General features: G+C 62.6%; 97 protein-coding genes and 1 tRNA gene (1 of these 98 only partly in view). 60 read left to right on the top strand and 38 right to left on the bottom strand.

Features of this window, described 5'->3' with window-relative positions:
• Both K5658_RS11130 and rdgC read right to left on the bottom strand, forming a co-directional pair.
• Positions 1 to 1,597: the 5' portion of a L,D-transpeptidase family protein gene (locus tag K5658_RS11130; RefSeq protein ID WP_246628426.1), read on the bottom strand. Its footprint begins 107 nt before the window's first position; only the first 1,597 of its 1,704 coding nucleotides appear in the window; it begins with the start codon at positions 1,595 to 1,597; its stop codon lies off the left edge, out of view.
• A 19-nt stretch (positions 1,598 to 1,616) separates the two neighbouring features.
• Positions 1,617 to 2,531, bottom strand: coding sequence for a recombination-associated protein RdgC (rdgC, locus tag K5658_RS11120; RefSeq protein WP_221063209.1), 915 nt, complete (start codon positions 2,529 to 2,531; stop codon positions 1,617 to 1,619).
• Positions 2,532 to 2,855: 324 nt separating this feature from the next.
• Here rdgC and K5658_RS11115 point away from each other — a divergent pair, with 324 nt between their 5' ends.
• Genes K5658_RS11115 through K5658_RS11100 form a run of 4 tightly spaced genes read left to right on the top strand, consistent with a single transcriptional unit; the run spans position 2,856 to position 9,508 of the window.
• Entirely contained in the window at positions 2,856 to 3,230 is a 375-nt protein-coding gene (locus tag K5658_RS11115; protein WP_221063208.1) for a hypothetical protein, read from the top strand.
• Between the two features lie 8 nt (positions 3,231 to 3,238).
• A complete protein-coding gene (locus K5658_RS11110) occupies positions 3,239 to 4,768 on the top strand; it encodes a PAS domain S-box protein (protein WP_221063207.1) in 1,530 nt (509 codons plus the stop codon).
• Complete coding sequence (locus tag K5658_RS11105; RefSeq protein ID WP_221063206.1) at positions 4,765 to 5,616, top strand: response regulator; 852 nt, start codon at positions 4,765 to 4,767, stop codon at positions 5,614 to 5,616. The genes K5658_RS11110 and K5658_RS11105 overlap by 4 nt, the downstream gene beginning before the upstream one ends.
• Entirely contained in the window at positions 5,594 to 9,508 is a 3,915-nt protein-coding gene (locus K5658_RS11100; RefSeq protein WP_221063205.1) for an EAL domain-containing protein, read from the top strand. Before K5658_RS11105 ends, K5658_RS11100 begins: the two co-directional genes overlap by 23 nt.
• A gap of 67 nt (positions 9,509 to 9,575) precedes the next feature.
• Here the strand turns inward: K5658_RS11100 and K5658_RS11095 are convergent, their stop codons facing one another.
• From K5658_RS11095 to K5658_RS11085, 3 genes are all read right to left on the bottom strand, one after another.
• On the bottom strand, positions 9,576 to 13,268 hold the full coding sequence (locus tag K5658_RS11095) for an autotransporter outer membrane beta-barrel domain-containing protein (protein WP_221063204.1): 3,693 nt from the start codon (positions 13,266 to 13,268) through the stop codon (positions 9,576 to 9,578).
• 91 nt (positions 13,269 to 13,359) lie between these two features.
• Positions 13,360 to 14,430 carry an EAL domain-containing protein gene (locus K5658_RS11090; protein WP_221063203.1) on the bottom strand — a complete coding sequence of 357 codons (1,071 nt, stop codon included), beginning with the start codon at positions 14,428 to 14,430 and terminating at the stop codon, positions 13,360 to 13,362.
• Between the two features lie 44 nt (positions 14,431 to 14,474).
• The gene (locus K5658_RS11085; RefSeq protein WP_221063202.1) at positions 14,475 to 14,885 is read right to left on the bottom strand and encodes an HMA2 domain-containing protein; all 411 of its coding nucleotides are present in this window, start codon (positions 14,883 to 14,885) and stop codon (positions 14,475 to 14,477) included.
• Positions 14,886 to 15,066: 181 nt separating this feature from the next.
• Here K5658_RS11085 and K5658_RS11080 point away from each other — a divergent pair, with 181 nt between their 5' ends.
• Entirely contained in the window at positions 15,067 to 15,483 is a 417-nt protein-coding gene (locus tag K5658_RS11080; protein ID WP_221063201.1) for a hypothetical protein, read from the top strand.
• Positions 15,484 to 15,486: 3 nt separating this feature from the next.
• Here K5658_RS11080 and K5658_RS11075 read toward each other — a convergent pair whose 3' ends face one another.
• The 11 genes from K5658_RS11075 to K5658_RS11025 form a co-directional block, all read right to left on the bottom strand.
• On the bottom strand, positions 15,487 to 15,972 hold the full coding sequence (locus K5658_RS11075; protein WP_221063200.1) for an FKBP-type peptidyl-prolyl cis-trans isomerase: 486 nt from the start codon (positions 15,970 to 15,972) through the stop codon (positions 15,487 to 15,489).
• Between the two features lie 119 nt (positions 15,973 to 16,091).
• Positions 16,092 to 20,519 (bottom strand): pilus assembly protein, encoded by a 4,428-nt coding sequence (locus tag K5658_RS11070; RefSeq protein WP_221063199.1) that lies wholly within the window; start codon positions 20,517 to 20,519, stop codon positions 16,092 to 16,094.
• A 38-nt stretch (positions 20,520 to 20,557) separates the two neighbouring features.
• On the bottom strand, positions 20,558 to 21,160 hold the full coding sequence (locus K5658_RS11065) for a pilus assembly PilX family protein (protein ID WP_485020628.1): 603 nt from the start codon (positions 21,158 to 21,160) through the stop codon (positions 20,558 to 20,560).
• Complete coding sequence (locus K5658_RS11060; protein WP_221063197.1) at positions 21,154 to 22,320, bottom strand: PilW family protein; 1,167 nt, start codon at positions 22,318 to 22,320, stop codon at positions 21,154 to 21,156. The genes K5658_RS11065 and K5658_RS11060 overlap by 7 nt, the downstream gene beginning before the upstream one ends.
• 49 nt (positions 22,321 to 22,369) lie before the next feature.
• A complete protein-coding gene (locus K5658_RS11055; RefSeq protein WP_221063196.1) occupies positions 22,370 to 22,849 on the bottom strand; it encodes a type IV pilus modification PilV family protein in 480 nt (159 codons plus the stop codon).
• Between the two features lie 2 nt (positions 22,850 to 22,851).
• Positions 22,852 to 23,430 carry a GspH/FimT family pseudopilin gene (locus K5658_RS11050; RefSeq protein ID WP_221063195.1) on the bottom strand — a complete coding sequence of 193 codons (579 nt, stop codon included), beginning with the start codon at positions 23,428 to 23,430 and terminating at the stop codon, positions 22,852 to 22,854.
• The gene (locus K5658_RS11045) at positions 23,424 to 23,861 is read right to left on the bottom strand and encodes a type IV pilin protein (protein WP_221063194.1); all 438 of its coding nucleotides are present in this window, start codon (positions 23,859 to 23,861) and stop codon (positions 23,424 to 23,426) included. The genes K5658_RS11050 and K5658_RS11045 overlap by 7 nt, the downstream gene beginning before the upstream one ends.
• A gap of 469 nt (positions 23,862 to 24,330) precedes the next feature.
• Positions 24,331 to 24,705 (bottom strand): hypothetical protein, encoded by a 375-nt coding sequence (locus K5658_RS11040; RefSeq protein WP_221063193.1) that lies wholly within the window; start codon positions 24,703 to 24,705, stop codon positions 24,331 to 24,333.
• A gap of 117 nt (positions 24,706 to 24,822) precedes the next feature.
• A complete protein-coding gene (locus K5658_RS11035; protein WP_221063192.1) occupies positions 24,823 to 25,677 on the bottom strand; it encodes an isocitrate lyase/PEP mutase family protein in 855 nt (284 codons plus the stop codon).
• A gap of 59 nt (positions 25,678 to 25,736) precedes the next feature.
• The gene (locus K5658_RS11030; RefSeq protein ID WP_343223239.1) at positions 25,737 to 26,312 is read right to left on the bottom strand and encodes a DUF502 domain-containing protein; all 576 of its coding nucleotides are present in this window, start codon (positions 26,310 to 26,312) and stop codon (positions 25,737 to 25,739) included.
• 238 nt (positions 26,313 to 26,550) lie between these two features.
• On the bottom strand, positions 26,551 to 26,766 hold the full coding sequence (locus K5658_RS11025) for a YgaP family membrane protein (RefSeq protein ID WP_221063190.1): 216 nt from the start codon (positions 26,764 to 26,766) through the stop codon (positions 26,551 to 26,553).
• A gap of 104 nt (positions 26,767 to 26,870) precedes the next feature.
• On the opposite strand from K5658_RS11025, the gene grxC reads away from it, so the two are divergent.
• The 7 genes from grxC (at position 26,871) to K5658_RS10990 (ending at position 33,229) form a co-directional block, all read left to right on the top strand.
• On the top strand, positions 26,871 to 27,131 hold the full coding sequence (grxC, locus tag K5658_RS11020; protein ID WP_221063189.1) for a glutaredoxin 3: 261 nt from the start codon (positions 26,871 to 26,873) through the stop codon (positions 27,129 to 27,131).
• 261 nt (positions 27,132 to 27,392) lie between these two features.
• On the top strand, positions 27,393 to 27,974 hold the full coding sequence (locus K5658_RS11015; RefSeq protein ID WP_221063188.1) for a hypothetical protein: 582 nt from the start codon (positions 27,393 to 27,395) through the stop codon (positions 27,972 to 27,974).
• Positions 27,975 to 28,062: 88 nt separating this feature from the next.
• Positions 28,063 to 29,805, top strand: a complete 1,743-nt coding sequence (locus K5658_RS11010) for a multicopper oxidase domain-containing protein (protein WP_221063187.1) — start codon at positions 28,063 to 28,065, stop codon at positions 29,803 to 29,805.
• 10 nt (positions 29,806 to 29,815) lie between these two features.
• Complete coding sequence (locus K5658_RS11005) at positions 29,816 to 30,691, top strand: cupredoxin domain-containing protein (protein ID WP_246628425.1); 876 nt, start codon at positions 29,816 to 29,818, stop codon at positions 30,689 to 30,691.
• A 254-nt stretch (positions 30,692 to 30,945) separates the two neighbouring features.
• Complete coding sequence (locus K5658_RS11000; RefSeq protein WP_246628424.1) at positions 30,946 to 32,148, top strand: ammonium transporter; 1,203 nt, start codon at positions 30,946 to 30,948, stop codon at positions 32,146 to 32,148.
• A gap of 163 nt (positions 32,149 to 32,311) precedes the next feature.
• A complete protein-coding gene (locus tag K5658_RS10995) occupies positions 32,312 to 32,689 on the top strand; it encodes a hypothetical protein (RefSeq protein WP_221063186.1) in 378 nt (125 codons plus the stop codon).
• A 126-nt stretch (positions 32,690 to 32,815) separates the two neighbouring features.
• The gene (locus K5658_RS10990; RefSeq protein WP_221063185.1) at positions 32,816 to 33,229 is read left to right on the top strand and encodes a YgaP family membrane protein; all 414 of its coding nucleotides are present in this window, start codon (positions 32,816 to 32,818) and stop codon (positions 33,227 to 33,229) included.
• Positions 33,230 to 33,329: 100 nt separating this feature from the next.
• Here K5658_RS10990 and pepN read toward each other — a convergent pair whose 3' ends face one another.
• Complete coding sequence (gene pepN / locus K5658_RS10985; protein WP_221063184.1) at positions 33,330 to 35,990, bottom strand: aminopeptidase N; 2,661 nt, start codon at positions 35,988 to 35,990, stop codon at positions 33,330 to 33,332.
• 337 nt (positions 35,991 to 36,327) lie between these two features.
• On the opposite strand from pepN, the gene K5658_RS10980 reads away from it, so the two are divergent.
• On the top strand, positions 36,328 to 37,992 hold the full coding sequence (locus K5658_RS10980) for an ATP-binding protein (RefSeq protein WP_221063183.1): 1,665 nt from the start codon (positions 36,328 to 36,330) through the stop codon (positions 37,990 to 37,992).
• Between the two features lie 30 nt (positions 37,993 to 38,022).
• Complete coding sequence (locus K5658_RS10975; protein ID WP_246628423.1) at positions 38,023 to 38,691, top strand: M15 family metallopeptidase; 669 nt, start codon at positions 38,023 to 38,025, stop codon at positions 38,689 to 38,691.
• 12 nt (positions 38,692 to 38,703) lie between these two features.
• Here the strand turns inward: K5658_RS10975 and K5658_RS10970 are convergent, their stop codons facing one another.
• Positions 38,704 to 39,036: a hypothetical protein gene (locus K5658_RS10970; protein WP_221063182.1), complete on the bottom strand. Its 333-nt coding sequence runs from the start codon at positions 39,034 to 39,036 to the stop codon at positions 38,704 to 38,706.
• A gap of 471 nt (positions 39,037 to 39,507) precedes the next feature.
• Between K5658_RS10970 and K5658_RS10965 the strand changes: the two genes are divergently transcribed.
• Complete coding sequence (locus K5658_RS10965) at positions 39,508 to 40,770, top strand: DEAD/DEAH box helicase (RefSeq protein ID WP_221063181.1); 1,263 nt, start codon at positions 39,508 to 39,510, stop codon at positions 40,768 to 40,770.
• A gap of 393 nt (positions 40,771 to 41,163) precedes the next feature.
• The gene (locus K5658_RS10960; RefSeq protein ID WP_221063180.1) at positions 41,164 to 41,490 is read left to right on the top strand and encodes an RNA recognition motif domain-containing protein; all 327 of its coding nucleotides are present in this window, start codon (positions 41,164 to 41,166) and stop codon (positions 41,488 to 41,490) included.
• 213 nt (positions 41,491 to 41,703) lie between these two features.
• Here the strand turns inward: K5658_RS10960 and rimI are convergent, their stop codons facing one another.
• From rimI to K5658_RS10940, 4 genes are all read right to left on the bottom strand, one after another.
• Positions 41,704 to 42,240, bottom strand: a complete 537-nt coding sequence (rimI, locus tag K5658_RS10955; RefSeq protein ID WP_221063179.1) for a ribosomal protein S18-alanine N-acetyltransferase — start codon at positions 42,238 to 42,240, stop codon at positions 41,704 to 41,706.
• 19 nt (positions 42,241 to 42,259) lie between these two features.
• The gene (locus K5658_RS10950; protein WP_221063178.1) at positions 42,260 to 43,132 is read right to left on the bottom strand and encodes a uracil-DNA glycosylase; all 873 of its coding nucleotides are present in this window, start codon (positions 43,130 to 43,132) and stop codon (positions 42,260 to 42,262) included.
• Between the two features lie 48 nt (positions 43,133 to 43,180).
• Positions 43,181 to 44,728, bottom strand: a complete 1,548-nt coding sequence (locus K5658_RS10945; RefSeq protein WP_221063177.1) for a 2-isopropylmalate synthase — start codon at positions 44,726 to 44,728, stop codon at positions 43,181 to 43,183.
• 89 nt (positions 44,729 to 44,817) lie between these two features.
• Positions 44,818 to 44,967, bottom strand: a complete 150-nt coding sequence (locus K5658_RS10940; RefSeq protein WP_221063176.1) for a hypothetical protein — start codon at positions 44,965 to 44,967, stop codon at positions 44,818 to 44,820.
• A 71-nt stretch (positions 44,968 to 45,038) separates the two neighbouring features.
• Between K5658_RS10940 and K5658_RS10935 the strand changes: the two genes are divergently transcribed.
• Entirely contained in the window at positions 45,039 to 45,884 is an 846-nt protein-coding gene (locus K5658_RS10935; protein ID WP_221063175.1) for an aldo/keto reductase family protein, read from the top strand.
• A gap of 19 nt (positions 45,885 to 45,903) precedes the next feature.
• Here the strand turns inward: K5658_RS10935 and K5658_RS10930 are convergent, their stop codons facing one another.
• Positions 45,904 to 46,356 carry a hypothetical protein gene (locus K5658_RS10930; RefSeq protein ID WP_221063174.1) on the bottom strand — a complete coding sequence of 151 codons (453 nt, stop codon included), beginning with the start codon at positions 46,354 to 46,356 and terminating at the stop codon, positions 45,904 to 45,906.
• A gap of 66 nt (positions 46,357 to 46,422) precedes the next feature.
• Positions 46,423 to 48,546 (bottom strand): polysaccharide deacetylase family protein, encoded by a 2,124-nt coding sequence (locus K5658_RS10925; RefSeq protein ID WP_221063173.1) that lies wholly within the window; start codon positions 48,544 to 48,546, stop codon positions 46,423 to 46,425.
• Here K5658_RS10925 and K5658_RS10920 point away from each other — a divergent pair.
• Positions 48,545 to 49,270 carry a thermonuclease family protein gene (locus K5658_RS10920; protein ID WP_221063172.1) on the top strand — a complete coding sequence of 242 codons (726 nt, stop codon included), beginning with the start codon at positions 48,545 to 48,547 and terminating at the stop codon, positions 49,268 to 49,270. The two genes, K5658_RS10925 and K5658_RS10920, sit on opposite strands and share 2 nt — an antisense overlap.
• 55 nt (positions 49,271 to 49,325) lie before the next feature.
• Here the strand turns inward: K5658_RS10920 and K5658_RS10915 are convergent, their stop codons facing one another.
• Together K5658_RS10915 and glpK are read right to left on the bottom strand one after the other, a co-directional pair.
• Positions 49,326 to 49,637, bottom strand: a complete 312-nt coding sequence (locus tag K5658_RS10915) for a glycine zipper domain-containing protein (RefSeq protein ID WP_221063171.1) — start codon at positions 49,635 to 49,637, stop codon at positions 49,326 to 49,328.
• 87 nt (positions 49,638 to 49,724) lie between these two features.
• A complete protein-coding gene (gene glpK / locus K5658_RS10910; protein ID WP_221063170.1) occupies positions 49,725 to 51,221 on the bottom strand; it encodes a glycerol kinase GlpK in 1,497 nt (498 codons plus the stop codon).
• Between the two features lie 94 nt (positions 51,222 to 51,315).
• Between glpK and K5658_RS10905 the strand changes: the two genes are divergently transcribed.
• Both K5658_RS10905 and K5658_RS10900 read left to right on the top strand, forming a co-directional pair.
• The gene (locus K5658_RS10905) at positions 51,316 to 52,737 is read left to right on the top strand and encodes a diguanylate cyclase domain-containing protein (protein WP_221063169.1); all 1,422 of its coding nucleotides are present in this window, start codon (positions 51,316 to 51,318) and stop codon (positions 52,735 to 52,737) included.
• A complete protein-coding gene (locus tag K5658_RS10900) occupies positions 52,734 to 53,102 on the top strand; it encodes a YccF domain-containing protein (RefSeq protein WP_221063168.1) in 369 nt (122 codons plus the stop codon). The genes K5658_RS10905 and K5658_RS10900 overlap by 4 nt, the downstream gene beginning before the upstream one ends.
• Positions 53,103 to 53,196: 94 nt before the next feature.
• Here K5658_RS10900 and K5658_RS10895 read toward each other — a convergent pair whose 3' ends face one another.
• On the bottom strand, positions 53,197 to 55,401 hold the full coding sequence (locus K5658_RS10895; RefSeq protein ID WP_221063167.1) for a hypothetical protein: 2,205 nt from the start codon (positions 55,399 to 55,401) through the stop codon (positions 53,197 to 53,199).
• A gap of 129 nt (positions 55,402 to 55,530) precedes the next feature.
• On the opposite strand from K5658_RS10895, the gene K5658_RS10890 reads away from it, so the two are divergent.
• The 7 genes from K5658_RS10890 to K5658_RS10860 all read left to right on the top strand — a co-directional run bounded on the left by K5658_RS10890 (position 55,531) and on the right by K5658_RS10860 (position 60,611).
• Positions 55,531 to 55,617 (top strand) — tRNA-Leu (locus K5658_RS10890).
• A gap of 613 nt (positions 55,618 to 56,230) precedes the next feature.
• A complete protein-coding gene (locus K5658_RS10885; protein WP_246628422.1) occupies positions 56,231 to 57,073 on the top strand; it encodes a tyrosine-type recombinase/integrase in 843 nt (280 codons plus the stop codon).
• Positions 57,066 to 57,875, top strand: a complete 810-nt coding sequence (locus K5658_RS10880) for a cupredoxin domain-containing protein (protein WP_221063166.1) — start codon at positions 57,066 to 57,068, stop codon at positions 57,873 to 57,875. Before K5658_RS10885 ends, K5658_RS10880 begins: the two co-directional genes overlap by 8 nt.
• A gap of 111 nt (positions 57,876 to 57,986) precedes the next feature.
• A complete protein-coding gene (locus tag K5658_RS10875; RefSeq protein WP_221063165.1) occupies positions 57,987 to 58,226 on the top strand; it encodes a hypothetical protein in 240 nt (79 codons plus the stop codon).
• Positions 58,227 to 58,239: 13 nt separating this feature from the next.
• Entirely contained in the window at positions 58,240 to 58,593 is a 354-nt protein-coding gene (locus K5658_RS10870) for a phage protein Gp27 family protein (protein WP_221063164.1), read from the top strand.
• A 453-nt stretch (positions 58,594 to 59,046) separates the two neighbouring features.
• Positions 59,047 to 59,433 carry a hypothetical protein gene (locus K5658_RS10865; RefSeq protein ID WP_221063163.1) on the top strand — a complete coding sequence of 129 codons (387 nt, stop codon included), beginning with the start codon at positions 59,047 to 59,049 and terminating at the stop codon, positions 59,431 to 59,433.
• On the top strand, positions 59,433 to 60,611 hold the full coding sequence (locus K5658_RS10860) for an AAA family ATPase (protein WP_221063162.1): 1,179 nt from the start codon (positions 59,433 to 59,435) through the stop codon (positions 60,609 to 60,611). The genes K5658_RS10865 and K5658_RS10860 overlap by 1 nt, the downstream gene beginning before the upstream one ends.
• 129 nt (positions 60,612 to 60,740) lie before the next feature.
• Here K5658_RS10860 and K5658_RS10855 read toward each other — a convergent pair whose 3' ends face one another.
• Together K5658_RS10855 and K5658_RS10850 are read right to left on the bottom strand one after the other, a co-directional pair.
• On the bottom strand, positions 60,741 to 61,937 hold the full coding sequence (locus K5658_RS10855; protein WP_221063161.1) for a transposase: 1,197 nt from the start codon (positions 61,935 to 61,937) through the stop codon (positions 60,741 to 60,743).
• 34 nt (positions 61,938 to 61,971) lie between these two features.
• On the bottom strand, positions 61,972 to 62,193 hold the full coding sequence (locus tag K5658_RS10850) for a hypothetical protein (protein WP_221063160.1): 222 nt from the start codon (positions 62,191 to 62,193) through the stop codon (positions 61,972 to 61,974).
• Between K5658_RS10850 and K5658_RS10845 the strand changes: the two genes are divergently transcribed.
• The 6 genes from K5658_RS10845 (at position 62,180) to K5658_RS10820 (ending at position 68,940) form a co-directional block, all read left to right on the top strand.
• Positions 62,180 to 62,701, top strand: coding sequence for a DUF4124 domain-containing protein (locus K5658_RS10845; RefSeq protein ID WP_221063159.1), 522 nt, complete (start codon positions 62,180 to 62,182; stop codon positions 62,699 to 62,701). The two genes, K5658_RS10850 and K5658_RS10845, sit on opposite strands and share 14 nt — an antisense overlap.
• A gap of 69 nt (positions 62,702 to 62,770) precedes the next feature.
• Entirely contained in the window at positions 62,771 to 64,429 is a 1,659-nt protein-coding gene (locus tag K5658_RS10840) for an MFS transporter (protein ID WP_221063158.1), read from the top strand.
• 45 nt (positions 64,430 to 64,474) lie between these two features.
• Positions 64,475 to 65,158: a hypothetical protein gene (locus K5658_RS10835; protein ID WP_221063157.1), complete on the top strand. Its 684-nt coding sequence runs from the start codon at positions 64,475 to 64,477 to the stop codon at positions 65,156 to 65,158.
• A 32-nt stretch (positions 65,159 to 65,190) separates the two neighbouring features.
• Complete coding sequence (locus K5658_RS10830; protein ID WP_221063156.1) at positions 65,191 to 65,388, top strand: hypothetical protein; 198 nt, start codon at positions 65,191 to 65,193, stop codon at positions 65,386 to 65,388.
• A 16-nt stretch (positions 65,389 to 65,404) separates the two neighbouring features.
• Positions 65,405 to 67,237 carry a GTPase domain-containing protein gene (locus K5658_RS10825; RefSeq protein ID WP_221063155.1) on the top strand — a complete coding sequence of 611 codons (1,833 nt, stop codon included), beginning with the start codon at positions 65,405 to 65,407 and terminating at the stop codon, positions 67,235 to 67,237.
• Positions 67,234 to 68,940, top strand: a complete 1,707-nt coding sequence (locus K5658_RS10820) for a GTPase (RefSeq protein ID WP_221063154.1) — start codon at positions 67,234 to 67,236, stop codon at positions 68,938 to 68,940. The genes K5658_RS10825 and K5658_RS10820 overlap by 4 nt, the downstream gene beginning before the upstream one ends.
• Here the strand turns inward: K5658_RS10820 and K5658_RS10815 are convergent.
• The 4 genes from K5658_RS10815 to trxB form a co-directional block, all read right to left on the bottom strand.
• Entirely contained in the window at positions 68,913 to 69,086 is a 174-nt protein-coding gene (locus K5658_RS10815; RefSeq protein WP_221063153.1) for a rubredoxin, read from the bottom strand. The two genes, K5658_RS10820 and K5658_RS10815, sit on opposite strands and share 28 nt — an antisense overlap.
• 189 nt (positions 69,087 to 69,275) lie before the next feature.
• Complete coding sequence (locus K5658_RS10810) at positions 69,276 to 70,016, bottom strand: hypothetical protein (RefSeq protein ID WP_221063152.1); 741 nt, start codon at positions 70,014 to 70,016, stop codon at positions 69,276 to 69,278.
• Entirely contained in the window at positions 70,013 to 71,110 is a 1,098-nt protein-coding gene (locus K5658_RS10805; protein ID WP_221063151.1) for a GSCFA domain-containing protein, read from the bottom strand. The genes K5658_RS10810 and K5658_RS10805 overlap by 4 nt, the downstream gene beginning before the upstream one ends.
• 148 nt (positions 71,111 to 71,258) lie before the next feature.
• On the bottom strand, positions 71,259 to 72,212 hold the full coding sequence (trxB, locus tag K5658_RS10800; protein WP_221063150.1) for a thioredoxin-disulfide reductase: 954 nt from the start codon (positions 72,210 to 72,212) through the stop codon (positions 71,259 to 71,261).
• A gap of 274 nt (positions 72,213 to 72,486) precedes the next feature.
• On the opposite strand from trxB, the gene K5658_RS10795 reads away from it, so the two are divergent.
• Together K5658_RS10795 and K5658_RS10790 are read left to right on the top strand one after the other, a co-directional pair.
• Entirely contained in the window at positions 72,487 to 74,991 is a 2,505-nt protein-coding gene (locus K5658_RS10795; protein WP_425515949.1) for a DNA translocase FtsK, read from the top strand.
• Positions 74,992 to 75,271: 280 nt separating this feature from the next.
• Positions 75,272 to 77,092: a hypothetical protein gene (locus K5658_RS10790; RefSeq protein WP_221063148.1), complete on the top strand. Its 1,821-nt coding sequence runs from the start codon at positions 75,272 to 75,274 to the stop codon at positions 77,090 to 77,092.
• Between the two features lie 41 nt (positions 77,093 to 77,133).
• Here K5658_RS10790 and K5658_RS10785 read toward each other — a convergent pair whose 3' ends face one another.
• Complete coding sequence (locus K5658_RS10785; protein WP_221063147.1) at positions 77,134 to 77,766, bottom strand: TetR/AcrR family transcriptional regulator; 633 nt, start codon at positions 77,764 to 77,766, stop codon at positions 77,134 to 77,136.
• A gap of 117 nt (positions 77,767 to 77,883) precedes the next feature.
• On the opposite strand from K5658_RS10785, the gene K5658_RS10780 reads away from it, so the two are divergent.
• From K5658_RS10780 to K5658_RS10710, 15 genes are all read left to right on the top strand, one after another.
• Entirely contained in the window at positions 77,884 to 79,086 is a 1,203-nt protein-coding gene (locus tag K5658_RS10780; RefSeq protein ID WP_221063146.1) for an efflux RND transporter periplasmic adaptor subunit, read from the top strand.
• Complete coding sequence (locus K5658_RS10775) at positions 79,083 to 82,274, top strand: efflux RND transporter permease subunit (RefSeq protein WP_221063145.1); 3,192 nt, start codon at positions 79,083 to 79,085, stop codon at positions 82,272 to 82,274. Before K5658_RS10780 ends, K5658_RS10775 begins: the two co-directional genes overlap by 4 nt.
• A complete protein-coding gene (locus tag K5658_RS10770) occupies positions 82,271 to 83,737 on the top strand; it encodes an efflux transporter outer membrane subunit (protein ID WP_221063144.1) in 1,467 nt (488 codons plus the stop codon). The genes K5658_RS10775 and K5658_RS10770 overlap by 4 nt, the downstream gene beginning before the upstream one ends.
• Before the next feature lie 236 nt (positions 83,738 to 83,973).
• Positions 83,974 to 85,569 (top strand): L,D-transpeptidase family protein, encoded by a 1,596-nt coding sequence (locus tag K5658_RS10765; RefSeq protein WP_221063143.1) that lies wholly within the window; start codon positions 83,974 to 83,976, stop codon positions 85,567 to 85,569.
• A 333-nt stretch (positions 85,570 to 85,902) separates the two neighbouring features.
• Positions 85,903 to 88,305 carry a hypothetical protein gene (locus tag K5658_RS10760; RefSeq protein WP_221063142.1) on the top strand — a complete coding sequence of 801 codons (2,403 nt, stop codon included), beginning with the start codon at positions 85,903 to 85,905 and terminating at the stop codon, positions 88,303 to 88,305.
• A 285-nt stretch (positions 88,306 to 88,590) separates the two neighbouring features.
• Complete coding sequence (gene pqqA / locus K5658_RS10755) at positions 88,591 to 88,665, top strand: pyrroloquinoline quinone precursor peptide PqqA (RefSeq protein ID WP_221066961.1); 75 nt, start codon at positions 88,591 to 88,593, stop codon at positions 88,663 to 88,665.
• A gap of 96 nt (positions 88,666 to 88,761) precedes the next feature.
• Complete coding sequence (gene pqqB / locus K5658_RS10750) at positions 88,762 to 89,676, top strand: pyrroloquinoline quinone biosynthesis protein PqqB (RefSeq protein ID WP_221063141.1); 915 nt, start codon at positions 88,762 to 88,764, stop codon at positions 89,674 to 89,676.
• A 12-nt stretch (positions 89,677 to 89,688) separates the two neighbouring features.
• Positions 89,689 to 90,414, top strand: a complete 726-nt coding sequence (gene pqqC, locus K5658_RS10745) for a pyrroloquinoline-quinone synthase PqqC (protein ID WP_221063140.1) — start codon at positions 89,689 to 89,691, stop codon at positions 90,412 to 90,414.
• Between the two features lie 9 nt (positions 90,415 to 90,423).
• On the top strand, positions 90,424 to 90,693 hold the full coding sequence (pqqD, locus tag K5658_RS10740) for a pyrroloquinoline quinone biosynthesis peptide chaperone PqqD (protein ID WP_221063139.1): 270 nt from the start codon (positions 90,424 to 90,426) through the stop codon (positions 90,691 to 90,693).
• On the top strand, positions 90,668 to 91,798 hold the full coding sequence (gene pqqE / locus K5658_RS10735) for a pyrroloquinoline quinone biosynthesis protein PqqE (protein WP_221063138.1): 1,131 nt from the start codon (positions 90,668 to 90,670) through the stop codon (positions 91,796 to 91,798). The genes pqqD and pqqE overlap by 26 nt, the downstream gene beginning before the upstream one ends.
• 163 nt (positions 91,799 to 91,961) lie before the next feature.
• Positions 91,962 to 92,666 carry a hypothetical protein gene (locus K5658_RS10730; RefSeq protein WP_221063137.1) on the top strand — a complete coding sequence of 235 codons (705 nt, stop codon included), beginning with the start codon at positions 91,962 to 91,964 and terminating at the stop codon, positions 92,664 to 92,666.
• Positions 92,667 to 92,737: 71 nt separating this feature from the next.
• Positions 92,738 to 92,992: a hypothetical protein gene (locus K5658_RS10725; RefSeq protein WP_221063136.1), complete on the top strand. Its 255-nt coding sequence runs from the start codon at positions 92,738 to 92,740 to the stop codon at positions 92,990 to 92,992.
• Positions 92,989 to 93,363 (top strand): hypothetical protein, encoded by a 375-nt coding sequence (locus tag K5658_RS10720; protein WP_221063135.1) that lies wholly within the window; start codon positions 92,989 to 92,991, stop codon positions 93,361 to 93,363. Before K5658_RS10725 ends, K5658_RS10720 begins: the two co-directional genes overlap by 4 nt.
• A gap of 239 nt (positions 93,364 to 93,602) precedes the next feature.
• Positions 93,603 to 93,929, top strand: coding sequence for a hypothetical protein (locus tag K5658_RS10715; protein WP_221063134.1), 327 nt, complete (start codon positions 93,603 to 93,605; stop codon positions 93,927 to 93,929).
• 96 nt (positions 93,930 to 94,025) lie between these two features.
• On the top strand, positions 94,026 to 94,673 hold the full coding sequence (locus tag K5658_RS10710) for a hypothetical protein (protein WP_221063133.1): 648 nt from the start codon (positions 94,026 to 94,028) through the stop codon (positions 94,671 to 94,673).
• 254 nt (positions 94,674 to 94,927) lie between these two features.
• Here K5658_RS10710 and glnK read toward each other — a convergent pair whose 3' ends face one another.
• Positions 94,928 to 95,266, bottom strand: a complete 339-nt coding sequence (gene glnK / locus K5658_RS10705) for a P-II family nitrogen regulator (RefSeq protein WP_085214142.1) — start codon at positions 95,264 to 95,266, stop codon at positions 94,928 to 94,930.
• Between the two features lie 23 nt (positions 95,267 to 95,289).
• Complete coding sequence (gene acs, locus K5658_RS10700) at positions 95,290 to 97,227, bottom strand: acetate--CoA ligase (protein ID WP_221063132.1); 1,938 nt, start codon at positions 97,225 to 97,227, stop codon at positions 95,290 to 95,292.
• A gap of 147 nt (positions 97,228 to 97,374) precedes the next feature.
• Here acs and K5658_RS10695 point away from each other — a divergent pair, with 147 nt between their 5' ends.
• From K5658_RS10695 to K5658_RS10660, 8 genes are all read left to right on the top strand, one after another.
• Positions 97,375 to 98,193, top strand: a complete 819-nt coding sequence (locus tag K5658_RS10695) for a M48 family metallopeptidase (protein WP_221063131.1) — start codon at positions 97,375 to 97,377, stop codon at positions 98,191 to 98,193.
• A 175-nt stretch (positions 98,194 to 98,368) separates the two neighbouring features.
• Positions 98,369 to 101,893: an ATP-binding protein gene (locus tag K5658_RS10690; RefSeq protein WP_221063130.1), complete on the top strand. Its 3,525-nt coding sequence runs from the start codon at positions 98,369 to 98,371 to the stop codon at positions 101,891 to 101,893.
• 180 nt (positions 101,894 to 102,073) lie between these two features.
• Complete coding sequence (locus K5658_RS10685) at positions 102,074 to 103,990, top strand: hypothetical protein (protein ID WP_221063129.1); 1,917 nt, start codon at positions 102,074 to 102,076, stop codon at positions 103,988 to 103,990.
• 40 nt (positions 103,991 to 104,030) lie between these two features.
• Complete coding sequence (locus tag K5658_RS10680) at positions 104,031 to 104,315, top strand: RyR domain-containing protein (protein ID WP_221063128.1); 285 nt, start codon at positions 104,031 to 104,033, stop codon at positions 104,313 to 104,315.
• Positions 104,316 to 104,689: 374 nt separating this feature from the next.
• A complete protein-coding gene (gltB, locus tag K5658_RS10675) occupies positions 104,690 to 109,318 on the top strand; it encodes a glutamate synthase large subunit (protein WP_221063127.1) in 4,629 nt (1,542 codons plus the stop codon).
• Positions 109,319 to 109,409: 91 nt separating this feature from the next.
• On the top strand, positions 109,410 to 110,849 hold the full coding sequence (locus K5658_RS10670; protein ID WP_221063126.1) for a glutamate synthase subunit beta: 1,440 nt from the start codon (positions 109,410 to 109,412) through the stop codon (positions 110,847 to 110,849).
• A gap of 162 nt (positions 110,850 to 111,011) precedes the next feature.
• On the top strand, positions 111,012 to 111,539 hold the full coding sequence (locus K5658_RS10665) for a phosphatase PAP2 family protein (RefSeq protein WP_221063125.1): 528 nt from the start codon (positions 111,012 to 111,014) through the stop codon (positions 111,537 to 111,539).
• Entirely contained in the window at positions 111,536 to 112,597 is a 1,062-nt protein-coding gene (locus K5658_RS10660) for an MJ1255/VC2487 family glycosyltransferase (RefSeq protein ID WP_221063124.1), read from the top strand. The genes K5658_RS10665 and K5658_RS10660 overlap by 4 nt, the downstream gene beginning before the upstream one ends.
• Before the next feature lie 43 nt (positions 112,598 to 112,640).
• Here the strand turns inward: K5658_RS10660 and cysQ are convergent, their stop codons facing one another.
• Positions 112,641 to 113,459 (bottom strand): 3'(2'),5'-bisphosphate nucleotidase CysQ, encoded by an 819-nt coding sequence (gene cysQ, locus K5658_RS10655; RefSeq protein ID WP_221063123.1) that lies wholly within the window; start codon positions 113,457 to 113,459, stop codon positions 112,641 to 112,643.
• 91 nt (positions 113,460 to 113,550) lie between these two features.
• Here cysQ and yrfG point away from each other — a divergent pair, with 91 nt between their 5' ends.
• Complete coding sequence (yrfG, locus tag K5658_RS10650; RefSeq protein ID WP_221063122.1) at positions 113,551 to 114,216, top strand: GMP/IMP nucleotidase; 666 nt, start codon at positions 113,551 to 113,553, stop codon at positions 114,214 to 114,216.
• Here yrfG and K5658_RS10645 read toward each other — a convergent pair.
• On the bottom strand, positions 114,210 to 114,746 hold the full coding sequence (locus K5658_RS10645; protein ID WP_246628421.1) for a MarR family winged helix-turn-helix transcriptional regulator: 537 nt from the start codon (positions 114,744 to 114,746) through the stop codon (positions 114,210 to 114,212). The genes yrfG and K5658_RS10645 overlap by 7 nt on opposite strands.
• 261 nt (positions 114,747 to 115,007) lie before the next feature.
• Between K5658_RS10645 and K5658_RS10640 the strand changes: the two genes are divergently transcribed.
• Complete coding sequence (locus K5658_RS10640) at positions 115,008 to 115,277, top strand: DUF2024 family protein (protein ID WP_221063121.1); 270 nt, start codon at positions 115,008 to 115,010, stop codon at positions 115,275 to 115,277.
• Positions 115,278 to 115,343: the final 66 nt, after the last annotated feature.

Genomic DNA, 115,343 nt, shown 5'->3' with positions numbered 1-115,343 from the left:
CGTACGGGTCGGGCTGGCCCGCCGGATAGGACGGATACTGGGCCGGCCTGGGCTGCGGCTGCGCACCATAGGGATAGGTCGCCGGGGGTCGGCCGTACTGAGGTTGTTCCGCCGGAGCGGGTTGGGCGGTTCCACCATAGGGATACTCCGCCGCCTGGGGCCGGGATGGAGCCGATCCATAGGGCGTGGTCGCGTAGGGATAGGCGGCCTGGGGTTGGGTAGGGTATTGGCGCGGCGCGGGCGGCGCGGCGGGCGACGGCTGGCCGTAGGGAACCCCGGCATTCGGTGCCGGGGCTTGGCCCGCGCCGCCGTAGGGATAGGCCGGTGCCGCTTGCGGGGCGGGATACGGCGAACCATAGGGGTTCGCCGGGTACTCGCTGGGCGCGGTCTCGATCACCGGCGGTTCCGCCAGCTTGCCGATGGAGACCGGAATCCCGTTGGGATGCTCCACCGCCGCCTTGATCGCGGCGCGGTCCACCAGGATCGCGTGCTTGGCGTTTTCCTTCTCGATCAGCGTGTTCCCCAGCTTGGTCAGGTAGGCGACCATCAAGGTCCGCTTCTTGGCGCGGATCGCCTTGATCTCCTCTTCGCCCAGGTTGCTTTCATCGAGCACGTCGTCGCCCCACTTGGCCGGAATCTCCTTGATATCCTCGTCCAGCGGCCACGTCACCTCCATGTACAACTCGCCCGCCGACCAGCCCAGCTTGATGGGCTGGTTGACCAGATAGACCGGCGTGCCCACCGAGACTTCCGGGAACAGCTTGGTCACGTCCTCGTTGTACATCCTCATGCAGCCATGGGTCACCCGCTCGCCAATGCCGAAGGGCTTGGCCGGGTCGGCCCGGTCGGTGCCATGGATCAAATAGCCCGCCACCCCCAGCTTCATGGCATAGGGCCCGAGCGGATTGTCGGGACCGGCGGGCACCACGTCGGGCAGGATTTCGCCCTTCTTGGCGTGTTCGCGCTTGATGGATTCGGGCGGGGTCCAGGTGGGGTCCTTGACCTTCTGCACGATGCGGGTCTTGCCGATGGGCGTGCGCCAATCCATGCGGCCCATGCTGACCGGATAGGTGATGACCTGGCTAGCCGGGGCGACTGGCTCGCCCATTTCGGTGGTGGTCACATAAGTGACCGGCGGCGGGGCGGACTTGCCCTTGGCCGGTTTGCCGTCCTTGCCATGGGCGGCCTTGGCCTTGCCCGGCACGGCCTTCTTGTGGGTGATGGTGGAATATTGCACCGGGAAGAAATACAGGCGCATTTCCGGGATGTTCACCACGATGCCGGCGCGGGGCGAATCGGGCAGGATATAGCGGTGCGGAATCACCACCCGCGTGCCCGCGCCGGGCAGCCAGCGGTCCACCTTGGGATTGGCCATGTTCATCTCGACCTGGCCCACGCTGGTCCTGCGGGCGATATCGATGAGGGTGTCCTCCTGGCGGGCGGTGGCGTATTCCACCTGGCCGATCAAATCGTCGCTGCCGGACGGCAGGGTATAGACCTCGGCCCGGACCCCCCAGGGTCCCAGCACCAGCAGGGCCGCGATCCAGCCACCGAACCGGGGCCGGAGGATAGGCAGGGATTGGTTGTTGTTCCGCATCGCGATTTCCTGTTACCGATTACTTGGCCTGGAGGTTTTCGCCCCCGAACATCTCGGCCAGTTGAGGAAGGAACGCCGCCAACTCCAGGCTCATGACGGCGAAATCGGCGTCGAAGCGCTCCGCCGCGTCGTCCGTGTCCACCTCGGCCGCCGCTTCCTGCACCATGTCGAGGAACCTCAGGCGCTTGACGGCGAGGTTCTCGTCCAGCACCAGGCTGAGGCGGTCGCTCCAGGTGAAGGCCAGTTTGATGACTTCTTTGCCGGCTTCGAGATGGTTTTGGATTTCCGGGGCGCCCAGATCGTGCTTGCGGCAGCGCACGATGCCGCCGTCTTCCTCCGGGGAGCGCAGTTCGCATTCGCTTTCCAGGGTGACGCCCGGCGGGGGGCCATTCTCGCCCAGCCACAGGGTCATGGCGAGGCTGGGCCGCTCGCGGGTGGCGAACGGCACCACCGGCAAGGAACCCAGGCATTGCCGCAACAGGCTGGTCAGTTCGTCGGTTTTCTTGGCACTGGTGCTATCGACCACCAACCAACCGCCCTTGGGATCGATATAGGCGTAGGCGCGGCGGCTGAAACTAAACGCCCGTGGCAACAAATCCTGCATCACTTCGTCGCGCAGCGCGTCCTTTTCCTTGCGCCGCACCGGGGTGCCCCGGCGGTCCTCGATCTCCTGGACCCGTTCCGCCACCACCTCGTTCACCACCGAGGCCGGGAGGATTTTTTCCTCCTTTTGCAGGCAGATCATCAGGAAACCATTGGTGGCATGGACCAGGGGGAAGGTGTCGCGGCCCAGGGGCGCGCACCAGCCGAAGCTGGCGAGTTCGAGGCTACCGCAATTCTGGAAGCGGCGTTGCTGGAGGCGTTCCTCCAATTCAGTGGCATTCAGGGAGAAGGGTTCGGTAAAACGAAGCAGTGCCAGATTCTTGAACCACATGTTTGTTTTGGTGCTGGTAAAAAGCGCGGCATTATGGGGGGCGGTGCGGCGTTTGTCATCCGCGGCCGGAAGGATGGTATCTTTCCCTGGTCCAAGGGAACCCAGGCGGCGGCGCATCGAGCCGGACATCCACGCCATGGCTCGACCTCATCCGCCGATAACCGCGGGGACCATTCTAATGGCTGGGAACGCCGCGCCATAGCGCCGCGTATATCGATAGGTTCCGCTTGCCGTGGAAAACCCCAGGAACTACTATGTTGGCTGCCAATCTATTTTAGTCAGGAATTACCCGGCTATACGGATTGTCCACCATGGAGGTGTCGGATGCCCAAGCACATCGCCCCGTCCTTGTTGGTTTTGCTCGCCGCCTACGCCCTGGTCCCGCCTGCCTTGGCGGAACCTCCTGCGGGAGACGTCCAAATCAGCGCCCTCGTCAAATCCGCCAAAACCCCGGCGGACCATCTACAAATCGCCGCCCTGCTCGACGCCGAAGCCGAATCCGAGGCCGCCAAGGCCAAAATCCTGGCCGACCAAGCCGAAGCCTATCGCGAGCATCTGCACAGCGCCTACGGCAAGAATATCCCCGATCTGGTCGAACACGCCGACGCCCTGGCCCACAGCTACGGCGAAGCGGCCCAGCGCCATAAGGCGCTGGCCGACCTGCACCGGCAAATGGCGGCGGCAATCCGGCCCAAATAACAGCGGACATGGCCAAGCTCTTCGACGACCGTATCGTCGGCACCGCCGAAAGCGCGGTGGATTTCATCGCCAGCGTGCTGCAAGCCTCGACCGAGTACTCGATCATCGCCTTGGACCGGGACGGCACCATCCTCTTGTGGAACGAGGGGGCGCGGCGCATCTACGGCTACGAACCCGAGGAGGTCGTGGGCCGGACCGATTCCTCCCTGCTCTACCCCGAGGAAGACAGAGCCGCCGGGAAACCCCAGGCCATCCTCGACGCCGCCCTGCGCGAGGGCCAATGGGAAGGCGTCCTGCAACGCCGCCGCAAGGATGGACAGCGCTTCATCGCCCGTTCGGCGGTCATCACCCGGCGCGACGCCCACGGCCAAACCCTGGGCTTCTTATTGATTTCCAAGGATATTTCCGCCGAGACCGAACACCAGCGCTCCGAAGCCCAGTTCCGCGGGCTGTTGGAATCGGCCCCCGACGCCATGGTGATCGTGGACCGCGACGGCATCATCCGCCTGGTCAACTCCCAGACCGAACGGCTGTTCGGCTACGCCCGCGCGGAGATGCTGGGCCACAGCGTGGAAATGCTGGTCCCGGCGGGCTTCCGCCCGATACACGCCCAACACCGGGCCAGCTACTTCCAGGCCCCCCGGCCCCGGCCCATGGGTTCGGGCCTGGAACTGTACGGCCTGCACAAGGACGGCAGCCAATTCCCGGTCGAAATCAGCCTCGGCCCGCTCGCAACCGACGCCGGCGTCCTGGTCAACGCCTCGATCCGCGACGTGACCGAGCGCAAGCGCTTCGAGCAGGCACTGCGGGAAAAGAACCTGGAACTGGAAGGCGCGAACCTGGCCAAGGACCGCTTCCTGGCCGGGATGTCGCACGAATTGCGGACGCCCTTGAACGCCATCATCGGCTTCACCGGCACCTTGCTGATGAAACTGCCCGGCCCCCTCACCGCCGCCCAGGAACGCCAGCTCGGCATCATCCAATCCAGCGCCAAGCATCTGCTCTCGCTCATCAACGACCTGCTGGACCTCGCCAAGATCGAATCCGGCAAGGTGCGGATCGCCCCCGAGCCGGTCGAGTGCCAGGAATTGCTGATGGAAATCGCCGAGACCCTGCGCCCCATGGCCGAGCAGAAGGGCCTGGATTTCAAACTGAACCTGCCGGACGCCCCCGTCGTGGTCGAAACCGACCGCCGCGCCCTGCGCCAAATCCTCATCAACCTCGCCAACAACGCCGTCAAATTCACCCTGCGCGGCGAGGTGCGGATCGAACTGGCCCGGTGCGGCCAGGAGGTCGAGGTCGCCGTGATCGACACCGGCATCGGCATCAAGCCGGAAGATCAGGACAAGCTGTTCCGGGCCTTCAGCCAGGTCGATTCCACCAGCACCCGCGGCTTCGCCGGCACCGGACTGGGGCTGTACCTGTGCGGGAAGCTGGCCGACCTCATCGGGGCGCACATCGGCTTCCACAGCGAAGCCGGCACGGGCAGCGTGTTCACCCTGAGCTTCCGCACGGCCTGCGCCGGACCGGACCCATGAATGCCCGCATCCTCATCATCGAAGACAACCCCGGCAATCTGGAACTGATGGTCTACCTGTTGGAAGCCTTCGGTTATTTGCCGCAAACCGCCACCGACGGCGAACAAGGCGTCGTCGCCGCGCTCGCGGAACGGCCCGACCTCATCGTCTGCGATATCCACCTGCCGCGCATGGATGGCTACGGCGTGATCCGCGCCCTCAAAAGCCGGCCCGAATTGCGGCAGACGCCCGTCGTCGCGGTCACGGCCCTGGCCATGGTCGGCGACCGGGAGCGGTTGTTATCGGCGGGATTCGACGGTTATATCTCCAAACCCATCGACCCGGAAACCTTCATCCCCCAAGTGGAAAGCTTCCTGGCGCATAACCTCCACGCCGCGCCCGAACCCGTCCCGCCCGAACCCGCGCCCGCCAGACCGGAAATCCCCGCCGCCCGGCGGGGCCGCATCCTGTCGGTGAACGACTCGCCGAACAACCAGGAATTGATCCGCGGCATCCTCGAACCCTTCGGCTACCGGGTGGTGTCGGCGAACAGCGTCGCGGAAGCCTTGGACCGCTTGGCCGGGGACCGCTTCGACCTGATCCTCTCCGACCTGTGGATGCCCCGTGTGGATGGTTGGGGCTTCCTCAAGACCGTGCGCGGCGATCCGCGTTGGCGCGACATTCCCTTCGTGTTCCTCAGCGCATCGGTGTGGGGTGGCAACGAGCAAGCCTTGGCCTTGAGCCTGGGCGCGACCCGCTACCTCCACAGCCCCATCGAGCCGCTGGCCCTGCTGCGGGAAATCGAGGACTGCCTGGACGGAACACCACAGCCCCAAGGTGAAGCCCATGGCGACGATCCTGGTCGTTGACGACCGCCCGCTCAACCGGGAATTCCTCTGCACCCTCCTGGGCTATGCCGGCCACCAACTGCTGGAAGCCGCCAACGGCGCGGAAGCCCTGGCCCTGGCCCGTGCGTCCCCGCCGGACCTCGTCATCACCGATATCCTGATGCCGGGCATGGATGGCTACCAACTGGTCGATCAACTGCGGGCCGACCCGGCCCTGGCCGGGACCAAGGTCATCTTCTACACCGCCACCTACCGCGTCCGGATTCCCGAAGCCCAGCGGCAGGCCGAAACCCGCAACGTGTCCGCCGTGCTGGCCAAGCCCTCCTCGCCCGAGGAAATCCTCGCCGCCGTGCAGGCCACGCTGGGACTACCCGCCTTCGTCCACCCCGCCGCCAGCGCCGCGCCCGCCCCCGCCGAACCGCCCACGCCCGAAACCCTGGGCACCGCCCTGTCCGGGCAATTGAACGGCTATCTCTCGGATATCGAAGCCCTGCAACGGCTGATCGACCGCATCGCCAAGGCCGATCCGGTCCAGGGCGCGGAATGGCGGCGGCTGGCGGCCCACTCCTCGCAATCGCTGGGCCATCTGGGCGAAATCAGCCTACGGCTCGCCACCCTGATCGAGCTGGGATTGGAACTCGGCTCCCAGCGCGATCCCAAGGCGCTGCTGGAAACCTTCTGCCGGGCGGTCCACGACATCTGCGCCGCGCAATACGCCGTGGTCGGCCTGTTGGAACACAACGGCACCCGGCCGCGGTTGATCTACACCTGGGGCATGGGCGCGCCGGAAGTGGCGGACGCCGATTTCCCGCTGCAACCGGATGGATTGCTGGACCGCCTGCTGGCCGAACCGCGCCCGCGCCGCATCGCCGGGCTGGCGGGCGATCCCACGCCCTTGGGGCTGCCGGCCTGGCATCCGCCGGTGCATAGCTGGCTGGGCCTGCCCATCGCCACCTCCAGCCGGGTCTATGGCTGGTTGTACCTCGCCAACAAGCGGGAAGCCGTGGAATTCAGCGAGGTGGACGAGGACATCGCCGCCACCATCACCGCCCAGGTCGCCACCGCCTACGAAAACCTGGAGTTCTACGCCGAATTGCAGCAGCGGGCCGAGGTGCTGAAGCTGGAAATCGCCGAGCGCAAACTGGCCCAGCAAGCCCTGCGCAAAACCCTCCGCGCCCGCAGCGTCATGGCCGAATGCAACCACGCCCTGGTCCACGCCACGGAAAAGCAGGAATTGTTCGACCACATGTGCCGCATCATCGTCGGCACCGGCAACTACCCCACGGCCTGGATCGGGATGCTCAGAGAAGACCGTTCCACCTTGTTATCCTCCATGGCCCAGGCCGGGGAAGGGCAAGCCTGGGAACCCGCCCTGATGGATGGCAGCGAATCCGGCACCCCCATCGGCGCGGCCCTGCGGACCGGCCAGACCGTGGCCGTGCGCGACCTGTCGGCGGAAACCCGCTGGCCCGGATGGCGGGAAGCCATCCTGCGCCTGGGCTACCAGGCCATGATCGCCCTGCCGCTGCGGGAAAACCAAGAAGCCATCGGCGCGCTGTGCATCTTCGACACCGCCCCCGACGCCTTCGGCCCGGACGAAATCGAACTGCTGGAGGAATTGGCCAACGATATCGCCTATGGCGCCGCCAACCTCCGCAACCAGGCGGCGCGGGGCCGGGCGGAACAACGGCTGGCCGCGCAATACGCGGTGGCCCGCATCCTGGCCGAAGCCGCCAGCCTCGCCGAAGCCACCCCCGAGGTGCTGCGGGTCATCTGCGAAACCCTGAACTGGGACGTGGACGTGGGCGAACTCTGCTTGACGGACGACGCGGCTAAGTTATTGCGTTGCGTCGGCACTTGGCGCCGGGGGGATACGCACACGGATGTCCATGATTTCGAGGCGGCCACCCAGGAAATGGTGTTCGGACCGGGCAGCGGGCTACCGGGGCGGGTCTGGCAATCCCGGCAACCGCTCTGGATCGCCGACCTAGGCCAGGACGCCCTCTGCCCACGCTCCGAACTCGCCTCGCGGGCCGGCATCCACGCGGGTTTCGCTTTCCCGCTCCGGTTCGAGGGGCGGGTGCTGGGCACCATCGGCTTCTATAGCCGCGAAATCCGCCATCCCAGGGAAGAAGTGATGAACCTGCTGGCCGCCATCGGCAACCAGATCGGCCTGTTCGTCGAGCGCAAACGCGCCGAGGAGGAACTCAGGATTTCCGAGGACAAGCTGAGCAGCATCCTGGGTTCCATCGACAACATCGTCTGGTCCATTTCGCTGCGGAATTACCGCTTGTTCTATCTCAACGCCGCCGCCGAGCGGGTCTGGGGCCGTCCGGTGGCCGATTTCATGGCCGACAAGAACCTGTGGCTGAACACCGTCCACCCGGAGGACCGGGAACGGATGAACCGGATTCCCGAGGAGGTATTGACCAGCGGCGTCCTGACCGTCGAATACCGCATCCTGCGCCCGGACGGCCAAATCCGCTGGCTGGAGGACCGGGTCAAGCTGATCCGGGACGCGGAGGGCCACCCCCTGCGGCTGGACGGCGTCGCCAGCGATATCACCGAGCGCAAGGGCTACGAGGCCAATATCGAATACCTCGCCACCCACGACGCCCTGACCCGCCTGCCCAACCGCTCCCTGCTGGCCGACCGCATGAACCAAGCCCTGGCCCACGCCCGCCGCGCCCAGCGGCTGTTGGCGCTGTTCTTCCTGGACCTCGACCGCTTCAAGGACATCAACGACAGCTTCGGCCATGTGCTGGGCGACAAGCTGCTGCTGGCGGTGGCCGAGCGGCTCAAGGCCGCGGTGCGGGAGGGCGACACCGTGGCCCGCCAGGGCGGCGACGAATTCCTGATCCTGCTGGCCGATATCGACAAGCTGGAGGATATAGAGCGGGTGGCGTTCAAAACGCTGCGGGCCTTCGCCCAGCCGTTCCAAGTCGAGGGGCGCGAGCTATACCTCAACGGCAGCATCGGGGCCAGCGTCTTCCCCACCGACGGCGAGGACATGGAAACCCTGCTCAAGCACGCCGATATCGCCATGTACCGGGCCAAGGAGGAAGGCGGCAACGGCTTCCGGCTGTATTCGCGGGAAATGAGCCGCTTGGCGGTGGAACGGCTACAGTTGGAAAACGCCCTGCGGCGGGCGCTGGAACAAGAGCAGTTCGAGCTGTATTACCAGCCCAAGGTGGAGTTGCGGGGCGGTTCGATCATCGGCGCGGAAGCCCTGATCCGCTGGCGGCATCCCGAACTGGGACTGGTCGCGCCCTCCGAGTTCATCCCGCTGGCCGAGAAGACCGGCCTGATCCATCCCATCGGTGGTTGGGCCTTGCGCGCGGCCTGCCTGCAAACCAAATCCTGGCAGCGGGAAGGGCTGGCGCAGCTCAGCATGTCGGTCAATCTTTCGGCCCGGCAGGTGCGCGGCGACCATCTGACCGAACTCATCACCGCCACCCTCGAAGACACGGGCTTGGAAGGCCGCTACCTGGAACTGGAATTGACCGAGACCATGGTCATGCAGGACCCCGAGCAATTCATCCCGGTGCTGCGCGACTTGAAACAACTGGGGGTGGAGATTTCGGTGGACGATTTCGGGACCGGCTATTCCAGCCTGAGCTATTTGAAGCGCTTCCCGTTCGACCGGCTCAAGATCGACCAATCCTTCGTGCGGGACATAGCGACCGACAGCAACGACGCCGGGATCGTGCAGACGGTGATCGCCCTGGGCCATATCCTCGGCCTCAAGGTGATCGCGGAAGGGGTGGAGACGCGGGAGCAACTGGCCTTCCTGTGCCGCAACCGCTGCGACGAGATGCAGGGCTATTACCTGAGCCGCCCGGTGCCCGCCACCGAATTCGCCGGAATGCTCCGGGACAACCGGCGGTTGGCCCTGCCGGCCCAGGCCGCGTGACTCCTCTGGTTTGGAGTCCAAAGCCCGCTTTGGATCGGCCCAAAGCGGGCTTTGGACTCCGTATCCATCAGAAGGACATCCTGAAACCGAGTTGCACGATGTGCTGGGTGACATCGCTCTGGCCGAGGCGGCTTTCGTAGCGCAGGAAGCCGGAGCCGCCATTGGGCAGGGTGGCGACCACCGAACCGCCCAGGTTGACGTAATCGCGGTCCGGTTCCCCGGTCTGCAACACGAAAGCGCCCTGCGACGAATCGACGAAGCTCATCTGTACGCCCCGGTTGTCGTTGAGGAATTGGTGTTCCCATTCCACCCGCAAGGCCGGGGCCACGATCCCGAACGGCGTGCTGAACTGATGGCTGGCCTGGAACCCCAGGTCGCTCACGAAGGACTGCGCGGTCTGGCCCCCCACATTCATCGCGTAGCCCTCGCCGCCACTCTCGCGGTAGGCGTCGATATGCAGGTTGGCGTACTCGAAGCGGGTGTAGGGGCTGATGGACCACGCCCGGTAGGCGAAATCCTTGCCCAGGTTGAGCGTGAAGCCGAATTGCCCGCTGCCGGGATTGCCCCTGGCCTGTCCCACGAAACCCGGATAGCTGTATTGCCGGGTGAAGCCGTAATCCTGCCCGCCATAGGTCGCGGCCAAATCCACATAGAAATCCAGCGGCAGGTAATAGCTGCCGTACAGCGAACCCAGATAGGCATTGCTGTTCATGCTGCCGGCGTTCTGGTTGTAGTGGGCGTTGGTGTTGCCATAGCTGAACATCGCGCCCGCCACCAGCTTGTCGTTGATGCGGTAGTCGGCCCCGAAGGTCACGTTGCGGGTATCGAAGTGATAGCCGCGCTGCCATTCGTTCTCGGCCAGGTCGCCGAAGGTGAACTGCCCCTGGATGAACGCCCCCACCGGCGCGTCGCGGAAGCTGGCGTCCTGCCCGGCGGGCCGGTCCGTATCCTCGTCGCCCGCCGCGCCGCCGCCCCCGAACAACGGACCCAAGGCCGCCAACTGCCGGGAAGTGATTTGCAAGCCATTGAAGTTGAAGGACATGGCGGTGGTGTTGCCCTGGCGGATGCCGTCCATCCGGCCCAGGGCCGCGCCCCCCTGATGGGTCTGGATCTGGGTGACGACGCCGCCTTGGGCGGAAACCTGGTCGGGGGTGAGTTGCTGGGCGGCTTGCTGCTTGCCCGCGGGGCTCAGGGTCTGCAACTGCTGGCACTGTTGCAGCAATTGGCCCTGGGCACCGTTGCAGGCTTGGTCCAAGCCCTGGGCAAAGCTTTGTTGGGCGGGGGTCAGGGCGGTGTCGGGCTGGGTCGGCGTCCCGGCCAGTTGCGGCGAGGCGCTCCAGGACAGCAATTCCCCGTCACCGCCGCCGAAGGTCATATGGTCCCGCAGGCCGTTATTGGCCGCCAGGGTGGAATTGAAATAGACGTTGTAGTCGCTGGTGATATCCGCCAACTGGGCCTTGCCGCCCGGCAGCACCAATTTCTGGACGTACAGGGCGGGTTTCTTGCCCTCGGCGTTGCCGTTGGTCAGTTCGAGGGTATTGCCCGCGTCCAGTTTCACCGCGCCCCACAGGAAATTCTTCTGGGTGGCCTCGGACCCCGTCCCCTTGTCGGTCCCGGCCAATTGCATCAGATGGCGGGTGCCCTGGGCGCCGGTGAACTCCAGGCTGGCATTGCCGGTGTTCCACTGCTTGGCCTGGGCGCTGGTATTGAGGAAATTGCCCGCGACGATGAACCGGTCCTGGGCGCTGGCACCGGCAAGGTAGCCGTCGCCACCCACCGTGAGGTTATCGAACTGGCTGGTCGCCTGCTGGCTGAGGTAGGCGCCGTTGTTGGTGAAATCGCCCTGGTATCGCGCCGTGGTCTGGCTGACCGAGAAACCGGCATTGTTGGCCACGTTGCCGACGAAGGTGTACTGCGCGGCCCCTTGCAGTTGCAAAGTGCCGCCATCGACCTGGGTGGTGCCGGTATAGGTGGAGGCGTTGGCCAGGGTCAGCGCGCCCTCGCCGGTCTTGAGCAAACCGCCGCCGCCGGAAATCACCCCGCCATAGCTGCCGTCGGCCTCCTGGTCGAATTGCACCGTGGCGTTGTCCAGGATATTGCCCCGCAGGCTGCCGGTGTCGCCCTGCAACACACCCGCGTTCACCGTGGTGGGGCCGGTGTAGCTGTTCAACCCGCCCAGGATCAAGGTGCCCGCGCCATTCTTGACCACGCCGCCGGTGCCGCTGATCGACCCGTCGTACTCGTCGTCCGGGGCGTCCTGGGTTTGGTCGAACACCAGCAAGGTATTGTCGGCGAGCTTGATATTGCCTTGCAGGCTGGTGGCGTTGCCCGCCAGGACCCCGGCGTTCACCGTGGTGGTGCCGGTATAGCTGTTGTTTCCGGCGAGGGTCAGGATGCCCGCGCCATTCTTGACCAGGCTGCCGGTGCCGGACATGTCGCCCAGGTAGCTGCCGTCCGCGGCTTGGTTGAACACCACCTGGGCATTGTTGGTGATCGCGCCCTGGAGGCTACGGGTATCGCCGGCCAGGGTGCCCGCCTCGACCACGGTGCCACGGGTGTAGCTGTTGGTGCCGGTCAGGGTCAGCACCCCGCTCCCCGCCTGTACCAAGGCCCCGGAACCGCTGATATTGCCGCCGAACGTGACGGCGTCCGAACGCTTGAAGGCCAGGATGGCGTTGTCCACCACGTTTCCGGCGATGGCGCCCTGGGTACCGCCGTCGCCGATCACCAAGGCCCCGCCCTCGATAACGGTGGGACCGGTATAGGTGTTCTGGCCGGCCAAGACCTGGGTCCCGCTCCCCGCCTTGACCAAGCCGCCGCTGCCGGCGATCACGCCGCTGAACAACCCGTCCTGATGCCCGAGGGTCAGGGTGGATGCGCCCAGGTTGACGCGCCCTCCCCCCCCGGACACGAGATCGCGCAGGGCCGCGACCGTCGCATCGGTGCCGCCGAGTTCCAGCGTGGCCCCTTGGCGGACGATGATGGCGCTGTTTTGCAGGGCGTTGGCGCTGCCGAGCCTGAGCGTCGCGCCGTCGAAAACATCGGTCTGGCCGGAATAGCCGCTTTGACCCTTCAACAACACGGTCCCCGACGCCACGATCACACTGGCGCAACTGTTGTTGTCGCAGCCGTTCGTGGTGGAATCCCCGCCGCCGATGGCCCCGGCATAGGTCGTTGTGTTGCCCGCGGAAGGCGCGAAGACCAGTTGGCCATTGTCCAGGCTGACATCGCCGACGAGGTTGCCATCGAAAACCTGGAGTTGTCCTCCCTGCGACACGTTCGCGCCGACGAAACTCAGGCTCCCCCCGTCGTCCACCGCGACGATGCTGCCGGACCCCCCGATATTGAGGGTGGTCCCGGTGGCGCTTCCCCCCAGGGCCTGGAGTTGGCCGCCTTGGGAAACATTCGCCGTGCCGAAATCCAGGAGGCCTTCGCCCCCCACCACGACGGCGCTCCCGGTGCCGGTGATATCGAGGTCGCCACCGGCCTGGGCGGTCCCGCCGTTGACGACCGCCGCGGCACCGTTAGCCACCGTGGTCGTGCCCGTGCCCTCCCCCGGCACCCGCCCGCCCTGCCAATTCGAGGATTGATACCAATTCCCGTTGTTCTGGCCGATCCAGGTTTCGGCCCCGGCCTCCGGGTGGACGAGGGCGATGGAAACCCCGGCGCACAAGGTCGCGACGCCGTTCCGCCCAGACCTGCCCCCCCCGCGCCGTCCCCTGGGACCTTGCCGTTTGTCCCGCTTGACATATCTCGCCATTACCGTCCCCCCGAAAAGGATAAAAATTTTCTCGCATCGTCCACGGCCTGGGCAACCACAGGCCTTGTCCCCTTGAATCCGGCGGGAAAACTTACCGGGATAAACTGGGCGAAGGTTTGCCGAAATAAAACCCCTGGGCCAAATCGAAGCCTATCTGGCGGCATACCCCGGCCTCCTCCGCCCGCTCGATCCCCTCCGCCAAGGTCAATACCCCCAAATCCTTCGACATACCCACCAGCGCCGCCACCATCCGCAAGGAGGCGGGCGAACGCAAATGGATATTGCGGACCAAGGAGATATCGAATTTCAGAATATCGGGCGGGGCATCCATCAATTCCAATAAGCGGGATTGGCCGGCCCCGAAATCGTCGTAGACCAATTGGATATCCAAAACCCGCAGCACCTCCTTGAGCCTACGGATGAAACCTATATCGGTGATGGCGTTCTCATGGATTTCCAAGGCCAGACCGATCCGGGGCGCGGCGGCACGCAGGATGCCCAAGGAACGGCCCAAAGCGGCGAGGTCCATTTCCCTGGGCACGGTATTGAAAAAGATCAAGCCCTGGGTTTCCTCGCCCACGGCCCGTTCGATCCCGGTATCCCGGAACAGCAGGCTCAACTCGATATCCCGCCCCAATTGCTTGGCGATATAGAAAAGCTGCGGGATACTGCTGGGCACGCCCTCGCAGCCCACCCGCCCCAGCAGTTCGTGCCCGAAAAGCCGGTCGTTGCGCAAATCGACGATGGGTTGGAAATGCGGGACCACGGCCTTGCGGGCGATGAGCTGGTCGAGCTTTTCCACATAGGGATTGACCATGACGGTGCGGTCGGAACCCTCCTCCCCGGCCTCCGCCCGGCCTTCGACCCGGAACTCCAGGCCGGCGAAATGCACCGTATCGCCCGACTGGAGCTGTAGCTCCCCGGAAATGCGGTGGAAATTCACGAACGTGCCGTTGGTACTGCCGGCGTCCTTGATCCAAATCCCTTGTTCGCTCCAGCGGATCTCGGCATGCAGCCGGGAAATGCTGTCGGAGGCCAGCCGCAATTCGCAGTCGTCGCGCCTGCCGATCCGGAACGGGCTGGTGGTCAGCGGGGTCACCCAGGGTTCGCCATCCGCGCCCTTCGCTTCCAACGCCCAGGTTTTGATATTTTTCTCGGCCATGGACCCGCCAAACCTTCGAAGTTGAGGCAACCGCCAAAGCGGAACTAGCCGGACACCATCGCCGCCAACACCAGTCCGGCGATGACATTCCCGCAGATACTCACCAGCAATTCCCGCGTGAAAAACGCTCCCGGCAGCATTTTACCCAGCCTTGGATTCTTGTGTTTGGCCGTGATTTCTATTTCGCCGAGGGCGATTTTCCGGGCTATCCTTTCGACCCAGCGCAGGATTTCGGTTTCGGAATAAACGGCCCGATGGTATTTGATGAGGACGGTGCCGGTGACGATATTGGGTTCCGCGTGGTAGATACCTTTGCCCGCCGGGCCTTTCAATAGGTTTTGCCTGAGCAGGCCGGCGAAGGTCCGCTTATGCTTGATGACGGGGACGAGCAGGCGAATCCTGCCAGGAACTTGGTTATGGACGACGCTTGGCGCTGGGGGCTCGATGTGCTTCATGGGTCAAGAATAAGAAATTCAAGGGGATTTTTCAAAGCTATCGTACACCCCCACCACGAACCCCGGATACCGGGCGCGGCGCGGTCCGCCGGCTCCAGGCACCCCAAGGATGCCGGTTTTACCGGACGACAAGCCCGGCGGAATTGGCGACAATGCCCTTCCCGGACTATCGGCCCTCTCCATGGCAATCAAATCGACCCGGACCCAGAGATACGCGCTGCTGGTGGCGCTCGCCGCGGCGCTGGACGGCTGCGCGGCGATCGCCACCCACGGCGTCAACGGCGAACCCATGACCCTGAGCCAGGAGGAATTCGCCCGGTATGTGGAACGGGTATTCCGCCACCACAACCAGGTCATGAACGCTTTGATCGAAGCGGGGGATACGGAAGACACCGGAGACGGCGCGCTCCCGGCGGCGGAAGCCAGGATGACGGAGGCTTGCGCCCCCCTCAACGAAGTGGTCTCGGAATCGCTGTCGGGCGCGAGCGCCGACCTCCAGACCCAGATGGCATTGATCGACGCCGTGCCCGCCTGCGAAGCGGCCACGCGGACCGTGGAAGGATTGTTACCCAGGACGGCGCGGCACGCCACCCCCTGAGGCTCAGGGCGCGGGTTCGACCTTGAGCAGATCGACCTCGAACACCAAGGCCGCGTTGGGCGGGATCACCCGGCCCGCGCCGTGCTCGCCGTAGGCCAGTTCCGCCGGGATGAAGAACCGGTAGCGGGCCCCTTCCCGCATCAATTGCAAGCCCTCGGTCCAGCCGGGAATCACTTGGTCCAATCCGAAAGCGATGCCTTCGCCGCTATCGAATTCGCGTCCCGACACCAAACTGCCGCGATAGTTGACCGTCACCTTGTCGGTGGGTTTGGGGGACGCGCCGCTCCCCGCCTGCAAGACTTGGTACTGCAAGCCGCTGGGGGTGGCGGCGATGCCGGGCTTATGGGCGTTTTCGGTCAGGAACTTCAGGCTGTCCTCGCGGTTGCGCTCGGCTTCCGCCGGGGAGGGGGCGCAGGCGGAAAGGCCGAGCGCGGCCAGGGCGGCCAGGGCGGCGGCGCGGAGCGCGTGGCCGACGGGATTTCCATGCATGGTGGTGTTTCCTTGAAGGGTGGTGGCGGGCCGTTATAAAGCGCCGCGTCCGGTTTACGGGCGCGGCATTGGTGGAGGAGTGTTCGGTGGTGGCGCGGGAGAGTCGGCCGCCGCCTAGGCTATTGGTTGGTGATGAGTTCCCGCCAGGAGACCCGCCGGGCCGGACCCAGCGCACCAAGCACGGGCGGCTTGCCCACTTGAAGACCGCCACCTCCGCCGAGTTGTGTCAAGCTAACGATCTTATTCCCATGGGGTGAATCCGTCAGGTTCACCACCACTGGGGCACTGGCCAAGGCGTTTTCATCGTTCTTTGTAGAAGCCACCCCTGTTTCCACCGCCATCAAAGACGAGCCTGTACGGTAGTCGATAATGTAGTAATAACTATAACCTCCCGCAGTGCAAGCATCCGAAGTTGGCACGTTGGTGGTAAGCACCAGCACGCCGAGCACCAAGGCCGGATCGGTGTTGGAACGCTCGCCACTATCCGGAAAATCGAAATACCAGCCGTTGTCCTCACCCGCCAAATTCACAGCGTTATTACTAGCGATGCGTACTATCTGTCCGCTGCCGCATATGTCGGTCGATGTATTGGCTGGACAGGTGGTGGTGGTCATCGTCTGTTGGACAAAACCGCCCGCCGTCCGGGGATTGCCGTATCCGGTATTGCCCAAAGTATCCTTCACGGCATAAAAAGACTGCACGCTCTTATCGCCGAGATCGGTCACACCCAATAAGCGTCCGGTACCGACATAAACCACATGGTTGCCATTCACACTGCCCAGTTCGGGTTTGGTGGTGATCGGTTGCGCGTTACCCGTCGGGCTTTTAAAGGTCGCCAGCAGGACCGGATTATTGGCTCCCTGGGCGCTGTTAGGATCGAAGCGCCATAGATTACCCATCAAGTCGCCGCCATAAACCGCTGTGACGGTATTATCGTACGCGGGACTTTTCACCCAAGCGCTGATACGCCCCAAGCCACTCGGGGTGGCGGCACTGCCCGCGGTGGTCGCAATCGATCTGATCAAAGCTCCGGTGGCCGCGTTGATCACATACAAATACCCTTTCCCAGTTAATGTATTGTTATAACCAGAGGTCACCAACACCACCCAGGTCCCATCGGTCAGTTTGGTAATCTGGGGATTGCCAAAGGTATAGCCCATATTGGGATCGGTGAATTCCCATAACAGGGTGGGCGTGGTAGCCGGATTGGTCACGTCCAGCGCATAATACCCACGCCCGCCATTGTTCAGCCCCCCCACCAGGATCGTCCGCCAACCGGAGACGCTCCCCGAGTTGGTGACGCAGCCGGAGCTAGGGCAGGCAATATCCCCCACCACTGGCGTGGCATCGGCAAAGAACCGATGATTGTCCCCTAGATAATATTGCTTATCGGCCAAAGTATAGAGATTGGGCAATAGGAACGAAGGGATATAGGCCCATTTTTCGGTTCCACCTCCAGAAGCGGCATCTCCTCCATTGAAGGCATGCAACATACCATCGTTGCCGGCCGCATAGACCATGGGTAAGCGCCCGTTATCATTGGCACTTTTGAAATCGCTGTAACCCGAATCCGCATATTTGAATAACGATTCCCTCACATAAACCGCCGAGGCGTTAACCAAATCTCCCAATATATGGGCACGCTGACGGTAATATTTGGAAGAATCGGACTCGCTGCCCTCATTGCTACGGTCGCCACGGAGAAAATTCACCAAGCTCTGGCCACCGGCATGGTTATTATCCTGAAGATTGGCATCGATGCAGTCGGTACCCACAGTACAAAGCTGGGATAGGCTATTGAATCCCGCAGGTGGTGTGGAAGCAATATAGGGCAGGCTGAAGTAGCTTTGGGTGGTCGTATCCAGCGAATTCCAAACGAAGGGCTGCAAACCCGTACTGGTCTTGGTGTAGATATTACGGCTGGTATACGGGGTGGCATCGAGAATGGACTGGGCCGTCCAGTCATAAGTGCTAGGATCATCGGGGTTGTATTTAACCACCGCGCCAGTATTGATATCGATTTGCTGCCGCACCAATTCCCCACTCCATTCCACCGATCTGAAGCGCGTGCTGAAAACGAAGTTATCCCCGGAGGATACGTTCGGGTTGCTGGTGGCGGCGGCGGCGGAGGAACCGTTACGGGCGGTCAACGCGGACAAGGCATTTTTTAAACCGGTGGCCAGGGAAGCCGGATTGGTGGCGCTGAAATAACTCCCCCGGCCATTCACCGCCGCGTGCCATAGGTCGTCGATATTGGGCTGGGAGTTATTGACCGCGAGCGGCCAGTTGCACTGGCCGCTAGTCTGCCAGGAACAAATCCCCCCCGCCGGATTGGCCAAGGTACCATTCAATACATCGAAAAAATCCCCACTGGTTTCGGTCAAATAATTCGATTCGAACTGCATATAGCCCGATGCCCCCAATCCCAAGGTAAACGTGGTCATGTGCTGGTTGGAGGAAGTATCCTCACCGCCGGTCGGCACGTTGTTATAGGGGTCGGGACTTTCGGAAGAACACAGGGTATTGCCGGTGGTGGCGGGGGGAACCGGCACACCCGTGCAATTACCCAGTGTCGAGGTGCGTAAGTCGGTCGCGTAATAATATTCCGCCACGTCGGACAAGGTATTGGATTGGTTGTTGCCATCGAGCATGGGCCGCTGCTCGGAACCGTCCTGGTCGCCGATGGCCGTGGAGCCGTCGAGTTGATAGCCGCCGGGTTCGCTCTCGTTCCAATAACCATCGGTGGATAGCAAGGTGAAGTTTTGCTGGCAGGAATATTGGACCGGATCGCTGGCCCCTGTGATCTTCTTCGCATAGAGACGACCCGCCTTGGTGAGGGCGGAACGCAGGGGAGTACCGCCGGAGGGGCTGGTCCCTAACATCTTGGAATACCAAGTGTATTTCTGCTTGGTCGTGCCCGAGAAATCGAAATCGCCAATATCGAGGAACCTATCGCCGGTCTTGATCGCACTAGTGTTGATGGTGAAGAACCCCACCCGATAATTATCATCGATGGGCTGGAACGCCGAACTGAGCGAGGTTTTCATCATCTGCATGCGGGTGCGGTAATAGGCGATCCAGTTAGCGAAGTTGGTCATCTCCTCGTCATAGGTGCAAACAGTACCTTGGCAATCGGTGCGGGTGGCCGCCTTGGGATAGGTTTGACCGGACACGATATCGGTACGGGAGAAGCCGCCGTAATAGGTTTTGGGCACGGCGGGCACGGCCGGGGAATAAGTGGTATAGGTGATCGAGGTGGCACTGGGATTACAAGCAGCATTTGAACCCGAAGTTTTGACCAGTGATATCGAGGTGATATTGCCTGCCGAACCCAATGACAGATTGACGTTTATCTTCACCTTACTGCTAGTCACAGAAGTATCGATGGTGTAGTTCGTGGTATAGCTCGCACTGCGGAGATCGGCGGCCAACGAGGTAGCCGAACTCTGCAGGGTAGTTGTGGGGCTGACGAGGACATTGGTGCCATTGACCAGCACTTGGGCTATCGCCCCCTTTTTGCTGGTACTACAACCCGACATCGATACGGCGAACGTCACCGAGGCCGGGACGGCGGCCACCGCGGCGGTACCGCCGGTGGTCATACCATTATTGGGATAGCGTGGGTACTTGAAAGTGGCGCTCTTGATCCCTTGGCAATTGGTCAAGGCGGAGTCGCTGCAAAAACGCAGCTTGGCGGGATATTGGAAAGTGCTGGTCTGGGTGGTTTGGCAATTGCGCAAGCTCGGCGAATCGCAATATTCGCCCGGATTGATGGTGTAGTAATGGGGACCGAAGTTCCGGCTCGATACCGTCGGCGCGTCGGGACTGCCAGCCACCACCGATCCGCTACCCGTCGCCGTGGTGGCATGGAATACATTGTAGGTCTTGCTATTGATGGCGACGGTGGTCGGCAGGATATAGTTGTCGTTGCGCAGGCAATCGGTATAGTTGGTATTGGTACACCATTCGAGGTCTGGATATTGGGTGAGCAAATTGATCGTATTGGTGTTTTGCTTGCCATAGCCATCCAGTTTCACCGCGGTCCAACCGCTGGTGTTGGCGCTGGTCTGGCTTTTATATGTGGTGGTGTCCAACGTTTCGGTGTTGGAATTCTGATAGGCCACGGGCACCTTGTAGGTGATGGTGGGGTTGTAATAGACACCATTCACGTCGTTGGTCAGGAACAGCGGCTCGCCCCGATAAGTCCCGAACGGTGGAGCGCCCTGGTAACAGGGGACGCTCGAGGCATTGGGACTGCTGCCCCCGGCGCTGTTCTGGCAGCAATAGCTGGAATTGGCCGCGCCCGTACTGCCCCCCTTGCAGACCTTGACCGCGTTCTCCGCTCCGCCCACCCAATCGCCCATATAGTCGAAGGTCATACTGCCGGAATCATCCAGGATGAACCAGAGGTTTGGCTTCACGCTGGTCGGCGAAGAAGTCTCCAACGGCGAATTGGCCAAATCGGTGGTCGCCGCCCAAACCCCTAGCGCGAACACCCAGCCGGCGCATGTCCAAGCCAGTTTCGCGAGCAATCCATGTGCGCTCATAGGTAGTACCCCTTATGATGATGATAGTGGTTACGCGCTCACTGTGCGCTCATCTGGACTATTGCCTGTACATAACCCACGGTATTGCGTACGCCCTGGATTTGAACGGTGACCCGATAATATTGCGCGTCATTCGCATCAAATAGGGAAGCTTGCGAAGCTTGGCTGCCACCACTATCAGGATTATCGCTGCCGCTATCGGGCGGAATCACGCAACTCGCCGCATTGGGCAGTCCGGTGGCGGCGCATAAGCGCTGGATGACATAGGACACCGTGTTGCCAGAAGCATCCTGGGGCAGTTCCACCGCGATGGCCGCCAAGGTGGTCGTCCAATAGCTGGCCCAATCCTGACCTGCCGCCAGCGGCGGCTGCCAGGACGCGCTATAACCATCTGGGGCGCTATTGACACCCAAAATAGCGGGGTTGAGGGCGTTGCTTTCCAGCCAATCGACAGCCGCCTCTATCCCGGTGTCCCCGGCCTGGATGGCGGATTGTTGGGAGGCTAGATTGCCGGCGATCAGGTTGGTGGTATCCACCGTGCGGGTCAGCGCGAGGCCCGCGAGGCTCATCGCCACCAGCACGATCAGCGTGATCATCAAGACCACGCCACTTTGCTTTGCGGGGCGCGTTGGATTCAGCATCCGTTGTCCACTCCCATCCAAGCAGAATTTCGCAAAGGAATCACCGTCTGAAATAACCGGTAACGATAGTCGCGCCAATCGAATCCAGTCGCGGCGGATACCGCGGTAAGATTGATCGGGCTGATGTCGCTACCCGCCCAGGTCGGCGCGGCGGAGGTTACATGGGTGCCAGAGCTAGAGGGCTTGATCAATTCCCCATCGCGGACCACCAAGGCCATCCTCAATGCGGCGATGCGGGCCCAACCACATTGGGTCGCCGTGAATTGAATACTGACGGGATCGGGAACCCCTTGGGGCGGGGTCGATATGTCATAGGTATCGACGATGGCATCGAATGAAGTCACGGTTGGAGCTAGGACAACGACCCGGGTATCGCGGCCATACTGTGCCCTGAGGCTGACGACACCCTCGCCGATGGGCCGCCAGACCGTCGGATCGCTTAGGTCGGCGGTGGAACCGCAGTTGCTGACCATGTAATTGCAAACCGTGAGGTTGCCGCCACGCACGGCATAAGCCAACATCTGGGGCGCGGTTCCCAAATTGTACAGCCTGCCATTGACCGTACCGGCCACGCCGGTGCCGGCGGTCACATTTACATTGGCGGCGTTACCGCGGCCGACATTGATCACTTGCGTCAAAGCTGCCGTACAAGGTTCAGGGCGTGGCCGGGTGGGGGGCATGGCGATCACATAGTCGCCCGCCAGGAAGGAGGCTGCCGATTGCACCGTGTAGATATCGGGACTCACCGGGCTAGTAGCCAAGACCGGGGTTCCAGAGGGAGGCGCGTTGGCCAGCGCGGGTTGGGCGTTGATGGCATCCCCCTGGGGTTGGAAAACACTATTACCATAGAGGATTAGCAAGGTATCAGTGTTGGCATCGCCGGGCGGGATGGCCGCAGGATTGATGGCTACCGGGGCCAAGGGGTTCAGGGCCACACCGGCCCGGAGGGCAAGCTGGCAACCCAACAGGTTGATATCACGGATACTCCAGCCGCTCTGGCGTATATCGCTTTGCAACACCTTGAGGGCCGCCGCGCCAACAATCTGGGCGTCGCCGCCGCCGGTGATCGAGCGCCGCTGTCCCTCGGACAACGCGAACAGTTGGAGGACCGCCGCGATACCGACCGAGCCGATGACCAAGCCGACCATGATCTCGACCAAGCTGAACCCCAGGATGGCGCGATAGCGAGGGAACATCGGCGCTGGCCTCCTACTTGATCTCGGCGGTGGCCACATAGCTATGGCGGTGTTTCGCATCGTTATTATCCCCCGGCATCAACCAATAAACCGTCACGGTGACCAGGCTCTTCGCCGAATTGGGGGGCAGGTTGCCGTCCTTCGGCTCTACTTTCACTTCGGGTGGAACCTCGGCGACCCGCGGCAGGTAGATGCCGTTGGCCGCGCCGATCTCGCCCACCCATTGGCGATAACCCGGTCCGCCACTGCCGCCGCTGCCCTGATAGTTGGCTTGCAGCACCGCCGGCGTGCGATCATCGGCCCACATCCGGCCAATCAACAGGTTGGCGAGGATGCTGGCGTCGGTGCGGTATTTGGACGCGCTGTCGGCCCGGAGCGAAACCACCTGCATGGCGGAGACGCCGAGGATGCCGATGGAAAAAATCACCAAGGACACCAGTACCTCCATCAGCATATAACCCGCCACACGGGGCTTCGAGAAGCGCGTGCCCATGGCTAGCAAGCTCCTATGCCATCGGGCACGGCGGGATCGCACATGCGGATTTGACCCCCGGTGGACACCGTAACCCTGAGGCAATGCAAGGTTCCGCCCTTCGCGCGGCAGGTGCCCAAGGAATTACTGATATTGATGGTCATCGTGGTATTGCCCTGGGTTTGGCCGGTGCCGGTGAACACCAGCGTATTCTGGTCGGAATTCAACGCCGCGTTGGTCGCCCCGTCCATATCGCCGCCCCCGACCTGGAAGATGCCGGGCGGATTCGCGTTCGTGTTAGCGCACTGTCCGGCCGGGTTGGCTTGGCTGACCACCCAATAAACGCCGGTGGCCGACAACACGCATTCGTCGTCCACGCTGGTGGTGAACTGGAAACGCACCGGGCCGTTGACCTGCACCGCCGCGACCCGCGCCAATTGCAAGCCGCTACGGACGGACTCGGCCTCGGCGCGGATGCGGGCGTTCTGGGTCCAATCCCTGAAGCCTACCGTCCCGAGCATCAGCAGCGAGGAAGCGATCACCAAGCCGATAATAATTTCGATCAGGGTCACGCCATGCTGCTGGGTACGCCGGTTCAGCACGACCCATCCTTCCTGGTTACCCAGCAATTGGTGGTGGGCAGGGTCCAACCCGTGGGCACGGCGACGGTCCGCTTGGTCCCGCTCGTATCGATGGAAAAGGTGAATCCGGTCATATCCCCCGTTCCCACCGCTTGCAGCGTGAAAGTCGTGGCGGCCACCGCGTTGCAAACGAAAATGAAATATTTGCTAGTGGTCGTGTCCGGGTCGCAATCGGGCGCGCTGACATAGGTACGGTTGTCCTGGAAGTACTGCTCTATGTTCACCCTTTTCTGGGCCAGATTGGCGGTGGCCTCGGGCAACTTGCCCCGGACCACGTAGTCGCGGTAGGCGGGCAGGGCAATCGACGCCAAGATGCCCAGCATGCTGACGACCACCAACATCTCCACCAATGTGTAGCCGCTGTGGGACGCCCCCAGGCCCGGCCTATTCAATCCATTCCCAAACATGAAGCGCAAACCTCGTTCCTCAACATCGAAAAACCACACCGGACGACTACTTGTCCGCCCACCCGCGCCATCGCCCCTTATGAATGACATTCCGGTCCTGGCGCATTTCCGTCCCTTCATTTAAGCGCAAACACAGCCCTTTCCGATGCCCTATCAAGATTCTTATTCAGATTCTAGTAAATATTACCGAAAAATTGTGTGATACGAGTCACCGCCGACCCTGCGGCGATAACCGTTGATCGTTGCCCAGACCCCGCTCGTCCCTGCCGGGGTGCCCACGTGAAATAATTATGGCGCTAAATTCGCACACCGACGCCAAGACCTCCCTTGCATCCCAACCAAGACAATGGACCGGGACACACGGCTGGTCCGGACAACCCTCTCGAAACGGTGTAGAAGCGGACGGGACGGCGGGGGAACACCGGGGCGATGGCCCCGCCGTGGATGCGCGGGATTAAGCGGTGTTCTCTTCGGAAGGTGCCGGCTCGGGCTCGGCGGGGGCGGCTTCTTCGGAAGCGGCGGGTTCGCCCGGCTCGGACGGGGTTTCGGTTTCGTCCGCGACCGACTCCCCGGTGGGAACTTCGGCCTCGGGTTCGCTGGGAACGGTGGCGGCTACGGCTACGGGGTCGGCTTCCGGTGCCGGGACGGCGGCGGGCGGGACGGATTTTTCGGGTTTGCGGGTGAGCGCGAAAATCAGCAAGGCGGCGACCACGCCCAAGACCGGGAGATTATCCCCAAGGACACCGCCCTCGGCGGCCCAGGCCGGAACCGGACCGGCGGCGATGGCCACGCCCACGCCGAGATGATGGAAAATATGCTGCAATCTCATGGAATCCCTCTCTTGTAGTTGTAATGCTGTTTCGAGCGGTTTCCGGCGACCCGGAGACCGACCTTAGTTTCGCGTGCCACGCGGGCACTGTCTATAAAAAACCGCCGGAACGCGGGGTCAGCGGTAACGCTCCTCCTCGGCGTAATACCCCGGAAAACCCACCGCCGCCTTCAGCGCCTCGAAATCCAGCGCCCCCCCGGGCCGGCCACCCTGCCCGATCCGCGCCAAAACCTCCCGCATCGCGCCGATGGCGGCACCGAGCGGGGCCAGGGGATAGACCGCGATCTTATAACCCATGGCCTCCAACTCGGCGTGGGGCAGCAGCGGGGTCTTGCCGCGCTCGATCAGGTTGGCCATTTTCGGCCCCTCCACCTCGCCGCAGTAACGCCGCATCTCCGCGGCGCTCTCGGGCGCTTCCAGGAAAGTGATATCGGCCCCCAGTTCCCAGAATAGCCGGCAGCGGGCGATGGCCTCGTCCAATCCCTCGGTGGCGCGGGCGTCGGTGCGGGCCATGATGAGGATATCCGCGCCCTCCTCGCGGGCATCGACCGCCGCCCGGATGCGCAGGGTGGCCTCGGCCCGGCCCACCACGGCCTTGCCCTGGGTGTGGCCGCAACGCTTGGGCGCGACCTGATCCTCCAGCATGACGCAGGCGAAGCCCGCCCGCGCATAGCCTTGGACCGTGCGCTTGACGTTGAGGGCGTTGCCGAAGCCGGTATCGCCGTCGCCGAAGATCGGGATGGACACCGCGCCGCAGATATTGCGGCCCTGTTCCAGCAATTCGCCATAGGAAATCAGCCCGGTATCCGGCAGCGCCAACCGGGTCGCCGACACCGCGAAACCGCTCATGAAGACGCTCTCGAAACCGGCCTCCTCCGCCAAACGGGCGGACAGGGCGTCGTGGCAACCCGGCATCACCAGGAGTCCGGGCCGGGCCAGCAAGGCCCGCAAAGCTTGGGTGCGTGAAACCATGGAACATCCTCGGACAATGGCCGCGGCGGGGCGCGGCCCGGATGGATGGGGGTGGCGGCTCAAACGCCGGGGCGCGGCGGCGGGGGGATCAGACGCCCGGCCTCGTCCGGCTTGGGCATGTCCACCCCCAGGCTGATGACGAAACTGGACGCCTGCTCGATGCTCATATCCGAATGCACCACCTTGGATTCATGCACGATCAAGGTGAAACCCGAGGTCGGGTTGGGCGAGGTCGGAACGTACACCACCACATGGTCGCCCATCCGGTTGGTGATATAGGCCGGCACCCACAGCCCATCCTTGGGATATTCGATATACACGACTTCCCGCAGGCGGTTCTCCTCGTCGCCCCGGAACAGGCCCAGGATTTTCTTGGACACCCGGTAAATGGTGCCCAGCAAAGGAATCCGGTGGATGATTTTCTCCACGAAATAGAGGAGGTAGGCTTTATCCTGCTTGAGCAGATACCCGATATAGGCGAAGAACGCGATGACCAGGGCGAACAGCAACACCGGAACCCACGGGTTTTCATAGCGCCCCCAGATATTCACCAGGAAATCCCCGAGCAGGACTTCGATATAAATGACGATCTGGAAAATGATGACGATGGGCAACAAACCCAAAACGCCGATCAAAAAATATCCGAAAAACTGTTGTAGCTTCGCTCTCATTGGCATATGACCCCGTTGTGTTTTAATTATCATGACGGAACAGGCAGCGCCGCCAGCGGAAGGCAGGGTACCGCCGGGCGGTGCGGCCCAAAGTTTAAACGGGTTCATGGGCTGCGGCCATCTTGGCCGGGATCGTCCGTCGCGGCGGCGTGGAACCGGCCCGCACGGCGGGCGGCAGTAAATAAAGGTATGGGACCGGGCCCTAATCCGCGCCCGCCTGCTTGACACCCCACTTTTTGAGGAAGGTTTCCATCAGGCACCAGCGGGTGAAACCGCTTTGCAGCAGGTTGGCCCCCACGAAAGCGGTGAACCAGAGCCAGTTCGCATTCACGAACACAGGGCTGGACTCGACGCCCAGCGCCAGGGATATCAGCACGAAAGCGCCGGCGATGACGCGGATCATACGGTCGGTGGTCATGGCGGAAACCTCCTTGAATGTTAGGATACGCTAATATTGTAGCCCGGAACCGCTTTGGGGTATAACTCCCGCACTCCCCTTCCCCCGATCCAGCGAGAACCCCCATGGAAAAAGTCACCATGTACAGCACCGCCATCTGCCCCTATTGCCTCATGGCGGAGCGGCTGCTCACCAAGAAAGGCGTCAAGGACATCCAAAAGATCAGGGTCGACCTCGACCCCGAGCGCCGCGAGGAGATGATGCGGAAAACCCAGCGCCGCACCGTCCCACAGATTTTCGTGGGGGAAACCCATATCGGCGGCTTCGACGACCTCGCCGCCCTGGACCGGGCGGGCGGCTTGGACCGCTTGTTGGGCCTTGTGTAAAACCGGGGATAACCGCGCGTTCCAGGGGCATGCGCCCGCCTATGCCGGGGAATTTTTTCCCTTCCCCATGGTCCCGAAACGGAACTTTTCAGGGCCGCCCCTGCCTGAAGCCAAAGGTTGTGTAGGACAGCCTGCTTATGTATATTCCCCGCGTTCCCTGGCTTAGCTAGGCGGCGTGGGGAAGTCGATTCAAGCCCCGATGGGCTCATGCCATTGAATATAACAATCACTAAAATCTATTGACCGAGTGAGGGAAGAGATATGCATAAAACGAATTTCCTGAAGAAAGGACTGCTCGCCCTAAGCCTTTTGCTGCCCGGCGCACTCCCCACAACCACCTGGGCCCATGGCGGCGCCAGCGTCGATACCGACCAATGCCGCATCTTCGTCGGCCCGCACCTGGTGCATTTCACCGCCTACCAACCGCAACTCACCGGCACCACCGAATACTGCAACTCCATCCCGGAACTCGGCAGCGCCGTCCTGGTGTTCGACTACGAAGGCAAGGCGCTGCGCGACATGACCGTCGAGTTCGAGATCACCAAGGAACCGGAAGGCACCCGCGTCTACTACGCCCCGCCCTCCGCCCATTCCAAAGGCACCTTCAACACCACCGTCAACTTCACCGAACCCAGCAAATACCTGGGCCATGTCACCCTGATCAACGAAGGCCAGAAGATCGACGCCCACATCCCGTTCACCGTGGGCAGCGCCCAGGGCGGCCTATCCACCACCACCTATATCGTCTTCGGGGTGGTCCTGCTCGCGGCGGGCTATATCGGCTACCTATCGAACGCCTCGTTCAAGAACGCCGTCGATGGCCTGCTCAAAAAAAAGGCATAAGGAACTTCCCCCAGGGATCGTTTGACTAACGGCCAGCCCCGACCCCGGTCGGGGTTGGACCGTATCCCAGTTCCCCACGGTATTCACGATGCACAAACACTCCCCCACCCTCCTGTCCAGCGCCCTCCTGCTCGCCTTGGCCGGTCCCGCGCAAGCGCTCAACACGCCGCCGCCCAGCTCCAAGGTCCAGCCCGGCCAAGCGGAACCCTTCTGTAATAGCGGTGCGCCGCCCGAATGGCGCAAGGCCCAGGTGTTGGAGGGGGTGGACATCCAGGAATCGAAATCCTGCAACCCGGACAATCCCGCCGATGTCGCGGCCTTCGTCAAGGGCACCAACAACATCTCCATGCAAACCCTGATGGACACGTCCAACCTCGCGGCGGACGCCATCACCATGAGCAACGACCTCGACAAGGACGGCGACCCCGACCATATCGTCATCAAGCTGGAGATCATGGAGGTGAACGGCCATTCCCCGGACTTCGCCGGCGTGGTGCCCACCTTCGATATAGCTCCGGGTATCGAGCCCAGCTTCTGGGTGTTCGCGCCCAAGAGCCGCGATATGTCCACCAAGAGCTTCGCCAGCGTCGAGGCCAATCCGCTGTTGCGGATGCCCTCCCCGCCGATCCGGGTGGAACAGGGCGATGTGGTCTGGCTGGTAGTGGAGAACACCCATTATTTCCCACACTCGATCCACCTGCACGGCGTGGACCATCCCTATATGGACCATGGCGGCGAAGGCAACGACGGCGTCGGCCAGACCAGCCAGATGGACATCATGCCGGGCCAGAGCAAGACCTATGTGATCCGGCCCAGGGTCGCGGGCACCATGTATTACCACTGCCATGTGCAGCCGCACACCCATATTCCCATGGGACTTGCGGGGATGTTCATCGTCGAGGAGAACCGGCCCAACAACTGGCCGCAGGTCTTCAACGTCGGGGCCGGGCAGGTGCGCCATCCCTCGGTCGCGGTGCGGGAGAAATACAGCCAGGAATACGACCTGCACTATCAATCGGTGGACAAGGAATTGCACCAAATCCCGCAATCGGCCAACGATCCCCGGTTGATCGCCAAGTCGATGAACCAGGAATACGATATCACCGACGCCAAGGATGACTATTACCTGCTGAATGGCCGCTCGTTCCCCTATACCCTGCGCGAATCCCTGATCTCGGTGAAACCCGGCGAGAAGGTGAAGCTGCGCATCCTCAACGGCCATACCGAACACATGGCCCTGCACATCCACGGCCACAAAGCCACCGAAACCCATTACGACGGCATCGAGCACAACCCCGCAGCCCAAGTCACCCGCGATGTCTATAGCCTGGCTCCGGCCCAGCGTTTGGATTTGTCGCTGGACACCACCGACGACGGCCTGCACAGCTACGGCTCGGGGCTATGGATGTTCCACGATCATGTCGAGAAGGCCTTCACCACCGACGGCATGGGCGAAGGCGGCAGCATCAGCCTCGTGGCCTACAACAATTACCTCGACGACAATGGCACGCCGAAAACCCACGGCATGGATTTGAAGCCCTATTTCACCAAGGAATATTGGCAGCGGAAAATCCCGGTCTGGCAGGATTGGATGGACGAATGGGGCAGCCTGGGCGCTCCCGCCGGCACCATGGACACCGATCCCGCAGGCACCGCGAAAGCGGCGGCGCAAGCCGCGGCGGCGGCTGCGGCCCCCCCGGCGGCCCCGGTCGACGATACCGGCGGCGGCTGGTTCTCCGGCTTGCTGCTGGGCATCGTGGGCTACCTGATCTACCTATACCGGGAAAGGTTGCTGGCTTTGATCTCCTCCCTGACCCGAAGCAAGCCCTGAGGTCGATCCCATGAAAACCATCCCCACCCTTTTCCTCGGCTCCCTGTTGGCGGCCGCCTCCGCGTACGCGGCGGAAGACAAGATCATCGAACATAATTCCTTCATGGACCACGGCGACGGCCATCTGATGGACATGGACGGTGCCATGGTCATGGGCCAGAACAAGGACACGCTCGCCCCCGGCTGCGACAAGGTCAGCGAGGATGTGGAAATCACCGTCCACGCCGGCCACAAATACGCCAAGAACTATCCCGGCACCATGTTCGGCTTCAGCGAGCATGAATGGAAGGTCAAGCCCTGCACCCGGCTCACCGTACATTTCATCAACGAGGACCATGTCCGCCATCAATGGATGATGCACGGCCTGCCCAAATTCCTGTACGACAAGGGCATGTTCCACCTGGAAGTGACCGGCCCGGCCAAGGTCAGCGGCACCTTGATCCTGCCCGCCGAGGACCGGACCTACCTGGTGCATTGCGATATCGCCCAGCACATGGAAAAAGGCATGAAGGGCCAGTTGATCGTAGGCAAGGGCGGCACGCCCTTCCCGAGCATCCCCGGCCTGACCGACCTGGCGATCCCAGACAACTACGGTCCCCCGGTCGCGCCCGCGGCCCCGGTCGCGCCCGCGGCCCCGGTCGCGGACAAGCCGGTGCCCCCGCCGACCGCCGCCACGCCCGCCCCCCAGGATCAACCGACCTCGGGCGGCTTCATCCTGGGCGTGATCCTGGGAGCCTTCGGCACGCCGTTCGCCATCTCCACCTATCGGCAACGCTTCCAGGGCATGTCGGCGGGCGAGGTCCTGCACCACCTCGGCCATGCGGGGTTGGGCCTGGTCGACCGGTTGCTGGGCTTCATCGCCGCGCTCACCAAGGGCGGCAAATAGCCCGGACCCATCCGGCCGAACCGAAAAACGGTGGTGCGAACCACCGTTTTTTTATGCCCATAAACAGGGCCGGACCTCCCGGAACAATGCCATGAAGCGCATTATTGGTGCGTAAAATCCCGCCACGCACCATACCAGCCCAAACCTCCACGCACCAATACGAGGATTCACGCCCCGAACCGGGACGATCCGCCCCTATTCGGGTCGGCCCGCTATTTGCTTTCGGATAGCCCGTCCTTCAACGAGGCTCTTCCATGGAAACAATCAATAAAAGCCAAGACGTCCTGTTCATCCTGCTAGGCGCCATCATGGTGCTGGCCATGCATTCCGGCTTCGCCTTCCTCGAGGTCGGCACCGTCCGCCGCAAGAACCAAGTCAACGCCCTGGTGAAAATCCTCACCGACTTCGCCATGTCCACGGTCGCCTATTTCTTCGTCGGCTACTACCTGGCCTATGGCGTCGAATTCTTCCAGGGCGCGGACCGGCTCGCCCTCGACAACGGCTACGGACTGGTCAAATTCTTCTTCCTGCTGACCTTCGCCGCCGCGATCCCGGCCATCGTTTCCGGCGGCATCGCCGAGCGGGCCAAGTTCAACCCGCAAATCGCCGCCACCTTCATCCTGGTGGGTTTCGTCTACCCCGTGTTCGAGGGCATCGCCTGGAACAAGAACCTGGGGCTGCAAACCTGGCTGGAACAAACTTTCGGCGCGGCCTTCCACGATTTCGCCGGTTCCGTCGTGGTGCACGCGGTGGGCGGCTGGATCGGCCTCGCCGCCGTGCTGCTGCTGGGACCGCGCCGGGGCCGCTACCACCGCGACGGCGGCATCGCGGCGCATCCGCCGTCCAGCATCCCGTTCCTGGCCCTGGGCGCTTGGATACTCACGGTGGGTTGGTTCGGCTTCAACGTGATGTCGGCCCAGACGCTCGGGGCCATCAGCGGATTGGTGGCGTTGAACTCGCTGATGGCGATGGTCGGCGGCACCCTGGCCGCCCTGCTCATGGGCCGCAACGATCCCGGCTTCGTGCATAACGGGCCGCTGGCGGGCTTGGTGGCGGTGTGCGCCGGCTCCGACCTGATGCACCCGGTCGGCGCCTTGGCGGTGGGCGCGGTGGCGGGCGTCCTGTTCGTGTCCATGTTCACCCTGACCCAGAACCGCTGGAAGATCGACGACGTGCTGGGCGTCTGGCCCCTGCACGGGCTGTGCGGCGCCTGGGGCGGGATCGCCGCCGGCCTGTTCGGCCAGACCGCCCTGGGCGGCCTCGGCAGCATCAGCCTCGTTTCGCAAGTGATCGGCACCGTCCTCGGCATCGCCATCGCCCTGGTGGGTGGCTTCGCGACCTATGGCCTTTTGAAACTGGCGGTGGGACTGCGCCTGGACCCCGAGGAGGAGTTCGCGGGGGCCGACCTGACCCTCCACAAGATCAGCGCCTCGCCGGAAAAGGAGGCCGGTTGGTGAAGCCTCCCGGCCCGTGTCGCCATTCCGACCGTCCTGGGCGATAATGTGCCCCGCCGCGGCACGGTCCATGCCGCGCACCGGGCCGGCCGCGCCGAGCCCGCCCACCACCCCGTCCCTCGCGCCCCCGTGTCACCCGCCGCGGGGCCATAACGAGTCGTACAGCATGAAAAAAGCGCTCTTGATCGGCAGTGGAATCTTGATCCTGGTGTTTTGGTGGCACGCGCTCTTGGAACTGCTGCTGCACGCCGTCCTGATCGTGCTGGAAATCCTGGAACTGCTGGTCGACACCGTCCTGGAACATGTGGGGCTGACCCTGTACGAGGCCCAGATGGTGACGGCCTGGCTGGGCTTCGGGGTGTTCACCCTGTTGATGATCGTGGGGCTCAAGAAGGCCAACACCGCCGTGCAAAGGCTGAAAACCCAGACGCCGCTGTGGTGGGAAGAAGAAAAGGCGCGGCTCGAAGCCATGCGCTCGTCGCTGCGCTGGCCGGCGGCCCTCGTGGTCCTGGTGGCCTTGCTGGTCCTCGCGCTGATCGTGTAGCGGGGCGCTCCACCGGCCCGCTACAACAGTAGCGTTCGTCACAACAAAGCGCTATCTTCCTCCCCGGCGGACTGGTATCGGTTCGCCACTTCCATAAATAAAACCAGCGAAGAGGAGGAGGTACGTATGGCTATCGATCTATGCAAGAAGAACATCGGCCCGACGGAAAAATACATCCGCATCGGCGCGGGTGGACTCTTGACGGTGCTGGCCGGGGCCGGCGTCGTCGGCGCTTGGGGTTTCATCGGCTTGGTGCCGCTCGCCACCGGGCTGTTGGGTAGCTGCCCGGTCTATACCCTGATGGGCAAGGACACGAACTGTGGCGCGGGAAGCTGTGGCGGAACGGCCCAGGCCGAAACCCACGCCCACGGCGGCGCTTGCTGCGGCGGTCCGGCCACCCCGGCCGAACCCGAGGCCGCCGCCACGCCGGAAGCCCCCGCGACCGTAGCGGAAGAACCCGCCACCCCGGCGGAAGCCGCCGCCGAGACCGAGGCATCCGCCGAGGCCGCCCCGACCGCCGAAGAAAAACCCGCCGCCTAACCCCCCACGACGGGGATGCCGGCACCAGGACGGCGGTGCCGACCCCTCCGCCCCCCGGCCCGCGCCGACCCCAGGATCGGGGTGCCCCCTAGCGCGGGCCTCAGGACAAGCTTTTCATCGCGACTTCGTACACATCCTTGGAGATGTTCGAGGTCCCCGCCACCCGTTGCAATTGCAGGCACATCAAGCGCTGGCGCTCGTCGTCGTAACGCCGCCACGGGGTCAGCGCGGTCAGCAAACGGGCGGCGATCTGCGGGTTGATGGTGTTGAGTTCGATCACATGGTCGGCCAGGAAGGCGTAGCCCGCCCCGTCCTTGGCGTGGAAGTTGACCGGATTGGACTGCGAGAACGCCCCGATCAGGGAACGCACATGATTCGGCATCTTGAAATCGAAGGCCGGATGGGCGATCAAGGCCCGCACCCGGTCCAAGGTGCCGGGCAGATGGCAGGTGGCCTGGATCGAAAACCACTTGCCGACCACCAGGGATTCGTCCTTCCATTGTTGGTAGAACTCGTCCAGGCACGCCTCGCGCTCTGGATTGAGGCTGTTGACGATGACCGAAAGCGCGGCGATGCGGTCGGTCATGGTATGGGATCCGCGGAATTGGCGCACGGCCAGACGCTGGGCGGCCCCGGTTTCCAATTCCCCCAAATAGGCGAGGCAGGTGTTCTTGAGGCGGCGGCGGCCCATGGTCACGGCGTCGAAACGGTCGCGGCGGTCCTCGTGGCAGGCTTGGTAAAGCCGCAGGAAATCCGCCTCCAGCTGGACCGCCAGTTCCCGCTTGACCCATTGCCGGGCGGCATGGATCGCTTCGGGATCGATGGCTTTCATGGCCGTGCCGACATATTCCTCGGAGGGCAGGGTCAGCAACAAGGCTTGATAGGACCGATCCTCCCATTCCCCCGCGACCAGGGCGCGGAAGACTTCCAGCAACAAGGGCTCCAGCGGTTTGGATGTCTCGCCCACCGCCCAGCGCGGCACCAGCCTCAGCAGGGCGCGGGTGGCGAGTTCCTGCCCGGCGTCCCAGCGGTTGAAGAAATCCGGGTCGTGGGCGCACAGGAAGGCCAGTTCCTGCGGGCTGCGCTCCACATGCAACTTGACCGGTGCGGAAAAACCCCGCAGGGCCGAAACCACCGGCTTGGCCGGCAGATCGACGAAGCGGAACCGTTGCTCCTGGGCCTGGACATGCAGGACGCGGGTATTTTCCGGGTGGGGCGCGGCCTCGCCTTCCAGCCGTAGCGGCAACTCCCGGCCATCCGGCCCCAGCAAACCCACGGCCAGCGGGATATGGAACGGCTGCTTCACCGGCTGCCCCGGCGTGGGCGGGCAATTCTGGCGGACGGTGAGGGCGAGGCTGCGGCTGGCGGCGTCGTAGACGGCGTGGAGGTGGAGTTCCGGCGTCCCGGCCTGGCTATACCAGCGCCGGAACTGGGCCAGATCGACCCCGTTGGCATCCTCCATGCATTTGACGAAATCGTCGCAGGTCACCGCCTGTCCGTCGTGGCGCTGGAAATACAGGTCGCTGCCGCGGCGGAAACCCTCCGCGCCCAGCAAGGTGTGGATCATCCGCACCACTTCCGCGCCTTTCTCGTACACGGTCATGGTGTAGAAATTATTGATCTCGATATAGGACTCGGGCCGCACCGGATGGGCCAGGGGACCGGAATCCTCGGCGAATTGCCGCGTCCTCAGCATGTTCACCGAATCGATGCGCTTGACCGGGCGCGAAGTGCGCGAGGCGGAAAATTCCTGGTCGCGGAACACCGTCAGCCCTTCCTTCAAGCTGAGCTGGAACCAATCGCGGCAGGTGATGCGGTTGCCGGTCCAGTTATGGAAATACTCATGGCCGATCACGCCCTCGATATGCTCGTAATCGGTGTCGGTGGCGGTGTCGGGCCGGGCCAGCACATATTTGGTGTTGAAGATATTCAGCCCCTTGTTCTCCATCGCGCCCATATTGAAATGGTTGACGGCGACGATCATGTAGAGGTCGAGATCGTATTCGCGGCCATAGGTTTCCTCGTCCCAACGCATGGCGTTGCGCAGCGACTGCATGGCGTGGCCACATTTGTCGAGGTCGTGCGGCTCGGCGAAGATTTGTAGCTTCACCCTCCGCCCGGACGCGGTGCGGTAATCCTCCTCCAGGCAGGCCAAGCGCCCCGCCACCAGGGCGAACAGATAACACGGCTTCTTGAACGGGTCTTCCCACTTCACCCAATGGCGGCCATTTTTCAATTCGCCCTGGGCGATGGGATTGCCGTTGGAAAGCAGCACCGGATAGCGGCCGCGGTCGGCGACCAGGGTGGTGGTATAGACCGCCATCACATCGGGCCGGTCGGGAAAATAAGTGATCTTGCGGAAGCCTTGGGCCTCGCATTGGGTGCAGAACATGCCGTTGGAGAGATAAAGCCCCTCCAGCGCGGTGTTGGCCTTGGGATTGAGCCGGGTGACGATTTCGAGATCGAAAGCGCGGTCGGGGACGCCGGGCAGGAACAAGGCTTCCGGGGTGAGCCGGTAACGGGAACCCGACCAGGGCCGACCGTTCAGCCTGAGCGACTCCAAGATCAAATCCTCCCCGCTCAACTCCAACTCCCCGCCCCCGCCCCCGCCCACGGCGTCCGGATTGCGGCGCACCCGCAGTTTGGCGGTGACACGGGTGTTTTCCTCATCCAGTTCGAAAAACAGATCGACGGTATCGACCAAATATTCCGGCGGGGTGTAGTCCTTGAGATGGATGGCTCTGGGGGTTGGCTCGCGCATGATCGTTCTTCTCGTGGTCGTCGGCCCATGGGCCGGGCGGGATACGTTTCCGCCCCTTGCGGCGGTGGACGCCAAGCATAACAAGGCCGGGGGCGCAGTCCAATTCCCATGGAAGCGCCGGGCGGGGCGCTCAATTGCCCGGCCGGCCGGGACGCCTTGGAAGACTTCGATCCAGCCGGACGGCGGGAGTTCGCGGGCGGCGGCGGCGGACTTCCAAGCCACCCGCCGCCGCCGCTCGACCCGGCTTGAGTCCGGCCCCCATGTTGGGCCGATAATACCGGCGGGCGCGACATCCCGCGCTTCCCCACCCCCCAACCCCATCGTCCCGGAGTTCAGCATGGCGGACACCTCCAACACCCTCATCGGCCATCTCCTCGAAGTACGGGCGGGCCGCTTCCAAGGCCAGCTCCTGTCCGAGGCGGAAGGCTTCCAAGCCACGCTCGAAGTCGATGGCAAACCCGAAGTGGTCGGCCAGGTCGGCGCCTATATCTCGGTACGCCAGCACCAAAGCCGGATCCTCGGCCTTATCAACCACATCCAGGCCGACCGCACCGCCCTGAACGGCGCGTCCTGCCGTTCCGCCGCCGGCAGCCTCCTCTCCATCACCCCGCTGGGCGAGATCGATCCCAAGGGCGGTTTCCGCCGCGGGGTCGGGCGCTTCCCGACGCCGGGCGCGGAATTGCACATGGTCTCCGCCGCCGAGATCAACGCCATCTTCACCCACAACAAGCGCTTCGGCTTCACCCCGGCCTATCTCCGCAGCCATCCCACGGTGGGCGTGCATCTGGACCCGACCGCGATGTTCAGCCGCCATTTCGCCATCCTCGGCCAATCCGGCTCGGGCAAATCCTGGTCGGTCGCCAGCCTGATCCAACACATGGTCAAGGCCATGCCCAAGGCCCATATCATCCTGTTGGATTTGCACGGCGAGTATTACTGGACCGACAAGCAGGACATGCAGGTCTCCGCCGCCTTCAAGCCCGACCAAACCCGCCACCTCGACGCCCGCCGCCTGGAAATCCCCTATTGGCTGATGACCTTCGCCGAACTATGCGACCTGTTCATCGACCGCAACGACCCCGGCGCCTCGGTGCAGACCGCGTTCTTCCGCGAAACCATCCTGGCCCTCAAGCAACAATCGGCCAAGACCCTGGGGATGGAAACGGTGTCGCTGGATTCGCCCATCCATTTCCCGATCCAGGAGGTCTATAGGAGTTTCAAAGAAGCCAACGAGATGCGCACCGACTTCGGCAAGACCAAGGGTCCGCTGTTCGGGCAGTTCGACGAATTCCTCATCAAGCTGCACAGCCGCCTGAGCGATGTGCGCTACGACTTCCTGCTCAATCCCAAGCGCCGCAACCGTTCGGAAACCATGGTGGGGCTGCTGCGCGATTTCGTGGGGCTGGGCAACCCCAAACGGCAAATCACCGTGATCGACCTCAGCCCGGTGCCCTTCGATGTCAGGCCCACGGTGTCGGCCCAGATCGGGCGGCTGGCGTTCGAGTTCAATTACTGGAACCCCAAGAACCGGGAGTTCCCCATCCTACTGGTGTGCGAGGAAGCCCATTCCTATATTCCCCGCGAACACGGCACCCAGTACGAAGGCACCCGCAAATCCATGGAACGCATCGCCAAGGAAGGCCGCAAATACGGCGTGGGGCTGGCGGTGGTGACCCAAAGGCCCAAGGATTTGTCGGAAACCGTGCTGTCGCAGTGCGGCACCTATGTCTGCCTCCGCATCACCAACCCGGACGACCAAGCCTATGTCCGCAAGCTGGTGCCGGAAGGCGAGGCCGATTTGGTGGATATCCTCACCTCGCTGGGCCGGGGCGAGGCCATGATCCTGGGCGAGGCCATCCCGCTGCCAACCCGCAGCCAGATTTTCAAACCCGACCCCACGCCCAACAGCAACGACGCCGATTTCTACACCTATTGGCGGGAAGGCCCGGACGACCTCGATATGGACGGCATCGTCGAACGCTGGCGGCGGCAAGGCAAATAGGCGTCCCAACCCACTGCGAGGAGCGATCCCATGGTCCATTCAACCCGGTTTTTGCGCTTGATGCTGAGCCTATTATTGGCGGTGGCGGCGGGCTGCCGCTCCACCCCGCCCAAAGAACCCGGCCCGTTCCGCGACCCCGATTTCGCCGAGGTCATCCAACTCGACCCGCGCATCCACACCGATATCCGCTACGCCACGGCCAACAACTTCACCGGCCATCCGCTCTACCCCGAGCCCAAAGCCTTCCTGCAACGGCCCGCCGCCGAAGCCCTGGTCCGCGTCAACCGGAACCTGCTGGCATTGGGCTACGGCCTGTTGATCTACGACGCCTACCGGCCCTGGTCCGTGACCCAGGCGCTGTGGGATGCCGCCAGCCCGCACGAGCGGACCATCGGCTTCGTGGCCGATCCCAAAACCGGCTCCAAACACAACCGGGGCTGCGCAGTCGATGTCGGGCTGTACGAGTTGCGGACGGGGAAGGAAGTGGCGATGCCCAGCGGCTACGACGAATTCTCGGAACGGGCGCATCCCGACTACACAGGCGGCCCGCCCGAGACCCGGCGGATGCGGGATTTATTGCGGCGGGCGATGGAAACCCAGGGCTTCAGCGTGGACCCCAACGAATGGTGGCATTTCAACCACAAGGACTGGCGGGCCTATCGGGTGCTGGATACGAGCTTCGCCGAGCTGGCGCGGTAGGCCGCGCCCGGCTCAGCGGGAATAGACGCCGCCCATCTGGTAGCTGAAATCGCCCAGCGGCCGCATGAAGGTGAACGCCGCCGGGGCCAGCACCAGCATCTCGCTACTTTTCTGCAAGGCGTCGTGGGGCGGGGCGATGGAAGCGATACCGGCAAAAGGCGTGGTGGCGATGAACACCCCCGCCCCGCCCACGGTCAGCGCCAAACCGAAAGGCCGCAGCAACACCAGATCGGCCAGGATGGCGAATGGATGCAGGTTGCGTTCATCCCTGGGGTCGGCGGCGGCCCCGCCTGGAACCAGCGCGGCGCAAAGCAGGAACAAAGACAGGAACAAGCGTATTTTCATGGGGTTATCCTTCGAGATGGGTCGGTAGGGCTGAAAATGGGCAGAGTCTACACCATTGCCGCGCCCATCGTTATTGGCCACGCCGCCGGAAAGGATGGAACGGATTTCCTACCCAGCATAATCCCGGATTATCTCGGCAAGGAAACCAAGGCCCGGCAAAACCGCCCGGATAACGGTAATCCAGCGCCACCCCGCGCCCCGCCCGGCCCTTAATCGCCCGACGGGCCCGAGCATTAGCAATCGTTCCAAAATAACGGTATGCTTTGCACAGTTTGTCGCGGCGGCGGATAGTTCCCCGCCACGAGGATCGATCCGGCCCTTTCCCCCACGGACGCCACCCGGTGGCCTTTGACTCGCTTCCTTCCTCCAGCAAACCCAGCGCGGCCCCGCCGCGTCCCGTTAAACACCATCCGCCGCTTCGCACCCGTTCCCCAGCGGAACCCCAGGACAGGCGGAACTTAGGGATACTCCATGGCATTTTCTTCTCTCGGCCTCGATAAAGCCCTGCTGCGGGCCATCGCGGAACAGGGTTACACGGCACCCACGCCCATCCAGGCACAAGCCATTCCCGCCATACTCGCGGGCCGCGACCTGCTCGCCGCCGCCCAGACCGGCACCGGTAAAACCGCCGCCTTCACCCTGCCCCTCCTGCAAAAACTGCTCGACGCGGGCCGCACCGGCGAACGCTCGGCCCAGGGCCGCGCCCCCCGCGCCCTGATCCTGGCCCCCACCCGCGAACTCGCCGCCCAGGTCGGCGACAGCATCCGCGCCTATGGCAAACATACGGCGCTCCGCTCCGCCACCGTCTTCGGCGGCGTGGGGATGCAGCCCCAGATCGACGCCCTCAAACGCGGCCTCGATATCCTGGTCGCCACCCCCGGACGCCTGCTCGACCTGGTCGAGCAAGGCCAGGCCAAGCTGGGCGAAGTCGACTTCCTGGTGCTGGACGAAGCCGACCGCATGTTGGACATGGGCTTCATCCACGATATTAAACGCATCCTCTCGCTGCTGCCCAAGGTCAGGCAGAACCTCTTGTTCTCGGCCACCTTCTCGGCGGAGGTCCGGGCCTTGGCCGGCGGCCTGCTGCGCCATCCGCTCGGCATCGAGGTCGCCCCGCCCAACACCGCCGCCGCCAGCGTCAACCAGCGCGTCTACCATGTCGAGCGGGAATGCAAGCAAGCCTTGCTCGCCCACCTCCTGCACTCCCACGCTTGGGGCCAGACCCTGGTGTTCACCCGCACCAAGCACGGAGCCAACCGCCTGGCCCAGCAATTGGAGCGGGACGGCTTCCAGGTCGCGGTGATCCATGGCAACAAGAGCCAGTCGATCCGCACCAAAGCCCTGGAGGATTTCAAGCAGGACCGGGTGCAGGTGCTGGTCGCCACCGATATCGCCGCCCGGGGCCTCGATATCCGCGAGCTACCCCATGTGGTGAACTACGAACTGCCGAACATCCCGGCGGACTACGTCCACCGCATCGGCCGCACGGGCCGGGCCGGGGCCGTCGGCGAAGCGGTGTCCCTGGTGTCCGAGGACGAGAAAGAACTGCTCAGGGATATCGAGCGGCTGCTGGGACGCAGGCTCCCGGCGCAAGTGGCGATGGCGGAAAAAAGCCCCGGCCACCCGTCAGGCGAAGCGCCGCCGCCCTACCGGAGCCGCCCGCGCGGCCCCCATCCCGAACGGCGCTCCGCGGGACGCCGCGGGACGCATGGGCCGCGCCGCCGCGCCCTTTGAGCCAGCGGCGGGCCGTTCCGGTGCCAGGGCCGGGCTTGGAAATAACGACGAACGGCGTGGCAGATTCAAGCGGGCGAAGCTCCAGCCGATACCCTGGCGATGGAGCTTCGGCCCCTCTTCGAGGAATGAACCGCCGCGCAGGGCTTCGGTCCGTGCGTGGTCGGAAACCTCCGCGAGGGAAATGCGGAGGATGGCCTGGGGCATGAAACCCCTGGCCGGTAGGGAGCGGTAAAACAAGTCTCCACGGGATTCGGGAATATCCATAGGGATAGCCACCTACAGAATCCCGGACGGAAACATTGTTTATTTATGGGTGAATCGGCGAGCTCGTCACAAGTTGCTCGGTCGGGTCTGGTTCGTGAGTTATGTTCTATCTGTCTTTAGGAGTTTTCTGTGAGTAAGAAATTGTACGTCGGCAACTTGAGCTATTCCGTCAACAATAGCGAGCTGGAGCAAATGTTCGCCCCGCACGGCACGGTGGAATCCGCGCACGTCATCACCGACCGCGATACCGGCCGCTCCAAGGGTTTCGGCTTCGTGGAAATGGGTTCCGACCAGCAGGCCCAGGCGGCCATCGCCGCCCTGCACGGCAAGGAAGTCGGCGGCCGCAGCCTGACCGTCAACGAAGCCCGGCCCCGCGAGGACCGCGGTGAAGGCGGCGGCGGCGGTGGCTTCGGCGGCAAGCGGGGTGGCGGATTCGGTGGCGGTCGCCGCTTCTAATCCCTTCCTTGCGGCGGGCCGGTCCCACCGGGACCGGCCCGCCGTTTCAATCCCCGATCCCCCTGGGCTTCGCACCGGCCCGGAACGGGTCCCCGCGCCGCGATCCAGCGGAAACCGCCGCGAGCCGGGAACTTCGATCCACCCGTGGCGAACATCCGCGCCAAGCGGGGTTCGCGCCCCGGTTGGTTGGAAGCGGTCCGGCGCGGCGGGATACTAGAGGATACGCGCCATCACCAAGGCGTCTTCGCGGCCCTTACGGGCGGGGTAGTAATCGCGGCGGGTGCCGATCTCGTTGAAGCCCATCCTCTGGTAGAGCCTGATGGCGGCCTGGTTGGAGGGACGGACTTCCAGGAACATGCTCTCGGCGCGGTGGCTCTGCGCCACCTCGATCAGCTTGCCCAGCATCAGCGCCCCGAAACCCCGGCCCTGGCTCTGGGGGGAGACGCAAAGGTTCAGCACATGCGATTCCCCCGCCCCCACCGAACAAATGCCATAGGCCAAGACCTGCCCGCCCTTTTCCCCGACCCAGCAGCAATAGCCCACGTTGAAGCAATCCTTGAAGGTGGCGGGTTCCCAGGGGAATTCGTAGGCGGATTGCTCGATGGCGCAGACGGTTTTCAAATCGGATTTACGCATGGGCCGCAGCACCATTTCGGCGGACTCCGCGAGGCTGGGGAAATGTTTGCAATAGAACTCGGTTTCGGCGTCGTAGCTGATCCAGCGCTTGAGGGCATCGAGTAGCTCGGACATGGGGGTTCCTGCGCGGGGCTTATTGTTGTTGTCGTTGGCGGAAGGTGTGGAGGGCCAGTTTCAAGTCCTCCCAGGCCCGGCGTTTTTCGGTCTGCGAGCGCAGCAGGTAGGCCGGATGGAAAGTCACCACCAGTGGGATTCCCTGGTAGGCATACACCTGGCCGCGTAGTTTACCGATGGGCGTGGCGGTTTTTAACAGGTTCTGGGCGGCGATGCGGCCCACGGCGACGATGATATCGGGCCGCACCAGGGCCAACTGGGCCTTGAGGTAGTTTTCGCAGGCGGCGGCTTCCTCGGGGGCGGGATCGCGGTTCTTGGGCGGGCGGCATTTCAGGACGTTGGCGATATAGACCGCCTCCCGCTTGAGGCCGATGGCCCGGATCATCTCGTTGAGCAATTGCCCGGCCCGGCCCACGAAGGGTTCGCCCTGCAAGTCCTCCTGCTCGCCGGGCGCCTCGCCGATGAACATCCACCGCGCCTCGCGGTCGCCCACGCCGAACACGGTCTGGGTGCGGGTCAGGTGCAAGGGGCAGGCGGTGCAGGCCGCGACCTGGGCGGCGAGATCGTCCCAATGGTGGGGACAAGCCGGTGCCGGGACGCCGGGGGGAGGCACAGGAACCGGGTTCGGCAGGGACGGCGGGATTAACAGCGGTTCGGGCGGAAGCATCGGCGGCGGCTCCGGTTCGGGAGGCAACGCCATCGCGGGCGGTTCGACGGTGGGAATCACATCCTCCGGGACGGGCGGCACGGTGGCGTTCTCCGGTTCCCCCACAGCGGGGATTTCGAGGGTTCGGGCGGCAGGCACGGGCGCATAGGGCGCGGCCATGCGCGGCACCCAGGCGTCGATGCCCATGGCTTTGAGATAATCGAGACGGCGTTGATCTGGCGACATGGCGCGGACGGGAACGGCGCGGAGCCGTCCCCTCAAGCCCGGTGGGGGTTAAACATCGCCCGCCACTTGCGGATGCATCCGCTCGCGCGGCAGCAGCAGCTTGTTGACGGCGTTGATATACGCCTTGGCCGAGGCGATCACGATATCGGTGTCCGCGCCCTGGCCGTTGACGATGCGTCCGCCCTTCTCCAGGCGGACGGTGACTTCGCCCTGGGCGTCGGTGCCGGTGGTGATGCTATTGACCGAATACAACACCAGATGCGACTGGGTATCGACCAAGGACTCGATGGCCTTGAGGCTGGCATCGACCGCCCCGCCGCCGCTGCCGGTGCCGGTCACTTCCTGGTGGTCGAAGCGCAGGGTCACACGGGCGCACGGCACTTCGCCGGTTTCGGAACACACCTTGAGCGACACCAAACGCACCCGCTCGTCCTCGGCCTCGCTGGCGGCCTCGGTGATGAGCGCCTGCAAATCCTCGTCGAAAATCTCATGCTTCTTGTCGGCCAGTTCCTTGAAGCGCTGGAAGGCGTCGTTCAATTCGGCCTCGGACGTGAATTCGATGCCGAGTTCCTGCACGCGGGTCTTGAAGGCGTTGCGCCCGGAATGCTTGCCCAAGACCATGCGGTTGGCGGTCCAGCCCACATCCTCGGCCCGCATGATTTCGTAGGTCTCGCGGTGTTTCAGCACGCCATCCTGGTGGATGCCGGATTCATGGGCGAAGGCGTTGGCCCCGACGATGGCCTTGTTGGGCTGTACCGGGAAGCCGGTGATGCTCGACACCAGCTTGGAACACACCACGATCTCGCGGGTATCGATGTCCACATGGCAAGGGAACACGTCCTTGCGGGTCTTCACCGCCATGACGATTTCTTCCAGGGCGGCGTTGCCCGCCCGTTCGCCCAGGCCGTTGATGGTGCATTCGACCTGCCGCGCCCCGTTGAGGACCGCCGACAGCGAATTCGCCACTGCCAGTCCCAAATCGTTATGGCAATGCACCGAGAACACCGCCTTGTCCGAATTGGGGATGCGCTCGCGCAACCGGCGGAGGGTGGCCCCGAATTGCTCCGGGAGGCTATAGCCCACGGTGTCCGGGATGTTCAAGGTGGTGGCCCCGGCGTCGATGACGGCTTCCAGGATGCGGCAGAGGAAATCTTCTTCGGACCGCCCCGCGTCCTCCGGCGAGAATTCCACGTTGTCGGTATATTGCAGCGCCCGTTTCACGGCGCGGACCGCGTGTTCGACCACCTGGTCCTGCTCCATCCTGAGTTTGCGCTGCATATGGATGGGCGAGGTGGCGATGAAGGTATGGATACGCGCCCGCTTGGCGTCTTTCAGCGCCTCGCCGGCTTGGTCGATATCGCGGTCGAGGGCGCGGGCCAGGCCGCACACCACCGATTCCCGCACGGCGCGGGCCACCGCCTGCACCGCCTCGAAATCCCCCGGACTCGCCGCCGGGAAGCCGGCCTCGATCACATCCACCCGCAGCCGCTCCAAAGCTTTGGCGATGCGGACCTTCTCGTCGCGGGTCATGGACGCGCCCGGACTCTGCTCGCCGTCGCGTAAAGTCGTATCGAAAATAATGAGTTTGTCGCTCATGGAAATCCCCGTGAATCTAAAGCCTTCCCCCGGTGCGGGGGCCGGAAAATACGTGCGCTGGAATGAGGAAAGGTATGGATGACTGCCCCTCAGGGCAGCAGCAGGGCGAGCGTAAGCAGGCGCGGGACGGCGCGGCTGGCGGTGTCGGCGATGGGCGGGCGGTGCTGGAACATGGCGGCCTTGGCTGAAGCAAGGCGGACACTATAAAGGCCGGGCGCTTCGGAGACAAGCCATTCCATTCAAACCGGATTGGCCGGAATCCCCCCCAGCCGGATAATACCCCGTTCCCAGCCCACCCGAGGATTCCCCGATGACCACAACGCCCGATGTTCCCGCCGTTTCCAGTATGCCCGGAATCCTCTACGGCACGGCCTGGAAAAAAGAACGCACCGCCGAACTGGTGGAACTCGCGATCCGGCAAGGCTTCCGGGGCATCGACACCGCCTGCCAGCCCAAGCATTACCACGAACCCGGCGTCGGCGAGGGCTTGGCGGCCTGCCTGGGCGCGGGCTTGCGGCGCGGCGACTTCTACCTGCAAACCAAATTCACGCCGCTCGACGGCCAAGACCCGGCGCGGATTCCCTACGACCCCAAGGCTCCCCTGGCCGAACAGGTCCGGCAATCGTTCGCGGCGTCCCTGGAAAACCTCCGCACCGACTATCTCGACTGCCTGGTGTTGCATTCGCCCTTGCGGCAGGAACGGGAAACCCTGGAAGTGTGGCGGGCCATGGAAGACTTGCACGATGGCGGCGCGGTCAAGCGCTTGGGCATCAGCAATTGCTACCAACCGGGCCTATTGGAAAACCTCCACCGCGAGGCCCGCATCAAGCCGACGGTGGTGCAAAACCGTTTCTATGCCGAAACCGGCTACGACCGCGAAATCCGCGAATTCTGCCAAAAGCACGGCATGGTTTATCAAAGCTTCTGGACCCTCACCGCCAATCCCAAACTGCTGGAACACGCCACGGTGAAGCAACTCGCCGCCCAGCACCAGCGCACCCCGGCGCAAATCCTGTTCCGCTATTTGACCCAGATCGGCATCGTGCCCCTGACCGGGACCGGTTCGGCGGAGCATATGCGGGAGGATTTGGGGATATTCGGGTTCGCGTTGGACGGGAAGGAATGCGGGAAGATGGGGCGGTTGATCCGGGGTTGATGTATTTGGCCTGACCGGATTACCTTTTATTTTGCCTGGGTTTAGACTCTTGGATTGGCAAAACATGGATATCCTCATCCCAAACCGATATAAAACGAGTATTCGTCATCACCTCAACCAACATACCAACAGCATATTTATTATTAAATTTCGTATAAAAATCTTCACCACACGCATCCTTCACGAAAAAAATTTCAACATCCTGGCCTTTTTTGGGCTTGCGAGTGAACTGTTTAGTAACTTTTATCTTTAGCCCTTCGCTTCCAGGCCGGTCCAAGTCCTCATCAAAATTGGATGGGGTCACGAAGCCCATAATTTTTCCGATAAAGTGCGCGGTTTTTTCATCGGGTTTGGCAATCTCAGTGCCATCGGGACGTTGGATAGTATCCACAAATGCAGGACGACAGCCATAAACAATTATCGGCCCCATCGCCAACACGACATATAAAATGATATTCAACAAGCGAAACATGGGCTAAATCTCCAAATATTTCGGCAATCAAGGCGGCGCAGCATACGCGCCGCGCCGCCCCTTTCCTCAAGCCAAAAACACCCGCTCCAACGCCCCCCGAGACACATTCCCCCGCCTATCCTCGGCCTCGATGTAATACCTCACCTCCCCCGCCCCGACCGGCAAGGCGGCGGTGAAATATTCCGCCGTCGCCCTGGCCCCGGTTTCGGAAGGATAAGCCCCATGGTTCCGCATCTTCAGCCGGGTTTCCCCGCCCGCCGTCCGTAGCACCAAATCCACCCGCTCCAGCCCCGACACGTCGGACACGAAGCTATGCACCACGCCCTCGCGCGGCGCGTCCAGCAGGCAGCCCTGCCCCCAGCGCTTGCCGCCCGGATTCTCCGGCGTGACCCAGGGCGCGAAAAGGGTCGGCCCGGTGCGGTCGCGGCCCGCCCGCACCACCGCCTCCACCTCGCCCTGGATGCGGCTATGGGCCAGATTGGCGGCATTAGTCACCTGCTGGTCCCACACCCGCTGCCCGGTCCAGTACCAATAGCAACTGGTCTCGGCGGTCAACATCAGGCGCACCGCCTCGGCCAGGGCGGGCGATCCGGTCCCCGCTTCCTCCAGCGTGTACACCGCGTTCTGCAAGGCGGTCAGCACCGCCCAGGAATTGAGATCGGGCGAATACGGCTGGTCGTAGCGGCTGAACCACTTCATGAACTGGGGATCGCCGTTGTCGGCCCCGCTCCACGAACCCGGCTCGATATGCACCACCCGCTTTGGGTCGGGCGGGAAGCGCCGCAGATAGTCCTCCACCGTGGTCAGTTCGAAGCGCGGATCGTTTTGGAGCCAGCGCACCATGGCCCCGGTATTGTGGCGGTAATAGCTGTCGGCCCCGCCGCCGTGGTTGTCGCCGTCGGAATGCAGCAGGAAGAACGGCGGATGTTCGGGATCGAAACTCCCGGTTTCCGCCACGCGGTCGTAGACCTGCCCCAGCACATCGGGATATTGCAAGGCACCGAAGCCGCCACGGGCATCCTCGTTGCCGATATAGCGCTCGGCGGGCACGGCGATGATTTTATGGAGCCGCCCGTCCGGGTCTTCGTAGCCGACATATTCGGGCCGCAGCAACGTGGGCGAAATCTTCGAGCCGGCCCAGATGTTGCGCAATTGCAGCCAATCGTCCACCGGCGGATTGGCCTGTTCCGCCGGGTTGGGCGGCAACATCCCTTCCCCCAGCCCGGCATAGGGATAGTCGCGGCAGGCGCGGTAGCGGTGGATGGAGTCGTAGATCACCGCCTCGATCCCGGCCTCCAGCAAGGCCGGGATCATCCGCACATGGAAGGCGGTTTCCGGCGGGAACAACACCCGCGACGCCTCGGCCCCGAAAGCGGCGCGGACGATGCCCCGGTGCCATTCGATCTGGCGCACGATGTCGCGGTGCGGAATCAAGGCCATCAGCGGATGGAAAAAGCCGAAGGCCGAGAACGACAGCCGGGGATTCCCCAGCGCGGTCCTAGCCTCAGCCATGCCGCGCAGCGCCCCGTTCCAGCCGGAAAAACCGCCGCCGCACCAGCCCCGCTCGGCGCAGCGGTCCAGTTGCTCGATCAGGGAGCCGCTCCAACTGGTGGAAAGCCCCGCATGCGGCAAACCGCCGTCGATGTACTGCCGCACCGCCTCGGGCACGAAGCCGGTATAGTTGCCGACCCGCGAGCCGAAGATACCGTCCTTCTCACCGTCCCAGTAATCGCGGTCGGTGGTGTCGTAGTACGGTTGGTGCATATGCTTATGGATGCCGAAATACACCTTGACCGGCCCGCCGCCCTGGACCGAAACGCGGATTTCCGGCTTGGGTTGGATCGGCAACGTCATCCTCAGCGTGCGGTATTCCTTGACCCAATCGCCGCCGCCCGCCCGTCCCAGGTCGGCCTGGCGGCAGCCTTCGATTTGCACGGTGATTTCGCCCGCCAACAACAAACCGGCGGGCACGGTGGCGATATAGGTCCACACGCCGTCCGCGCCCTCCTCCCAGCGGATGGCCGCGCCGTTGATGAGCTTCTGCTGGCCCTGGCCGTGCAGGATTACTTGTGGAAACGGAATCGCGCCATCGGCGGCGAACCCGACCTCGAACTCGGGATTCTTGCCGGTCGCGGCCCCGTCGAGCCGCTCGGGAATGTCGATCTTCACGAACCTGGAAAACACAGTCATGGCTTGCCCCATTCAACACGAAGAAAGGATGCGCCGGATCGAACCCGATACGGCGTTGCGCGAATTATGCTTGAGATCGATGGCGTTGGGCGCGGCCCTGTTGGCCTGGGGCATGGCGGAAGCCGGGGATGGGTCGGGCCGGGTGTTGCGGGTGCATGACGGGGACACGCTGACGGTGTTGCGGGCGGGCCACGAAGTCACGGTGCGCCTGAACGGGATCGACGCGCCCGAACTGGAACAAGCCCATGGCACGGCGGCCCGGCAAGCGCTGGCGGGCCTGTGCCTCAATCGCGAAGCCCGCATCCACGACCAGGGCATCGACAAATATGGCCGGACCCTGGGCCGGGTGGATTGTGGCGGGATCGACGCCAACGCCGAGCAGGTGAAGGCGGGCCACGCCTGGTTCTATGCCCAATACAGCCAGGACGGAACCTTGCGCGGCTACGAGGCCGAAGCGCGGCGGCGGCGGATCGGCCTGTGGGCGGCGCGGAACCCCCAGCCGCCTTGGGAATTCCGCCACCCGGACGGCAATGCCCACGGCAGCGGACAGCGCGAGGTCCGGCGCGGCGGCCTCTGCGGGGCCAAGCGCACTTGCGGCGAGATGGCGGATTGCGGCGAGGCGCTGTTCTATCTCCAGCGCTGCGGGGTCAAGCGCCTGGACAGCGACAAGGACGGCGTGCCCTGCGAATCCTTATGCCAGGGCGCGTCCCCGCCCTGGCCCTGAGGACCGATGGGCCGGCGTCCAAACCAACGCCCGGAATCTTCCGTACCCCCACGCGCTAGCGGGGGCGATAGCCCGAACGGTCTTGGGGGTACGAGGGATACGGATCGGAACGCTCCTGGTTGCGGTCCATGGCATAGCCGACCGCCCCGCCCGCCACGGCACCCAGCGCCCCCCCGGTCACGGCCCCGTTGCCACGCCCCCCGTCGGCGGCGTAGCCCAGCAGGGCACCCCCCGCCGCCCCCACGGCGGCCCCGGTCAGCGCCCCGCCATAGCCGGGCTGGCCATAACCATAGTTGCCGGGCGCGGCGCAGGCGGATAGGGTCGCGACGCAAGCCAGGATGCTCAAGATGCGGTTCGGGGTGTTCATGGCGTTTTTCCTCTGTGATCGAACGAGCCGGGACGGAGTATCGGCCTGGACCGGTGAATGGAGGCTGAACGCCCGGAACCCCCGCCCTCATTCCACCCAATCGAACGTCCGCGTCACCGCCTTCTTCCAACCCGCGTACAGCCGTTCGCGGGTCGCGGGGGCCAGGGTAGGCGACCACTCCCGGTCGCGCCGCCACAGTCCGCGCAATTCCTCCACATCGCGCCAAAACCCCACCGCCAAACCGGCGGCATAGGCCGCGCCCAGCGCCGTGGTCTCGGCGATGGCCGGGCGCACCACCGGCAATCCCAACACATCGGCCTGGAATCCCATCAGCAGCTCGTTCGCCACCATGCCGCCATCGACCTTGAGTTCCGCCAGGGTCTGGCCGGTTTCATCGCGCATGGCATCGAGGATTTCGCGGGTCTGGTAGGCGGCGGCTTCCAGGGCGGCGCGGGCGAAATGGCCTTTGTTGACATAGCGGGTCAGGCCGACGATGGCTCCGCGGGCATCGCTCCGCCAATAGGGCGCGAACAGCCCGGAAAAGGCCGGCACGATGTAGATGCCGCCATTGTCCTGGACGGTCGCGGCCAGGGCCTCGACCTCGTCGGCGCTGTCGATCAGCCCCAGGTTGTCGCGCAGCCACTGCACCAGCGCCCCCGTCACCGCCACCGAACCTTCCAGGGCGTAGACCGGCGGTTCCGAGCCCAGGCGGTAGGCCACCGTGGTCAACAAACCCTGGCGCGACACCACCGGCTCCCGTCCGGTGTTGAGCAGCATGAAGCAGCCCGTGCCATAGGTGTTCTTGGCCTCGCCCGGCGCAAAACAGCCCTGCCCGAACAAGGCCGCCTGCTGATCGCCCAAATCCCCGGCCAGGGGCACGCCGCTCAAGCTTCCCACGCCCAGGCCGTAAACCTCAGAGGAAGCATGGATTTCCGGGAGCAAGGGGCGCGGGATCGCCATGGCTTCCAACAACCCGGCATCCCAATCCAGCCGGGCCAAATCCATCAACAGGGTACGCGAGGCATTGCTGGGATCGGTGATATGGACGCCGCCCCTGGGACCGCCGCTCAGGTTCCAAATCAACCAGGTGTCGATGGTGCCGCACAGCAGTTCGCCGCACTCCGCCCTGGCCCGCGCCCCCTCCACATGGTCCAGCAGCCAGCCCAGCTTGGGACCGGAAAAATAGGTCGCGATGGGCAGGCCGGTGCGCTCCCGGAAGCGGTCCTGGCCGGATGTCCCGGCCAGCCGCCCACACAACTCGGCGGTGCGGGTATCCTGCCAGACGATGGCGTTATGGACCGGCCTGCCGGTTTCCCGCTCCCACAACACCACCGTCTCGCGCTGGTTGGCGATGCCGACGGCGGCGAGTTGGGACGCGGCCAGCCCCGCCCGCTCCAGCGCCCCCGCCACCACGGCCTGGGTCTGGGCGAGGATTTCCAAGGGATCGTGTTCAACCCAGCCGGGCCGGGGATAAAATTGGCGGTGTTCGCGTTGGGCGCGTGCGATTTCGCGGCCTTGGCGGTCGAAAATAAGACAACGGGTACTGGTGGTACCCTGGTCTATGGCGGCGAGGTATGGGTTCATCGTTGGGTGGCTCATAGGGTGGGGAGCTTGCGGCTACGATTATCGCAAAGCCATGCGGACCCATAGGGGGTTCGGCCCGTTTTGCGAGGTATTTATGTTGAATGATATGGCCGAATTACTGTCTTTCTCCCATTTCATGCCGCACGGCAATTGCTATCTCTGGCTACCTAGCGTGCTATGGTTGCATGTCGTCTCCGACGGCTTGATCGTCCTATCTTATTATTCGATCCCCTTCGCCCTCCTGGCCTTGGTGCGCCGGCGCGCCGACCTCCAGTTCGACTGGATGCTCCGGCTGTTCGGGCTGTTCATCTTCCTGTGCGGCACCACCCATCTGCTGGCGATCTGGACCACCTGGGTGCCGGACTACTGGCTGTCCGGGCTGGTGAAGGCCGTTACCGCCCTGGCCTCGGTGGCGACCGCCCTGCTGGCCTGGCCCTTGGTGCCCAAGCTGGTGGCGCTGCCCAGCGCCCGGCAATTGCTGGCGATCAACCAGGAACTGGCCGAGGTCCTGGAAAAACACCGCGCCGCCGAGCGCGAATTGCGCACGCTGTCGCTGGCGATGGCGCATAGTTCCAGCATGGTCATCATCACCGACACCCAGGGCGTGATCGAATATTGCAACCCGGCGTTCTGCCAGGGCACGGGCTACGAGGAACGCGAACTCCTGGGCAACAAGGTCTCGATCCTGGGTTCCGGCTTCACCGATCCCGCCATCTACCAGGACTTATGGCGCACCATCTCCGAGGGCCGCGCCTGGCAGGGCGAACTCCTGGACCGCAAGAAGAACGGCGATTTGTACTGGTCGATGCTCTACATCGCCCCGGTCAAGGACGGCGACGGGGCCACCACCCATTACGTGGCGGTCTCCCACGATATCAGCGAACTCAAGAACTCGGAGGAAACCATCCGGCGGCTGGCGTTCTACGATCCCCTCACCGAACTGCCCAACCGCGCCCTGTTCAAGGAACGCCTGGAACAGGCCCTGCTCCGCGCCCGCCGCGACAACCGGATGTTCGCCCTGCTGTACATCGACCTCGACCGCTTCAAGCACATCAACGACAGCCTGGGCCATATCGTCGGCGACAAGCTATTGATTGAGGTGGGCCAGCGCCTCAAGCGGCAATTGCGTGGCACCGACACCGTGGCCCGGCTGGGCGGCGACGAGTTCGCCGTCATTCTGGGCGATCTGGCCGACCCCGGCGTGGCGGCGGAAATCGGCCATGCGCTGTGCGGGGCCGTCGATTCGCCCTATTCCATCGACGGCCACACGCTGTCGGTCTCGGCCAGCATCGGCATCAGCCTCTATCCCGAGGACCACATCGACATCGAGGAATTGATCCGCATGGCCGACAACGCCCTCTACCGGGCCAAGGACGCCGGGCGCAACCAATTCGCCTATTACACATCATCCGAACCCGTCCGCCTGGAATGGCCGGCCCCGGAGGCGGGCCGGATCCAACCACACAACAACCGCACGGCGGCACCGGCACCGGCCAAAATAGGAGGCAGGTCATGAGTTTATTGGGGAATTTGCTGTGGCTGCTGTTCGGCGGTTTCATCGCCGGGCTGGGCTATCTCCTGGGCGGGCTGGCCCTGTGCCTGACCGTGGTGGGGATTCCCTTCGGGCTGCAATCGATCAAGCTGGGCTTGGCGGTGTTCGCGCCGTTCGGCAAGGACGTGGTCGAACTGCCCGACGCCAACAGCGTCCCGCGGGTGGTCTTCAACCTGCTGTGGGTATTGCTGTTCGGCTGGCCCATCGCGGTGGCGCATCTGACCAGCGCGGGCATACTCGCCTTGACCGTCATCGGCATTCCCTTCGCCGTGCAGCATATCAAGCTGATTCCGCTGTCGCTGCTGCCGTTCGGGCGCGACCTGCGCTGATTCCAAAGCCCTGGGAACTCCCCCGCCTTACAGCCCGGAAGCGGAGCTTGGGAACCAGCGAACGCTTGCCGCCCCTACAAGCCTCCAGCCCCGCCTAAGCGGGCGGTACCGAGCCGATCCGGTCCACCAGCCACACCAACTCACCCTCGGCGTCCCCGCTGAAACCCACCGCCTCCATCATGTCGTAGGGCAGCGAGAGCCAAGCGTTGGTCTGCTTGGCGCTCCACACCACGCTGGATTGGACATCCTCGATGGCGAGCCGGACCTTGCCGATGGCCTGGGCCGCGAACCGCGCCGCCACCCGCTGCTCGAACGGGGCGGCGGGCGTGACCGAGCGCTCGATCTCCTCGCGCAACGCCGCCAAAGGATTCAGCACGCCGCCGATCAAACCGCCGCCCGCGGGATCGGCCCCGCACCGCAGCCGTTGCTCGGCCAGCCAATCGTTGGCGATGCCGCACAGGTCGAGCATATTGAGGATGAACCAGGACTTGGCGTTGCGCTCCTCGGTGGGCAAGGGTTCGGGCGAGGACAGCACCGAAGCCACCTGGGCCTCCATCAAAGCGCCGATGGCCTTGCGGTCGCGGTACTTGGCGACGAAAGCGGCCACGCCCTCGACATCGTTGGAATCCGGGGCCTGGATGGCCTTGATGGCCCGGTCGAACTCGTTGCGGGCCAGGCAATTGCCCAAGGCCGCCCGCACCGGACCCCAACCGTTCTGCTTGTCGAGGATACGCACATGCCAATCGGCGAGGCGGGCCGACAACTGGGCGCGGGCGCTGCGCTCATCGCCGGCGGGGAGCTTCCGCAACACCTCCAAACCCAGGGAGCCATCGTTGCCGAACAGCCGCAGCAATTGTTCCAAGCGCTGGCGGAAGCTTTCCCCGAACCCATGGCCGGCGTATTCCACCAAGGCCGGCGCCTGGGTATAGCTGCCACCGAACAGCGCCGGCTGGAAACTGGCGACGAACAACAGATACGGCACCGCCGCGCCGCCGGGCCGCCGGGCGCAGAGTTCGTCGATCAAGGGCGGGGACAGGAAATTGAGCAGGCGCTGGACGGTGGCGAGGGCTTCGTCCTCCCGCGACCAGACATGCATCCCGAAATACGCCGCCTTGAACAAATCCGGGACCAACAGGCTGGGAATGGGCAAATGGCTGAACTGGGCCGATTTCAAGGTGGTGTAGGCCACGTTGACATAGCCCCGGTCGATCCAATGGAAAGCCACATTCTCGATGGCCGCGCCCAAATCCGGCGATTTGTCGCGATAGGCCGCGATAAAGCGCTGGACGGCGGTTTCGCAATCCTCGGCATAGGCGGACGGGGCGGGTTCCGGCTCCGGGACGGGTTCTCCGGGCGGCGGCGGGGCCACGGCCTCTTCCTCGGCGGACACCGCCACCGGGACGGGTTCCGGTTCGGGAATCGGGGCGGACGGCGTTTCCTCTTCCGTGAACAAGGTCCGGTACCACGCTTCCTCGTGCGGTTCCGGCGGCGCTTCGGCGACCACATCCAAAGCGATTTCCTCGACCGGCACCGGATCCGGGACGGGTTCCGAGGCGAATGGCTCGGCCATCGAGTTGAGCGGGCGGATTTCCTCGCGGGACGGGGCGTCCGGCCAGGCGAACAGCGCGGCGACGGCGGAAACGTGGAATTTTTCCGGCACGAAAGCCAAGGGCGGCGGATCGGTAGTGAGCGCCGCATAATCCACGCCGGGCGGCAACAGGATTTCCAGGGCGCTCATTTCCTCCAGGGCGATGCCGCGCTCGGCCTCGCCCTGCTGGCTTTTGAGGGCGACCAGCGCGTTGAGCAGCTCCCGGCGCTGCTTGAAACCGGCCCCGCCCAGCGCGGCTTCCTGCTCGGCGATCTGGTAGGCCAATTCCTGGCGCTGGCGGCGCAACCGGGCCAGCACGCCCGCGCTTTCCCTGCAGCGCCCGGCCATGTCGGCCAGCGTCCTGGCGAAATAGCCGCGCTCCACCGGCCGCCGCAAATGGCGGTCCAGATGGCTGCCCCAGGCGTGGCCGAAAGCGCCCAGGAAGGCTTCGTCCTCGAAATCGCCGATGGGGATGCGCTTGCCCAGGTCGGCGATGGTGGCGACGAATTCCAGGAGTTTCTGGCTTTCCTGTTGCACCAGCTTGGCCTTGAGTCCGGCGAGGTGGTGGCCGACCAGGGCTTCGATGCGCCCGGCGATGGCGAGGTCGTAGGGTTGGTCCTGGCCCTGGGCGGCCAGGGCGTGGAGTTCTTGATACAGCGCCTTCAAGGAAGCCGGAGGCGGTTCGGCATGGGCTGGGATGGTTGGGCTCACTGGGGATTTCCTTCGGCAGATGGCGGGCGGATGGACCTCTGAAAGTTTAGTCCGGGCGGGGGTCCGAAGTCGCATCGCGAAAACGGTTGGCTTTTCGGAAGGGCTTCCCTATAATACGCGGCTCTTAACGCCGGAGTGGCGAAACTGGTAGACGCGCCAGACTCAAAATCTGGTTTGGGAAACCAAGTGTCGGTTCGATTCCGACCTCCGGCACCAAAAAATTCAAGGGCTTACGGGAAACCGTCAAGCCCTTTTCTTTTGCCCATTTTCGCCGTGGGACACTGGCGGGACACTCGCCAGCAAGCGCCCCATGCGCCCAAGCACCAGGGCAAGCCCAGTAAGCGGAAGTCCACGGACTAGGCCGGACAACACCGGATGGCAGGTTTGCGCCCCGAATTGCAGAGCGAGTGTCCCGCCAGTGTCCCGCGCCCCACGATTACTCCATATAACCCGTTTATTAACAGTGTATTGGGTACATTCAACACCTGATTGCTTATCTGTTATTGCCGTGTTTGCTGGTTTTCTGTAGCCTGTTGCCGTTGATTCAACGGAGGGCAATATGGCGACCATAGAGAAACGAACCACAGCGGACGGCAAGGCAAGCTACCGGGTGAAGGTCCGACTGAAAGGCTGTCCACCGTAGACCGCCACCTTTGAGCGGCGCACCGACGCCAAGAAGTGGGCGGAAGACATTCAAAGCGCGATCCGGGAGGGCCGTCACTTCAAGACGGTGGAAGCCAAGCGCCACACCGTGGGCGAAATGATCGACCGCTACACCGAAGCCGAGCTTCCCCGGAAAGGCTCCCAGCGCGTGAACCAAGCGCAGTAGTTGGCATGGTGGAAAGAGCAAATCGGGGTCCGCCTGCTTTCGGACGCCACCCCGGCCTTGATAGCCGAGTGCCGGGATAAGCTGGAACGCGGGCGCACGCACCAAGGCGAAGACCGATCCCCGGCCACCGTCAACCGCTACCTCGCGGCGCTGTCCCACGCCTTCACCGTGGCCGTGAACGAATGGGGATGGCTGGACGATTCCCCCATGCGCAAGGTGAAGAAGGTCAAGGAGCCGGGAGGCCGGGTCCGCTTCCTGTCCGACGATGAACGCAGGCGCTTGCTGGACGCCTGCCGGGCATCCAAGAACGCGGCGCTGTATCCCGTGGTGGTGGTGGCGCTGTCCACCGGGATGCGCGAGGGGAAAATCCTGGGGCTGTACTGGAAAGCGCCCAAGGAACCGCCCAAGGACCGCGCCTGGGGCGTGGTGGACGCCAGCGCGGCCCGGATCACCCTACACCAGACCAAGAACAAGGAACGCCGCGTCCTGCCCCTGTCCGGCCACGCCCTGGAACTGGTGCGGGAACTCGCCAAGGTCCGCAGTCTGAACACCACCCTACTCTTTCCAGGCCGGAAGCCCGAGCAGCCGGTAGACCTCCGGTTCGCCTGGGTGAACGCCCTGGAACAGGCCGGGATTCAGGACTTCCGGTTCCACGATCTGCGGCACAGCGCCGCGTCCTACCTCGCCATGAACGGCACGAGCCTGAACGAAATCGCGGAAGTCCTGGGACACAAGACCTTGCAAATGGTGCGGCGCTACGCCCATTTGAGCGAGGCCCACACCGGCCAGGTCATCGCCAGCATGAACGAGAAGATTTTCGGCGGGGTGGGTGGCAATGGTTGATTTCGAGTTTTGGGACGATAGGGCAAGGGCGCGGCGCGATGAATTGTCACTTGATGAACATGCTCACCTTTGGAACGAGTTGGAGCCGGGCACCTGCCCCAATCACCCAAGGGTCCGCGCCGTTCGCGGCTTTCTTGAAGCGGCGTACCACGGCGGCGAACTGCCGGGCCGGGACGATGGAACCCCGGATAGGTTTCATCAGACCGGGACTTTTTCCGGGTTTGGGTTTGGTGGAAAGGGTATTTACGTTCCGGGCGATGAACGAATCGTCATCAAGAAAGCTGACGTGCGCCGATGGATTGAACAAACCGGCCTGACGGCGCGACCGCTCTACCTCTATTCCGAGTTACGCTCCCAAGCCAATACGGAAGCGCGATGGGGAGATTGGAGAAGGGAGGCGTTAATTGCTTCCGGCGCGGCGTTTGCCAATCCGACCAAGAACGAAAAGCCGGAACCGCCGATTGCAAACGATCAAAACCCATTACCAAAGCGACTTACACTTAAAGCAAAAAGGCTTAAAGCCATAGAAGAAACAATGAGTGATATATTCGATGCTGCAAGCAAAAAAGAGATTCAATTATCCATAGATGGACTGCCAGGAACTATCGTCGACCTTTTCAATCTGGTGAAATCACGGCATAACGGAATTAACTGGAATATCGCCGACAGCACCTTTTCCGACTACCTTGAAGAAATAACGCCTATCCCTAAGTTCCTTCCGGGAAGCAGGACCGGCAAAGACAACACTTTGACGGAACTGCTTTCAGAGTGCCGACCCTCACAGGAAATCGGGGGAAAATAAGGTGACTGGAAAATCACCTTGATTCCACCGGTTTCGCCCCCATTTTTTTCCGCCATCCACCCGCCTAAGCTCATCCCCGGCACTGTCGCCAATCACTGTGAGCTTTAGCCAATGTCTACCGAAACCTCCGCCCTCTTGACCGTCAAGCTGTTCTGCGAGAAACACCGCGCTTGGACCGAGGGCGCTTTGCGGAACATGATCTTCCTGAGCAAGGAACGCCACACCTCGAAAGGCAAGATTGCCGGAAACGGCCTGGACGCGGCCCTGGTGCGCGTGGGCCGGAAAATCCTGATCGACGAAGCCAAGTTCTTCGCTTGGATCGAAAGCCAGAATCAGAAGCAAGCGGCATAAGGAGGATTCCGCCATGCCGCTTGAAAAGAAAATCGTCAGCGAGTTGCCCCAAGACGTGCGCGAAGAATTCGACCGGCGCATTATCGCCGGGGAATACAAAACCTATTTGGACTTCCACGCCGACCTATCGGAACGCGGGCTTGAAGTATCCAGGTCCACGGCCCACGCCTATTTCAAGGAAATCCGGGATTCCATTCCCGAAATGACCGGGCGCTTCCGCCAATACCCCGACCCGGCCACCCTCTCAAGGCCGCGCCTGGTGCGGCTACACAGCGACCTCGATATCCACATCGACACCGCCCAAGACTTGCTCCGGCGCGTCAAGGCCGCGCTATCCCGCCCCCCGGAAACGGAAAAGCCCCGGTAGGCCGCGACACCTACCAGGGCTTCAAATCTCAATACCACACGGGGGCGGATCATACGCGCCCCCGAAGGGAAACGCCATGCTCCAAATACCGCACACAGCGCCCGCCACGGCGCGAACCGCCACCGACCGCCACCCAACCACCGCCAAGCCCATGGGCGCGGCGCTGGGGCAATCCGGCGCGGCCTTGACCCTCCCGGCACGGGCCGTCTATGCTTTCCGCGCTGTCCCGGACGCATCCGGGGCCGGGTGTGGAAACCCGATTTTACGAAGGCGCACAAGCGCCACAGCCGGGCGCTTTTCTTTTGCCCGGCGCTCCCCTATGGCGGCTGGTGCGGGGCACGCTTTGGCGTGGCCGGTTCCTTCGTGCCGGTTTTCCACCCCCAAGCCAGTCGCCACCAATCCCGCCGTGGAAAGCGGCTTGGTGGCTCCAAACCTCAACGAAGGAGCCTCCCTATGAACGCACCACTCAAGCCCGAAGCTTGCCCACAATCCGCCTGCAATCTCTCCGACCGCGACCGCCTGGCCGAATTTGAGCGCCTCTTGGACTTCAAAAAGCTCTCCCAGAAGCTGTTCGAGGCTGAACCCTGCGTCAGCGCGGAACGGTTCAACCATTACTACCTGATCTGCATCATCCTGGAACGCGCCGAAGGCGTAGCCCGGTTCATGCGGGAAGCTTTCATGGAAATGGACGGCAGACAGCACGTAGGCATGTCGCCGCATTCGGTGGGATTCACCGCCGAAACCCTGGAACGCGATATCCGGCAAGCCCGCGTCTTGGTCGACGATTACCGGGAGCGTCACGGATTCCGGGACACCACTGCGACCAGGGAGGGCGCGTGATGACGAACTTGGTGTATGAAAACCACCTGAAGCTGATCGAAGAAGCCAGGCGGAAGGAACAGGCGGAAGCGCGGAAAAAAGCCGCGGCGCTGGCCTGGAAAAACGACCTGGACAAGCCGGGCATCATCTACGGCGATTTCGGCGAAGTGGAGAGCGAGCCGGTGGACTGGCTATGGCCGGGCCGCATCGCACGCGGCAAGGTGACACTCATCGCGGGCGATCCAGGCCTGGGCAAGTCGCAAATCACCGTGAGCCTCGCGGGCATCATCACGCGGGGCGGTTCCTGGCCAGCGGACGGCGGGCGCTGCGATCCGGGCCGGGTGTTGTTCCTGTCGGCGGAGGACGACCACGCCGACACCATCAAGCCGCGCCTCGAAGCGGTCGGGGCCGACATCACGAAGTGCCTGTTCATCCGGCACGTCCAGCCCCGCGACGATAAGGGCGACCTCCAGCGGCGGGCGTTCGACCTGGGCACCGACCTGGAAATGCTGCGCAAGGACATACAGCGGCATGGCCGTCTGGACGCCATCTTCATGGACACGCTCGATTCTTACACCGGCAAGGTGGACACCCACAAATCGTCCGATGTGCGGGCGCTCATGCTGGCGCTGGCCGACTTCGCCGCCCGTGCGAATGTCGCCATCATCGGCATCATGCACCCCAACAAGGGGCAAGGGCAGACGGCCATGAACCGCATTTCGGGGAGCTTGGCTTTCGTCGCGGCGGCGCGGGCCGGGTACATGGTGGCCCGCGACCCCGCCGACCCGGCCCGGCGCTACTTCCTGCCGATCAAGAACAACGTGGGCGCGGACCAAACCGGCTACGCCTTCACCATCCAGCCCGTGGTATTGCCGAGCGGTATCGAAACCTCGCGGGTGGAATGGGAAGGCTGGCCCGTGAGCGTCACGGCGGACGAAATCCTCAGCGCCCAAGCGGACTATGGCGACCGGGCAGCCCTGGAAAGCGCCAAGCGGTTTTTGGCCGAGCTATTGGCGGATGGCCCGAAGCCCGTGAAAGGATTGCAAGCGGACGCGGAGGGCAACGGGCATTCCTGGCGAACCGTTGTGCGGGCGAAGGAAGCCCTCAACATCGAAGCATCCAAAAATGGGACAAAAGGCGGGTGGAATTGGTCGCTCCCGAAGAATGCCAACCCCTCCGAAGAATGCCAAAAAAAATGAGCTTGGCATTCTTCGGCGGAAGCCACGGCTGGCGCGGCTTCCAGGGCATTTAGCCTCCCGAAGAATGCCAAAGCTTTCCATGGCACAAGGAAGCTTGGCATTCTTCGGCCCTTACAGGTGTAGGTTTATTCATACCGCCCCCGTGAGGATCGCCACGGTTGCCCCTGGGGTTGGGATTGGCACCGATGGCCAGGGTTCTGGGCGGGCCTTCCCCACCGGCAAGGCGCGGCGCTCGAAGAGGGCGGCCAGGATCAGGGAACGGCCATGGCGGAAAATCCCCACCAGCCGCCAGCGGTGGGCCTGTTGGCGGGGAGAGCCCGGAATGGCCGGGAAGGTGGCGGCGGCCATTCCGGCCTCGGCCTCCCCGCCCACCGAGAGCAGCCACCAGGTGGCGATGGCGATCGCCAACCAGAGGCGCTCCGCCCGCTCGGGATCGTCCATGCGGGTGTTCTGCCATTGCCAGCCGCCGCCCTTGATTTTCTTGAAGCTTTGCTCGATCCAACCGCGCAATCCGTACCAGCAGGCGTTGGCGGCTTCCGGCGGCAGGTCCGTCAGGACGAGCCAGGGGTCCTTGTGGCCTTCCCCCCAATAGGCCAACAGGGTGCAGTCCAGGCGGGTCCGCTTGCCGCCGAACGCCGTCCCCCGGCCTTGCCAGCGGTCGCCCACCTTCGGCACCAGGCGGGTGAACGGCCGCCAGTGCCGCCATCCCCGGGGGCGGAAGGTGCCGCCCGAGTTCACCCGCAGCATCGGGTGCCAGCCCAGCGCTTGGATCCCCTCGAACAGCCACTTGGCGTACAGCCCCCGGTCCGCCAGCACCAGGACGGTCCACGACGCGGGCGCGACGTCCTTAAAATGCCTCAGCAAGGCCAGCCATTCGGGCTTCCACGGATGCTTCCGTTCCGCCCTCAGCACCTTCCAGGCCACCGGCACCGCGCAGCCCCGGTAAAGTACGCTGACCGCCAGGACCACGAACCGCTGCCCCAGGCTCGTCGCGTCCAAGGCGACCGCCAACTGGTTTCCATCCCAGCCCTCCAAAACCCAGCCCAGCCAGGGGGCCCGGCACGCCTCCACGTCGAGTTCGCGGCGCTCCTTCCCGGCCTTGGCCTCCTTCCCACGGTAGACGTCGCGCAGGCGCTCCCGCACCGCGTCGCCCTTCTGCCCCAGCCGACACGACCACCAGTCGGTCAGCGCCGAAAGGCTGCAAGCGCCGACCACGACCATGCCCAGGCTCCACAGGGCCAAGCCCATCGCCATCGGCTTCGAAAGGCCGGGAAAGTGGATGGCGATCTCCCGGTTCCATTGGTACAGTTCTGGAGGGCGAGGCATGGCGGTTCCTCCGGTACAGGGTGTTTGTCGTTACTCACCAATGTACCTTAACCCTTTGTCTCGCCTCCGGTTTTTTCAAAAACCTACACTTGTAAGGGGGCGAGGGCGGGGAGGCGATGCGCCACGCGCCCGGTTCCACGATGGCGCAACGCCATTCCGCGTCGCACAGGTCGATGGCGTAGCCGTTCCCGGCCTTCGCCACGCGGATGGAAACCTCCTCCCGTTCCCCGTCGTACTTGGCGATGCCGGCCGCCACCCTCTACCGCTGGACCGACGCCTCCGGCACCGTCCGCTATGGCTATCAACCGCCCTCCGGGGTCGAAGCCCTGCCCGCCGATGCGGAACGCCACGCGCTCTACGAACCCGCCCCGCCCGCCTGCCCCGATCTGGCCCGGCAACACCTGGCCCTGATCGACCGCGAAATCGAGCGGGTCAAGGCGCTCAAGACCGGACTCGGTCCGGAGTACGATATCAGCCCCGCCGCCGGCCAAGCGCTGATCCTAGACCTCCTGGCCCACCGCGCCGCCCTGCTCACGGGCCGCAGCGCCGCCGAATTCCGCGCCCCGACCTTCGACGAGAGCGCCCGCGCCCAAAACCGCCTATATAGCGAAAACCTCAAGATGCGCGGCGAAATCGCGGCCCGCGACGCCGCCCTCGATGCCCAGGCCCGGCAATTGCGGCAGGCAAGGCACGACGCCCACGTCATCCGGCGACTGCTCGGCGCGACGATCCGGCCTTTGGGCGGAATCCAGGCCCACCCTTGAGTCCCCCTGCCCGCACCGGCCCGGATTTGGGTAAACTCCCGCCTCTCATCCCCTAGGAAAGCCATCGGTATGAAGCCCACGACGCCCTATGACGACGCCAATCCCTTCGCCCCCCTCCTGGCCTGGATCGACCGCAATTTCCTGGCCCTGGGCCGGGAACTGCGCCTCGCCTACCTCCCGCCCCTGATGATCTACCTCGCCGCCGGGATTTCCGGCCTGACCGGCATCGTCGGCACCTTCTTCGTCAAGGAATACCTGGGCCTTTCGGCGGAATTCCTGGCCGGGCTGGGCTTCTGGACCATGTTGCCCTGGTCCTTGAAACTGCCTTTGGGCCATCTGGTGGACTTGATCTGGCGCTATAAAGCCGGCCTGGTATTCCTGGGCGCGGGGCTGGTGGCGGCGAGCCTATTGATCATGATCGGCTTGCTTGCCGACCGGGCGGCGCTGGAGGCCATCGCCCCGGCGGGGACTTGGTATGTCGCCAGCACCTTGCTCGCCCCCATCGGCTATGTGGTGCAGGACGTGGTGGCCGACGCCATGACGGTGGAGGCCGTGCCCCGCGTGGGACCGGACGGGCGGCTCTTGCCGGAGGAGGAACAACGCCTGATGCATTCCACCATGCAGACCCTGGGGCGGGTGGCAATCATCGGCGGCACCTTGCTGGTGGCGCTGGTGAACGTGGCGATGTTCCAGGGCGCGGAACACCTGCCCCAAGCCGAGAAGCTCGCCATCTACCAGCGGATTTACGCCATGGCTTTGGTGATTCCGGCGGTGTCGGTGGGCGGCGTGTTGCTGGCGGCCTATCTCAAGCGGCGCACCGTGCTATCCCTGTCGGAACTCGGCTATACCCGCCACGAAATCGAAACCCTGACCTCCACCCAGCCCAAACCGCCCCAGGCCAATTGGTGGATCCTGGGCGGCGGCTTGTTGTTCGGCTTGATGTCGCTGTCGGTGGGCTTGAGCGATGTGGTGCTGGGGCAGGAAATCATCTTCCTGCTGTCGCTGGCCATCGTGCTGGCCCTGATGGGCCAACTCATGCGCGAAATGCGGGCGGACGCGCGGACGGCGCTGCTGGGCACGGCGGTCTTGATCTTCGTGTTCCGGGCCATGCCCTCGCCCGGCCCCGGTTCCAGTTGGTGGATGATCGACGTGCTGGGTTTCGACCAATCGTTCATGGCCAAGCTGTCCTTGATCGGCAGCGCCCTGAGCCTGTTCGGCCTGTTCATCTTCCGCCGCTTCATGGCGGAGCGATCCATGCCCTACATCATCCTGGTGCTGACCCTGGCCGGCACCGTCCTCTCCCTGCCCACCATCGGCATGTATTACGGGCTGCACGAATGGACCGCCGCCCTCACCGGCGGCGTGGTGGACGCCCGTTTCATCGCCCTGGTCGATACCGCCCTGGAATCGCCGCTGGGCCAAGTCGCCATGGTGCCCATGCTGGCCTGGATCGCCCATTCCGCGCCCGCGCATCTGAAGGCGACCTTCTTCGCGGTGCTGGCTTCGTTCACCAACCTGTCGCTGGCCCTGGCCCAGCTCGGCACCAAATACCTGAACCAGCTCTATACCATCACCCGCGAGGTGAAAGATCCGGTCAGCGGCATCATCAACGTGCCCGCCGACTACAGCCAATTGGGGCGCTTGCTGATCGTGGTCACGGTGCTGGGACTGGCGTTGCCCCTGGCCTCGATCCTCCTGGTGCGGGCCTTGCGCTGGCGGACGGTGTGAAGCCGGCCTCTCGCCCGTATTTCCACCCAGACCGAGAACATCCCCATGAACAAACACCTCCTGGCTTGCTTCGGCCTGACCGCCGGCTTGCTGATGACCGGCGACGCGGTGGTCGCCGCGTCCACCGACCTGCGCATCTCCATGACGCTGCGCAAGGAAATCCAGTTGAGCGACAACAGCGCCCTCTACCGCCTGCGCTTCGACCTGGACGGCGATCCCCTGAAGAAAGCCCGCAAAATCAGCATCGTCGCCCCCAGCCGCAAGCGGATGGACATGCAGAACCCGCTGCACCTGAATATCGCCCACCTGGAAGTGGCCGAATCGGACTACGCCTACATCATCAAGACCTTCCCGGAAGGCTACTACGGCCTGCGGGTCGCGCCGAAAGCCCTGCAAGGCGGCAACCCCAGCAGGTTGTTCCTGACCCATGATTTCCCGGCGGGCCTGGCCCTGGTCACGCCGACGCCGGGCGCGACGGGCCTGCCCACGGATTTCACCGCCGAGTGGTATCCGCTGGGCAACGCCGTCAACAACATCTTCGTCGAAATCACCGGGCCGGACGTCGATTACACCGCCACCCTGCCGCCGACCGCCACCCGTTTCAAGATACCCACCGGACTCCTGGCCTCCGGCCAAAGCTACCGGATCGGGTTGGGCGTCCGGGTCCAGGCCGATGGCACCGGCAGCCACGAAACCGTGCAATTGATCGATTTCACCACGGCCCCTTGACGGCCCTCTTCCAACCCCACGGAGCCTCCCCCATGAGTCCACACTACCAAGCCCTGGGCATCGACCGCCTCAGCCTCGCCGAACAAATCGCCCTGGCGCGGACCATCCTGGACCATCTCGCCGCCCACCACGCCGATACCGCCCCCGCCGCCGCGCCCGAACCCAGCCCCGAAGACCTGCAACTCTGGGAAGCCATCCGGGCCAAGGCGCTGGCGCAGTTGGACCGATGACCCCGCGCCGGACCCGATGCAACGCACACCCTCTTCCCCGCCCGGCGCACCGCGTCGGCGCAACGCCATCGTGTACAATCCGGGCCTGTTCGATTCCACCACCCCGGCCATGCTTGCCTTCATCCGCCTGCTGAAACAACGCCATGCCAGCGTCCTGGCCGCCCTGGGCGGGGCGGACGAACCCAGGGCGCGGACCTTGCGCCACAACCTGCGATCCCTGCTGTTCGCCGAAGCCTTCCTCGAAAAAGGCGGGCTGAATCCGACCCAGCCCCGGCATCCCCTCCAAATCGCCATCCTCGGCCCGACCCAGGCCGGCAAAAGTTCGGTGGTGAATTGGCTGCTGGACCGGCCCTTGGCCGGGGTCAGCCCGCTGGCCGGGTTCACGGTGCATCCGCAGGGCTTCGCGGTGGGTGTGGACCTGGCAAAGCTGGACTGGCTGGACGGCTATTTCCGGGACTACGAGCGCCGCGACCGCGGCGGACTCGACGCCCGCCGCTACGATTGCTATGCGCTGGAAGCCGCGGATATCGCCGAACCGCCCGGCCCCTTGCGCCAAGCCATCTTCTGGGACACGCCCGACTTCGATTCGGTGGACGCCGACGAGTACCGGCAGGCGGTGCTGCGGGTCGCGGCCCTGGCCGATGTGGTGATCCTGGTCCTGAGCAAGGACAAATACGCCGACCTCGCGGTCTGGGAATTCATGGGCCTGTTGGAGCCTTTGGGACTGCCGACCCTGATCTGCCTCAACAAGATCGAACCCGCCGCCTATCCCGCCCTGGCCGAATCCCTGCGCGGGAAATGGCGGGCCACCCGGCGCGACCCGCCGCCCCCCATCCTGCCCCTGCCCTATCTCGAAGCAAGCGACGACCTCGCCGGCTTGCGGAAAGAACGCGCGGAATTCCTGGCCGACCTGGACCAAGCCCGCCACGCCCAAACCCTGGGGCACCACGCCGACCGCGCCCGCAAGCTGATCGACACCCATTGGCGCGAGTGGATCGCCCCGGTCGAGGCCGAACACGCCCTGGAAGCCGAATGGCGCGGCATGGTCGAGGACGCCGTGGCCGATAGCCTCAAGCGCTATCAACAGGACTACCTCGATCATCCCCACCATTACGCCACTTTCCAGCGGGCGCTGGCCGAGCTTTTGACCTTGCTGGAAATCCCAGGGCTGGGCGGTATCCTGGTCGCCGCCCGCCAAGCCGTGACCTGGCCCTTGCGCCAGCTCGCCAAGCTGGGCCGCAAACACCCGGCCACCCCGGACGGCACCGAAATCGCGGCCCTCAACCACGCCCTGCAACACCTGTTCATACGGCTGGGCGAGAGCCTGTTGTTGCGCCGCGACGAGGACGCCACCCAGCAAGCCTGGTGGCGGGAAATCGGCGGCTTGTTCCGGGACGACAAGCCGATCCTGGTCCAGCATTTCGAGAAGGCCACCGCGCATTATCTCCAAGGCTTCCAGCCCGAAATCGACCGCACCGCGCACGGGTTGTACGACCATCTGCGCGAGCATCCCGCGCTCTTGAACGGCCTCAGGGCCACCCGCGTCACCACCGACGCCACCGCCCTGGCCGTCGCGCTCCATACCGGCGGCATCGGGGTCCAGGATTTCGTGATCGCCCCGGCCATGCTGTCCCTGACCTCGCTGCTGACCGAAAGCGCCCTGGGCAAATACATGGACAAGGCCGCCGCCGAACTCAAACGCAAGCAACGGGCGGCGGTGGAAAAACTGTTCCGCGACAGCCTGCACGCCCGCTTGATCCGCCTGCCGGGCCGCCTGGACCGCAACCACCGCTTCGACATCCCGCCCGAACTGCTGCAAGCCGCCACGCAATTGGATATCCGCCCATGAGCAGCTTCGATCAAGGACTCGCCGCCGCCCAAGCCTGGGCGGAACAAGCCGTGGCCGGGGCATGGCTGAACCCCGGCGATATCCGGGCGCTCGCGGAATTGAAACCGGACACCCCGGCCTCGCTGTTCGAGGCCGACAGCCACCGGCCCCTGGTCGCCGCCTTCTTCGGCGGCACCGGCGTCGGCAAAAGCACCCTGTTGAACCGGCTGGCCGGGCAGGCCATCGCCCGCACCGGGGTCGAGCGCCCCACCTCGCGGGAAGTCTCGATCTATCTGCACGATTCCATCCAACTCCGCCACCTGCCCAACCATTTCCCGCTCGACCGGGTGCGGATCGCCCAGCACCACGACGCCGAGCGCCGCCAAGTGCTGTGGATCGACATGCCCGATATCGACAGCGTCGAGCAGCACAACCGCGAACTGGTGCTGGACTGGCTGCCGCATATCGACGTGCTGATCTACGTGGTCAACCCCGAGCGCTACCGCGACGACAAGGGCTGGCGGATGCTGCAAGCCCATGGCGGCGAACATGCCTGGTTATTCGTCATCAACCAATGGGACCGGGGCCATCCGCTGCAATACGAGGATTTCGCCAAGCTGCTGGTCAAGGGCGGTTTCCAAGACCCGATCATCCTCCGCACCGACAGCCGCGACCCCGGCCCGGCCCGCAAGCCCGACGATTTCGGGCAACTCCACGATTTCCTGCGGGAAATGGCCGACCGCCATGTCATGCGGCAATTGGAACTTCACGCCGAAGCCCTGCGCCTGCAAGGCTTGCGCACCGCCCTGGCCGGATGCCTGGACCGGCTGGGCACCGCGGGCGGTTATGCGGAACTCGCGCCGGAATGGGGCCGGATTTGGGACCAAACCCAGGGCGAATTGCTGCGCGGCCTGGAATGGCCGATCCAGAGCGTGGCGCGGGCCTTCGTCGGGCACGAGGCCAACCCCTTGCGCCGCTCCATCGACCTGACCCGGCCCGGCGGGCACGAAGCCAAGCCCGAACCCCGCGCCGCCGCCCCGTTGCTCTGGGACGATTGGGCCGCGAGCCGGTTGCGCGACACTCTCGACCAGTTGCTCCTGGAAGCCGGGCAACGCGGACTGCCGGCGGCACCGCTCAAAGTGGAACTGGACCGGGTGTTCGAGTCCGGCGGGGGCCGGGTCTTGGACGAGGGCCAGCGCTGCCTGCGCCACGCGCTGGCGCGGCCGGGCAACGCCTTCCGGCGCTTCCTGCTCAAGCTGTCGGGCGGATTGGCGGCGCTGTTGCCGATCCTCAGCATCAGCCTGGTGTCCTACGAAGTGGTCAAGGGCTATTACGAGAGCGTGGCCCGGCACCTCGATTTCCTGGGGGTGGATTTCGCCATCCACAGTGTGCTGTTGATCGGTCTGTCGTGGTTGCTGCCATTCTTCGTCTACCGGCAACTGAAACCCTCCGCCGAGGACACGGCCATCCGGGGCTTGCGCTCCGGCATCGGGCGGGCGTTGGCGGGATTGGGGGAGGACGTGGCGGAACGGCTGGCGCGGACGGAAGAAAGGCGGGCGCGGCTGGTGGCGGAAGGCCGCCGCATCGCCGGGGCGGCGGACGCGGCGGCTCCGGTGGAACCCTTGCAGGGACCGGGCTTGCTGGGGCGGGTGTTGCCCACCCGGCCCGGCCCGCCGCGCAAGGATTCCGGCGGGATTCAATCCATGTTCAACACTTCGAAATAAGTCTTGTCCACGCCGCATTCCGGGCACATCCAGTCGTCGGGCACGTCTTCCCAACGGGTGCCGGGCGGAATGCCGGAATCGGGATCGCCCATTTCCTCGTCGTAGATGAAGCCACAGGCGGCGCAGATCAGTCTTTTGTAGGGCATTCGGAAACCTCTATCGTCTTGGGATGGGGAATGCCGCCGGACGCCGGTCGTTCAGGCTGGCCGGTGGGATCCGGCGGGCGGGGCATTGTCGCATAAGTCGGGTGCGGGGCGGATATGCCCAGGGTTCAGCTGTTTGATCGGTGGAAGCCGCAGTGTGGGTCATTATCCGCCGCCCCACGGGAATCGCGGCTATCCAACCTGCTGCAAGAAATACAACCAAACCAGACGCCCATACTTGGAATTCATATGGTGCATATCCCGGACATTATGCTTATCCGATTTCTTAGAAATTTGATCATTGATATCCAAGCGCTCCGAATCGACGCTGAATTCCGCCAGCGTAAATATCTTGTCAACGATCGTCTCGGGTGGCTGCAAAAGCAATTTCACATTTTTATGGTCCTGCTTGGCCAAGAACCGCTTGAGACATTCCCCAAGGTCTGGAGGATCCACTTTACTGGACTTGACCTTGGATTTCAGATTAGCATTTAATTCCGACTGGAACGGCTGCTGGGAAAGATATATCGGTTTACTCGTGATGCTCGCCAAGTTACTTAGGAGATTGATATTGGGCCTTCTGCCGATAAGTTCTGCGCAATAGTCCGTGAGGAATTCCTTGCTATAGTAAGCCTCTTCGTTGGCGTCCAAGATTTCATAATCGTACTGCGTACCAAAAGCATGCAGGATGAACACGTCGTAAGCTTCGGGATCGATAAACGTCAGTCCACCCGAGGTATATCCAATATGGCTGGTAATCAACTCGTCGGTTGAAATCAGCTTTTTTCCCTGGGGTTCCAGCGCTTTTGCCAAACCCCCTCCACGGCTAGCGAAAAAAGTAACATCCAGCGCCTTCCGGCTATCTGCGTCCAAGGCATCGTAAGCGATCTTAAGCGCGGCGGAATGGGAGTTCCCCAACAAACAAATCTTCATTTTTTTCCTCCAAACGCATCCAACAGCAACTCTTCGCATACCTCATCGGACGACTGACGTTTTTGCGGTTTTTCCCGTCTGGGTGGGGAGGGTTGCTGCTCCTTCACTATTCTCCTGGGCCTGGGCTTTGCGCTGTGGATGTCGCCATGCATACATTTGAAAAATGTATTCATGACAAACTCGACCCCGGCCGGATGCACATTGCGTTTGTTTGGCTCGAAGAAAATCCCACCGGCCTGCGGCCCATTGATAATTTCATAGGAAGGGAAATAATCCACCGACCCGTCAATATTCGCCATTTCCCCCGCCACGGCCCGGAGGGTTGACTTGGAATGGATGGTCGCCACCAGGACGTGTTTTCCCGATGCGGTGGCCGTCAATGGAACCGGCGATACGGTCAAAATGAATTTGATGTCCTTGTTAATTTTCCGGATATTCGATATGGCAGATATCAGGCTCGACAGCACCTGCTCATAATTCTGGTTCACAAAGCGGTGCTTTTGCGCGGAAAACTCACCCGCGACCGTGCCAGGACACATGGGATATTCGTAGCCGGCCTCGGCATTGAACCAGCTTTCGGTCAAACCAAGCGTGAACACGAAGCAATAGGCATCCGCTATGGATTTCCTAAAGCACCTGACGGCTTGTATCCGGGATTTCCTGAGTTCCCCCATAGTGGCGAAACCTGTGGGTTCCATCGCCGGTCGGAACGGGTCGATATAGCGGCCATCCTTCAACCATGATTCGTGGGGTATTTTGCTCTCATCAAGCGCCCAACGGACCCATTGATCCAGCAGCGAGGTGGTATAAATATTCCCGGTTCGCGCAGAAAACACGCCATAGTTATACCGGCGGGCCAAGCTTTCCGAACAGTGCCTGGGCGCTGTTTCCGATATTAACCAATTAAAACCCCGGTCGCTCAGCGCCCGGCCAATATGCTGGGCGAAGCAAGAACCATAAGTCGAAACCGGGTCTTCACGCTGTATCACAAACTTGGGCTGCCATAGATCGCCAATATCGAATACGGACCTGTCCGCGATGGCTTTTCTCCAAAACGATTTATCATCAAGTTCTTGATAGGGATTGTTAGGCATAGTATATCTCGTTTGTTGTTTGATATATGGCTTTATCATTCATAGGGGAATGGCACGGTGGAATATATTTCGCCTCAGGACTCCGCGCCCGCATCGGGACCCAGCAAGACCCGCCGGGTAGGCATGCGATGCCCACCCGGCCATCCACTCATTCCAAGCCGTCCAGATACTTCTCCGCGTCCAAGGCCGCCATACAGCCCGATCCCGCCGAGGTCACGGCCTGCCGGTAGACCGAATCCGCCACGTCGCCTGCCGCGAACACGCCCGGCACGCTGGTCGCCGTGGCATTGCCATGGAGGCCGCTCTTGACCACGATATAGCCATCGCGCATTTCCAGCTGCCCGGCGAAGATTTCGGTGTTCGGGCTATGGCCGATGGCGACGAACACGCCATCCAGCTTGATATCCTGGGTGCTGCCTTCCCGCACATGCTTGATGCGGAGCCCGGTGACGCCCGCGTCGTCGCCCAGCACTTCATCCATCACATGGTTCCAGGCGATGCTGACCTTGCCCTCGCGCTCGCGTTCGAGCAACTTGTCGGCCAGGATTTTCTCGGAGCGGAATTTATCGCGGCGATGCACCACGGTGACATGGGAAGCGATATTGGCGAGATACAGCGCTTCCTCCACCGCCGTATTGCCGCCGCCGATCACCGCGACCGGCTTGTTGCGGTAGAAGAAACCGTCGCAAGTGGCGCAGGCCGACACGCCCCGGCCCTTGTAGGCTTCCTCGGAATCCAGCCCCAGATAACGGGCCGAAGCCCCGGTGGCGATGATCAAGGCATCGCAGGTATAGGTGGCGGAATCGCCCATCAGCTTGAATGGGCGGGCCGACAAATCGGTGGTGTGGATATGGTCGAAGATGATCTCGGCCTCGAAGCGCTCGGCATGGCGTTTCATGCGCTCCATCAGTTCCGGTCCCTGCACGCCCTCGGCGTCGCCCGGCCAGTTGTCCACTTCGGTGGTGGTGGTGAGCTGCCCGCCCATTTGGAGGCCGGTCACCAGCACCGGCTTCAGGTTGGCCCGCGCCGCGTAGACGGCGGCGGTATAGCCCGCCGGTCCCGAGCCCAAAATCAGCAAGCGGCAATGTCTCTGTTCAGTCATCGAATTCCTCGGTGTTGGGAGTGGCACAAAAAACCAAGTATGACGGTGTGGGATTTGAGCGTAAAGGTTCCGGCCCGCGTCCCGGTAGGGTTACCGGAAACCTTGTGGAAGCAGGCTATTTCAGGGTGGCGCTTGGTGTGATTTGCCATCCCCGGAGCGCGGGCTTCGGCTTGCGCCCCGGATCGGCCCATGCGGACCAAAGTCCGCGTTCCAGTTCGCCCGGCCCCGCCCGATGGCGCGACCGTGAACGGGCGCTCTTGAACTCTCCCCCCCAATCCCGAACAATAGCGCCCGCATCGTTTATTCCTTTGATTTGGTGGGCATTTTGGCTGATTTCCATAAAAAGCTGCTCGACGGCCAAGACCTGGGCGCGGTCCTGGTGCGGGGACTGCGCGAATCGGTGTTCCTGGTCTATCTGGCGGTCTCCTTGTTCCTGCTGGTCGCGCTCATCACCTTCAACGCCGACGATCCCGGTTGGAGCCATATCGGCACCGGCAAGACCATCGCCAACGCCGGGGGCGCGGTCGGGGCCTGGGTGGCCGATTTCTTCCTGACCCTGTTCGGCGTCACCGCCTTCCTGTTCCCGTTCCTGCTGGCGGGCTATGGCTACATCATCTTCCAGGGCCGTCTCGCCGCCCCGGCCAATCCCATCGACAGCGCCCTGCGCTGGACCGGTTTCGCCGCGGCCATCGCGGCGGCGGCGGGGCTCACCGATCTCCATGTCATCCATGCGCCCTTGGCCCTGCCCGGCACCAGCGGCGGCATCCTGGGCGGGGAAACCGCCGAGTTGCTCGCGGGTTCGTTTGGCCGGGCGGGGTCGAGCATTTTGCTCCTGACCGTGTTCGTGGCCGGGATTTCGCTGTTCACCGGGCTGTCCTGGCTGGGTTCGTCGCTGGGCTTGATCGACCTCGTGGGCCGCGCCGCCTTGATCGCCATCGACGCCGTGCTGTCGCTGTTCCAACCGTTCAAGCCCGCGCCCGCCGCTGGGCCGGAAGTCGAAGCCGAGTCCGAAACCGGCACCATGCCGCTCCCGGAACCCGCGCCCGCCAAAGCCAAGCCCCAAGCCAAGCGGATGGCCGCCCCCCCCGACACCGAAAACCCGGAACCGCCCGCCGAAGCCACCGCGCCCGTCGCCCGTCCCAAAGCCCTGGTGGAAGAACCTCCGGCAACCAAAAATCCCGCCGTACCCACAACCCAGGCCGCGCCGCCGCAGCCGCCGAAACCCCGTGCCCCCCTATCCAGACCCGCCCTGGACCTGCCGCCGGTCAAGCCGGGCACCCTGCCCCCGCTGGAATTGCTCAGCGACACCACGCCCAAGATCAAGGGCTATTCCGAAGCCGCCCTGGAGGACATGTCGCGGCAGGTGGAAAGCATCCTCGACGATTTCAATGTCGAGGTACAGGTGACGGACGTGCTACCCGGCCCGGTCATCACCCGCTTTGAAATCCAGCCCGCGCCGGGGGTCAAGGTCAGCCGCATCAGCGGGCTGGCCAAGGATTTGGCCCGCGCCCTCTCCGTGACCAGCGTGCGCGTGGTGGAGATCATCCCCGGCAAATCGGTGATCGGCCTGGAAATCCCCAACGAAGAGCGCGAGATGGTGCTGTTGCACTCGGTGCTGTCCTCCGACGCCTACCAGCACAGCCCTTCGCCCCTGACCCTGGTATTGGGCAAGGACATCAGCGGCCAGCCGGTGGTCGCCAACCTGGCGCGGATGCCGCACCTCCTGGTGGCCGGCACCACCGGCTCGGGCAAATCGGTGGCGGTCAATGTGATGATCCTCAGCATGTTGTTCAAGGCCCGGCCCGAGGAAGTGCGCCTCATCATGATCGATCCCAAGATGCTGGAATTGTCGATCTACGAGGGCATCCCGCATTTGCTGACCCCCGTCGTCACCGATATGAAGGAAGCGGCCAACGCCCTGCGCTGGTGCGTGGCCGAGATGGAACGCCGCTACAAGCTGATGTCGCTGATGGGCGTCAGGAATCTGGCCGGTTTCAACCAGAAGCTGGCCGAGGTGGCGGCGGACGGGGAATACATCGCCGACCCGCTGTGGTCCGCCGCCGACGCCCTGGACGGCGAGGAACCGCCCGCGCTGGAACCCCTGCCCTATATCGTCATCGTCATCGACGAATTGGCCGATATGATGATGATCGTGGGCAAGAAGGTGGAGGAACTCATCGCCCGCCTGGCCCAGAAGGCCCGCGCCGCCGGGCTGCATTTGATCCTGGCGACCCAGAGGCCGTCGGTGGATGTCATCACCGGCCTCATCAAGGCCAACATCCCCACCCGCATCGGCTTCCAGGTGTCCTCCAAGATCGATTCCCGCACCATCCTCGACCAGGGCGGCGCGGAATCCCTGCTCGGCAACGGCGATATGCTCTACCTGCCGCCCGGCACCGGCCTGCCGATGCGGGCGCATGGCGCTTTCGTCTCGGACCAGGAAGTCCACAACGTGGTGGAATTCCTCAAACGCACCGGCCCCGCCAACTATATCCACGAGATCACGAAGTTCTCGGAAGAAGCGGAAGCCGGAAGCTTCAAGGGCGGCACCGGCGGCGGCGAAGGCGGCGGGGAAGAAACCGACCCGCTCTACGACGAGGCGGTGCGCTTCGTCACCGAATCGCGCAAGGCGTCCATCTCCAGCGTGCAGCGCAAGCTCAAGGTGGGCTACAACCGCGCCGCCCGCATGATCGAGGACATGGAGAAGGCCGGCATCGTCGGTCACGCCGAGACCAATGGCAGCCGCGAAGTGCTGGCCCCGCCCCCGCCGCCGGACTGAAATCCACGCCCAACCCCCGCCCTCCGTTGAACATCCCGGAACCCCCGGTCATCGGCGCACCGTCCAGGATCGGTCCCGAACGGCTACACTTAATAGCCATTCGCCCGACCCGACCAGGCCAGACCGGGACGCACGGTGCCTCATCGGGTGGGTCCGATTCCAATCACTTCCTGCTTGGGGACATCCAATGCGTTATCAATCTATCTTGGCGTCGACACTGGTTTTTTTATGGGGAGCACAGTCCCAAGCCTCGGTATCGGAACGAGAACCGAATTCCACGGTGACCGGCAGCGGATTTATTTTCGACACCGCCAGTTCGGTCTGCCCTTATGCGGGTGGCGCCATTTGTACCCAGGAAACCTACCGGGTGGTCAATACACCTTACGATGCCAGCAACCCGGACTATAACCCCTATGGCGGTCCGGCCCTCGACCCCAGTCTCGCCACGCCCCTATCCCTGACCGACGAAATGGTGGGTCAGTTGCAATCGACCCGAGACTTCGACTGGTTCTATGTGGACATCACCGACGATAACCATCCAGTGACCCCGGTCTATTTTGGCTGTGACAAGAAACTCGGATATTGGTACGAGGGCTTCGACAACGCCACCGATCCAAAACTGGATGATTCCAGCGTCTTTTGGAATGTCGCCTATTTCTATGACGCCGACCCCAACACTGCTGACGGCCTGACCAGCGGCAGCAGCTACGTGGTTTACCGTTCCTCCTGCCAGCGGGGCAGTAGCGAAACGAAAGGACCGTACCGATTCCAGATGGATACTTCCAAACAAGGGCGTTATTACGTCAGGATATGGGGTAGATATATCGGGGATAGGAAAGAAACCTCCACCAAAAAAATACCCGACCCCACGGATAGCACAAAGACCTTGAGCGTGGATGTCTTCAAGTTCTACAACGAAATCGTCGTTCCCACTGCCGATTATTCCCTAAGGCTTTATACCGCCAGGGTCGGCGGCGAACTGGAACCCAACGACGGCATGGTGGAAGCCTATTCCTTGACGTCCGGCACCACCGCCACCGGGCAGCTTTCCTCCATGTACGACCAGGATTGGTTCTATATCGACAACGACAGCACCAAGAACAAAACCGGCAATATTCCGTTTTACTTCAATTGCAAAAGCCAAACCAACACCTATTACATCCTGTCATCATACGATGAGAAGGGCGTACTGCAATCGAACTACGAAATCCAGTCCAGCCAATGCTCGGCGGCGGGCGGATTCTTATTCACCATCGATGCGCCGGTTTCCGCCCGGTACTACTTCGTGGTCACCTCGCCGCCTTCCGGCGAATCGGACAGCTTCACCCAGGCCGACTACACCGTGCTGGCCATCGCCAACAACAGCGGCGTTTCCGGTCCCACCGTGCGCCTGCCCGGCGAACTGGAGCCCAACGAAACCCCGGTCAACGCCTATCCCCTGACCAACACCGTGCCGGTGACCGCCCAGCTCTCCTCGATCACCGACCTCGATTACTACGTCTACCACAACGACACCGGCGCCAACCCCAACAACACGGTGCCGATCACCTTCCGCTGCCAGAACTCGGGCGAGGTCTACACCCTGTCGTATTTCAACACCCAAGGCTTCCTGCAACAGGCCTACACGGTGACGGCGGGCGAATGTTCCTCGACCGACGGCTTCCAGTTCACCATCAACACCCCGGCCACGGCGGATTATTACATCCTGGTCTCGGGACCGTCCGGCGGCGACACCGCCCTCTTCGGCAGCGGCGACTACACCCTGACCGCCTACGTGAACAACAACACGGGCACGGCCAACGCCACCGGCAGCTTGGTCAAAGGCCAGCTCGTCGATAGCGGCAAGTCGGGCAAGGATTCGTTCGCGTTCAACGTGAAGGGCTGCGGCGGCAACAAGGGCACGGTCAAGCTGACCGGCAACAAGCTGAACATGACCACACCGAGCATCAACACCCAGGTCAAGGTGGAAATCGGTGGCTGGTCTTGCGTGAGCGACGCCAAGAACTTCACCCAGACCAACAGCGCCCCGCAAACCCTGGTCTACCCGAAACCGGCCGCCACCCCCGCCAAGCAGACAAACAGTCTGTCCGGCACCAACTGACCCCACGGACAGGCCGGACCCCACGGGGTCCGGCCCCCGTCCTACCCCTCCGCCGCCAGGCAACCCCGCAGGAACAAATCCACCGCCCGCCGCGCCCGCGCCTCGATCTCGGCCTCGCCCGGCGTCGCCGCCAAGCCGTATTGCAGCCGGTGGAACCACTCCCCCTTCAGGCAACTCACGAACTGCCCCGCCAGGAAATCGGGATCGATGGCGGCGATGCGCCCCGCCTTCTGATGCAACGCGAAAAACTGGGATAGCCGCCGCAAGGTGCGCTCCGGCCCCTGGCCATAGAACTCGGTGGCGAGGCAGGGGAACTGCCGGGTTTCCCCCTGCATCTGGGTACACATCCGAATCATGTCGGGCCGGGTCAGCCGGAACAGGAATTCCCTGCCGAAATCGACCAGAGTCTCCTCGATGGGCTTGGCCTGCGCCGGGTCCAGGGGCAGGGTCGCGACGAACAAATCGCTGAGATGGCGGACGACCGCGCCGAACAATTCGGCCTTGCCGCCGAACTGGCGGTAGATGGTCCGCAAGGACACCCGCGCCTCGCGGGCGATGGTTTCAAGGCTCAGGTTGCTATAGCCATGTTCGGCGAACAAGCGCACGGCGTGTTCCAGCAATTGCTCGCGGCGTCTGGCTTCCTCGCCTTTTTTGGGGCGGCCTAGGCACATCATAAAAATTGACTCGTGTTTGTAGTGGACTCCGCCGTTTATTTTAACGAAAATAATGAAAAGGAAGATTACCTTTTCTGGGCGCGTCAGACGCTCCCCCAACCCCCCCCGGTCCAGCCTATGAATATCGGTGCCTCCCATTCCTATTTCGCAACGCCGCGCTGGTTCGTGGCTTTGCTGCCGCTGCTCCTGCTCTTGGGCTGCGGCCAACCCCCAACACCCGCAGCGGCGCCCGGCCCCCAGCAAATGCCGCCGGTCCCGGTCAAGACCGCCCTACCCCTGCACAAGCCCGTGGCGGAATGGGACGAATACACCGGGCGCATCGAAGCCGCTGAGGCGGTGGAGGTGAAGGCGCGGGTACATGGCTATCTGGACAAGGTCAATGTCAAGGATGGCGATGTGGTGCGCAAGGGCGACCTGTTGTTCGTGATCGACCCCCGGCCCTACCGCGCCGAACTGGACCGGGCCGAGGGCGCTTTGGAACAAACCCGCACCCGCCTCGACCTCGCCCGCAACGACCTGGGCCGCGCCGAACGGCTACACCAGTCGAAGGCGATTTCCGAGGAGGAATACGACGCCAGGACCAAGGCGGTGCGCGAATCCACGGCGGCGGTGCGCTCCTTGGAAGCCGCCTTGCAAACCGCCCGGCTCAACCTGGAATTCACCGAGGTGCGCTCGCCGATCTCGGGCCGGATCAGCCGCGAACTCCTGACCGTGGGCAATATGGTCAAGGCCGACGAGACGCCATTGGCCCGGATCGTGTCCATCGACCCCGTCTATGTCTACCTCGACGCCGACGAACGGGCGGTCTTGAAATACCGCCGCCTGGCCCAGGCCAGCAAAGGCACGGGCACGGGCACGGGCATCCCGGTCGAGTTGGCTTTGATGGACGAGGCCGGCTTCCCCCATCGCGGCGTCATCGATTACCTGGAGCCGCGCCTCGACGCCAACACCGGCACCTTGCGTATCCGCGGCGTGTTCCACAACCCGGACGAAATCCTGAGTCCCGGCTTCTTCGCCAGGGTCAGGATTCCGGGCGGCACGCCCCATGACGCCCTGCTGCTGCCCGACCGCGCCATCGGCACCGACCAGGGCCAGAAGTTCGTCTGGATCGCCAAGCCCGACGGCGGCGTCGAATACCGCAAGATCAAGCCCGGCGCGTTGTTCGGCAGCCTCAGGGACATCGCGGAAGGCTTGACCCCGGAAGACCCGGTCGTGATCGAAGGCATCCAAAAGCTCCGTCCCGGCGCCAAGATCAAACCGGAAACCACCCTCCTGTCGGACTCGGCGCTCGAACGCCATAACGCGACGGCCCAACCATGACACGATTCACCCATTTCTTCATCGATAGACCGATCTTCGCCTCGGTCCTGTCCATCCTCATCGTGCTGGTCGGCGGGCTGTCGCTGATCGGCATGCCCATCGCCCAATACCCGGAAATCGCCCCGCCCAGCGTGCAGATCAAGGCCACCTATCCGGGCGCCAACGCCGAAGTGCTGGCGGAAACGGTGGCGACGCCCATCGAGCAGGAGGTCAACGGCGTCGAGGACATGCTGTACATGTCCTCGCAGTCCACCAACGACGGCGTGATGCAGCTCACCGTCACCTTCAAGCAGGGCACCAACCTGGACAAGGCCCAAGTCCTGGTCCAGAACCGCGTCACCCTGGCCGAACCGCGCCTACCGGAAGAAGTCCGCCGCCAAGGCATCAGCGTCCGCAAGCGCAGCCCGGACCTGAGCCTGGTGGTGAACCTGATTTCCCCCAACCAGCGCTACGACTCGGTCTACCTCAGCAACTATGCCTTGTTGCAAGTGCGCGACGCCCTGGCCCGTTTGCCCGGCGTGGGCGATGTGTTCCTGTTCGGGGGCCGCGAATACAGCATGCGGGTGTGGCTGGACCCCGAGAAGATCGCCGCCCGCAACCTCACCGCCTCCGACGTGGTGAACGCCATCCGCGAGCAGAACATCCAGGTCGCGGCGGGCGTGCTGGGACAACCGCCGGTACCGCAGGGCCAGGAATTCCAGTTCACCCTCACCACCCAGGGCCGCTTGTCCGACGAGCATCAATTCGGCGAGATCATCGTCAAGAATGGCGCGGACGGCCAAATCACCCGGCTCAAGGACGTGGCCCGCATCGAACTCGGGGCCAAGGACTACGCCTCGCAATTGCGCCTCGACGGCCAGGAAACCGTCGGCCTCGCGATCTTCCAGATGCCCGGCACCAATGCCATCGAGACCAAGGAAGCCGTGGTCCAGACCATGGAAGCCCTGAAACAGCGGTTCCCGGAAGGCGTGGATTATGTGCTGGTCTACGACACCGTGGTGTTCGTGCAGCAATCCATCGAAAAGGTGGTGATGACCCTGTTCGAGGCCATCGCCCTGGTGGTGCTGGTGGTCTTGGTGTTCCTGCAAAACTGGCGGGCGACCATCATCCCCTTGCTGGCGGTGCCGGTGTCCTTGATCGGGACGTTCGGGATCATGGCGGCCCTGGGGCTGTCGCTCAACACGCTGTCGCTGTTCGGGCTGGTGCTGGCCATCGGCATCGTGGTGGACGACGCCATCGTGGTGGTGGAGAACGTCGAGCGCAATATCGCGCTGGGACTCCATGCCCGCGACGCCACCCGCAAAGCCATGGAGGAAGTGGTCGGACCCATCGTCGCCACGGCCTTGGTGCTGGTGGCGGTATTCGTGCCCACGGCCTTCATCACCGGCGTGACCGGGGCGTTCTATAAGCAATTCGCCCTGACCATCTCGGTCTCGACCCTGATTTCGGCCTTCAACTCGCTGACCCTTAGCCCGGCCCTGTGCGCCCTGATGCTGGACCGCGCCCACGACCACAGCCATAAACAAGACCCGCTGACCCGGCTACTGGATTTCCTGTTCGGCTGGTTCTTCCGGGGGTTCAACCGGGTGTTCGGGGCTTTCAGCGCGGGCTATGCCGGATTGGTCCGGCGCCTGATCCGGTTCAGCGCGGTGATGCTGGTCCTCTACGCCGGGCTGAACGGCCTGAATTTCCTGGCCTTCGACCAGGTGCCGACCGGCTTCATCCCCCAGGCGGACCAGGGCTATCTCATCGTCTACGCGCAATTGCCGGACGCCGCCTCGTTCGAGCGTTCCGACGCCGTGGTGAAGGAAGCCAGCGAGATCATCACCCAGATTCCCGGCGTGGCCCATGTCAACGCCTACGCCGGTTTCTCGATCCTGACCTTCGGGGCGCAATCCAACGCCGCGACCCTGTTCGCCCGGCTCGCACCCTTCGAGCAACGCGCCCTCCACCCCGAGCAATCCGCCGATGCCATCATGGGCCAAATCCAACAGCGCATGTTCGGCATCCGCGACGCCTATGTCGCCGTGTTCGCGCCGCCGCCGATCCGGGGCATGAGTTCGGTGGGAGGTTTCAAGCTGCAATTGCAGGACCGCGCCAACCTCGGCCCCACGGAGTTGGAAAAAGCCGCCAACGACATCATCGCCAAGGCCAACCAGCAACCGGGCATGGCCCGGGTGTTCACCACCTTCCGCGCCAATGTGCCGCAGATGCACCTGGATGTGGACCGCACCAAGGCCAAATCCATGGGCCTGCCCCTGGCCGAGGTGTTCGATACTTTGCAGATTTATCTGGGTTCGCTGTATATCAACGATTTCAGCCGGTTCGGGCGCAGCTATCAGGTGGTGGCCCAGGCCGACGCCCAGCACCGCGTGACCCCGGAAGATATCGCCCAGCTCAAAACCCGCAACCTCGCGGGCGAGATGGTCCCGCTCGGCACCTTGGTCAAGACCGAGGAATCCAGCGGTCCCGACCGCATCAACCATTACAACCTGTTCCCGGCGGCGGAAATCAACGGCATGACCCTACCTTCCTTAAGTTCGGGCCAAGCCATCGCCGTGATGGAAGATATCCTGAAAGCCGACCTGCCCGCCGGCGTGGGCTACGAATGGACTGAACTCAGCCTCCAGCAAATCCTGGCCGGCAACACCGCCATCATCGTGTTCCCGCTGAGCGTGATCTTCGTGTTCCTGGCCTTGGCCGCGCAGTACGAAAGCTGGTCGCTGCCGTTCGCGGTGATCTTGATCGTGCCCATGTGTTTGCTGAGCTCGATGGCGGGCGTGTGGCTGCGGGGGATGGACAACAACATCTTCACCCAGGTCGGGTTCATCGTCTTGGTGGGATTGGCCAGCAAGAACGCCATCCTGATCGTGGAGTTCGCCCGCAAGCGCCAGGACCAAGGCTTGGACCGCAAGGCCGCCGCCATCGAGGCGGCGCGGCTCCGGCTCCGGCCCATCCTGATGACCTCGTTCGCCTTCGTGATGGGCGTGTTCCCGCTGATGGTCTCGACCGGGGCGGGGGCCGAGGCACGGCAGATTTTGGGCACGGCGGTATTCAGCGGGATGCTGGGGGTGACCTTCTTCGGGCTGCTGTTGACGCCGGTGTTCTATGTGACGATCCGGGCTTGGGTGGAACGGCGCGGCAGCCCCCAGCCCCAAGCCACGGCAGCGGAGGGACAACATCCATGAAGCACCACAACTCCCGCAAACTCATCCTGCCCACCCTGCTGGCGGTTCAATTGGCGGGCTGCATGGTCGGCCCCGACTACCAAAAACCCAAGACCGACCCCGGTCCCGCATTCGCCAACGCCCAACAGCCCGAGTTCCAAACCCAGGGCATCGAAGGGGCGTGGTGGAAGCAATTCAAAGACCCGCGCCTGGTCAAGCTGATCGAACTCGCGGTCCTCAACAACCGCGACCTCAAAGCCGCCGAGGCCAACCTGCGGCAGGCGCGGGCGTTATTCCTGGATGCCGGGCTGGACCTGTTCCCCCACATCACCACCCACGCCAACTACACCGACCAGCACCGCAGCTTCGATTCATTGAACCGGCGCAACTTCGTCCCCCGCGACTTGAAGCTGTACAACACCGGCTTCGACGCCGCCTGGGAAATCGATATCTTTGGCCGCATCCGCCGCAACGTCGAGGCGCAGGAGGCCAATATCGAAGCCGCCGAGGCCGACCGCCGGGCGCTGCTCATCAGCGTGGTGTCTGAGGTGGCCCGCAATTATTTCGAGTTGCGCGGCCATCAAAACCAGCTCTACGTCGCCCGCAAGAACGCCGAGAACCAAACCCACACCGTGGAACTGACCCAGGAACGGCTGGACGCCGGCGTCGGCACCAGCCTCGACACCGCCCGCGCCAAGGCCCAGCTCAACACCACCCTGGCGACCATCCCGCCCATCGATAGCCTGATCCATCAGGATGTACACCGCATCGGCGTGCTGACCGGGCAATTGCCCGCCGCCCTGGCCGACGATTTGCTGAAACCCGAGCCGATCCCGCCGCTCCCCGACCTGGTGCAAATCGGCAAGCCCGCCGAGCTCTTGCGCCGCCGCCCGGATATCCGCGCCGCCGAGCGCCAACTGGCCTCGGCCACCGCCAGCATCGGCGTCACCACCGCCGATTTGTTCCCCAGGGTCAGCTTCAACGGCACCTTCGCGCTGGAAGCGCAATCCTTCACCGGGCTGGGCGCTTCCGGTTCCGGGGCCTATTCCTTCGGCCCGCGCATCACCTGGGCCGCGCTCAACCTAGGGCAGGTGTACGCCCGCATCCGCGCCGCCGACGCCACCGCCGAAGCGTCCCTGGCCCAGTACGAACAAACGGTGCTGGGCGCCCTGGAGGAAACCGAAAACGCCCTGGTGAACTACAACCGGGTGCGCGAACGCCAAGTCCTGTTGACCTCGGCGGCGGCGGAAAGCCTGGAAGCCTACCGGCTGGCGCATCTGCGCTTCGACGACGGCGTGGAGAACTTCCTCACCGTGCTGGATACCGAGAAGCGCCTGCTGGAAGACCAGCGCGACCTGGCGCAAAGCCAGACCGCGACGGCGACCACCTTGGTGGCTTTGTACAAGGCTTTGGGTGGGGGCTGGGAAGAGTTCGGGATACCGGCGGCGGATTTGCCCGAGGCGGAGCGGCTGTTCACGCCTTGACGCCAAGGCGGAGGCCGCTTACGGTGGCGGCTTCATAACCACACGATGTTCGCACCCTTGGAAATCCGCGCCGACCTGGGCGGCGGCGCGAATCCAGGGTTTCCCGACGATTGGCGCTTCAACGGCAAGCAAACGGCGGCTCACCGCCCAATCGGCCATGCCCTTCCGCGGGCGGGTCCGCGCCCGATCCAAAACGGCCCAAACCATCAACCGGGCAGCCACACCATACAGCTTCGATGATCCAAGCCAAGCCCAACCGCCTCTTTCCCGCCTTCTGCCTCGCCTTGCTGATGGCGGCGCATTCCGGCCACGCCGCCCCGCCCGCCGCCAAAACCCCACCTTCCCCGCTCGCCCGCCCGCTCGCAACCCTCCTGGCGGCCGAACCCGGCACGGATACCAATCTCGTGGCGCTCTACCGCGCCAAGGGTTTCAAGCCGTTCTGGATCGCGGGCGGCGAGCCTTCGGCACGGGCCAAGGTCTTGCGCCACTTCCTGGACGACGCGGGCGGGGAAGGTCTGCGCCCCGAGGATTACGGGACCGAGGCCATCGGGCGGCTCTGGCTGAAATCCGACCCCGACAGCCTGGCCCGGCTGGAACTCTTGCTGACCCAAGGCTATTTGCGCTACGCCGCCGACGTGGGCCGGGGCCGGGACGCGGCCCGCCGCCTCGAAGAACAAGCCCAGGCCACCCCATCCGCCGCCCCGCGCAAAGGCTTGGAAACCCCCGGCCTCGCCCCTTTCCTCGAACACCTCGCGCCGCAACACCCCGAATACGCCGCCCTCAAACAAGCCCTCAAGGACTACCGCGCCCTGGCCCAGCAAGGCGGCTGGCCGACCATCCCCTCCGGCCCCACGTTGCAACCGGGCATGAGCGACCCGCGCATCCCCTCGATCCGCCAGCGCCTCGCCCTCACCGACGCCGCCGAACCCGGCCACGGCAAGACCTACGACGAAGCGCTGGCCGCCGCCGTCAAGCGCTTCCAAAAGCGCCACGCCCTGCCCCCGCAAGGCGTCATCGGCCCGGAAACCCTCGCCGCCCTCAACGTACCGGTGGAGCAGCGCATCCGCCAAATCATCGTCAACCTGGAACGCTGGCGCTGGCTGTCCGCCGACCGCGCCGGACGGCAAATCTGGGTCAACATTCCCAGCTTCACCCTGTGGGGTCTGCAAGACGGCGCGGTGGAAATCACCATGCCGGTGGTGGTGGGCAAGCTCGACCAACCGACCCCGGCCTTCGACGAGCGCCTGGAATACCTGGAATTCAACCCGGACTGGCATGTGCCCCACGACATCGCCATCAACGAATACCTGCCAGAATTGCGCAAGAACCCGGCCAGCCTCAAACCCAAGCACATCCGCTTCTTCTCCGGCGGGGCCAGGGACGCCCCCGAGATCGACCCCCGCGGCATCGATTGGAACCTGATGACCCCGGCGACGATGGAGCGCTACGTGCTGCGCCAAGACCCCGGTCCCTGGAACGCCCTGGGCACGGTGAAATTCATGTTCCCCAACAAGTACAACGTCTACCTGCACGACACCTCGGAGCCGCGCTTCTTCGCCAGGAGCCGCCGCACCTATAGCCACGGCTGCGTGCGGGTGGGCCAGCCCTACGAATTGGCGGCCTGGGTGTTGGCGAAGGAAAATCCGCCCTGGACCCTGGAGCGGGTCCAGGCCACCATCGCCAGCGGCGAACACACCAGCGTGGCGCTGGCCAAGGCCATGCCGGTGCATTTGATCTACCGCACGGCCTGGGTCGAGGGGGATGGGGTGCATTTCGCGCCGGATATTTACAACCGGGATGGGGCGTTGGAGCGGGTGTTGTTTGGTGGGTGAGATTTTCGTATAGCCTACAAATATAGGCGCAGATGTATGCTCACCCTACACAATCAATCCACACTATAAAAAATTTGACAGCTTCTTAAGATTCAAGCACAATCAGTCCAAAGTATAATAATAATACACTAAGACACATAGATGTCTTTGAAGAAAGACCAAACCCATCATGGCATTGACTAACTTGGGTTGATTGTTGTTGTTTTGTATCGCTTTCACCACCGAGCAGATGCATAGCAAGCAGCAAAAAACCTCTGTGAAAAATCGCGCTGTTTAGTCAAACGAAAGATGATACGAAATGTTGGTTTTTAACTTTTTGACGGAGAAAATGACATGTCTAGCTATCATAAGCATACTTTAATAATCGGAACATTGACGACCCTCTCTTGTGGGTGCGCTATAGCCGATCCGCCTTGCAATATTATCAGCGATGCTCATACTCGCTTAAATGACGCGGATGACCCACCCCTTACTGCACCTGTCTTTCTTGATAATTTCTACCGCTACCGGCAGGTCCTAGGCAATTATTACGGGCATGGCATCGAACAAATCCCGGCTTACCTTCAACCTTCTTCCGCTTCCGCCGAAGCTTCGCAAGTAATTTATCACACAAAGACAATATCAGGAGTTAAGCCAGTAAACGTGCCAGAAGTACCCTTTGCCGATGGGGTGGTAATACGCCGCGCTTTGGGAGGCTATAAGCCAGATCTATTGACTGGAGGTATGTCATATTGCAGGATATTAGACACAACCAACCTCAACCCATCTTGTCTTACTAACGATTCCCTCGACTTCCTCGTTGCTCCCCCTAGCAACTCTAACAACAGCAATCTTGTTATCAATAGCAATATTGGGATTAACAAACCAGACTCTTTACCCTGCGGACCAACAAATTCTTCACCCTGCAATGAATCACTTCAATCAATTTATAATCAAAACTCGCTGTCATACAATACCATCCAGTGGCATTTATATCCTTATTTGAAAAGCGGCTATTGTGCGAAAGATATCACCCTTCACTTAGGGCTTACTCCATGGGCCATCGCGCATACAGATAATGGAAATGTGGTACCTCCGAAGTTAAATTATGGCAATGTGGTACCTCCGAAAAAACTTTCATTATGGGCATCAGACCCAACCCCACCTCCTCCAGCCAGCTTTACACTTTCTCGAGGCACCGCTGTACTTGACAAACTCATATTCACTCTTAGAAGTAATTATAGTAATTTTAGGAGTTGGGAAACCACCGTTTGTCCAGCAGATCCAACTCAAAGAATAGATGTCCCGAACTTCTCCTTGTTATCTGCGGATAGTGATAACGAAGTAGCGGACCCATCGGATTATGGCGCTGATTATAGCTACAAAGATCTTTACAATGCCACTCTAAAAGAATTACAGCATTATTACCCTAATTCACAAATTGCTCCAGCTGAAATTGGAATACCAAATTCAGACAATTCTGATAGCCATTTTTATAAATGCCCCTGGGATTACGTTACAGAAGTTAACCCGACAATTAACCCACCGAGCTATATAGCGAAGGAACTTTACGGCAACCTTCGTAACAGCAACAATAACAACCCGGCCTCATCTTCAATGCCGTGGGGCAGGATCAACGCGACTTATAATTATTTCTACAATCTTGAAGCAAACCTTGATCCTGAAAACAACAAGCCGCATCCCCAAATTCCGCATGAAATACATCAATTCCGATTAGAAAACACCCAACCCACTAACCAAGCCAGGAATGCCTCATGGACTTTTCAGGTTCTCATGGGGATCAAAGCTGGTTACTATTATTACTCCAATGACAACAATAACAATCTCAAAGTAAATTTCCGCAATCCCAACCGGTACGATCCCACACCGTATACCCGACCAAACAGCCCTACGTCATACAGGTACCCGCTAAATGTACAGCGCGTTGTCGGCTGGGGCACTACCACAGGAGGCAATATCGGTGAAAATCTACTATTAGGCAATGGGTTTGTATACGCACTTTTGGATCGGTATCGGTTGGCGGGGAACGGCGTGGGAAGCCAAATCCTTCCATTAAAGCCTACATCAGTAAAAAAGTACAACACATCGGAAAATGATGTCTCAACCCAGGCAAGCGCGATTGCATTCACCAATCCTAATGATAACACCTTGCGCTCGATCGTTATCGCGACCTTTGGAATCGGGGCTGGGGATAGTAACGCCCGCTTAAATCTTAACTTTGCCAACAACGCATATAGTAAAGTAGAATTAAAGTATAATATCACCCCTACCATTGCCCCTACCATATTCTTACCACTAAACTTCCAAAATAACTGGAAATTAATTAGATATCAGCCAGACACTTATGCATTCAATTGCATAAAGAGAGACCTACAAAGCAGAGGTTATCTCGATACGGACCCATTTTTTCCGGACGATCCGACTAATACCTCATCATTTTCAAATTGTTTTTTTTGTGATGACGATCCGGTCACTATGATAAAAGGAGGGGCCGCTAAGACATATCTCCAAAGCACTAAAAGAAACAACATCGAGCCTAGCCCTTGCGATAGGGAGAACCCCAACGATCCTGCGCCTATGTCATACACCGGATTGATGACCAAGCAACTAACTTTCGATAGCTTGCCTGCAAATGATGAATACATCAAAACAAGCTTTGATGCCAACTCTAAAACATTAACCATAACCGCAACGATTCCCACGGACGCGGTGATTGTCCTCGAACCGCAACCCTAAGCCCACCCCACAACCAAACCCGGTAAGATGTGCCGAAGGGAAATACTTCCCTTCACCCAACACATCCTACCGGGCTGTTCCGCTGCACCAAGCACCAACCGGGATGAACGGCAACCCTCGTGGGTTCACATCCAAGCCCCGTTGGATGCAAGGCCCATCCTTTCCCACCGACCCGCGAGCCCTCCGCCCCCTCGGTTGCTTTCGCCAAACCGGAGACGTATACTTTTGGGCGGGCTTGCAGAAGCTGTTTTGACCATAGAAATCAACCCTTTGGAGGAATCCGAAATGAAATGGGAAACACCGAGCTACGTTGACATGCGCTTCGGCTTCGAAGTCACCATGTACATCTACAACCGCTAATCGCGGTTGGTTTCCGAACGGGGCGACACAGCGATGTGAAGCCCCGTTTTTCATTTCCGGGGTTCCGCGCCCCTTCCCCAACTTCGTGCTAAGCCTATGAAAATCCGAGTCTTGGGCGCGGGTGCCGGTGGCGGCTTCCCGCAATGGAACTGCAACTGCCACAACTGCGCCAGGGTCCGCGCCGGGACGTTGAACGGCCCGCCCCGCACCCAATCCTCCATCGCGGTCGGCGTCGATGGCACGGCCTGGGTGCTGTTCAACGCCTCGCCCGACATCCGCACCCAACTGGAACACTTCCCCGGTGCCTGGCCCAAGCACGGCCTCCGCGACAGCGGCATCCAAGCCATCATCTTGATCGACAGCCAGATCGACCATACCACCGGCTTATTGATGCTGCGGGAATCGACGAAACCCCTCGAAATCTATTGCAGCGAGCCGGTCAAACAGGATTTATCCACCGGCTTCCCGGTGTTCAAGATGCTGGAACACTACTGCAAGGTGAACCACCATCCCGTGCCCCTGGACGGCGGCGGGTTCGCCATTCCGGGCTTCGAGGACTTGCGCTTCCACACCCACGCCCTCAAGAGCAAAGCCCCGCCCTATTCCCCGCACCGCCACGACCCGCACGACGGCGACAATATCGGCGTCATCGTCGAGCAGGTCTCGACCGGCAAAAAGCTGTATTACGCCCCGGGCTTGGGCGAGATCGAACCGCATGTGGCAGCGGCTTTGCAACAGGCCGATTGCGTGCTGGTGGACGGCACCTTCTGGCAGCACGACGAAATGGCCCGCGCCGGGATTTGCGAAAAGCTGGCCCTGGAAATGGGCCACCTGCCGCAATCGGGACCGGGCGGCATGATGGAAACCCTGGCCGATATTCCCGCCGCCCGGAAAATTCTGATCCATATCAACAATACCAATCCGATCCTGGACCAAGATTCGCCCGAGCGTAGCGCCCTGGCCCAGGCCGGGATCGAGGTCGCCTACGACGGTTTGGCAATCGAGCTTTGAGATGAGGACACCATGAGCGAGCAAACCCCCTGGAGCCGGGAAGAATTCGAGGCGCGGCTCCGCGCCAAGGAAATCTATTACCACATCAACCACCCCTACCATATCGCCATGGCCGAGGGGAAACTGAGCAAGGAACAGATACAGGGTTGGGTGGCGAACCGCTTCTATTACCAGATCAAGATTCCGGTGAAGGACGCCAACATCATGGCGCTCTGCCCCGACCGCGACACCCGCCGCAAGTGGATCCAACGCATCCACGACCACGACGGCTGGGACGGGGATGCGGGCGGCATCGAAGCCTGGACCCGGCTGGGCGAGGCGGTCGGCATCGCCCGCGAAGACTTGTGGTCGCTCAAATCCGTGCTGCCGGGCGTGAAATTCGCCGTGGACGCCTATGTCAATTTCGCCCGCAACGCCACTTGGCAGGAAGGCGCGTGTTCCTCGCTGACCGAGATGTTCGCGCCCACCATCCACAAGCAGCGGCTGTCGGGCTGGCCCGACCTCTATCCCTGGATCGAGCCGGAAGGCTTGGCCTATTTCCGCAAGCGCGTCAGCCAAGCCAGCCGCGACGTGGAACACGGCCTGGAACTGACCCTGGAGTACTTCACCACCCGCGCCCAGCAGGAACGCGCCCTGGAAATCCTCCAGTTCAAGCTGGACATCCTGTGGACCATGCTGGATGCCATGTGGCTGGCCTATATCGACCAGAAACCCCCCTACTTCAACATCAAGACCTGATTCATCCGAATGGACGAGCAAGCCCGGTTCGCCTTCTCCCCGCTGCACCGTTTGCAGTGGGAAGAAGCGCAGCAAAAATACGTGATCCTCTACCCGGAAGGCATGGTGGAATTGAACGTTCCCGCCGCCGAAATCCTCAAACTCTGCGATGGCAGCCGCAATTTGGACGCCATCGTGACCGAACTGGAACAGAAATTCGAGGCCAGCGGCATCAGGAACGATGTCGCCGGACTCCTGCACTCGGCATTGGAAAATGGCTGGATCAGAGCAATACCCTAGCGGCAATCCGCGTTGGCTCCTCGCCGAGCTGACCTATGCCTGCCCCTTGCAGTGTCCCTACTGCTCGAACCCCATCGACTACGCCAAGATCACCGACGAACTCTCGACGGAAGACTGGATGCGGGTGTTCAAGGAAGCACGCGCCATGGGCGCGGTGCAACTGGGGCTGTCGGGCGGGGAACCCTTGGTGCGGAAGGATTTGCCGGCCTTGGTGAAATATGCGCGGGAGTTGGGCTATTACACCAACCTCATCACTTCCGGCTACGGGATGACCGAGGCCAAGATCGTGGAACTCAAGGAAGCCGGGTTGGACCATATCCAAGTCAGCATCCAAGCGCCCGAGAAGGAACTCAACAACTTCATCGCCGGCACCGAATCCTACGAGCAAAAGAAGCAGGTCGCCCATCTGGTGAAAAAGCACGGCTATCCCATGGTGCTGTGCGTGGTGATCCATCGCCAGAACATCCACCTGATGACCGAAATCCTGGAGATGGCGATAGAACTGGGCGCGGATTACCTGGAACTCGCCAACACCCAGTATTACGGCTGGGCGCATTTGAACCGGGATCAGTTGTTGCCGACCAAAGCGCAATTCGAGCAAGCCGAAGCCATCGCGCAGGGCTACAAGGAAAAGCTCAAGGGCAAGATGAAGATTTATTACGTGGTGCCGGATTTCTACGAGCAGCGCCCCAAAGCCTGCATGAACGGTTGGGGCACCACTTTCCTGACCATCGCCCCGGACGGCACCGCCCTGCCCTGCCACGAAGCGCGCATCCTGCCGGGACTCAACTGCCCCAATGTGCGCGATATGAGCGTCAGCGACATTTGGCTGAAGTCGGAAGCCTTCAACCAATTCCGGGGCTTCGGCTGGATGAAGGAGCCGTGCCGCTCCTGCCCAGAGAAGGTCAAGGATTTCGGCGGCTGCCGCTGCCAAGCCTATCTGCTGACCGGCGATCCCAACGCCACCGACCCGGTGTGCGGCTTGTCGCCGGATCGCGCGGCCATCGCCGAAGCCATCGAGGGGGCGCGGAAGGATTACGAGGGCGGCGGGCCGAAGCCCTTGGTGTTCAGGAATGGGCGGACTTCGAAGGCGTTGAGTGGCTGACGATCCCGCTAATCACGTAGCCTGGCATGAAGCCTTGTGGAATCCGGGACGATCAGCGCTCCGAATCTCCCGGATTCCACTGCGTTGCATCCGGGCTACTTGCTAATAAAGGCAGAGAATCGGCTTCTGAATGCCACGTGCTTCGATTCAATAGTTAGACGTCATGGCATCAATCCATCTCGCTGAATTCGACGGTCAGCTTTTAGATGGCCTGCTGTTTTGCTCGAAGGTATATACCCTCTTTGAATCTGTACGAAACTCCGAAGGTGGTATAACACGCCTACGCATGCGGCCAACCCGACTGGAGAAGAAGCTTCTCGAAGAATTACTCCCAGTCTGCAAATATGTGCAGGCAAGCTATCGCCCAGGCAGATATATCGAAGTATGTTGGATTGATGGCAATCAAACGTACGATGCAGAGATCATCCAACGTGGCTCATACGTATCAGAGAGCTACTATCCAGCAACAGGGTATCTTGAAGTTACCTGCGTGATGCACCCGAAGGAGTACCTCAGAAGGGAATTACTGGAAACAAAGGGAGGCTCCTTCGGCCTTGAGGGTATCCGCCGCTTGAAAAGCGGCGAAATCGAGTCAATTGCAGTCGGCTACTCCAATCGGGAATATATTGAGGTGTACGCCAAACTCTTACTGAAAGCCATCAGCAAAAAGGCAAAGATGCCTTACCCAAAAAATACGACTCTTGTTGTTCAATGTACTCTGAATACCATCTATATGTCGGACGAATGGGAAGCACTGGTCGCCATAGTCCGCGAAGGACTACCGGATTCATCTTTCAGGGAGATATATCTTTATGAGACTGTATGCGATTACAGTCGAAGCCTCTATCCGCAGCCCAAGTCCGGTTAGCGCAGCTTAATCGGACGCACGATATCCAACCAGATTCCACTGCCCCTTTATAGCCGTTGAGGTAAGTCTCCATGAAATGGCTAGACATCAAAACCCAATACCCCCACCAATTCATCCTGCTCGGCAATCTGGTCGAACAACGCCTATCCCCATCCCGGTCGCAAATCATGGAAGGCGAGGTTTTGCAGGTGAGCGACGATCCCAAAGCGATTTGGGAAGCCTATCGCAAATTCAAGCAGGCGGGCCGGGAAGTTCTTTTCGCCCTGCCTTCCACCCCCCTGGAATTCATCGTAGAGGATATTCCGGTCAAAGGCGTGTTGCGATGAGATTTGAATGGCGGAATGGGCTGATTTGGGTGTCTGTCGCAATCGTCTACGGAGGTCGGCTGGTTGAAATCAACGATTGCATCGTCGATACCGGATCGGCCTCCACGGCGTTGGATATAGATTTATTGGATTTCGATTACCAGAAACCCACACTTGTCCGCAGGCTGGTTGGCATTGGGGGAGGCATTCAAGAAGTGCTTTCGCAAAAGGTCGATAGCCTCATTATCGACCGACAACCTATCCACGACATCGATATCGAGTTTGGAAATATCGGCAACAATCTTGGCATCAACGGATTTATTGGCACCAACGTTTTATCCCGGTTCAAATTAACCCTGGATTTCGTCAATCAAACCATGGATTTATCCTGACAAGCTGGATTATCGACAACCATAAAAAAACGGGCATCACGCCCGTTTTTTGTCAGTCAACTAAGCAAGGAACACTCGAACCCACAATTCAAAGCCGCCGTCAATACGTAAGTTCTATTAAGAACTTCATATTAATGCGGGAGTCAAAACAACCTGGGTTTTGTTTTGAAACAATCCCAGCCATAGGGATATAAAACCTATGGGTTTTTCTTGTGACACCAATGGACAGGAGATACGCCATGAACATCAAGGGATTTGTAATAAATAGTGTTCTTGTAGTTATTGCCATGCTAGGCATAAATGAAGCCTACGCCGTCTGCTCCACATATGGCCAAGTCGAACAATACTGGACCAATGGCACTACGTGCTATGCGTATGTATCGCCCGCAACGTCGCTTCATCCCCATCCCTACTATTACTATTTCTCCTCAACCGACCCTGAGCTTTGCGATGCGATTTTCAATGCCAAGCATCAGACTGGCTATATTTCCGGCAACGCGACTTCTTGCCCGACGACGGGAAGTCTTCGTTATGGCGGAGTCGCCTCCGGCATCTATGCGCATTGATTACAATGCTTAAATGAAATATCCGTCACCCGGTTTATGGGTGACGGATATTCTGCATTATCACCGATTCAGGAATACGTAGAGGTCGAGTTGAATATGAAACAATCGACGTTACGGGGATTGACACTATTTAGCGCCGGTTTGCTTGCCGGGCATTATCATGTCGCGGATATTATCCGGGATTTTATGATGACGGAGGAACGGTTGGGGTCGGAAAGTATTGGGGACGTGTCCGAAAATAAGCCGTTATCCTCCAATGTCACCCTAAAAACCAAGCGCTCAACTCCAGGGGAACAAAAGTCTTTTAACGTCCAAGCCGCAGCCAAAGAAAATTCGGCTATCCAGGGTGACCCCGAGTTATTGCCGCATCCCTATCCGTTCGAGCTGACGGCGGAGGAGCAAGCACAATTAGCCTCGCAACGCCGCGAAGCGATGGAGGCCCAGATTCATCAGATAGAAGCTATGATATTATCGATGAAGGAAAACGGGCTTCCCGCCGGGGATATTGCGGCCTTTGGTGAAATGAAGAAAGCCATGGAAGATCAACTCGTCGCGGAATCAGAAAACCAAGAGACCAATACACCGGGGGATATAGATAGCGATTTTGCCGCGAGTTTGGAACAAATGGGCCTATCCCCCGCGGAGCGGGACAAGATGCTGGATGGAATCCTGTCTCCACGGGACTCGGCTAACGAGGGGGGGGGCGATGCCGGCATTGAACCTTTGCCGCCTTATGCACAATGAGCATGTGTACCGCATCAAGCACGAACGATGCGATTCCTATCTTCACGCATCCAGGGAACACCACCAACCATCCGCGGCTCCTGGCAACTCCTCGACGAAGGCGATATAGCCTTGGGAGACTCTACGGAAAACGGCGGTGAATTGGATGCTCATGGCTGGATTACCCTCTGGATTGGATACGATCCCGCGTGACCACGCCCCAAGATCGCGGGCGGACGCGGCGATTGCGCCCGCCCCGATATTTCGTTCGTCCCTCAAACCGCCTGCTCGCCCGTCTCACCCGTGCGGATGCGGATGGCCTGGTCCAGGCTGTACACGAAAATCTTGCCATCGCCGATCTTGCCGGTATTGGCGGCCTTGATGATGCAATCGACCGCCTGGTCGAGCAGGCCATCGGTGACGGCCACCTCGACCTTGACCTTGGGCAGGAAATCGACCACATACTCCGCGCCGCGGTAAAGCTCGGTGTGGCCCTTCTGGCGACCGAAACCCTTGACTTCGGTCACGGTGATGCCGGTGATGCCGATATCCGACAGGGCTTCCCGGACATCGTCCAATTTGAACGGCTTGATGATGGCGGTGATCAATTTCATGCGTCTATCCTCGGTGATTGCGGTTAGTTCTTATTGGCCCGGTGTTCGATGATATCCTCGACCACGGAAGGGTCCGCCAGGGTGGAAATATCGCCCAGGTTGCCCAGTTCGTTGGCGGCGACCTTGCGCAGGATGCGCCGCATGATCTTCCCCGAACGGGTTTTCGGCAGGGCCGGCGCCCATTGGATGATATCCGGGGTGGCGATGGCCCCGATTTCCTTGCGTACCAGTTGGATCAATTCCTTTTCCAGCGCGGGGCCGGGTTCCTCGCCCGCCACCAGGGTCACGTAGGCATAAATGCCCTGGCCCTTGATGTCGTGCGGATAACCCACCACCGCCGCTTCCGCCACCTTCTCGTGCAGCACCAAGGCGCTTTCGATCTCGGCGGTGCCCATGCGGTGGCCGGACACGTTCAACACATCGTCCACCCGTCCGGTGATCCAATAATACCCGTCCGCGTCGCGGCGGGCGCCATCGCCGGTGAAATATTTGCCCGGATAGGCCGAGAAATAGGTCTCGAAGAAACGCTTATGGTCGCCGAACACCGAGCGAGCCTGTCCCGGCCAGGATTGGGTGAGGGTCAGGATGCCCTCGCACGCCCCTTCCAGCACCTTGCCCTCGTTGTCCACGATGGCGGGGACGACGCCGAAGAATGGCAGGGTCGCGGAACCCGGTTTGAGCCGGGTCGCGCCGGGCAGCGGGGTGATGAGGATGCCGCCGGTTTCGGTCTGCCACCACGTGTCCATCACCGGGCAGCGGCCCTCGCCGACCACATGGAAATACCATTCCCAGGCTTCCGGGTTGATCGGCTCGCCGACCGAACCCAGGACGCGCAGGCTTTCCCGGCGGGTGTTTTTAACCCAGGCGTCGCCCTGGGCCATCAAGGCGCGGATGGCGGTGGGCGCGGTGTAGAAGATATTGACCTGGTGCTTGTCGATCACCTGCCAAAAACGGTCGCAAGCCGGGAAGGTCGGCACGCCCTCGAACATCAGGGTCGTGGCCCCGTTGGCGAGCGGCCCATAGACCACATAGGAATGCCCCGTCACCCAGCCCACATCGGCGGTACACCAATACACCTCGCCCGGTTGGTAGTCGAACACATAATGGTGGGTCATGGCGGCGTAGACCAGATAACCGCCGGTGGTGTGCAACACCCCCTTGGGCTTGCCGGTGGAACCGGAGGTATAGAGGATGAACAGGGTGTCCTCGGCATCCATGGTTTCCGGCGGGCATTCGGGGTCCGCCGCCGCCACCGCCGCGTGATACCACACATCCCGCCCTTCCACCCAGTCCACCGCCGCGCCGGTATTGCGCACCACGAAAGCCGTGACGACATTGGGGCAGGCGCGCAAAGCCTCGTCCATATTCGCCTTCAAGGGCACGGTCTTGCCGCCGCGCCGTCCCGCGTCGGCGCAAACCACGGTATGGCAATCGGCGTCGAGGATGCGGTCGCGCAAGGCGTCGGCAGAAAACCCGCCGAACACGATGGAATGCACCGCGCCGATCCGGGCGCAGGCCAGCATCGCCACCGCCGCCTCGGGAATCATCGGCATATAGATGCACACCCGGTCGCCCTTGCCCACGCCCTTGGCCTTGAGCGCGTTGGCGAAACGGCAAACTTCCGCGTGCAATTCGCGATAAGTGATCTTGCGGTCCATCGCCGGATCGTCGCCTTCCCAGATGATCGCGGTCTGATCGCCGCGTTCGGCCAGATGGCGGTCCAGGCAGTTGTAGCTGACATTGAGCTTGCCGCCCTCGAACCAGCGGATTTGCGCGGTCTGGTAATCCACCCGGCTGACGTGGTTCCAGGGCTCGAACCACGTCGCGAACCGGCCCGCCTGTTCGGCCCAGAAGCCTTCCGGGTCTTGGATCGAACGGGCATAGGTGTCCCGGTAAAAAGCCGTGTCGGCATGGGCCTGGGCCGCGATATCCGGGAAGATTTCGTAAAGGGTTTCAGACATGGGCGCGGTTGCTCCTGAAATGGGCCGGGGATGGCGGACCGCTCCATTCTAGCCCGAATGGCGTCCGGTGATGAGTGGCGGAAACCGCGGGAAAGCCGTATTTTTCCCGCCATCGGCCCACGGGCCACAACCACGGGAGTCCACGCCATGCCACGTTTCGCCAACGTCCTCGTCCTGTCCGCCTTCCTGGCCAGCCTGCCCGGATGCGCCACCAATCCCATCACGGGCCGTAGCCAGGCCGCCCTGGTCAGCGACGCCCAGGCCGCGCAGCAATCGGCCCAAGCCTATAGCCAGTTGCTGAACCAAGCCAGCCAGCAACGCGCCCTCGACGACAACCCGGCCCAACTCCAACGGGTCCGCGCCATCGCCCAGCCCATCATCGCCCAAGCCATCAAGAAGCGCCCGGAAACCGGCCAATGGCGCTGGGAAATCCACGTCCTCCAAAGCGACGAAATCAACGCCTGGTGCATGGCCGGCGGCAAGATCGCGGTCTATACCGGCTTGCTCAAAGCCATCCAGCCCACCGACGACGAACTGGCCGAAGTGCTGGGCCATGAGATTTCCCATGCCCTGCTCTCGCATCAAGCCGAGAAGCTGTCGCGGGTGCAGATGCAGAAGCTGGGGATCGGACTCGGGGTCATGGCGGGGGCGGCGGCGGGCTACGATGTGAGCGGCCTGGCCGGGATGGCGGACACCCTCGCCACGGTCGGGCTACAACTGCCCAACAGCCGCCAAGCCGAGAGCGAAGCCGATAGCGTCGGCATCGAACTGGCGGCGCGGGCCGGGTTCAATCCCAACGCGGCGGTGACGTTATGGCAGAAGATGATCCAGGTCAGCGGCAATAGCGGCTCGGATTGGCTGAGCACCCATCCCAATCCGCAATCGCGCATCGCCGCCATGCAGGCGCGGGCGCAGCAGTTGATGCCGGTATACGAGGCGGCGCGTAAGGGCAAGCCAGTAAAGTGAATCAAGCGGGAGATGAATTCCTTGTGGTGTAAGCTTATGGCTATAATCGGCGCTAGCTCGCCGCGATGGGGGATGCGCGGCCCTTAGCCCGAAACCATGCCGCGCCATTGAACCCAACGGCGCGGCGACCCAATCCTCCTGTGTAGCCTTATTCGGACAGGAGGAAATCCGCTTCATGCAAACCTTCTCCATCTTCATTTCCTCGCCCGGCGACGTGGAAGACGAGCGCCGCCGGGCCGAGCGGGTCATCCGCAAACTACAAACCGAATTCGACCGCTACGTCCTCCTGGAACCGATCTTCTGGGAGCATCAGCCGCAGAGCGCCCACCAGCATTTCCAAGACCAAATTAAGAAGCTGCCCTCGGCCACCGATCTGGTGGTGTGCGTCCTGTGGTCGCGCCTGGGCACGCGCTTGCCGGAGGACAAATTCCAGCGCAGCGACGGCACGCCCTATCGTTCCGGCACCGAATTCGAGTTCGAGGACGCCGTCGCGGGCTATCGGAACACCCGGAAAACGCCGGACCTTTGGATTTATCGCAAGACGGCGGAAGTACTGGTTTCCCTGTCCGATCCCCACAAGGCCGACAAAGAGCGGCAAAAGGCCCTGCTGGACGAATTCCTCCAGCATTGGCTGGGCAGCGCGGACGACCACTTCAAGGCCGGGTTCAACAGCTTCGCCGACGCCGACGATTTCGAGCGCCAACTCACCGAACACCTCCGCATGGCTTTGCGCGAGCATTGCCCGCAATACCGCACGGAAACCGACGAACTGCCGTCCTGGACCCGCGACCAATCGCCTTATCGCGGCTTGGCCTATTTCGATCTGGAACACGCGCCGGTCTTCCGTGGCCGGGACGCCGCCGTCCATGCGGTGTTGGCGCAGCTCGGGGCGCAGGCCGACGCCGGGCGGCCTTTCGTGCTGGTGCTGGGCGCGAGCGGCGCGGGCAAGTCCTCGTTGCTGCGGGCCGGGTTGTTGCACGCTTTGGTCGAGCAACGCCGGGTGGCGGGCGTGGACCTGTGGCGCCATGCCGTGTTCCGGCCCGCCGATGCGGTGGGCGGCGATTTGCCGCGTGGCCTCGCCGCCGCCTTGCTGGCCGACAGCGCTTTGCCGGAATTGGCGCAAGCCGGTTTCGGCGATAGCCTGGCCTTGGCCGAACAACTGACCCACCACCCGGAAGGCCTGGCCGGTCCCCTGTCCAAGGCGCTGGATGCCGCCGCCGAGCGCTTGCGCCAAGAGCGGCGCTGGAATTTCGCACCGGTGGCGCGGCTGGTGTTGGTGGTGGACCCCTTGGAGGAAATCTTCCGCTGTGGCGCCACAGCGCGGGATGCCTTGCTGGCGGCGATTCAAGCCTTGGTCGGCGCGGGGCGGGTGTGGGCTTTGGCGGGGATGCGCGGCGAATTCTATCCCGAGGCCGCCGGGCATCCGGTGTTGGGCGCGTTGAAGGCCGGGGAGGGCCAGTACGATTTATCGCCGCCGAATGAGGCGGAATTGGGCGAAATCATCCGTTATCCGGCCCGTGCCGCCGGGATGGATTTCGAGCTGCGCGAGGGCCGCCGCTTGGATGCCCGCTTGCTGGAAAACGCCGCCGCCAATCCCAATGCCTTGCCTTTGTTGGAATTCACCTTGGACGAGCTATACCGCCGTGCCCGCGAGCGGGGCGAAACGGTGTTGAGCTATGCCGATTACGACGCGCTGGGCGGTTTGGACGGCGCGGTCGCCAAGGCGGCGGAAGACGCGGTGCAAGCTTTGGGCGAGGCGAATCTGGCGGCGGTGCGGAATGTGTTCCGGCAGTTGGTGGACTGGGATGGCGGCAAGGCTTTGCGGCGGCGGGCGGCCTTGGCGGCTTTCCGCGACGATCCGGCGCAATGGGACGCGGTGGGCCGGTTGATCGAGGCCCGCTTGCTGAGCAGCGACGACAGCGGCGCTAGCCATGCCGCCACGGTGGAGCCGGTGCATGAGGCTTTGTTGCGCACTTGGCAGCGCTTGCGCGGATGGATCGCCGAGGATGCCGAATTGCTGGCGATCCGCGCCCGCATGGAGGAACTCGCCGGACGCTGGCGGGAAGCCGGGCGCGATGTGGGTTATCTGTTGAATCCGGGCAAGCAGGAGCAGGATGCCAAGCTGTTGTTGAAGCAGCCCTGGGTGAGGTTGGATGTGGAGACTGCCGCGTTTTTGGATTTGTCGCTCCAGCGCATCCGGCGGCGGCGCTGGCTTTTCCGGGTCGGCGTGGGGGCGGTGGTGGTGGCTTTGGGTGGGTTCGGTTATCTCAATTATCTGGAGCGGAAGAGGGCGGAAACCGCCGCCGGGCTGGCTTTGGAGATGGTGAACCGGCTGACTTACCAACTGCCCGACCGGCTCGAAAACATTCCGGGCACGTTGAAAATCCTGCAAGAGACTTTCGAGCAGAATGCGGATTTACTGCGGCGGGTCGATGAATTGCGGGGCGAGACAGAAGATTCGGAGCGAGAGAAAGAGGTAAACCTGAATAGGCGAGGCGATCAACGTCGGTCTTTGGGGGACTTGCAAGGAGCGCTGATTGACTATCGTGCAGGTTTGGTTATTGCCAAAAAGCTGGCAGCGCAACGGCCAGATAATGCTCTTTGGCAAAATGACCTTGCGGTCAGTCACAGCATGATCGGCGACGTGCAGAGCGCGCAGGGCGACTTGGCCGGGGCGCTGGCGAGCTTCAGGGCCAGCCTCGCCCTCCGCGAAAAGCTGGCGGCGCAAGACCCGGCCAACGCCGGTTGGCAGCGCGACCTGTCGGTCAGCTACGAGAGGATCGGCGACGTGCAGAGCGCGCAGGGCGACTTGGCCGGGGCGCTGGCGAGCTTCAGGGCCAGCCTCGCTATCGCCGAAAAGCTGGCGGCGCAAGACCCGGCCAACGCCGGTTGGCAGCGCGACCTGTCGGTCAGCTACGAGAGGATCGGCGACGTGCAGAGCGCGCAGGGCGACTTGGCCGGGGCGCTGGCGAGCTTCAGGGCCAGCCTCGCTATCGCCGAAAAGCTGGCGGCGCAAGACCCGGCCAACGCCGGTTGGCAGCGCGACCTGTCGGTCAGCTACGAGAAGATCGGCGACGTGCAGAGCGCGCAGGGCGACTTGGCCGGGGCGCTGGCGAGCTTCAGGGCCAGCCTCGCTATCGCCGAAAAGCTGGCGGCGCAAGACCCGGCCAACGCCGGTTGGCAGCGCGACCTGTCGGTCAGCTACGAGAAGATCGGCGACGTGCAGAGCGCGCAGGGCGACTTGGCCGGGGCGCTGGCGAGCTTCAGGGCCAGCCTCGCTATCGCCGAAAAGCTGGCGGCGCAAGACCCGGCCAACGCCGGTTGGCAGCGCGACCTGTCGGTCAGCCATGACAGGATCGGCGACGTGCAGAGCGCGCAGGGCGACTTGGCCGGGGCGCTGGCGAGCTTCAGGGCCAGCCTCGCTATCGCCGAAAAGCTGGCGGCGCAAGACCCGGCCAACGCCGGTTGGCAAGCCGATCTGGCCTTCAGCCACGGCAAGCTTGGGTTGCTGCTACGGAAGATGCAAAAACCCGTCGCAGCGCTGGCCGAATTCCAAGCCGCCCTCGCCCTCCTCGAACCGCTGGTCGCCAGGGCACCGGACCATGCCCGATGGCGGAAGGCGCTGGAGGGCACGAAAGGACTTATCGCCGAGATCGAAGCCACAAGCGGCAACAGCCCAAACGGTCGAAAACAGCGCTAGGCCGTCCGCTCCCCCCGCGCCGATTTTGCAACCGACATCCGATAAAACAACCCAAGCAAACCCCAGGAGTTAGCGATGAACGCACCCGTTGAACCGCATCCACCCAAACCCCGGCTGGCCTTGAATGTGGGCGTCACCGGACACCGCCCCAACCGCCTGAACCCGGATCAACAGGAAACCTTGCGGGCCGGCATCGCCGAGGTGTTGGAACGCATCGCCCAAGCCTTTCACGGCCTTGCCGGAGCGCCGGGGACGGACCAAATCTACGACCTTGACGAACAACCCGCGCTGCGCCTCCTCTCCCCCCTGGCGGAAGGCGCCGACCGCATCGCCGCCGAATCTGCGCTTGCGGCGGGTTATGAATTGCAATGTCCGCTGCCGTTCCCGGTGGGTGAATATCGCAAGGATTTCGAGGAACAGGCCAACCATCCCTATGACACCCGCGGCGAATTCGACGGATTACTGGCAAAAATCCAAGCCGATCCACGCAACCGGATTCTTGAACTCGACGGAATCCGGCAGACCGAGGGGGATAAGAACCTGGCTTACTGGAAAGTGGGCCAACTCTTGCTGCGCCACTCGGATATCCTGCTGGCGGTATGGGACGGCATCGAAAACAAAACCTCCGTCGGCACCGCCGGCATGGTGGCCCGGGCGGGCCGGGACCGGATTCCGACCGTGCGCATCCTCGCCCATCAGCCGGATTGCATAGAATTCCGCGACCACGAATTGACCGGAAACGCTTGGCGGGCGCTCGCGGCCGATGATTCCATGGAACAGCGCATCCGCCAAATCCTCCTGCCACCCCAGCCACCAGCCCCCAGCGCCGCAGTCCCAAACCAAGCACGGGATTGCAAGGAACAACAAAACCACGGCACCGCCCATCCTCCCAAGCATCCACCAGAAGTCGGCGGGAATAGCATCCGCTGCGCCTATTTCCAGCACTCCGAGCCCAAGTTAACCCCCGTGGCAAGCAGCTACCGGCTGTTTTTCGCGGCGCTAGGCAAACGCCAGCTTAATGGCTGGAGCGACAGTTATCAGCAAGGCGCGCTATACCAGTGGGATGCCATCGAGACAGCGATCACCAAGCTGCCGGTCCCGCCGCCGGCAACGGTCTCGGTGGAAACCGAACTCAGGAATAATGTCCGCAAGCACTTCCTATGGGCGGATCGCCTTGCGACTTACTACGCCGACGAATATCGTGGCACCTATTGCCTGATGTTTTCATTGACTTTCGTAGCGGTTTTTCTGGCCTTGTTGAGTGGTCCATTCAAAATATTTGAAGACCTATTTGACGGTATGATTGCAAAGCTATCCCCCTGGCTAACTTTTGGAGAACTAATCTCGATTTTTATGATTTTGGGGCTTTGGTTCCTTTGCCATCGCCGCCAACTCCATGAACGCTGGCTTGACTTCCGCCTACTGGCCGAGTTATTGCGGCAAAGGATGTTTTTATTACCCATTGGCGGCATGGTTTCACTGGAAATGCCCGACTACGCAACGGAGCATGACCGCTCTTATGGCTGGGTGTTATGGTTGACGCGAGCGGTGAACCGTGCGGAAGGTCTTCCCGCCGTGCCCGCCGGTGGTTTTAACCAAGCCTACCGGCAAGGCTATATGGAATATCTCGCCGAATTGCTCTGCGATCAGGTGCGGTATCACGCCAAGAACTTCCACCGCAATAATAACATCGCCAAGGCGATCCATGCGATAGAGCATTATCTGATGTATTCCATTATCGCCGCTTGCCTCATCCATTTAGGCGCACATTTTGCCCAGGAGCATTTCGAAGAATATAAGAAAACCCTCGAATACGTCATGGACATTACGGTCATCGCCGCCGCCGTGTTGCCCGCCTTGGGCGCGGCCCTCCACGGTTTGTTCGGCCACGGCGAATATAAGCGCGTCGCCGACCGGTCCGAAGGCATGTTGAAAAAACTGAAAAGTATCGTGAATGAATTGAGCCTACAGGGCGGCACCCCGCTTTCCGCCGCCAAGTTGGAAAGCCTGGCCGAGCAAGCCAACGAGGCGATGAGCCAGGAACTCACCGATTGGCGCGTTATTTTCCGGGCCAAACCGCTGGAGCCGCATATTTGAACCATAATTCCGGCATTCCCCCAACGCTGGAAATTTCCCCATGAATGGATATATCCCCACTCCCATCGACACCACCGCTGTCGAGCTCACGGAAGACATCCGCCAGCTCACCGAACGCCTAGCCGAGCACACCCACGATACCTGGGCCACGCAACGCTTGGCGGACGGCTGGCGCTTCGGCCCGGTGCGCGACGATGCCAAGCTGGAACACCCCTGCCTGATTCCCTACGCCGAACTGCCGGACTCGGAAAAGGAATACGACCGCCAAACCGCCCTGCAAACCCTGAAAGCCATCATCGCCCTGGGCTACCGCATCGAGCGTTAAGCCATGCTCAAGCTATTGGTCGGCGGGGCAACCCCGCTTCCGAAATCCCGGCCCCCGCGCCCGTCGACCAAGCTCCTAAAATCGGTGCAAACCCCGCCCATCCCTGCCCCCTTTCGGTGCCCCTTCCATCTCCACCCAGCCCAACCGCCCGCAATCCCGCCCAACCGCGCCAAACCCCTGTATCACTTGAAAGAAACCCCGAAATTCTTTATATTTTCCGGCCATTTTGAGTCCGCCCGGCAGCCGCCGAACCGCCCGCCGACCCCGTAAATCCAATACCAGCGGCCACGCATCGCGCCTGCCCAGGGCATCCGCTTAGGGCGGCATCGCCCTTGCACGGTCGTTCGCCACGCCCCGTAGATAGAGGTTAATCCATGAGTTATAACGCAATCCCCGCCAAGCAGGGGCTGTACGACCCCCGCAACGAACACGACGCTTGCGGCGTGGGCTTCATCGCCCACATCAAGGGCCAGAAGAGCCACGAGATTGTTTGCAAGGGTCTGGAAATCCTCAGAAATATCACCCACCGGGGCGCGGTGGGCGCGGACCCCCTGGCCGGGGACGGCGCGGGGATTCTGGTGCAGACGCCCGACGCCTTCCTGCGCGAGGAATGCGCCCAGCTCGGCCTCGCCCTGCCGGCAGTCGGCAGCTACGGCGTCGGCATGGTGTTCCTGCCGCGCAACCCCGAACACCGCGCCGCCTGCGAAAAAATCATCGAAGACATCATCGCCGCCGAAGGCCAAAGCTTCCTGGGTTGGCGCGATGTGCCGGTCGATAACGCGGGGCTGGGCGAATCGGTCAAGGCCATCGAGCCGGTGATCCGCCAAGTGTTCGTAGGTCGCGCCGCCACCTGCGCCGACCAGAACACCTTCGAACGCAAGCTGTTCGTCATCCGCAAGCAAATCGACAACCAAGTCCGCGACCTCAACCTGGCCGAAGGCAAGATGTTCTACATCCCGTCCTTCTCCTCGCGGACCCTGGTATACAAGGGCATGCTGCTGGCCGATCAGGTCGGCGTGTTTTATAAGGATTTGCAGGACGAGCGCTTGGTGTCGGCCCTGGCCCTGGTGCACCAACGCTTCTCCACCAACACCTTCCCGACCTGGGACTTAGCCCATCCCTTCCGCATGATCGCCCACAACGGCGAAATCAACACCGTGCGCGGCAATATCAACTGGATGGCGGCCCGCCGCTATTCCATGGCCTCGGAACTCCTGGGCGACGACATCAACAAGATTTGGCCCTTGATCGGTGGCGGCAAATCCGACTCGGCCTGCTTCGACAACGCGCTGGAGCTCCTGGTGATGGGCGGCTATTCGCTGGTCCACGCCATGATGCTGCTGATCCCGGAAGCCTGGGCCGGCAATCCCCTGATGGACGAAAAGCGCCGCGCCTTCTACGAATACCACTCGGCCCTGATGGAACCCTGGGACGGCCCCGCCGCCGTGGCCTTCACCGATGGCCGCCAGATCGGCGCGACCCTGGACCGCAACGGCCTGCGCCCAGCCCGCTATCTCATCACCGATGACGACTACGTGGTCATGGCCTCGGAAATGGGCGTCCTCGACATCCCGGAAAGCAAGATCGTCAAGAAATGGCGCTTGCAGCCCGGCAAGATGTTCCTGATCGACACCGAGCAAGGCCGCATCATCGACGACGCCGAAATCAAGGCGGAACTGGCCGACCAAGCCCCGTACCAGCAATGGCTGAGCGAAACCCAAATCCAGTTGGAGAAGCTGCCGCCGGAAGTGGCCGCGATGCCGCCGGATTCGCAAACCCTGTTGGACCGTCAACAGGCGTTCGGCTACACCCAGGAAGACATCAAGTTCTTCCTGAAGCCCATGGCGGCGAGCGGCCAGGAACCGGTCGGCTCCATGGGCACCGACGCGGCGCTGGCGGTGCTGTCGTCCCGCCCCCGCCTGCTGTACGACTATTTCAAGCAAGCCTTCGCCCAAGTCACCAACCCGGCCATCGATCCGATCCGCGAGGAACTGGTCATGTCCCTGGTCTCCCACATCGGGCCGCGCCCGAACCTGCTGGGCCTCAACCACGGCGGCACCCATAAGCGGCTGGAAGTGCACCAGCCGATCCTGACCAATAAGGATTTGGAGAAGATCCGCCGCATCGAGGCCCGCACCGGCGGCGCGTTCAAGACTTCCACCCTGAGCTTCTGTTATCCGGCGGACGCGGGCGCGAGCGGCATGGAACCGGCGCTGAAATCGCTGTGCGCCCAGGCCGAGCAAGCCGTCCACGCGGGCGATAACATCCTGGTGCTGTCCGACCGCGACATGGATGCCGACCATATCGCCATCCCGGCGCTGTTGGCGACTTCCGCCGTGCATTACCACCTCATCAACACCGGCCTCCGCACCCAAGTGGGCTTGGTGATCGAGACCGGCGAGGCCCGCGAGGTGCATCATTTCGCCCTGCTGGCAGGTTATGGCGCGGAAGCCATCAACCCCTATCTGGCCTTCGACACGCTGTCCGACCTGCGCACGACCCTGTCCGAGAAAATCTCCGAGGACGAGGTCCACAAGCGCTATATCAAAGCCATCGGCAAGGCGCTGCTCAAGATCATGTCGAAGATGGGCATCTCGACCTACCAGTCCTACTGCGGCGCCCAGGTGTTCAACGCCATCGGCTTGAGCGATGACTTCCTGAACCAGTATTTCGCGGGCACCTCCTGCACCACCGATGGCGCGGGCTTCAAGGAGATCGCCGAGGAAGCGGTGCTACGCCATCGCATGGCCTACAGCGACGCGCCCTTGTACAAGAACGCGCTGGACGTGGGTGGCGAATACGCCTTCCGGGTGCGCGGCGAAGACCATGTCTGGACGCCGGAAACCATTTCCAAGTTGCAGCACGCCACCCGCACCAACAACTGGGACACCTACCTCGATTACACCCAATCCATCAACCAGCAGAACGAGCGCTTGCTGACCCTGCGCGGCCTGTTGGATTTCAAGTACGACCGCGAACCGGTACCGCTGGAAGAAGTGGAATCCGCCAAGGACATCGTCAAGCGCTTCGCCACCGGTGCGATGTCGTTCGGCTCGATTTCCTATGAAGCCCATACCACGCTCGCCATCGCCATGAACCGCATCGGCGGCAAGTCCAACACCGGCGAGGGCGGCGAATTGCCGGAGCGCTTCAAACCGCTGGACAACGGCGATTCCCTGCGTTCCGCCATCAAGCAGGTGGCTTCCGGGCGTTTCGGCGTGACCGCCGAATATCTGGTCAACGCCGACGACATCCAGATCAAGATTTCGCAGGGCGCGAAGCCGGGCGAAGGCGGCCAGCTCCCAGGCCACAAGGTCGATGCGGTCATCGCCAGGGTGCGCCATTCGACCCCCGGCGTCGGCCTGATTTCGCCACCGCCGCACCATGACATCTATTCCATCGAAGACCTGAAGCAGCTCATCCACGACCTCAAGAACGTGAACCCCGCGGCCCGCATCAGCGTCAAGCTGGTGTCGGAAGTGGGCGTCGGGACGGTCGCGGCGGGCGTCGCCAAGGCCCATGCCGACCATGTGACCATCGCGGGCTACGATGGCGGCACCGGGGCCAGCCCGATCACCTCGATCAAGCACGCCGGTTTGCCCTGGGAAATCGGTCTGGCCGAAACCCACCAAACCCTGGTGTTGAACAAACTGCGGGGCCGGATTTGCGTGCAAGCCGACGGCGGCATGCGCACCGGTCGCGACGTGGTCATCGCCGCCCTGCTGGGTGCCGACGAAATGGGCTTCGCCACCGCGCCCCTGATCGTCGAGGGCTGCATCATGATGCGCAAATGCCATCTGAACACCTGCCCGGTCGGCGTCGCCACCCAAGACCCCGAACTGCGCAAGCGCTTCACCGGCCAGCCCGAGCATGTGGTGAACTTCTTCTTCTTCATCGCCGAGGAAGTGCGCCAACTCATGGCCAAACTGGGCTACCGCAGCTTCGCGGAGATGATCGGCCAAGCCGACCGCCTCGACATGCGCAAGGCCGTGGCCCATTGGAAGGCGTCCAAGATCGACCTGTCGCGCTTGCTGTATAAGCCCGCCGCGGGCGCGGGCGTCGCCATCGCCAACACCGAAAGCCAGGACCACGGCCTCGACCAGGCGCTGGACCGCCAGTTGATCGACATGGCGCTGCCGGCCCTCGAAACCAAGAAGCCGGTCAGCATCGACATCGGCGTCCGCAACTTCAACCGCACCGTGGGCGCGATGCTCTCGGGCGAGGTGGCGAAGCGCTACGGCCATGCCGGTTTGCCGGAAGACACCATCCATGTCCGCATGCACGGCACGGCGGGCCAGAGCTTCGGCACCTTCCTGGCGGCGGGCATCAGCCTCGAACTCGTGGGCGAAGCCAACGACTATGTCGGCAAGGGCTTGTCCGGTGGCCGCATCGCCATCTACCCGCCCGCCGAATCGCCCATCGTCCCGGAAGAAAACATCATCGTCGGCAACACCGTGCTGTACGGGGCCATCCAAGGCGAGTGCTATTTCCGCGGCGTCGCGGGCGAGCGCTTCGCGGTGCGCAACTCCGGCGCGGTGGCGGTGGTGGAAGGCGTGGGCGACCATGGCTGCGAATACATGACCGGCGGCGTGGTGGTGGTGCTGGGCACCACGGGCCGCAACTTCGCGGCGGGCATGTCGGGTGGCGTGGCCTATGTGCTGGACGAGACCGGCGATTTCGACCGCCGCTGTAATCTGTCCATGGTGGAATTGGAGCCGATCCCGGCGGAAGACGCCGCGCTGGAAGCCCTGGACCATCAGGGCGGCGACCTGGAAACCCATGGCCTGGTCGATGTCATGCGCGACATGACCAAGCAGGACGGCCAGCGCCTCCGCGCCTTGGTCGAACGCCATGCCCACTACACCGGTAGCGCCAAGGCCAAGCAGATTTTGGAGAATTGGGCGGCCTACCTGCCCAAGTTCGTCAAAGTCATGCCGGTCGATTACAAGCAGGCTTTGGAGAAGATGGCGAAGACCAAGGCACAAGCCGAGGTCCGGCACTGAAGGCACGCGGCGGGCTCCCCTGCCCGCCCATCCCGAAATCGGAAAACAGATTCAAGCGTGCCGGAAGGCACCATCAAGAGGTAACAGCATAATGGGCAAACCCACGGGATTCATGGAAATCTCGCGTCAGGACAGGCGCTACACGCTGGTGGCGGACCGCACCCAGCATTACCGGGAATTCGTCATTCCGCTGAGCGAAGAGGAAGTCGCCAAACAGGGCGCGCGCTGCATGGACTGCGGCATCCCCTACTGCCATCAGGGCTGCCCCATCAACAACATCATCCCGGACTGGAACGACTTGGTTTACCAAGGCAATTTCCAGGCCGCCATCGAAGTGCTGCACAGCACCAACAATTTCCCGGAATTCACGGGCCGCATCTGCCCCGCGCCCTGCGAAGCCGCCTGCACCCTGAACCTCACCGACGAACCCGTCACCATCAAGTCCATCGAATGCACCATCATCGACAAGGCTTGGGAAATGGGCTGGGTCAAGCCGCAAATCCCCGCCCGCCGTACCGGCAAGAAGGTCGCCGTCGTGGGTTCCGGCCCGGCGGGACTCGCCGCCGCCCAGCAATTGGCGCGGGCCGGGCATAGCGTCGTCGTGTTCGAGAAGAACGACCGCATCGGCGGCCTCTTGCGCTACGGCATCCCCGACTTCAAGTTCGAAAAACACCACATCGACCGCCGCATCGCCCAGATGCAGGCCGAAGGCGTGGTGTTCCGCCCCAACTGGCATATCGGCAAGGATATCCCGGCCCGGCAATTGGTCGATGAATTCGACGCCGTGGTCCTGGCCGGTGGCTCCGAACATCCCCGCGACCTCACCGTTCCAGGGCGCGAACTCAAGGGCGTGCATTTCGCCATGGAATTCCTGCCCCAGCAGAACAAGCGCAACGCGGGCGACGCCCTGCCGGAAGACATCAGCCTCAGCGCCAAGGGCAAGCACGTCGTGGTCATCGGCGGCGGCGACACCGGCTCCGATTGCATCGGCACCTCGAACCGTCACGGCGCGGCCTCCGTCACCCAGCTTGAGATCATGCCCAAGCCCCCGGAGAAGGAAAACAAGTCCACCACCTGGCCGAACTGGCCCAACAAGCTCCGCACTTCCAGCTCCCACGAGGAAGGCTGCGAGCGCATGTGGAGCGTCGATACCGTGTCGCTGGAAGGCGAAAACGGCCAGGTCACGCAGATCAACTGCGTCAAGGTGGAATGGAAGAACGAAGGCGGGCGCTGGGTCATGGGCAAGGTGCCCGGCAGCGAATTCAGCCTGAAAGCCGACATGGTGCTGCTGGCGATGGGTTTCGTGCATCCGGTCCATGGCGGCATGTTGCAGGAACTCGGGGTCGATCTCGACGAGCGCCGCAACGTCAGGGCCAACACCTTGGACTACCGCACCTCCATCGACAAGGTCTTCACCGCCGGCGATATGCGCCGCGGCCAATCCCTGGTAGTCTGGGCCATCCGCGAAGGCCGGCAATGCGCCCGCGCCGTCGATGAATACCTGATGGGCGCTTCCGAGCTACCACGCTGAGGCCGGCCGCCGCCACCCGTCGAGCGAAAGGGGGTCTTGATAGACCCCCTTTTTTTTTGGACCATTTCCCCGTCATTAACTTTTCATCTTGGGTTCACTCCGCCGTCATCCGTCCGACCTACGCTGTTAACGCATTATTCCAACAACAATAGAGGAGCGGTCATGAAGCTCTTATCCACCATCCATCAATACGATGTATCGATGTTCTACTGGGTCATGGCCCGTAAACATCTCGCGGTCTTCACCCAAATCAGCCGCTGGGTCTCCCGTTCCGGCGATGGCGGCCTGTACGCCCTGTTCGCGGTCTATCTGTTCTACACCGGACTGCCCGCCGACCGGCTGTTCCTGACCACAGGGCTGGCCGCCTTCCTGCTCGAACGCCCGGTCTATTTCGTCCTCAAGAATTGGTTCAAGCGCAACCGCCCCCAGGACGCCCTGTTCGATTTCCGCAGTTTCATCATCCCTTCCGACCAGTTCAGCTTCCCCTCGGGCCATACCTCCGCCGCCTTCCTCATGGCGACCCTCTTGACCTATTTCCATCCCGCGCTGGCCGTGCCCGCCTACCTCTGGGCAAGCGGCGTCGGTTTGTCTAGGATATTCCTCGGGGTGCATTTCCCCACCGATATTTTGGTAGGCGCCACCATGGGCACCAGCATCGCCCTGTTCAGCATGAGGATACTTGGTACGTGAAGATATTTTATGGCGTCCAGGCCACGGGCAATGGACATATCACCCGGGCGCGGGTCATGGCACCACGCCTCCGGGCCGCCGGGATAGAGGTCACTTATTTGTTCACGGGCCGCCCTTGGGAGCAATTGTTCGAGATGGAGGTGTTCGGGGACTACCAATGGCGGCGGGGCCTGACCTTCCACACCCACGCGGGCCGGGTCAGTTATCTCAAAACCGCCATCGAGAACAATCCCACCCATTTCTGGCGGGATATCCAATCGCTGGACCTGTCCGGATATGATCTGGTCATCACCGATTTCGAACCCGTGACCGCCTGGGCGGCGCGGTTGCGCGGTATCAAGACCATCGGCCTCGGCCACCAATACGCCTTCCCGCAGGATATCCCCATCACCGGGGACGATATTTTCGCCCGCAATATCATGCGCTATTTCGCGCCCGCCACCACCGGGCTGGGCCTGCATTGGCACCATTTCGGCCAGCCGATCCTGCCGCCGGTGATCGAAACCCCGGAACCCGGCCCGGTCCAGCCCGACAAGATACTGGTCTACCTGCCCTTCGAGGAAATCCACGATATCGTGCGCCTATTCCAGGGTTTCCGGGATTATCAGTTCCATGTCTATACCCACCATTACATCGAGCATAAACCCCCGCATATCCATATCAAACAGCTTTCCCGCGCCGGTTTCCAAAACGATCTCAGGGACGCGGCCGGCGTGATTTGCAATGCCGGTTTCGAGCTGGCCTGCGAAGCCCTGCAAATGGGCAAGAAGCTCTTGGTGAAACCCTTGCGGGCGCAGATGGAACAGCTCTCCAACGCCCTGGCCCTGGAGGAAACCCAGCTGGGCGCGGTGATGCCGGAATTGGACGCGGTGGCGGTGGATTATTGGCTGAAAAATGGCCGGACCATCCAGGTGGTGTTCCCGGACGTGGGGCAGGCCATCGTGGAATGGTTGCTCAAGGGCGAATGGCGGGTGGACCTGGATTGGGCCATGAGCATCTGGGACCGGGTGGTCTACCGCGACCCCGCCAACCACGCGCTCCAGGCCGTTCCGGCGTGAAGCCCACGGGGCGGAACCCAGGCCGGGTTCCGCCGCGCCGGGCCTAGCCCTCGATGCCCGCCGCGTAGCCGCTCCAATCCCTGGATTTGTCGCCGAACACCAGGAAATACGGATTGAGGAGGGATTCCTTGGTGTTGTACAACAAAGGACGCCCCGCCAAATCGGTCACTTGGCCACCCGCCTCCTTCACCACGCAATGCGCCGCCGCCGTATCCCATTCCGAGGTCAGACCGATACGGGGATAGAGGTCGGCGCTGCCCTCGGCCACCCAGCACAGCTTGAGCGAACTGCCGATGGACACCAGTTCGTGTTCGCCGACCCGGCTCAGATAAAGGTCCAGGGCTTCCCCGCCATGGGAGCGGCTGCCCACCACGCGCAGCCTGTGCGGTGCCTGGGTCCAGACATGCAGGCTGCCGGGTTCGGCCCCGCCCGCTTGGTGGAACGCCCCGCAGCCTTCGGAAGCGAAATAGCACAAATCCTTGGCCGGGGCGTAGACCACGCCCAGCACCGGCAGGTGGCGGTGGATCAAGGCGACATTGACGGTGAATTCCCCGTTGCGCTTGACGAACTCCTTGGTGCCGTCCAGGGGATCGATCAACCAATAGGTTTCCCAGGCCGAACGGGTCTCGAAGGGCAAGGCCTTGGATTCCTCGGACAGCACCGGATAGGCCGGGCGCAGGGCTTCCAAGCCCTCGACCAGGCAATGGTGGGAAGCCAGGTCGGCGGCGGTCAGGGGGGAATTGTCCTCCTTGACGCCGACCCGGAAGTCCGATTCGTAAATCTCCATGATACGGCGGCCGGCCTCCTTGGCGAGCGCGATGACGGGTTCGAGGAAATGCGAGGGTTCTTTTCTAATGGGCATGGCTTGGAATCCGCGGTTGCTGCTCACTGGGTGGGGTGGGTTTGGGAGGAAGGGGCTTAGATGATAAGGCTGGCAAGGGAAATATTATCCTATGATCGAATGGCAAAATATTAGCAGCGTGTTTCTCGATATGGACGGCACGTTGCTGGACCTGAATTTCGATAACCATTTCTGGCTGGAATTCGTGCCCCGGCGCTATGCCGAACGCCATGGCCTGGGCCTGGAGGAAGCCACGGCCCGGCTGGGGCCGCGCTTCAAGGCCACCGAAGGCCGCTTGGAATGGTATTGCCTGGATTATTGGAGCGAACAATTGCAGCTCGATATCGCCGACATGAAGGCGGAAATCGCCGGGCTGATCGCCGTGCTGCCGCATGTCACCGAGTTCCTGGACGGGGTCCGCGCCCTGGACAAGCGCCTGGTGCTGGTCACCAACGCCCATCCCAAGAGCCTCGGCCTCAAGATGGAACGCACCCGGCTCCACGCTTTTTTCGACCACATCGTCAGCTCCCATAGCCTCGGCCATCCCAAGGAAGACCCGGTGTTCTGGGAGAAATTGGGCGGCATCGAGCCTTTCGACCCGGCGCGGACCCTGCTGGCCGACGACAGCCTCCCGGTGTTGCGCTCGGCGCGGCGCTTCGGCATCGCCCATCTAATCGCCATCCGCAAGAACGATTCGCGGCGTCCGCCCCGCGAGATCGACGAATTCCCCGCCATCCATGATTTCCGGGAATTGCTCGCGACCGGGGCGGCTCAATAGGCCCCCTCCATGGGCCGGGCCTGGGTGGTGGGATGCCCATGTTCGCGGCAAAGCTGCTCCGCGTCCACCTCGGACAGCGCCTCGGTGGTGAGTCCGCAACGCCGCCCGCCACCGGCTTCCACTAGATGATGGCGGCAGGTCTTGCAGGCACCGAAGGTCTTGAGCCCGTTGGCCTGCTGCAAGCGCCGCAGCACCCAATCCAACACCCCCAACACCTCGCCCGCCTCGGTGGCGCTCAGGCCATCGAAAGCCGATTTCAGCACCTGCGGCGGGACCGATTCCGCCACCACATGCGCCCCGGCCTCGGTCAGGCGCAGATGCACCACCCGGCGGTCCTTGGCGTCGGCCTGCTTCTCGATCAGGCGGTTGGCCTCCAGCACCCCCAGGGTCTGCGAGACGGTGCCCTTGGTCAGCCCCAGGAATTCGGCCACGGCCACCGGGGTGTTGCTGTAGCGGTTGCAGCGGCTGAGATAGTGCAGGGCTTCCAATTGCACCGGTTGCAACCCGTTGCCGATCCCCGTCCTGCGCACGTCGGTACGGAGCAGGTTGGCGATACGTTCCAGATATTCATAGTACGTTCCAGATATTCATAGATGGCGTCGGTGTTCATAAGCACGGTGGTCGCGGATCGATCGTTATTGACAAGGCTAGGCTCCGATAATAGTATCGACACAATACTTTTTCAAACGACTCCCCATTTCCTCAAGCCTGGAGCGCCGCCCGCGACCGGTTCCGAACCGGCCTCCCCCGGCGGCGCTGCTTTTTTCCATCCCCATCCAGGAACCCAACCCATGAACGCCTTCCATGTCTTCGATACCTTCGCCACCCGCGCCACGGGCGGCATCCTGCATTTCGATGTGGTCCTGCCCGAGAACGACCCGGCCCTGGCCCTGCGGGCCGCACGCGCCTGGCTGGCCACCATCGGCGCGCCCGACGCCCAGGTCAACCCGGAGAATTGCGCCTACTGCCATAGCACGCCGGACGCGCCGGAAGACGTGCTCGGGGAAATCGCGGCGCGGGGCTATGCCATCTACAAGCTGGAGGGTTGCCCGCGGGACTGAAGCGCGACACCGCGTCCGTGGAGGCGCGGCGATACCAGCGGTGGGTGGAAAATTCCCAGGGCGCGG

This window comes from Methylomagnum ishizawai, assembly GCF_019670005.1.
In the GTDB taxonomy this organism is placed as follows: domain Bacteria; phylum Pseudomonadota; class Gammaproteobacteria; order Methylococcales; family Methylococcaceae; genus Methylomagnum; species Methylomagnum ishizawai.
Note: the sequence above shows the minus strand (reverse complement) of the source record. Positions and strands in the feature narration are given on the sequence as shown.

Excerpts from the sequence above, each read along its gene's own strand:
- K5658_RS10820 (WP_221063154.1), top strand. The coding sequence starts at position 67,234 with ATGAGCAGCTTCGATCAAGGACTCGCCGCCGCCCAAGCCTGGGCGGAA.
- K5658_RS11055 (WP_221063196.1), bottom strand. The coding sequence starts at position 22,849 with ATGGGCACGCGCTTCTCGAAGCCCCGTGTGGCGGGTTATATGCTGATG.
- K5658_RS11115 (WP_221063208.1), top strand. The coding sequence starts at position 2,856 with ATGCCCAAGCACATCGCCCCGTCCTTGTTGGTTTTGCTCGCCGCCTAC.
- K5658_RS10695 (WP_221063131.1), top strand. The coding sequence starts at position 97,375 with ATGCCACGTTTCGCCAACGTCCTCGTCCTGTCCGCCTTCCTGGCCAGC.
- pepN (WP_221063184.1), bottom strand. The coding sequence starts at position 35,990 with ATGCGCGAGCCAACCCCCAGAGCCATCCATCTCAAGGACTACACCCCG.
- K5658_RS10865 (WP_221063163.1), top strand. The coding sequence starts at position 59,047 with ATGAACGCACCACTCAAGCCCGAAGCTTGCCCACAATCCGCCTGCAAT.
- K5658_RS11090 (WP_221063203.1), bottom strand. The coding sequence starts at position 14,430 with ATGGCCGAGAAAAATATCAAAACCTGGGCGTTGGAAGCGAAGGGCGCG.
- K5658_RS10715 (WP_221063134.1), top strand. The coding sequence starts at position 93,603 with ATGAACATCAAGGGATTTGTAATAAATAGTGTTCTTGTAGTTATTGCC.
- K5658_RS10855 (WP_221063161.1), bottom strand. The coding sequence starts at position 61,937 with ATGCCTCGCCCTCCAGAACTGTACCAATGGAACCGGGAGATCGCCATC.
- K5658_RS10880 (WP_221063166.1), top strand. The coding sequence starts at position 57,066 with ATGGTTGATTTCGAGTTTTGGGACGATAGGGCAAGGGCGCGGCGCGAT.
- K5658_RS10915 (WP_221063171.1), bottom strand. The coding sequence starts at position 49,637 with ATGAACACCCCGAACCGCATCTTGAGCATCCTGGCTTGCGTCGCGACC.
- K5658_RS10945 (WP_221063177.1), bottom strand. The coding sequence starts at position 44,728 with ATGAGCGACAAACTCATTATTTTCGATACGACTTTACGCGACGGCGAG.
- K5658_RS10765 (WP_221063143.1), top strand. The coding sequence starts at position 83,974 with ATGATCCAAGCCAAGCCCAACCGCCTCTTTCCCGCCTTCTGCCTCGCC.
- K5658_RS11015 (WP_221063188.1), top strand. The coding sequence starts at position 27,393 with ATGCATAAAACGAATTTCCTGAAGAAAGGACTGCTCGCCCTAAGCCTT.
- glnK (WP_085214142.1), bottom strand. The coding sequence starts at position 95,266 with ATGAAATTGATCACCGCCATCATCAAGCCGTTCAAATTGGACGATGTC.
- K5658_RS10810 (WP_221063152.1), bottom strand. The coding sequence starts at position 70,016 with ATGAAGATTTGTTTGTTGGGGAACTCCCATTCCGCCGCGCTTAAGATC.
- K5658_RS10680 (WP_221063128.1), top strand. The coding sequence starts at position 104,031 with ATGAATGGATATATCCCCACTCCCATCGACACCACCGCTGTCGAGCTC.
- K5658_RS11025 (WP_221063190.1), bottom strand. The coding sequence starts at position 26,766 with ATGACCACCGACCGTATGATCCGCGTCATCGCCGGCGCTTTCGTGCTG.
- K5658_RS11095 (WP_221063204.1), bottom strand. The coding sequence starts at position 13,268 with ATGGCGAGATATGTCAAGCGGGACAAACGGCAAGGTCCCAGGGGACGG.
- K5658_RS10970 (WP_221063182.1), bottom strand. The coding sequence starts at position 39,036 with ATGAAAATACGCTTGTTCCTGTCTTTGTTCCTGCTTTGCGCCGCGCTG.
- K5658_RS11005 (WP_246628425.1), top strand. The coding sequence starts at position 29,816 with ATGAAAACCATCCCCACCCTTTTCCTCGGCTCCCTGTTGGCGGCCGCC.
- K5658_RS10710 (WP_221063133.1), top strand. The coding sequence starts at position 94,026 with ATGAAACAATCGACGTTACGGGGATTGACACTATTTAGCGCCGGTTTG.
- K5658_RS11010 (WP_221063187.1), top strand. The coding sequence starts at position 28,063 with ATGCACAAACACTCCCCCACCCTCCTGTCCAGCGCCCTCCTGCTCGCC.
- K5658_RS11075 (WP_221063200.1), bottom strand. The coding sequence starts at position 15,972 with ATGCATGGAAATCCCGTCGGCCACGCGCTCCGCGCCGCCGCCCTGGCC.
- K5658_RS11110 (WP_221063207.1), top strand. The coding sequence starts at position 3,239 with ATGGCCAAGCTCTTCGACGACCGTATCGTCGGCACCGCCGAAAGCGCG.
- K5658_RS10720 (WP_221063135.1), top strand. The coding sequence starts at position 92,989 with ATGAGATTTGAATGGCGGAATGGGCTGATTTGGGTGTCTGTCGCAATC.
- K5658_RS10975 (WP_246628423.1), top strand. The coding sequence starts at position 38,023 with ATGGTCCATTCAACCCGGTTTTTGCGCTTGATGCTGAGCCTATTATTG.
- K5658_RS10870 (WP_221063164.1), top strand. The coding sequence starts at position 58,240 with ATGCCGCTTGAAAAGAAAATCGTCAGCGAGTTGCCCCAAGACGTGCGC.
- K5658_RS10830 (WP_221063156.1), top strand. The coding sequence starts at position 65,191 with ATGAGTCCACACTACCAAGCCCTGGGCATCGACCGCCTCAGCCTCGCC.
- K5658_RS11040 (WP_221063193.1), bottom strand. The coding sequence starts at position 24,705 with ATGAGATTGCAGCATATTTTCCATCATCTCGGCGTGGGCGTGGCCATC.
- K5658_RS10640 (WP_221063121.1), top strand. The coding sequence starts at position 115,008 with ATGAACGCCTTCCATGTCTTCGATACCTTCGCCACCCGCGCCACGGGC.
- K5658_RS10900 (WP_221063168.1), top strand. The coding sequence starts at position 52,734 with ATGAGTTTATTGGGGAATTTGCTGTGGCTGCTGTTCGGCGGTTTCATC.
- K5658_RS10905 (WP_221063169.1), top strand. The coding sequence starts at position 51,316 with ATGTTGAATGATATGGCCGAATTACTGTCTTTCTCCCATTTCATGCCG.
- rimI (WP_221063179.1), bottom strand. The coding sequence starts at position 42,240 with ATGTCCGAGCTACTCGATGCCCTCAAGCGCTGGATCAGCTACGACGCC.
- K5658_RS11000 (WP_246628424.1), top strand. The coding sequence starts at position 30,946 with ATGGAAACAATCAATAAAAGCCAAGACGTCCTGTTCATCCTGCTAGGC.
- K5658_RS10770 (WP_221063144.1), top strand. The coding sequence starts at position 82,271 with ATGAAGCACCACAACTCCCGCAAACTCATCCTGCCCACCCTGCTGGCG.
- K5658_RS10875 (WP_221063165.1), top strand. The coding sequence starts at position 57,987 with ATGTCTACCGAAACCTCCGCCCTCTTGACCGTCAAGCTGTTCTGCGAG.
- K5658_RS10690 (WP_221063130.1), top strand. The coding sequence starts at position 98,369 with ATGCAAACCTTCTCCATCTTCATTTCCTCGCCCGGCGACGTGGAAGAC.
- K5658_RS11035 (WP_221063192.1), bottom strand. The coding sequence starts at position 25,677 with ATGGTTTCACGCACCCAAGCTTTGCGGGCCTTGCTGGCCCGGCCCGGA.
- K5658_RS10925 (WP_221063173.1), bottom strand. The coding sequence starts at position 48,546 with ATGACTGTGTTTTCCAGGTTCGTGAAGATCGACATTCCCGAGCGGCTC.
- glpK (WP_221063170.1), bottom strand. The coding sequence starts at position 51,221 with ATGAACCCATACCTCGCCGCCATAGACCAGGGTACCACCAGTACCCGT.
- K5658_RS10990 (WP_221063185.1), top strand. The coding sequence starts at position 32,816 with ATGGCTATCGATCTATGCAAGAAGAACATCGGCCCGACGGAAAAATAC.
- K5658_RS10930 (WP_221063174.1), bottom strand. The coding sequence starts at position 46,356 with ATGTTTCGCTTGTTGAATATCATTTTATATGTCGTGTTGGCGATGGGG.
- trxB (WP_221063150.1), bottom strand. The coding sequence starts at position 72,212 with ATGACTGAACAGAGACATTGCCGCTTGCTGATTTTGGGCTCGGGACCG.
- K5658_RS10935 (WP_221063175.1), top strand. The coding sequence starts at position 45,039 with ATGACCACAACGCCCGATGTTCCCGCCGTTTCCAGTATGCCCGGAATC.
- yrfG (WP_221063122.1), top strand. The coding sequence starts at position 113,551 with ATGATCGAATGGCAAAATATTAGCAGCGTGTTTCTCGATATGGACGGC.
- K5658_RS10665 (WP_221063125.1), top strand. The coding sequence starts at position 111,012 with ATGAAGCTCTTATCCACCATCCATCAATACGATGTATCGATGTTCTAC.
- grxC (WP_221063189.1), top strand. The coding sequence starts at position 26,871 with ATGGAAAAAGTCACCATGTACAGCACCGCCATCTGCCCCTATTGCCTC.
- K5658_RS11105 (WP_221063206.1), top strand. The coding sequence starts at position 4,765 with ATGAATGCCCGCATCCTCATCATCGAAGACAACCCCGGCAATCTGGAA.
- rdgC (WP_221063209.1), bottom strand. The coding sequence starts at position 2,531 with ATGTGGTTCAAGAATCTGGCACTGCTTCGTTTTACCGAACCCTTCTCC.
- K5658_RS10965 (WP_221063181.1), top strand. The coding sequence starts at position 39,508 with ATGGCATTTTCTTCTCTCGGCCTCGATAAAGCCCTGCTGCGGGCCATC.
- pqqD (WP_221063139.1), top strand. The coding sequence starts at position 90,424 with ATGGACGAGCAAGCCCGGTTCGCCTTCTCCCCGCTGCACCGTTTGCAG.
- K5658_RS10805 (WP_221063151.1), bottom strand. The coding sequence starts at position 71,110 with ATGCCTAACAATCCCTATCAAGAACTTGATGATAAATCGTTTTGGAGA.
- K5658_RS10940 (WP_221063176.1), bottom strand. The coding sequence starts at position 44,967 with ATGGAATGGCTTGTCTCCGAAGCGCCCGGCCTTTATAGTGTCCGCCTT.
- K5658_RS11070 (WP_221063199.1), bottom strand. The coding sequence starts at position 20,519 with ATGAGCGCACATGGATTGCTCGCGAAACTGGCTTGGACATGCGCCGGC.
- K5658_RS11065 (WP_485020628.1), bottom strand. The coding sequence starts at position 21,160 with ATGCTGAATCCAACGCGCCCCGCAAAGCAAAGTGGCGTGGTCTTGATG.
- K5658_RS10835 (WP_221063157.1), top strand. The coding sequence starts at position 64,475 with ATGAACAAACACCTCCTGGCTTGCTTCGGCCTGACCGCCGGCTTGCTG.
- acs (WP_221063132.1), bottom strand. The coding sequence starts at position 97,227 with ATGTCTGAAACCCTTTACGAAATCTTCCCGGATATCGCGGCCCAGGCC.
- K5658_RS10775 (WP_221063145.1), top strand. The coding sequence starts at position 79,083 with ATGACACGATTCACCCATTTCTTCATCGATAGACCGATCTTCGCCTCG.
- gltB (WP_221063127.1), top strand. The coding sequence starts at position 104,690 with ATGAGTTATAACGCAATCCCCGCCAAGCAGGGGCTGTACGACCCCCGC.
- K5658_RS10780 (WP_221063146.1), top strand. The coding sequence starts at position 77,884 with ATGAATATCGGTGCCTCCCATTCCTATTTCGCAACGCCGCGCTGGTTC.
- K5658_RS11080 (WP_221063201.1), top strand. The coding sequence starts at position 15,067 with ATGGCAATCAAATCGACCCGGACCCAGAGATACGCGCTGCTGGTGGCG.
- K5658_RS10950 (WP_221063178.1), bottom strand. The coding sequence starts at position 43,132 with ATGTCGCCAGATCAACGCCGTCTCGATTATCTCAAAGCCATGGGCATC.
- K5658_RS11085 (WP_221063202.1), bottom strand. The coding sequence starts at position 14,885 with ATGAAGCACATCGAGCCCCCAGCGCCAAGCGTCGTCCATAACCAAGTT.
- K5658_RS10815 (WP_221063153.1), bottom strand. The coding sequence starts at position 69,086 with ATGCCCTACAAAAGACTGATCTGCGCCGCCTGTGGCTTCATCTACGAC.
- K5658_RS10860 (WP_221063162.1), top strand. The coding sequence starts at position 59,433 with ATGACGAACTTGGTGTATGAAAACCACCTGAAGCTGATCGAAGAAGCC.
- K5658_RS10785 (WP_221063147.1), bottom strand. The coding sequence starts at position 77,766 with ATGATGTGCCTAGGCCGCCCCAAAAAAGGCGAGGAAGCCAGACGCCGC.
- K5658_RS10760 (WP_221063142.1), top strand. The coding sequence starts at position 85,903 with ATGTCTAGCTATCATAAGCATACTTTAATAATCGGAACATTGACGACC.
- cysQ (WP_221063123.1), bottom strand. The coding sequence starts at position 113,459 with ATGCCCATTAGAAAAGAACCCTCGCATTTCCTCGAACCCGTCATCGCG.
- K5658_RS10995 (WP_221063186.1), top strand. The coding sequence starts at position 32,312 with ATGAAAAAAGCGCTCTTGATCGGCAGTGGAATCTTGATCCTGGTGTTT.
- K5658_RS10825 (WP_221063155.1), top strand. The coding sequence starts at position 65,405 with ATGCAACGCACACCCTCTTCCCCGCCCGGCGCACCGCGTCGGCGCAAC.
- K5658_RS10840 (WP_221063158.1), top strand. The coding sequence starts at position 62,771 with ATGAAGCCCACGACGCCCTATGACGACGCCAATCCCTTCGCCCCCCTC.
- K5658_RS10670 (WP_221063126.1), top strand. The coding sequence starts at position 109,410 with ATGGGCAAACCCACGGGATTCATGGAAATCTCGCGTCAGGACAGGCGC.
- K5658_RS10845 (WP_221063159.1), top strand. The coding sequence starts at position 62,180 with ATGCCGGCCGCCACCCTCTACCGCTGGACCGACGCCTCCGGCACCGTC.
- K5658_RS11100 (WP_221063205.1), top strand. The coding sequence starts at position 5,594 with ATGGCGACGATCCTGGTCGTTGACGACCGCCCGCTCAACCGGGAATTC.
- pqqB (WP_221063141.1), top strand. The coding sequence starts at position 88,762 with ATGAAAATCCGAGTCTTGGGCGCGGGTGCCGGTGGCGGCTTCCCGCAA.
- K5658_RS10730 (WP_221063137.1), top strand. The coding sequence starts at position 91,962 with ATGGCATCAATCCATCTCGCTGAATTCGACGGTCAGCTTTTAGATGGC.
- K5658_RS10920 (WP_221063172.1), top strand. The coding sequence starts at position 48,545 with ATGGCTTGCCCCATTCAACACGAAGAAAGGATGCGCCGGATCGAACCC.
- K5658_RS10725 (WP_221063136.1), top strand. The coding sequence starts at position 92,738 with ATGAAATGGCTAGACATCAAAACCCAATACCCCCACCAATTCATCCTG.
- K5658_RS10980 (WP_221063183.1), top strand. The coding sequence starts at position 36,328 with ATGGCGGACACCTCCAACACCCTCATCGGCCATCTCCTCGAAGTACGG.
- pqqC (WP_221063140.1), top strand. The coding sequence starts at position 89,689 with ATGAGCGAGCAAACCCCCTGGAGCCGGGAAGAATTCGAGGCGCGGCTC.
- pqqE (WP_221063138.1), top strand. The coding sequence starts at position 90,668 with ATGGCTGGATCAGAGCAATACCCTAGCGGCAATCCGCGTTGGCTCCTC.